Source organism: Microbulbifer sp. MI-G (genome assembly GCF_030440425.1).
Taxonomy (GTDB): Bacteria; Pseudomonadota; Gammaproteobacteria; order Pseudomonadales; family Cellvibrionaceae; genus Microbulbifer; species Microbulbifer spongiae.
In genome coordinates, this window is the sequence record NZ_CP098023.1 from 4287864 (window position 1) to 4403206 (window position 115343).

Annotated in this window: 114 protein-coding genes (2 of these 114 cut by a window edge); 59 read left to right on the plus strand and 55 right to left on the minus strand. The window is 55.0% G+C overall.

Going from position 1 to position 115343, the window contains the following annotated elements; genetic code table 11:
- The 3 genes from M8T91_RS17795 to M8T91_RS17805 all read left to right on the plus strand — a co-directional run.
- Positions 1–51 carry the 3' portion of a PilT/PilU family type 4a pilus ATPase gene (locus M8T91_RS17795; protein ID WP_301415564.1) on the plus strand. Its footprint begins 1101 nt before the window's first position, so the window shows 51 of its 1152 coding nt (coding positions 1102–1152); its start codon lies beyond the left edge, outside the window; its stop codon occupies positions 49–51.
- A gap of 194 nt (positions 52–245) precedes the next feature.
- Positions 246–1007, plus strand: coding sequence for an SDR family oxidoreductase (locus M8T91_RS17800; protein WP_301415565.1), 762 nt, complete (start codon positions 246–248; stop codon positions 1005–1007).
- Between the two features lie 11 nt (positions 1008–1018).
- On the plus strand, positions 1019–1618 hold the full coding sequence (locus M8T91_RS17805; RefSeq protein WP_301415566.1) for a LysE family translocator: 600 nt from the start codon (positions 1019–1021) through the stop codon (positions 1616–1618).
- Positions 1619–1633: 15 nt separating this feature from the next.
- Here the strand turns inward: M8T91_RS17805 and M8T91_RS17810 are convergent, their stop codons facing one another.
- Positions 1634–2374: a LytR/AlgR family response regulator transcription factor gene (locus M8T91_RS17810; RefSeq protein ID WP_301415567.1), complete on the minus strand. Its 741-nt coding sequence runs from the start codon at positions 2372–2374 to the stop codon at positions 1634–1636.
- On the minus strand, positions 2371–3528 hold the full coding sequence (locus M8T91_RS17815; protein ID WP_301415568.1) for a sensor histidine kinase: 1158 nt from the start codon (positions 3526–3528) through the stop codon (positions 2371–2373). Before M8T91_RS17815 ends, M8T91_RS17810 begins: the two co-directional genes overlap by 4 nt.
- 89 nt (positions 3529–3617) lie before the next feature.
- Here M8T91_RS17815 and argH point away from each other — a divergent pair, with 89 nt between their 5' ends.
- Complete coding sequence (gene argH, locus M8T91_RS17820) at positions 3618–5078, plus strand: argininosuccinate lyase (protein WP_301415569.1); 1461 nt, start codon at positions 3618–3620, stop codon at positions 5076–5078.
- Here the strand turns inward: argH and cyaY are convergent.
- Positions 5058–5384 (minus strand): iron donor protein CyaY, encoded by a 327-nt coding sequence (gene cyaY / locus M8T91_RS17825; protein WP_301415570.1) that lies wholly within the window; start codon positions 5382–5384, stop codon positions 5058–5060. The genes argH and cyaY overlap by 21 nt on opposite strands.
- Positions 5385–5490: 106 nt before the next feature.
- Between cyaY and lptM the strand changes: the two genes are divergently transcribed.
- The 4 genes from lptM (at position 5491) to M8T91_RS17845 (ending at position 8913) form a co-directional block, all read left to right on the plus strand.
- Positions 5491–5730, plus strand: coding sequence for an LPS translocon maturation chaperone LptM (lptM, locus tag M8T91_RS17830; RefSeq protein ID WP_301415571.1), 240 nt, complete (start codon positions 5491–5493; stop codon positions 5728–5730).
- Positions 5727–6980 (plus strand): diaminopimelate decarboxylase, encoded by a 1254-nt coding sequence (gene lysA / locus M8T91_RS17835; RefSeq protein WP_301415572.1) that lies wholly within the window; start codon positions 5727–5729, stop codon positions 6978–6980. Before lptM ends, lysA begins: the two co-directional genes overlap by 4 nt.
- A 235-nt stretch (positions 6981–7215) precedes the next feature.
- Positions 7216–8046, plus strand: a complete 831-nt coding sequence (dapF, locus tag M8T91_RS17840; protein WP_301415573.1) for a diaminopimelate epimerase — start codon at positions 7216–7218, stop codon at positions 8044–8046.
- A gap of 129 nt (positions 8047–8175) precedes the next feature.
- Positions 8176–8913: a DUF484 family protein gene (locus M8T91_RS17845; protein ID WP_301415574.1), complete on the plus strand. Its 738-nt coding sequence runs from the start codon at positions 8176–8178 to the stop codon at positions 8911–8913.
- Positions 8914–9019: 106 nt separating this feature from the next.
- Here M8T91_RS17845 and M8T91_RS17850 read toward each other — a convergent pair whose 3' ends face one another.
- The 5 genes from M8T91_RS17850 to M8T91_RS17870 form a co-directional block, all read right to left on the minus strand.
- Positions 9020–9244: a hypothetical protein gene (locus M8T91_RS17850; RefSeq protein ID WP_301415575.1), complete on the minus strand. Its 225-nt coding sequence runs from the start codon at positions 9242–9244 to the stop codon at positions 9020–9022.
- Positions 9245–9621: 377 nt separating this feature from the next.
- On the minus strand, positions 9622–9960 hold the full coding sequence (locus M8T91_RS17855; RefSeq protein ID WP_301415576.1) for a P-II family nitrogen regulator: 339 nt from the start codon (positions 9958–9960) through the stop codon (positions 9622–9624).
- A gap of 76 nt (positions 9961–10036) precedes the next feature.
- Positions 10037–11296 (minus strand): ammonium transporter AmtB, encoded by a 1260-nt coding sequence (locus M8T91_RS17860; RefSeq protein ID WP_301415577.1) that lies wholly within the window; start codon positions 11294–11296, stop codon positions 10037–10039.
- Positions 11297–11353: 57 nt separating this feature from the next.
- Positions 11354–11692: a P-II family nitrogen regulator gene (locus M8T91_RS17865; protein WP_301415578.1), complete on the minus strand. Its 339-nt coding sequence runs from the start codon at positions 11690–11692 to the stop codon at positions 11354–11356.
- Positions 11693–11740: 48 nt separating this feature from the next.
- Positions 11741–12460 (minus strand): TorF family putative porin, encoded by a 720-nt coding sequence (locus tag M8T91_RS17870; protein WP_301415579.1) that lies wholly within the window; start codon positions 12458–12460, stop codon positions 11741–11743.
- 350 nt (positions 12461–12810) lie between these two features.
- Between M8T91_RS17870 and M8T91_RS17875 the strand changes: the two genes are divergently transcribed.
- The 7 genes from M8T91_RS17875 (at position 12811) to M8T91_RS17905 (ending at position 24011) form a co-directional block, all read left to right on the plus strand.
- Positions 12811–13128: an accessory factor UbiK family protein gene (locus M8T91_RS17875; protein WP_301415580.1), complete on the plus strand. Its 318-nt coding sequence runs from the start codon at positions 12811–12813 to the stop codon at positions 13126–13128.
- Between the two features lie 31 nt (positions 13129–13159).
- Complete coding sequence (locus M8T91_RS17880) at positions 13160–14656, plus strand: YifB family Mg chelatase-like AAA ATPase (RefSeq protein ID WP_301415581.1); 1497 nt, start codon at positions 13160–13162, stop codon at positions 14654–14656.
- Positions 14657–16428: 1772 nt separating this feature from the next.
- The gene (locus M8T91_RS17885) at positions 16429–16896 is read left to right on the plus strand and encodes a Fur family transcriptional regulator (RefSeq protein WP_301415582.1); all 468 of its coding nucleotides are present in this window, start codon (positions 16429–16431) and stop codon (positions 16894–16896) included.
- Positions 16896–17900: a CobW family GTP-binding protein gene (locus tag M8T91_RS17890; protein WP_301415583.1), complete on the plus strand. Its 1005-nt coding sequence runs from the start codon at positions 16896–16898 to the stop codon at positions 17898–17900. Before M8T91_RS17885 ends, M8T91_RS17890 begins: the two co-directional genes overlap by 1 nt.
- A gap of 181 nt (positions 17901–18081) precedes the next feature.
- A complete protein-coding gene (locus M8T91_RS17895) occupies positions 18082–20445 on the plus strand; it encodes a M1 family metallopeptidase (protein ID WP_301415584.1) in 2364 nt (787 codons plus the stop codon).
- 103 nt (positions 20446–20548) lie between these two features.
- Positions 20549–21034, plus strand: a complete 486-nt coding sequence (locus tag M8T91_RS17900; RefSeq protein WP_301415585.1) for a DUF6702 family protein — start codon at positions 20549–20551, stop codon at positions 21032–21034.
- A gap of 751 nt (positions 21035–21785) precedes the next feature.
- A complete protein-coding gene (locus M8T91_RS17905; RefSeq protein WP_301415586.1) occupies positions 21786–24011 on the plus strand; it encodes a S46 family peptidase in 2226 nt (741 codons plus the stop codon).
- Between the two features lie 368 nt (positions 24012–24379).
- Here the strand turns inward: M8T91_RS17905 and M8T91_RS17910 are convergent, their stop codons facing one another.
- Positions 24380–25009, minus strand: coding sequence for an amidohydrolase family protein (locus M8T91_RS17910; protein WP_301419139.1), 630 nt, complete (start codon positions 25007–25009; stop codon positions 24380–24382).
- A 74-nt stretch (positions 25010–25083) separates the two neighbouring features.
- Here M8T91_RS17910 and M8T91_RS17915 point away from each other — a divergent pair, with 74 nt between their 5' ends.
- From M8T91_RS17915 to M8T91_RS17930, 4 genes are all read left to right on the plus strand, one after another.
- On the plus strand, positions 25084–25323 hold the full coding sequence (locus tag M8T91_RS17915; RefSeq protein ID WP_301415587.1) for an alcohol dehydrogenase catalytic domain-containing protein: 240 nt from the start codon (positions 25084–25086) through the stop codon (positions 25321–25323).
- 91 nt (positions 25324–25414) lie between these two features.
- Positions 25415–25891, plus strand: a complete 477-nt coding sequence (locus tag M8T91_RS17920; RefSeq protein ID WP_301415588.1) for a zinc-binding dehydrogenase — start codon at positions 25415–25417, stop codon at positions 25889–25891.
- Between the two features lie 34 nt (positions 25892–25925).
- Entirely contained in the window at positions 25926–26213 is a 288-nt protein-coding gene (locus M8T91_RS17925) for an MDR/zinc-dependent alcohol dehydrogenase-like family protein (protein WP_301415589.1), read from the plus strand.
- A gap of 411 nt (positions 26214–26624) precedes the next feature.
- Complete coding sequence (locus tag M8T91_RS17930) at positions 26625–28244, plus strand: Na+/H+ antiporter (RefSeq protein ID WP_301415590.1); 1620 nt, start codon at positions 26625–26627, stop codon at positions 28242–28244.
- Between the two features lie 17 nt (positions 28245–28261).
- Here M8T91_RS17930 and M8T91_RS17935 read toward each other — a convergent pair whose 3' ends face one another.
- On the minus strand, positions 28262–30118 hold the full coding sequence (locus tag M8T91_RS17935) for a monovalent cation:proton antiporter-2 (CPA2) family protein (RefSeq protein WP_301415591.1): 1857 nt from the start codon (positions 30116–30118) through the stop codon (positions 28262–28264).
- A gap of 31 nt (positions 30119–30149) precedes the next feature.
- Positions 30150–31439 carry a cation:proton antiporter gene (locus tag M8T91_RS17940; protein ID WP_301415592.1) on the minus strand — a complete coding sequence of 430 codons (1290 nt, stop codon included), beginning with the start codon at positions 31437–31439 and terminating at the stop codon, positions 30150–30152.
- Between the two features lie 439 nt (positions 31440–31878).
- On the opposite strand from M8T91_RS17940, the gene M8T91_RS17945 reads away from it, so the two are divergent.
- The 3 genes from M8T91_RS17945 to gstA all read left to right on the plus strand — a co-directional run bounded on the left by M8T91_RS17945 (position 31879) and on the right by gstA (position 34010).
- A complete protein-coding gene (locus M8T91_RS17945) occupies positions 31879–32277 on the plus strand; it encodes a DoxX family protein (RefSeq protein ID WP_301415593.1) in 399 nt (132 codons plus the stop codon).
- A gap of 60 nt (positions 32278–32337) precedes the next feature.
- Entirely contained in the window at positions 32338–33309 is a 972-nt protein-coding gene (locus M8T91_RS17950) for a glutathione S-transferase family protein (protein ID WP_301415594.1), read from the plus strand.
- Between the two features lie 95 nt (positions 33310–33404).
- The gene (gene gstA, locus M8T91_RS17955) at positions 33405–34010 is read left to right on the plus strand and encodes a glutathione transferase GstA (protein WP_301415595.1); all 606 of its coding nucleotides are present in this window, start codon (positions 33405–33407) and stop codon (positions 34008–34010) included.
- Between the two features lie 9 nt (positions 34011–34019).
- Here the strand turns inward: gstA and M8T91_RS17960 are convergent, their stop codons facing one another.
- Entirely contained in the window at positions 34020–35264 is a 1245-nt protein-coding gene (locus M8T91_RS17960) for a multidrug effflux MFS transporter (RefSeq protein ID WP_301415596.1), read from the minus strand.
- Between the two features lie 133 nt (positions 35265–35397).
- On the minus strand, positions 35398–36252 hold the full coding sequence (gene hexR / locus M8T91_RS17965) for a transcriptional regulator HexR (RefSeq protein WP_436970309.1): 855 nt from the start codon (positions 36250–36252) through the stop codon (positions 35398–35400).
- A gap of 139 nt (positions 36253–36391) precedes the next feature.
- Here hexR and uvrD point away from each other — a divergent pair, with 139 nt between their 5' ends.
- The 3 genes from uvrD to M8T91_RS17980 all read left to right on the plus strand — a co-directional run bounded on the left by uvrD (position 36392) and on the right by M8T91_RS17980 (position 42316).
- The gene (gene uvrD, locus M8T91_RS17970; RefSeq protein WP_301415597.1) at positions 36392–38596 is read left to right on the plus strand and encodes a DNA helicase II; all 2205 of its coding nucleotides are present in this window, start codon (positions 36392–36394) and stop codon (positions 38594–38596) included.
- A gap of 89 nt (positions 38597–38685) precedes the next feature.
- The gene (locus M8T91_RS17975; protein WP_301419143.1) at positions 38686–39822 is read left to right on the plus strand and encodes a TRAP transporter substrate-binding protein; all 1137 of its coding nucleotides are present in this window, start codon (positions 38686–38688) and stop codon (positions 39820–39822) included.
- A 589-nt stretch (positions 39823–40411) separates the two neighbouring features.
- Positions 40412–42316, plus strand: coding sequence for a bifunctional metallophosphatase/5'-nucleotidase (locus M8T91_RS17980; protein WP_301415598.1), 1905 nt, complete (start codon positions 40412–40414; stop codon positions 42314–42316).
- Positions 42317–43036: 720 nt separating this feature from the next.
- On the opposite strand, the gene M8T91_RS17985 is transcribed toward M8T91_RS17980, so the two are convergent.
- The 3 genes from M8T91_RS17985 to M8T91_RS17995 form a co-directional block, all read right to left on the minus strand.
- Complete coding sequence (locus M8T91_RS17985) at positions 43037–43426, minus strand: acyl-CoA thioesterase (RefSeq protein ID WP_301415599.1); 390 nt, start codon at positions 43424–43426, stop codon at positions 43037–43039.
- Positions 43427–43558: 132 nt separating this feature from the next.
- On the minus strand, positions 43559–44923 hold the full coding sequence (locus M8T91_RS17990; RefSeq protein WP_301415600.1) for a TRAP transporter large permease: 1365 nt from the start codon (positions 44921–44923) through the stop codon (positions 43559–43561).
- Entirely contained in the window at positions 44920–45492 is a 573-nt protein-coding gene (locus tag M8T91_RS17995) for a TRAP transporter small permease subunit (RefSeq protein ID WP_301415601.1), read from the minus strand. The genes M8T91_RS17990 and M8T91_RS17995 overlap by 4 nt, the downstream gene beginning before the upstream one ends.
- 182 nt (positions 45493–45674) lie before the next feature.
- On the opposite strand from M8T91_RS17995, the gene M8T91_RS18000 reads away from it, so the two are divergent.
- The 7 genes from M8T91_RS18000 to M8T91_RS18030 all read left to right on the plus strand — a co-directional run bounded on the left by M8T91_RS18000 (position 45675) and on the right by M8T91_RS18030 (position 52722).
- Positions 45675–46727, plus strand: a complete 1053-nt coding sequence (locus M8T91_RS18000; protein ID WP_301415602.1) for a PstS family phosphate ABC transporter substrate-binding protein — start codon at positions 45675–45677, stop codon at positions 46725–46727.
- Positions 46728–46868: 141 nt separating this feature from the next.
- Complete coding sequence (pstC, locus tag M8T91_RS18005) at positions 46869–48248, plus strand: phosphate ABC transporter permease subunit PstC (protein WP_301415603.1); 1380 nt, start codon at positions 46869–46871, stop codon at positions 48246–48248.
- Entirely contained in the window at positions 48241–49527 is a 1287-nt protein-coding gene (gene pstA, locus M8T91_RS18010; RefSeq protein WP_301415604.1) for a phosphate ABC transporter permease PstA, read from the plus strand. The genes pstC and pstA overlap by 8 nt, the downstream gene beginning before the upstream one ends.
- A gap of 169 nt (positions 49528–49696) precedes the next feature.
- Complete coding sequence (gene pstB, locus M8T91_RS18015; RefSeq protein WP_301419145.1) at positions 49697–50437, plus strand: phosphate ABC transporter ATP-binding protein PstB; 741 nt, start codon at positions 49697–49699, stop codon at positions 50435–50437.
- 25 nt (positions 50438–50462) lie between these two features.
- Positions 50463–51161: a phosphate signaling complex protein PhoU gene (gene phoU / locus M8T91_RS18020; RefSeq protein ID WP_301415605.1), complete on the plus strand. Its 699-nt coding sequence runs from the start codon at positions 50463–50465 to the stop codon at positions 51159–51161.
- Between the two features lie 83 nt (positions 51162–51244).
- On the plus strand, positions 51245–51568 hold the full coding sequence (locus M8T91_RS18025; protein ID WP_301415606.1) for an antibiotic biosynthesis monooxygenase family protein: 324 nt from the start codon (positions 51245–51247) through the stop codon (positions 51566–51568).
- 296 nt (positions 51569–51864) lie between these two features.
- Positions 51865–52722 carry a putative porin gene (locus M8T91_RS18030; RefSeq protein ID WP_301415607.1) on the plus strand — a complete coding sequence of 286 codons (858 nt, stop codon included), beginning with the start codon at positions 51865–51867 and terminating at the stop codon, positions 52720–52722.
- Between the two features lie 86 nt (positions 52723–52808).
- Here M8T91_RS18030 and M8T91_RS18035 read toward each other — a convergent pair whose 3' ends face one another.
- Complete coding sequence (locus M8T91_RS18035; protein ID WP_301415608.1) at positions 52809–54101, minus strand: M48 family metalloprotease; 1293 nt, start codon at positions 54099–54101, stop codon at positions 52809–52811.
- Positions 54102–54172: 71 nt separating this feature from the next.
- On the opposite strand from M8T91_RS18035, the gene M8T91_RS18040 reads away from it, so the two are divergent.
- The 4 genes from M8T91_RS18040 to M8T91_RS18055 all read left to right on the plus strand — a co-directional run bounded on the left by M8T91_RS18040 (position 54173) and on the right by M8T91_RS18055 (position 56545).
- On the plus strand, positions 54173–54652 hold the full coding sequence (locus M8T91_RS18040) for a DUF4265 domain-containing protein (RefSeq protein ID WP_301415609.1): 480 nt from the start codon (positions 54173–54175) through the stop codon (positions 54650–54652).
- A gap of 145 nt (positions 54653–54797) precedes the next feature.
- Positions 54798–55574, plus strand: coding sequence for a peroxide stress protein YaaA (yaaA, locus tag M8T91_RS18045; RefSeq protein ID WP_301415610.1), 777 nt, complete (start codon positions 54798–54800; stop codon positions 55572–55574).
- Positions 55571–56170: a DUF938 domain-containing protein gene (locus M8T91_RS18050; RefSeq protein ID WP_301415611.1), complete on the plus strand. Its 600-nt coding sequence runs from the start codon at positions 55571–55573 to the stop codon at positions 56168–56170. The genes yaaA and M8T91_RS18050 overlap by 4 nt, the downstream gene beginning before the upstream one ends.
- A 15-nt stretch (positions 56171–56185) precedes the next feature.
- Complete coding sequence (locus M8T91_RS18055) at positions 56186–56545, plus strand: hypothetical protein (RefSeq protein WP_301415612.1); 360 nt, start codon at positions 56186–56188, stop codon at positions 56543–56545.
- A 28-nt stretch (positions 56546–56573) separates the two neighbouring features.
- Here M8T91_RS18055 and phoR read toward each other — a convergent pair whose 3' ends face one another.
- From phoR to M8T91_RS18075, 4 genes are all read right to left on the minus strand, one after another.
- Positions 56574–57908, minus strand: coding sequence for a phosphate regulon sensor histidine kinase PhoR (gene phoR, locus M8T91_RS18060; protein WP_301415613.1), 1335 nt, complete (start codon positions 57906–57908; stop codon positions 56574–56576).
- Positions 57909–58045: 137 nt separating this feature from the next.
- Complete coding sequence (gene phoB / locus M8T91_RS18065) at positions 58046–58750, minus strand: phosphate regulon transcriptional regulator PhoB (RefSeq protein WP_301415614.1); 705 nt, start codon at positions 58748–58750, stop codon at positions 58046–58048.
- 108 nt (positions 58751–58858) lie between these two features.
- Positions 58859–59701 (minus strand): 4-hydroxybenzoate octaprenyltransferase, encoded by an 843-nt coding sequence (ubiA, locus tag M8T91_RS18070; RefSeq protein ID WP_301419147.1) that lies wholly within the window; start codon positions 59699–59701, stop codon positions 58859–58861.
- A 35-nt stretch (positions 59702–59736) separates the two neighbouring features.
- Positions 59737–60339 (minus strand): chorismate--pyruvate lyase family protein, encoded by a 603-nt coding sequence (locus M8T91_RS18075; RefSeq protein WP_301415615.1) that lies wholly within the window; start codon positions 60337–60339, stop codon positions 59737–59739.
- A 146-nt stretch (positions 60340–60485) separates the two neighbouring features.
- On the opposite strand from M8T91_RS18075, the gene M8T91_RS18080 reads away from it, so the two are divergent.
- Positions 60486–61805 (plus strand): dicarboxylate/amino acid:cation symporter, encoded by a 1320-nt coding sequence (locus M8T91_RS18080; protein ID WP_301415616.1) that lies wholly within the window; start codon positions 60486–60488, stop codon positions 61803–61805.
- Positions 61806–61812: 7 nt separating this feature from the next.
- Here the strand turns inward: M8T91_RS18080 and recG are convergent, their stop codons facing one another.
- Positions 61813–63915, minus strand: coding sequence for an ATP-dependent DNA helicase RecG (gene recG / locus M8T91_RS18085; RefSeq protein ID WP_301415617.1), 2103 nt, complete (start codon positions 63913–63915; stop codon positions 61813–61815).
- A complete protein-coding gene (locus M8T91_RS18090) occupies positions 63894–64817 on the minus strand; it encodes a hydrogen peroxide-inducible genes activator (RefSeq protein ID WP_301419149.1) in 924 nt (307 codons plus the stop codon). Before M8T91_RS18090 ends, recG begins: the two co-directional genes overlap by 22 nt.
- 189 nt (positions 64818–65006) lie before the next feature.
- Here M8T91_RS18090 and M8T91_RS18095 point away from each other — a divergent pair, with 189 nt between their 5' ends.
- Positions 65007–65267 carry a GlsB/YeaQ/YmgE family stress response membrane protein gene (locus M8T91_RS18095; RefSeq protein WP_299943211.1) on the plus strand — a complete coding sequence of 87 codons (261 nt, stop codon included), beginning with the start codon at positions 65007–65009 and terminating at the stop codon, positions 65265–65267.
- 230 nt (positions 65268–65497) lie between these two features.
- Positions 65498–66382: an NAD-dependent epimerase/dehydratase family protein gene (locus M8T91_RS18100; protein WP_301415618.1), complete on the plus strand. Its 885-nt coding sequence runs from the start codon at positions 65498–65500 to the stop codon at positions 66380–66382.
- Between the two features lie 58 nt (positions 66383–66440).
- Here the strand turns inward: M8T91_RS18100 and M8T91_RS18105 are convergent, their stop codons facing one another.
- The 4 genes from M8T91_RS18105 to gmk all read right to left on the minus strand — a co-directional run bounded on the left by M8T91_RS18105 (position 66441) and on the right by gmk (position 70123).
- Positions 66441–66824, minus strand: coding sequence for a RidA family protein (locus M8T91_RS18105; RefSeq protein ID WP_301415619.1), 384 nt, complete (start codon positions 66822–66824; stop codon positions 66441–66443).
- Between the two features lie 142 nt (positions 66825–66966).
- On the minus strand, positions 66967–69084 hold the full coding sequence (gene spoT, locus M8T91_RS18110; protein WP_301415620.1) for a bifunctional GTP diphosphokinase/guanosine-3',5'-bis pyrophosphate 3'-pyrophosphohydrolase: 2118 nt from the start codon (positions 69082–69084) through the stop codon (positions 66967–66969).
- Between the two features lie 55 nt (positions 69085–69139).
- Entirely contained in the window at positions 69140–69403 is a 264-nt protein-coding gene (gene rpoZ / locus M8T91_RS18115; RefSeq protein WP_301415621.1) for a DNA-directed RNA polymerase subunit omega, read from the minus strand.
- A gap of 99 nt (positions 69404–69502) precedes the next feature.
- Positions 69503–70123, minus strand: coding sequence for a guanylate kinase (gmk, locus tag M8T91_RS18120; RefSeq protein WP_301415622.1), 621 nt, complete (start codon positions 70121–70123; stop codon positions 69503–69505).
- Between the two features lie 82 nt (positions 70124–70205).
- Between gmk and M8T91_RS18125 the strand changes: the two genes are divergently transcribed.
- Positions 70206–70343: a hypothetical protein gene (locus M8T91_RS18125; RefSeq protein ID WP_301415623.1), complete on the plus strand. Its 138-nt coding sequence runs from the start codon at positions 70206–70208 to the stop codon at positions 70341–70343.
- Between the two features lie 33 nt (positions 70344–70376).
- On the opposite strand, the gene M8T91_RS18130 is transcribed toward M8T91_RS18125, so the two are convergent.
- Together M8T91_RS18130 and M8T91_RS18135 are read right to left on the minus strand one after the other, a co-directional pair.
- Positions 70377–71621: a sterol desaturase family protein gene (locus M8T91_RS18130; RefSeq protein WP_301415624.1), complete on the minus strand. Its 1245-nt coding sequence runs from the start codon at positions 71619–71621 to the stop codon at positions 70377–70379.
- 374 nt (positions 71622–71995) lie between these two features.
- Positions 71996–72883 carry a YicC/YloC family endoribonuclease gene (locus M8T91_RS18135; RefSeq protein WP_301415625.1) on the minus strand — a complete coding sequence of 296 codons (888 nt, stop codon included), beginning with the start codon at positions 72881–72883 and terminating at the stop codon, positions 71996–71998.
- A gap of 108 nt (positions 72884–72991) precedes the next feature.
- Here M8T91_RS18135 and rph point away from each other — a divergent pair, with 108 nt between their 5' ends.
- Positions 72992–73720, plus strand: coding sequence for a ribonuclease PH (gene rph, locus M8T91_RS18140; RefSeq protein WP_301415626.1), 729 nt, complete (start codon positions 72992–72994; stop codon positions 73718–73720).
- A gap of 90 nt (positions 73721–73810) precedes the next feature.
- On the opposite strand, the gene M8T91_RS18145 is transcribed toward rph, so the two are convergent.
- Entirely contained in the window at positions 73811–74578 is a 768-nt protein-coding gene (locus tag M8T91_RS18145; protein ID WP_301415627.1) for an exodeoxyribonuclease III, read from the minus strand.
- Positions 74579–74692: 114 nt separating this feature from the next.
- On the opposite strand from M8T91_RS18145, the gene pyrE reads away from it, so the two are divergent.
- Positions 74693–75346: an orotate phosphoribosyltransferase gene (gene pyrE / locus M8T91_RS18150; RefSeq protein WP_301415628.1), complete on the plus strand. Its 654-nt coding sequence runs from the start codon at positions 74693–74695 to the stop codon at positions 75344–75346.
- A gap of 44 nt (positions 75347–75390) precedes the next feature.
- On the plus strand, positions 75391–75993 hold the full coding sequence (locus M8T91_RS18155) for a hypothetical protein (protein WP_301415629.1): 603 nt from the start codon (positions 75391–75393) through the stop codon (positions 75991–75993).
- A 91-nt stretch (positions 75994–76084) separates the two neighbouring features.
- Here the strand turns inward: M8T91_RS18155 and slmA are convergent, their stop codons facing one another.
- The 4 genes from slmA to coaBC form a co-directional block, all read right to left on the minus strand.
- On the minus strand, positions 76085–76693 hold the full coding sequence (gene slmA, locus M8T91_RS18160) for a nucleoid occlusion factor SlmA (protein ID WP_301415630.1): 609 nt from the start codon (positions 76691–76693) through the stop codon (positions 76085–76087).
- 110 nt (positions 76694–76803) lie between these two features.
- Positions 76804–77721: an acetylglutamate kinase gene (gene argB, locus M8T91_RS18165; protein WP_301415631.1), complete on the minus strand. Its 918-nt coding sequence runs from the start codon at positions 77719–77721 to the stop codon at positions 76804–76806.
- 160 nt (positions 77722–77881) lie between these two features.
- Complete coding sequence (locus M8T91_RS18170; protein ID WP_301415632.1) at positions 77882–80269, minus strand: phosphomannomutase/phosphoglucomutase; 2388 nt, start codon at positions 80267–80269, stop codon at positions 77882–77884.
- A 20-nt stretch (positions 80270–80289) separates the two neighbouring features.
- Positions 80290–81501: a bifunctional phosphopantothenoylcysteine decarboxylase/phosphopantothenate--cysteine ligase CoaBC gene (coaBC, locus tag M8T91_RS18175; protein WP_301415633.1), complete on the minus strand. Its 1212-nt coding sequence runs from the start codon at positions 81499–81501 to the stop codon at positions 80290–80292.
- Between the two features lie 140 nt (positions 81502–81641).
- Here coaBC and radC point away from each other — a divergent pair, with 140 nt between their 5' ends.
- The 7 genes from radC (at position 81642) to M8T91_RS18210 (ending at position 86561) form a co-directional block, all read left to right on the plus strand.
- Entirely contained in the window at positions 81642–82316 is a 675-nt protein-coding gene (gene radC / locus M8T91_RS18180) for a RadC family protein (RefSeq protein WP_301415634.1), read from the plus strand.
- 213 nt (positions 82317–82529) lie between these two features.
- Positions 82530–82766, plus strand: a complete 237-nt coding sequence (rpmB, locus tag M8T91_RS18185) for a 50S ribosomal protein L28 (RefSeq protein WP_226644147.1) — start codon at positions 82530–82532, stop codon at positions 82764–82766.
- A gap of 36 nt (positions 82767–82802) precedes the next feature.
- Positions 82803–82958, plus strand: a complete 156-nt coding sequence (gene rpmG / locus M8T91_RS18190) for a 50S ribosomal protein L33 (RefSeq protein WP_020413983.1) — start codon at positions 82803–82805, stop codon at positions 82956–82958.
- A 99-nt stretch (positions 82959–83057) separates the two neighbouring features.
- Complete coding sequence (mutM, locus tag M8T91_RS18195; protein WP_301415635.1) at positions 83058–83873, plus strand: bifunctional DNA-formamidopyrimidine glycosylase/DNA-(apurinic or apyrimidinic site) lyase; 816 nt, start codon at positions 83058–83060, stop codon at positions 83871–83873.
- Positions 83874–83954: 81 nt separating this feature from the next.
- Positions 83955–84107, plus strand: coding sequence for a DUF5993 family protein (locus tag M8T91_RS18200; protein WP_301419151.1), 153 nt, complete (start codon positions 83955–83957; stop codon positions 84105–84107).
- Positions 84108–84120: 13 nt separating this feature from the next.
- Positions 84121–84672, plus strand: a complete 552-nt coding sequence (locus tag M8T91_RS18205; protein WP_301415636.1) for a disulfide bond formation protein B — start codon at positions 84121–84123, stop codon at positions 84670–84672.
- Positions 84673–84902: 230 nt separating this feature from the next.
- On the plus strand, positions 84903–86561 hold the full coding sequence (locus M8T91_RS18210) for an amidohydrolase (RefSeq protein ID WP_301415637.1): 1659 nt from the start codon (positions 84903–84905) through the stop codon (positions 86559–86561).
- Here M8T91_RS18210 and ggt read toward each other — a convergent pair.
- The 3 genes from ggt to rsmD all read right to left on the minus strand — a co-directional run bounded on the left by ggt (position 86558) and on the right by rsmD (position 89520).
- Positions 86558–88276, minus strand: a complete 1719-nt coding sequence (gene ggt / locus M8T91_RS18215; RefSeq protein WP_301415638.1) for a gamma-glutamyltransferase — start codon at positions 88274–88276, stop codon at positions 86558–86560. The two genes, M8T91_RS18210 and ggt, sit on opposite strands and share 4 nt — an antisense overlap.
- A gap of 63 nt (positions 88277–88339) precedes the next feature.
- Positions 88340–88816, minus strand: coding sequence for a pantetheine-phosphate adenylyltransferase (coaD, locus tag M8T91_RS18220; RefSeq protein WP_301415639.1), 477 nt, complete (start codon positions 88814–88816; stop codon positions 88340–88342).
- A gap of 98 nt (positions 88817–88914) precedes the next feature.
- Entirely contained in the window at positions 88915–89520 is a 606-nt protein-coding gene (rsmD, locus tag M8T91_RS18225) for a 16S rRNA (guanine(966)-N(2))-methyltransferase RsmD (RefSeq protein WP_371877039.1), read from the minus strand.
- Positions 89521–89830: 310 nt separating this feature from the next.
- On the opposite strand from rsmD, the gene ftsY reads away from it, so the two are divergent.
- The 6 genes from ftsY to trmB all read left to right on the plus strand — a co-directional run bounded on the left by ftsY (position 89831) and on the right by trmB (position 95005).
- Complete coding sequence (gene ftsY / locus M8T91_RS18230; protein ID WP_436970336.1) at positions 89831–90874, plus strand: signal recognition particle-docking protein FtsY; 1044 nt, start codon at positions 89831–89833, stop codon at positions 90872–90874.
- A 30-nt stretch (positions 90875–90904) separates the two neighbouring features.
- Positions 90905–91591, plus strand: coding sequence for a cell division ATP-binding protein FtsE (ftsE, locus tag M8T91_RS18235; RefSeq protein ID WP_301415641.1), 687 nt, complete (start codon positions 90905–90907; stop codon positions 91589–91591).
- Positions 91572–92597: a permease-like cell division protein FtsX gene (gene ftsX / locus M8T91_RS18240; protein ID WP_301415642.1), complete on the plus strand. Its 1026-nt coding sequence runs from the start codon at positions 91572–91574 to the stop codon at positions 92595–92597. The genes ftsE and ftsX overlap by 20 nt, the downstream gene beginning before the upstream one ends.
- A 223-nt stretch (positions 92598–92820) precedes the next feature.
- Positions 92821–93675: an RNA polymerase sigma factor RpoH gene (gene rpoH / locus M8T91_RS18245; protein ID WP_301415643.1), complete on the plus strand. Its 855-nt coding sequence runs from the start codon at positions 92821–92823 to the stop codon at positions 93673–93675.
- Positions 93676–93786: 111 nt separating this feature from the next.
- On the plus strand, positions 93787–94164 hold the full coding sequence (locus M8T91_RS18250; protein WP_301415644.1) for a DUF423 domain-containing protein: 378 nt from the start codon (positions 93787–93789) through the stop codon (positions 94162–94164).
- 82 nt (positions 94165–94246) lie between these two features.
- Entirely contained in the window at positions 94247–95005 is a 759-nt protein-coding gene (gene trmB, locus M8T91_RS18255) for a tRNA (guanosine(46)-N7)-methyltransferase TrmB (RefSeq protein ID WP_301415645.1), read from the plus strand.
- Positions 95006–95328: 323 nt separating this feature from the next.
- On the opposite strand, the gene M8T91_RS18260 is transcribed toward trmB, so the two are convergent.
- The 6 genes from M8T91_RS18260 to M8T91_RS18285 form a co-directional block, all read right to left on the minus strand.
- Positions 95329–95736, minus strand: a complete 408-nt coding sequence (locus tag M8T91_RS18260) for a DUF5329 family protein (RefSeq protein ID WP_301415646.1) — start codon at positions 95734–95736, stop codon at positions 95329–95331.
- A 146-nt stretch (positions 95737–95882) separates the two neighbouring features.
- The gene (locus M8T91_RS18265) at positions 95883–96845 is read right to left on the minus strand and encodes an SDR family NAD(P)-dependent oxidoreductase (protein WP_301415647.1); all 963 of its coding nucleotides are present in this window, start codon (positions 96843–96845) and stop codon (positions 95883–95885) included.
- 16 nt (positions 96846–96861) lie between these two features.
- On the minus strand, positions 96862–97917 hold the full coding sequence (locus M8T91_RS18270) for an MBL fold metallo-hydrolase (protein ID WP_301415648.1): 1056 nt from the start codon (positions 97915–97917) through the stop codon (positions 96862–96864).
- A gap of 39 nt (positions 97918–97956) precedes the next feature.
- A complete protein-coding gene (locus M8T91_RS18275) occupies positions 97957–98850 on the minus strand; it encodes an SDR family NAD(P)-dependent oxidoreductase (protein WP_367317779.1) in 894 nt (297 codons plus the stop codon).
- 13 nt (positions 98851–98863) lie between these two features.
- On the minus strand, positions 98864–100102 hold the full coding sequence (locus M8T91_RS18280) for a multidrug effflux MFS transporter (protein WP_301415649.1): 1239 nt from the start codon (positions 100100–100102) through the stop codon (positions 98864–98866).
- A 4-nt stretch (positions 100103–100106) separates the two neighbouring features.
- Positions 100107–101171 (minus strand): metal-dependent hydrolase, encoded by a 1065-nt coding sequence (locus M8T91_RS18285; protein WP_301415650.1) that lies wholly within the window; start codon positions 101169–101171, stop codon positions 100107–100109.
- Between the two features lie 335 nt (positions 101172–101506).
- Here M8T91_RS18285 and M8T91_RS18290 point away from each other — a divergent pair, with 335 nt between their 5' ends.
- The 3 genes from M8T91_RS18290 (at position 101507) to M8T91_RS18300 (ending at position 103106) form a co-directional block, all read left to right on the plus strand.
- Positions 101507–101971: a MarR family winged helix-turn-helix transcriptional regulator gene (locus M8T91_RS18290; protein WP_301415651.1), complete on the plus strand. Its 465-nt coding sequence runs from the start codon at positions 101507–101509 to the stop codon at positions 101969–101971.
- Between the two features lie 66 nt (positions 101972–102037).
- On the plus strand, positions 102038–102670 hold the full coding sequence (locus tag M8T91_RS18295) for a hypothetical protein (RefSeq protein WP_301415652.1): 633 nt from the start codon (positions 102038–102040) through the stop codon (positions 102668–102670).
- Between the two features lie 97 nt (positions 102671–102767).
- The gene (locus M8T91_RS18300) at positions 102768–103106 is read left to right on the plus strand and encodes a transposase (RefSeq protein ID WP_301415653.1); all 339 of its coding nucleotides are present in this window, start codon (positions 102768–102770) and stop codon (positions 103104–103106) included.
- 521 nt (positions 103107–103627) lie between these two features.
- Here M8T91_RS18300 and glmS read toward each other — a convergent pair.
- The 12 genes from glmS to M8T91_RS18360 all read right to left on the minus strand — a co-directional run.
- Positions 103628–105457 carry a glutamine--fructose-6-phosphate transaminase (isomerizing) gene (glmS, locus tag M8T91_RS18305; protein WP_301415654.1) on the minus strand — a complete coding sequence of 610 codons (1830 nt, stop codon included), beginning with the start codon at positions 105455–105457 and terminating at the stop codon, positions 103628–103630.
- Between the two features lie 53 nt (positions 105458–105510).
- Positions 105511–106281: a DeoR/GlpR family DNA-binding transcription regulator gene (locus M8T91_RS18310; protein WP_301415655.1), complete on the minus strand. Its 771-nt coding sequence runs from the start codon at positions 106279–106281 to the stop codon at positions 105511–105513.
- Positions 106282–106400: 119 nt separating this feature from the next.
- Positions 106401–107597, minus strand: coding sequence for a dihydrolipoamide acetyltransferase family protein (locus M8T91_RS18315; protein ID WP_301415656.1), 1197 nt, complete (start codon positions 107595–107597; stop codon positions 106401–106403).
- Entirely contained in the window at positions 107594–108589 is a 996-nt protein-coding gene (locus M8T91_RS18320; RefSeq protein WP_301415657.1) for an alpha-ketoacid dehydrogenase subunit beta, read from the minus strand. Before M8T91_RS18320 ends, M8T91_RS18315 begins: the two co-directional genes overlap by 4 nt.
- Before the next feature lie 2 nt (positions 108590–108591).
- Positions 108592–109683 (minus strand): pyruvate dehydrogenase (acetyl-transferring) E1 component subunit alpha, encoded by a 1092-nt coding sequence (pdhA, locus tag M8T91_RS18325; protein ID WP_301415658.1) that lies wholly within the window; start codon positions 109681–109683, stop codon positions 108592–108594.
- Positions 109684–110202: 519 nt separating this feature from the next.
- Positions 110203–110610, minus strand: coding sequence for a hypothetical protein (locus M8T91_RS18330; protein WP_301415659.1), 408 nt, complete (start codon positions 110608–110610; stop codon positions 110203–110205).
- A 157-nt stretch (positions 110611–110767) separates the two neighbouring features.
- A complete protein-coding gene (locus tag M8T91_RS18335; RefSeq protein WP_301415660.1) occupies positions 110768–110998 on the minus strand; it encodes a hypothetical protein in 231 nt (76 codons plus the stop codon).
- 80 nt (positions 110999–111078) lie between these two features.
- The gene (locus M8T91_RS18340; protein WP_301415661.1) at positions 111079–111615 is read right to left on the minus strand and encodes a ClbS/DfsB family four-helix bundle protein; all 537 of its coding nucleotides are present in this window, start codon (positions 111613–111615) and stop codon (positions 111079–111081) included.
- An 868-nt stretch (positions 111616–112483) separates the two neighbouring features.
- Positions 112484–112894 (minus strand): hypothetical protein, encoded by a 411-nt coding sequence (locus tag M8T91_RS18345; RefSeq protein ID WP_301415662.1) that lies wholly within the window; start codon positions 112892–112894, stop codon positions 112484–112486.
- 81 nt (positions 112895–112975) lie between these two features.
- A complete protein-coding gene (locus tag M8T91_RS18350; protein WP_301415663.1) occupies positions 112976–113443 on the minus strand; it encodes a hypothetical protein in 468 nt (155 codons plus the stop codon).
- A 556-nt stretch (positions 113444–113999) separates the two neighbouring features.
- Positions 114000–114845, minus strand: a complete 846-nt coding sequence (locus tag M8T91_RS18355; RefSeq protein WP_301415664.1) for a S1 family peptidase — start codon at positions 114843–114845, stop codon at positions 114000–114002.
- 134 nt (positions 114846–114979) lie between these two features.
- Positions 114980–115343, minus strand: the 3' portion of a protein-coding gene (locus tag M8T91_RS18360) for a hypothetical protein (protein WP_301415665.1). Its footprint extends 65 nt past the window's final position; only the last 364 of its 429 coding nucleotides appear in the window; its start codon lies beyond the right edge, outside the window; it ends in the stop codon at positions 114980–114982.

The following is a 115343-nucleotide window of genomic DNA, read 5'->3' on the forward strand; positions in this document are numbered from 1 at the left end:
AGCCTGCAAAATGATTCGGAATACGGTGATGGTGGACCGCAACTGTATTAAGCACCCTTTTGAATTCGGCGGAAAACAAGGCGTTTGCTGTCGATTGGGATACCCAATCTGACAGCTTCTTCTCCCGCTTAGGCAAACACTATATTCCTTTGAGACCCCGCGATCCAGGTAGCAGCAGCGCTGGCAGAAACCTTGGGAACACCGGCGTTACCCTTCTGAAAACAATACCCTCACAGGCTTGGAAAATGCTTTCAAACAGTGAAAAAAAGATTGCGCTTATCACCGGCGGAAGCCGCGGAATCGGCGCCGCCACGGCGCGGTTACTTGCCCAGCGCGGCTATCATATCGCCTTCAGTTACCGGGATCGGAAAGAATCGGCCGAATCCCTGCTCAGTGAACTTCACGCCATTGGCGTTCCGGCAATCGCCGTGCGCGCAGATATTGCCTTTAAGGTCGATATCCTGCATTTATTCAGGGAAGTGGACCGGCAGCTCGGCCCCCTGCAATACCTGGTGAACAATGCTGGAATCCTCAAACCGCAAATGCGTGTTGAGGCAATGGATGCAGAACGCATTAACCAGATCCTCACCACCAATATCACAGGCACCCTACTCTGCTGCCGCGAAGCTATAAAAAGAATGTCACCCAAACATGGTGGTAAGGGAGGCGCCATCGTCAATATTTCCTCCGGTGCCAGCCGTTCGGGATCACCCAATGAATATATCGACTATGCGGCCAGTAAAGGCGCGGTCGACACCCTGACTATCGGCCTCAGCCAGGAAATTGCCAGCGAGGGAATTCGGGTAAATGGCGTACGACCCGGTTTTATCCACACAGAAATGCACGCAGAGGGCGGGGAGCCCGACAGGATAGAGCGGCTAAAATCCTCAATTCCCCTCGGACGGGGCGGCCAACCGGAAGAAGTGGCTACAGCGGCCGCCTGGCTTCTCGGCGATGAGTCTGCATTTACCACGGGCGCATTTATTGACGTTACGGGCGGGAGATAGGGTAGGCGTTTATGTCCGAAGCCCTGTTTTCCCTGATCGCAGCCACCGGCCTGCTGCTCGGCTCTCCCGGCCCTGCCCCACTTGCGCTGGCTGCTTCGGGAGCCACTTTTGGCATGAGGGAAAGTACCGGTTTTTTGATCGGTATCCTGCTCGGGCTGTGCGTAGCGATTGTTGGTGCCACTGCCGGTGTGGCGGCACTGCTGTCGGCCTGGCCCCAGGCCCGTTTTGCTGTACAGGTGGGTGGAGCACTCTATATTGGCTACATTGCGCTCACAATCGCTACGGCTCCCGTAGGGGAGCGGGGCCAATCGGCTAAAACCCGGGCGCCCTCACTGCTGGATGGATTTATCCTGAATCTGCTCAATCCAAAAGCCTACGCCGCTTTTTTAGCCATTTTCTCCCAGTTCCTGCTTCCGATTGAAGGGCGTGGCCCAAGCTATATCGCAACGGGATTGATCTGCCTGCTGGTTGCTGCGGTGGTGGATTTTATCTGGCTGGCTCTCGGCGGCAGTCTGCGGCCCGTTTTCCACAAACCATTACCGGCGAGGATCACCAGGGTGAGCCTTGCACTGCTGATGTTAGCCGCGGTAGCGACGGTATTCCTGCGTTGAAAGCGTGCCGGGTGCTCAGCACAGCTCTGCAACCAGGGCCTTTACGGACGACAACATGCGCCGGCTCACCAACGGTGCCTCTGTCACTCCCTCCAGCTCTACCCGGTAATGGCCGCCCTCCTTACGCAGGCCAACGATATACTCCCGGGCCACCAGGGTGCTGCGGTGCACGCGCACAAAGCGCGCGCCGAACTCGCGCTCCAACTCCTTCAGGGATTCATCCAGGATCGTTTCACCGGCGGGGTGATGGGCCAGGACATATTTACTGTCGGCAATCAGGCAGCGGATGGCGTTCACCGGCAAGAGTTCCACCCCCAGACGGCTCACAGCCTTGATACGGTTGCGGCCAGGGAATTCCTGTGTGCCCTGCAACAGTTTTTGCTGGGGTTTGCTGAGGCGCTGCACCTTTGCCATTGCCTGGCGCAGCTGTTCGATACTGACTGGCTTGAGTAAGTAGCCAACCGCCGAGGTAGCAAACGCGGGCAGGGCCAATTCATCGTGGGCAGTGCAAAAAATGATTGCCGGCGGGCAGTCGCGGGCAGCCAGCTGCTGCGCCAGCGCCAGGCCACAGCCGCCGGGCATTTCAATATCGAGTAAAACAAGATCCGGATCCAGTAATTGCACCTGTAAAAGTGCGGACTCGCTATCCGCGGCTTCACCCACCAGCGAGCATTGCTCGATGGTACCCAGTTGCCGTTGCAGGCGCATACGGGCCAGGGGCTCGTCATCGACAATCAGGACTCGCAACTGGGTCACTGCGTCACCTCGGTATGCCTTTTGCTTTTCATCGCGACCTCTGTTCCCCGCTGAGCCGACTCCCTCGGCAGCAAGGGTAGCTGCAAGACCACCCGATAGTGGTCGTTCTCCCGACCGGCGGTAAACCTGAAGCGATCACCGTAATAGGCCGCGAGACGCTGGCGGATATTCTCCATGGCCATACCATTGCTTTCCCTGCAAAGGCGCACAGTTTCCTGCGGCAGGGGGTTGACGATAGTGATGCTGAGGGCGCCGTCCCGGGCTCTGCATTGCACTGTGATTTCTCCACCCTTGCGCAACTGCGCCACGCCGTGCAGAACAGCGTTTTCAAGCAGGGGCTGCAGCAGCAGACTGGGCAGTTGGATTCCCTCCAGCCCTGCCTCCAGCTGCCACTGCTGCCTCAGGCGCCCCCCCAGCCGCAGCGCCTCTATCTCCAGGTAGCGCCGGGCCAGAGTGACCTCCTGTTGCAGGGGTACCAGCCTGGATTCGGCAAGGCTGGCGCGAAACAGCGTGCATAAATCCTCCACCAGCCGCTCGGCGCGGTCCGGGTCCACAGCGATCAGACTGGCCAGGCTGTTCATACTGTTAAACAGAAAATGCGGGCGGATACGGGACTGCAACGCTGCGATGCGCGCACCCAGCTCTGCCTGCTGCTGGTTGACAAGCTGCTGCTGCAGGTAGGCATAGCGCAGTACCACGCCGGCGCAGATAGCACCCAGGAGACAGTCGCCAGCAAACCCCCACCAGTCAAAACCGGCCTGCAACAAGTGCGCGCGCAGGGCGCGCTGGATCGCCATAACAGCGCCCAATACAGCGAGCACCGCAGTGAAACTGAGCCCGACGGCCCGTTTGTGGGACAACCGGGACAAATAGGGGCGCAGGCGACACAAGACCGCTGCCGAGGGCAGTATCACCCACTGGACCAACAGCGACACCAGCCCCAGGCGCTGCCAGTTGAATTCACGCAATCCATCCAGAGCCAGTACCAGCACCAGGGCCAGCAGCTCCCCCATCAGTACCAGTGCCACCAGAGCGGTGGCACTGCACAGGTCCGGCAGAAAAGGGAGCGTATTGGAAATCGCAGAATCCTTGTCATTAACATCAGGTTTTCGAATTTTCTGCGATATAATGCCCGGCGGCCTGGGAAATGACATGCAGTTGTTATTCTTGATTGTCCTTAAACTCACAGGGCAAGATACCACCAAGCTCCCCGGTCTTTCACCTCACTGCAGCCAGGAAAACCATGAGCAATCACAAAGTCCCCACCAGCTCCGCCAACAACCCGGCCGCCAAACCCTGGGGCGGTCGCTTCAGCGAGGCCACCGATACCTTTGTCGAGCGGTTTACCGCCTCGGTCTCCTTCGATCAACGTATGGCACTGGAGGATATCCAGGGCTCCCTTGCCCATGCGCAGATGTTGTCGGAGGTTGGGGTATTGAGCGATGGGGAGTACCGTAAAATCGCCACTGGCCTGGGGGACATCGCCGAGGAAATTAAAACCGGGACATTTCCCTGGTCGGTGCAACTGGAGGACGTGCATATGAATATCGAGGCGCGCCTGACCGAGCGTATCGGCCCCATCGGCAAAAAACTGCACACCGGTCGCTCCCGCAACGACCAGGTGGCAACGGATATTCGCCTGTGGCTGCGCGGCCATATTGACCGGATCGCCGCCGAACTGACCCGCCTGCAATCGGGACTGGTAGCGCTGGCCGAACGCGAGGCCGATACCATCATGCCGGGCTTCACCCACCTGCAGAGTGCGCAGCCGGTGACCTTCGGCCACCACCTGCTGGCCTGGAACGCCATGCTCACCCGGGATTTCGAGCGCCTGATGGATTGCCGCAAGCGCCTGAACCGCTCGCCCCTGGGCGCCGCCGCACTGGCCGGCACCAGCTACCCGATTAACCGCGCCCGCACCGCCGAACTGCTGGGCTTCGATGCGCCCAGCGAGAATGCCCTGGACGCGGTCAGTGACCGGGATTTCGCCATCGAATTCTGCGCCTTCGCCGCACTGCTGCTCACCCATCTGTCCCGTGCCAGCGAGGAACTGGTGCTCTGGGCTTCCAGCCAGTTCGATTTTATCGATCTGCCGGACCGTTTCTGCACCGGCTCCTCCATTATGCCGCAGAAGAAAAATCCGGACGTGCCGGAATTGGTGCGCGGCAAGACCGGTCGCGTCAACGGCCACCTGGTGGCTCTGCTGACCCTGATGAAAAGCCAACCGCTGGCGTACAACAAGGACAATCAGGAGGACAAGGAGCCGCTATTCGACACCGCCGATACCGCACTGGACTGCCTGCGCGCCTTTGCGGATATGGTGCCGGCACTGCAGGCAAAAAGAAGCAATATGCTCAAGGCTGCGGCCAGGGGATTCTCCACCGCCACAGACCTGGCCGACTATCTGGTACGCAAGGGCGTTGCCTTCCGGGATGCCCATGAGATTGTCGGCCAGTCGGTGTCTTTTGCCATCGAACAGGACAAGGACCTGGCAGAACTGAGTTTGCACCAACTGCAGCAATTCAGTGGAGAAATTGGTGAGGACGTGTTTGCCGTGCTCACTCTGGAGGGCTCCGTCGCTGCCCGTAGCCACATTGGCGGTACCGCGCCGGTGCAGGTGCGCAAGGCCTGCGCCCAGGCGAGAAGCGCGATCGCACTGCGCACTGTGCCTTCCGGGACCGGCCTACAGGGACAGTGCCAATGACACCGGCTCCCCCTGCTGATCGCTCAAGACACGATCCAGCAGCGCTGGCAGGTTTTCACCGGTGCTAGCGCATGTCCAACCAGCAGGGGCGAAAGCCAGATGGTAACCACCGGACTTGGCCGCCACCCAAAGTTCGCAACTGGCCGATTGGCGCGAGATAATAACCTGGCTGCCATTGTCCTCCAGTGTCAGGGTCAACACGGCGCCATTGCGCTCGAAGTCAATATCCCAGGCGCAGTTATCCACAGCGTCCTCGATCGCCATCAGGGTGTGTTCAACAGCTGCGTCGTATCTGGTCTGGCTCATGTTTTGTAACTTCTGTGAGGGTCTGCTTGGTAGAAATTTCCGGGCCGCTATACTATCAGGCTTTTGCCGAACACCGCTTGGCGAGCCCAGGCGCAGGATGTCATCCATGTCGAAAATACCGTTTCTCTCCCTCCTGGCTCTCCTGGCCAGTGCCGCTCTGGCCGCCAGTTGCGGCCAGAAAGGTCCGCTCTACCTGCCCCAGGCCCCCGCTTCGCCGGCTCCGAGTATTACCACCGGACCACCATCCACCGTACCCACCAGCACCACAGCGACGCAGCCGGGTGAACCTGAGGAGGAGGATCGCAACAACGGGGAATCCCCAGCGGAGCAAGAAACACTGAAATGAGCGAGTTCAGTTACCGCGACGGCAGCCTGTGGGCGGAACAGGTTTCCCTGGAAGCGATCGCCGGGCGTTTCGGCACCCCAACCTACGTATACAGCCGCGCGCACTTTGCGCGGCAATACCAAGCTTATGCCAATGCCCTCGGCAGTCATCCCGGCCTGATCTGTTACGCGGTCAAGGCCAATAGCAACCTGGGCATCCTGTCTCTTCTGGCACAGCTGGGTGCCGGCTTTGATATTGTCTCCGGAGGCGAGTTGGAGAGGGTACTGCTGGCCGGCGGTGACCCCTCCCGTGTGGTTTTCTCCGGTGTGGGGAAAACGGCCGATGAGATGCGCCGCGCCCTCGAGGTGGGTGTGCACTGCTTCAATATTGAATCCGAAGCGGAAATGCACCGCCTGGAGCAGGTGGCGGCAGAGTGCGAGACCGTGGCCCCCATCTCACTGCGAGTGAATCCGGATGTCGATGCCCAAACCCATCCCTATATTTCCACTGGCCTTAAGGAAAACAAGTTTGGTATCGCCATTGCACACGCCCTGGACACCTACGCGCGCGCGGCAAACTCCGCACATTTGAACGTGATCGGTGTGGACTGCCATATCGGCTCCCAACTCACCGAGATAGCGCCTTTCCTGGACGCCCTGGATCGACTGCTGGAACTGGTCGACCGGCTCATTGAGCAGGGCATCCAGTTGGAACATCTGGATCTGGGCGGTGGACTGGGTGTGCGCTATCGGGGAGAGGAACCGCCACCGGTGGCGGACTATCTGATGGCGGTACTCGAACGCATCGGCGATCGCAACCTGGGCCTGATTCTGGAGCCGGGGCGCTCCATCGCTGCCAACGGTGGCGTACTGTTAACCCGGGTCGATTACCTGAAGCGCACGGAGGAACACAACTTCGCCATTGTCGACGCCGCCATGAACGACAACCTGCGCCCGGCCCTGTACCAAGCCTGGCAGGATATTGTACCGGTTACACCGAATCAGGGAGAGAGCGCCCTGTGGGATATTGTCGGCCCGGTGTGTGAAACCGGTGATTTTCTCGGCAAGAACCGCACCCTGTGCCTGAGGGAGGGGCAGCTGCTGGCTGTGCTCTCCACCGGCGCCTATGGGTTTACCATGAGTTCAAATTACAACAGCCGCACCCGTGCGGCAGAGGTACTGGTGGACGGTGGCAACACCTATCTGGTACGGGCGCGGGAAACTTTTGTCGATATGGTACGGGGGGAGAGCCCGGTACCGGAAAAAATCTGACCCCCTGCGGCGAAATCGGTGTCAGAATATGAAGAACAGTGGCGCAATCGGCAACCCAGGGAGCACCTGTCCAGTCATGCCGAAAACGCGACACAGAGGGTGCCGCCAGCGTGAAGCTGCGAGACCATGTACTACCTGCTGACCCACTTGTCTTCGCCAGAACTTCTCGCGCGACAGCCGGTGTATTCAGGGATAATGCTTCGTCTACCCAATACCACACCCACAGAGAAATGCCATGCGTGTTAAATTCAGCAAGATGCACGGGCTCGGCAACGATTTTGTCATGCTCGACGGCGTTAGTCAGAGAATTCGGCTATCGCCCGACAAGGTCCGTCGAATTGCCGACCGCCGCCTGGGCATCGGCTGCGACCAGGTACTTCTGGTGGAACCACCCCGGCATCCCGATACGGATTTCTGCTACCGGATCTTTAATGCCGACGGTGGAGAGGTGGAGAACTGCGGTAATGGCGCCCGCTGTTTTGCACGCTTTGTGCACGAGCGACGCCTTACCGGCAAACAGCACCTGAACGTGGAAATCGCCAGTGGCACCCTGCAGCTCAACCTTATGGACGCTGACCAGGTCGAGGTGAATATGGGAGCGCCACTTCTGGAGCCGGAACAAATTCCCTTCAGGGCCGATCGCCGTGCGGAAAGCTATCCCCTGGAGGTCAACGGCGAGACCTTTACCATCGGCGCCGTATCCATGGGCAACCCCCACGCCGTGCTATTGGTTGAGGATATTCAGCTGGCTCCGGTGCGCGAGCTGGGCCCCCTGTTGGCAGTACACTCGCGCTTTCCCCAGGGCGTGAATGTGGGCTTTTTGCAAATCGAGACCCCCAGCAGGGCGCATCTGCGGGTATTCGAACGGGGCGTGGGCGAAACCCGTGCCTGTGGCACTGGCGCCTGCGCCGCCATGGTCTACGCACACCAGCGGGAGCTGGTGGAGGACAAGGTGGACATGCATCTGCCGGGTGGCGCCCTGACAATCCACTGGAGTGGACCGGGTCAGCCAGTTACTATGAAGGGGCCCGCAATCACGGTTTTTCACGGGCAAATTATTCTCTGAATAACAATACCGGCAGGGTGGCAGTCCATTCGCACTTCCCGGGGATTTCGCGCACCTGTCACCAGAGGGTGCCCGCCCGCTGAAGTGGCAACTGCAACTCAGGTCCGCACAGATATCGAACACATCAAAATGGAACAAACAGACGCCAAGCATTCCCTTGACGAGATTGCCTCCGATACCCACAAGGAGGCCCAGCGCAATGAAAAGCTGCTCGCGCGCCAAGTTGCCCGCTACCTGATACAAAACCCCGAGTTCTTTGTCGAGCGGATGGACCTGCTGGAGACCATCAAATTGCCGCGGGAGAATGGCAAGACCGTGTCTTTGATGACACACCAGACCAACCTGTTGCGCGAGCGCAATATCGAGATGCGTCAGCGGCTCGACCAGCTGCTGCACAACGCCCGCGAAAACGACCAGTTATTTTTCAACAGCCGCCGCCTGATTCTGGCCCTGCTGGAGGCGCAGAGCGTGAGCGAGGCCACCGAGATCCTCTATGCCAGCTTTTCTGCCGACTTCAAAGTGCAATTCACCACCCTGACCCTGTTTGACCCCCCACCTGGGGCGCGCGGCAGCCTGGGCCAGGCAAAAACCAGTTCCAGCACCAGTGCTCAAACCGCTATTGGAGGAATTCTGCGCAATGGCCGCCCTGTTTGTGGCATTCTACGCCCGATAGAGCGAGCATACCTGTTTGCGGGGCAGGGGCAACAGGTGGCCTCTGCCGCAGTGGTGCCGCTGGGCGGCCAATTGGGAGTGCTTGCGACAGGTTCTTCCGACCCGCAATACTATCGTTCCAGCCTCGGCACACTGTTTATTTCCTACATCGCCGAGGTACTCGAACGCCTGCTGCCAAGGTTGTTGGAGCGCTAAGTGGAGAGCGATTTTACAGGGTTTCTACCAGCAAGCCAACGGGTCTCTCAGGGCTGGCAACAAACGTGCACCGTCACCCTGTAGGAGGGGTGAACTTGTTGCGGGGCTAAATCGGGCGGCTACCGTATTTGGGCTGTGGCTTGCGCGGGGGATCGGCGCTGACATCCGGATCAATTTCGCTGATTGCGCCACCACCTGCGAGAAACTCCTCCACATCGGCACTGAGTTGACTCCTGGCGCGCTCGCGGGAGGTGACACTGCGTTCTTCGGCAAATTCCTCGGCGTCCTTACTGCGAGAGTTCTTGCCCTGATCATCGTAACCATCTTTCATAGCTAAAACCCTGTAACCTTGACTCCTGTTACAGAGGGAGTACCTCTGCGCCACCTTTTCCCGTGGCGTATAAGAAACCGAAAGCCAGTTCGAGTGACAATCCCGTGCCCCATCAAAAGTGGCGAATAATATATAGGCACTTCCTATCTGCGCTGCCAGCCATGAGAGCGTAAGCCGTAGAGTTTTTTGTTGGGACAAAAACTGCGGAATATTGCCATTTGTTATGGGGATTTCAGCGAAAGAAGGGCAGCGGGTGTTTGCCTGCATCACGCAAATGGCAGCATCGGTAATGGCCGGGAAAAGAAAAGCCCCCAGGGGGCTTATAGAGCTAGTTGGCGCTAATTTTTTATTTGGCCCTTGATTATTGGTGGGCCCAGCTACACTGCCTCCCTGCCCGTTTCACCGGTGCGAATACGAATCACCTCCTCCAAGGCGGTAATGAAGATTTTACCGTCACCGATTTTGCCTGTCTGGGCGGCCTTCGTAATGGCCTCAACAGCGGAATCCACCATATCGTCATCCAGAGCCAGCTCCAGTTTGACTTTGGGCAGGAAGTCCACCACATACTCTGCACCGCGGTAGAGTTCCGTATGTCCTTTCTGGCGGCCAAAGCCTTTCACTTCAGTTACTGTCATCCCCTGCACGCCCACTTCCGATAGGGCTGTGCGTACATCATCCAGTTTGAAAGGTTTAACAACGGCCGTTATCAATTTCATTTTGTCTATTCCCCCTTTTGTGTCCTCTCTGCAAAAACCGCGGTCAGGCTGCCACCTGGCAGGTCTTTCAGAACAACTAATTACTCATGAACTCCGGGTAAGCTTCCATTCCGCATTCCGCCAAGTCAACACCCTCCTGCTCTTCGTCCTCGCTGACACGGATACCGGTCACCCACTTGAGCAGGTACCAAACCATCAGGGAAGCGGAAAAGACCCAGAGGAAAATGGTTACGGCGCCTATTATCTGGCCGCTCATAGTGGCGTCTTTATTCGTGAGCGGCACCAGCATCAGGCCGAGCACACCAATCACACCGTGTACGGAAATTGCGCCAACCGGATCATCTATTCTCAGCTTATCCAACGTGATAATAGAGAAAACCACAATAACACCGGCGATCATGCCGAACAGAGTTGCCTGTAGTGCAGTCGGTGTGGCGGGCTCGGCGGTAATGGCCACGAGACCGGCCAATGCCCCATTGAGCAGCATCGTCAGGTCAGCTTTGCCAAAAAGGATGCGCGCAGCGATCAGGGCGGCGATAGCCCCTCCGGCTGCAGCGGTATTGGTATTGACAAATACCATGGACACCGTGTGTGCATTGGCAGCATCGCCCAGTTTCAGTACCGAACCGCCATTAAAGCCAAACCAACCCATCCACAGGATAAAAGTACCCAAGGTTGCCAGCGGCAGGTTTGCACCGGGAATCGCATAGACCTGACCATTGGGGCCATACTTGCCCTTGCGCGCGCCCAACACCAGAACACCAGCCAGTGCAGCAGCTGCCCCAGCCATATGTACAATGCCGGAACCGGCAAAGTCAGAGAAACCGAGATCATCCAGGTTGTACAGTCCGAAAACGTCTTTTCCACCCCAGGTCCAGGAGCCCTCAAGCGGGTAAATAAAACCTGTCAGGACAACGGCAAACGCCAGGAAACTCCACAGCTTCATACGCTCGGCCACGGCACCGGATACGATGGACATTGCCGTGGCAACAAATACTACCTGGAAGAAAAAGTCGGAGGCCCCGGAATATACGGCGTCACCCTCAAAGCCTTTCCCAGCGGACTCCACCAGCACATTTTCAAGGCTGAGGATCTCAATACCGGAAAGCATCCAGTTGCCACCATACATAATAGCGTAACCGGTCATCAGATACATGATGCACGCAATTGCAAACAGTGCGACATTCTTAGTAAGAATCTCCGTGGTATTTTTTGAACGTACCAGGCCCGCCTCCAGCATTGCAAAACCGGCAGCCATCCACATCACCAGCGCGCCACACATCAAAAAATAAAAGGTATCAATTGCATATTGCAACTGATAGATTTGGTTCTCCATTTTCCTCTCCGTTCAAATCTGAATATTTCTTAACAGTATGTTTTGAAAATTATGGCCCTAAATAGCATTGCTTCCGGTTTCTCCGGTGCGTATACGCACTACCTGTTCAAGGTTGGCTACAAAAATTTTGCCATCGCCAATCTTTCCGTTTTGCGCACTGGAGCCGATGACTTCCAGCACCCCATCCAGTTGTTGCTCAGTAACCGCTATTTGCAGCATGGTTTTGGGCAGGAAATCCACTGCGTATTCTGCACCGCGATATAGTTCCGTATGTCCTTTTTGCCGGCCAAATCCCTTAACCTCACTGACAGTCACGCCATTTATACCCGCCCCTCTCAAAGCATCCCGTACTGCAACCAGTTTAAAAGGTTTAATAATTGCAGTGATCAGCTTCATAGCCCCCCCTATAAAAATAATGCCCGCAACTACTTGCGGACGCTTGTCTTACCAAGTGTAGTTTGCGCCAGCGAGCAGCGTTGGCTCACACCAGTTGGTGTCAAAACACGCTCTGTCGCTTATATCTGTGCCAACAAAAGCAGCACTCAGATTCAGACTGCCAAACTCTTTACTAAGGGTTGCGGAATAATCGATGTAGGAGTCAAATTGGTATAGGAAAATTTCCTCAGAAAAAATATTCAAACCAATGTGAAGATCCAAACTCAGATCAGATGGCAGAGAAAAACTATACTCCACGTAAGGATAATAAAAAGCGCCAGACTCAGCCCAATAGTCATCGGAGTAAGCAAAACCCAGCGTTAGATTCGAGAATTTTAGACTGCCATATATTTCCTGATAATCCTCATCACGATCACTGCCATGATAAGCGTAATAGATATAGCCAATATCGTAGCGCATGGAGTGATTAACTTCCGCAGAGTAACCCCCATAGAAATCCTGTTCATAATCAGTTTCGTCACTGCCGTAATCGAAATCCACTTGTGAAACCCAAGTGCCCACATAAAAACCATTGCCAACCTCCAGATCTATTCCCGCCTGTATTGCCAGTTGCCCATCGCTTTGACTAATACCGCGAAACCTGTAGTCCGAGACCAGACCAGCATTGACACTAAAACCAGGGTCATTTTTCTGGGCAAAAGCTGTATCGCTAAGAGCCAGGGCAGCGCCAGTGAAGGCAGTGGCAATTTTGTGCATTTTCGTTTTCACCTTTGATCCTCCAAGAGTTTATGCATCTGAGTTTTTTGATTCCTGTAATGGCGCCGCCTGCAATCGGTCCTGTACTGTCGGGTAGACAGAGGGTTTATTGCGTCTTGTGAACCGCTAGCTTCCCAGACACCCAGTGATCGTAAATGGCACACCTACCCGGATAACTGCAGAGTTGATGCCAAAGCTGCAACACTGCATAAAATCAATGGGTTGGACAAAAAAAAGGGTGTTGGAATAAATACGAACAGTGCGCCAACAAAGCGGTACGCACCAAGTTGGTTCTATCGTCCGAAACATGCACCGACATGGTGAGGCTCAAAAAGGACAACGGCCAGAATGGTGCACCCTGAATGACTTTTGCGGCGAAATGCTGTGGGTTACAATCCGGTGCCAATAGCGACGAATTTCTGAGCGAGGAGTTGCCTGTGGCTGCGGATAAACTGCAACAGCTACTGAAAGAACTACAACAACAAGGCGCTGTAGTCAGCAGTGACCTGCGCAGTGCCCTGGAGGTGTCCCTGGACAGGTTGCCCCTAGTATCCCAGCGCGAGTTCGATACCCAGGTGGATATTCTGCGACGTACCCGGGAAAAACTGGCGCGCCTGGAGGACAAAGTGGAAATGCTGGAACAGGCCCTGACCCTAGGAAACAACAAACCCGAAACCTGAGTTCTCGGTGGGATATTTGCAGGAGGACATTGTGAACCTCTCCGTTACCCATGCCCGCGCACAACTCGGAGTCTCTGCCCCATTGGTCACAGTCGAGACACATCTGGCCAATGGACTTCCCGCCTTCCATATTGTCGGCCTGCCTGAGACAGCGGTGAGAGAGAGCCGCGACCGGGTACGCAGTGCCCTGATCAATAGCCATTTCGAATTTCCCCAGCGCCGTATTACGGTCAATCTCGCGCCCGCTGACCTGCCCAAAGAAGGCGGGCGCTACGACCTGGCGATCGCCATCGGTATCCTTGCCGCCTCCGGCCAGGTACCCTGCGAACCTCTGGAACAATACGAATTTCTCGGCGAACTGGCGCTCACCGGCACTTTGCGCGAGGTCAGTGGCGCCCTGCCTGCAGCTATCGCCAGCACCCTTGCCCATCGCAAACTGGTGGTGCCGCAGGCGTGTGGTGCCGATGCCGCCCTGGCGGGAGGCGAAGTCGGCAGCGCCGCTTCACTATTGCAGGTATGTGCTGAGCTACATGGGCGTGTACCCCTGCCCCGCGCCATCCCCAAGCCGCAAGAAACCAATGTGCACTGTGCCGATCTTGTCGATGTACGCGGCCAGTTAAAAGCCCGGCGCGCCCTGGAAGTGGCTGCAGCTGGAGGCCACAACTTGCTTTTCTACGGCCCCCCCGGCACCGGCAAAACCATGCTGGCCAGCCGTCTGCCGGGCATACTGCCGCCGCTCACAGCCGCCGAGCTGATTGAGGTTTCCGCTGTGTACTCCAGCGCGGGCCTGTCGCACCAGAATCGGCGCCCTTTCCGCGCGCCTCATCATAGCGCCTCGCCCGTCGCACTGGTGGGAGGTGGCAGTACACCAAAACCCGGGGAGGTCTCGCTGGCCCATCGCGGAGTCCTGTTCCTGGATGAAATGCCGGAGTTTCCCCGCCAGGCACTGGAAATACTGCGCGAGCCCCTGGAGAACGGTGAAGTGCGTATCTCCCGCGCACAAGCCCAGGTCACCTTTCCCGCCAGCTTCCAGCTAGTGGGCGCCATGAACCCCTGCCCCTGTGGGTATTTGGGGGAGAATCGCTGTCGCTGCTCACCGGACCAGATTGGCCGCTACCGCAACAAACTTTCCGGACCACTACTGGACCGCATTGACATGCAGGTGGAGGTCAGCGCCATGAACGCCGCCCAATTGCAGGACACCCCCACTGGCGAACCCTCTACCGTGGTGCGCACTCGGGTGTGCACCGCCCGTGAAAGACAGATTCGACGCCAGGGCAGGGTCAACACCCTTTTGCAGGGTGTCGAGTTGGAAAAGCACTGTGCACTGGGAAACAATGAAAAGCATCTGATGAGACAGTCTATAGAAAAACTGGGGCTCTCGGCGCGCAGCTACCACCGTATACTCAGGGTCGCCCGCACCCTGGCAGACCTTGCAGGCGCTGAAAGAACCGGTACAGCACATATTTCCGAAGCCCTTGCCTATCGCAATCTGGACAGACGCCGAGCCATCACAGCCTCGACCTAACTTGACCCTATAAAAATACCCCGCAGTGTGCCTCCGGTATTGGGTCAGTTTCAGCGCTGCGTGACGCCTTTGGGTGTTGCACAGTTTTAAAATGAATGAAACTTTCGTCCGATAGCAATATCTGGGTGCAGCTTTGCTGTAAATGGAATTCCACCTGTAAATATAGAAACTTACCGGAAACTGAGGAGAACATAAAATTAGCCGAAGACTTGATGTATTACGATCCTCGATATATCGCTGACAAGGTCCCAAGCTTTAATGAGTCAACCGCTAAAGGCATTTGGCTGGTCTGCTTTGTGCGATCTACAGACGAAAAACCCAGCTGTCGTATAACATATAGTATGAGGATTCCGCCTATTGCGACAAGTACAGATTCCCCTAAATCAGGTTTTAAAACTTCTACTCCCAAGCTGACTATTTTCCGGGCATTAAAATCTGGATTATTCCATGAGCTTTCACCGCAACAACAAGAGTGAGCACATTCGCTGCTGGAACGTTTTTCAGAAGATATTCTTTCAGCTAGTTCCGGTTTGCTTAGAGAGCCTATAGGAAATCAAAATAGCTTCAGATCAGAAAATTAGCGATAGAGTCCTTGATTTTGCAACTGACTGTGCCGCCTATCAACCATCGTCAGAAGATTTACTGAACCAACCGCTCCAAGGAGTAGCCTACTACTGCACCTTCTTCGTGATCGCTATGTTCGCATCATTATGCAAAAAGGCTATATCGTTGGTTTCAACAGCAGGTTCAGAGATCAATACCTCAAGTGCGCATTGGTTTCCAGGCCCGACATAGGCAAGGGAGTTGGTCGTTGCGAGGTAGCAGGATTAGAGCGACTGCACTCTACGGTGAATGATCAGCCCTTGACAGAGTATGTAGCTTCACTCAAAGTGAACAAAAAACAATCAAATAGACATTCCAGGAAGAAGCTGGATCGTGGATGCGAAGTAGCTTAATGCAACAAGTCCGCCTAACCTACCCAGGTTTGCTGAGAGACAATTTCATGATATAATATATCATTTCTGGGATATTATGGGATCAAGCGTACTTCTAAGTTGAGTACGAAAGGGCTGTGAGAGATATTGTGGCAATAGTTGCTTCTGGCAGGCACTGTGTGCTGACCCCAGTGTCACCAACCCTGGGAGGCCTCGGAATTCGGGTGCGTTACTGAAGGAACACTTGTCCCACCTGGCTCTGGCAGGTTTCCCCATCTCCTCTCGGCATCATCAACGCCATTTGGTAATGATTGTCGGATTTTCTGGGGCGCTGTTGCTGCTAGTCGCCCTTTGCCTCGCAGGTATCTGGGAAGTGTTTGTCAGTAGTGTGGGAGCCGCCCTGTTGGTGGTGGTCCAAGGGGTAAACCGGCATTTGATGTTACGAGTGGCGCCGGCTGATTAGAAAAGAGGCAATGAAATTAAGACGGTAGCTGGTAATATAGCTCGTTATTGCACGGCAAGGAGATGATTACAGTCGCGATCCAGGCAGAAAGAGCCACATTGAGCTAAAGTGACCGGCAGCTTGCCTATGTTCATGCACCAGGTAACCCTGTCAGGAGACAGGCAATGGGGCAGGCTGTACGCACTTTCATCAAATCCTATCCCTTGCCGGCTATACATTTAAAGGTGAGAATCCGGCGTCATTCAACAGTATCATTGTGACGCTATTTAGGGGTTTTCTAATCTCCATGAGATTGCAATGCAGTGGATTGGCTTCAACGGTCAAGTGCCAGCCTGCTCACTGGAAAAGACATTGAACTGCGGATGAAATAGGCTATGAAAGCATCCCAAATAAAACAGGCCTTGAGTGTGGCAGAGCAGACCTGCCGAAATTCAGGGGTCAGTCTGACCGAGAAACGCAGAAATGTACTTAGCATATTGCTGCGGTCAAAAACTCCGCTCTCTGCTTATGAGATTGCAGAGCAGTACCAATGGGATTATGACAATTCAATCCCGGCTATGTCCGTTTATCGGATGCTGGATTTTCTGGCTGAAGAAAACTTGGTCCACAAGCTCAATTCAGAGAACAAATATTTGGCGTGTGCGCATATCGCCTGTGATCACAGTCATCAAATCCCGCAATTTTTGATCTGCAATCGCTGTAGCAAAGTGCGGGAAATAGGTATCAAACCCGAAGTCATCGCCGCACTGCGCGATACGGTTGAAAGTGCCGGCTATCACTTTCAAACGTCACAGCTGGAGCTGGAATGTCTCTGTGATGAATGCGGCCGGGATGCAGCTTAGTGGCAGATAAAGAACGGATACGCGAAGTACCGACAAATGTCATTACCGGCTTTCTCGGTGTCGGTAAGACAACGGCAATTCGTCACCTTCTGGAAAACAAGCCTGCTGATGAGCGCTGGGCGGTGTTGGTCAATGAGTTTGGTGAGGTGGGCGTTGATGGCGCACTTTTTGAATCCGGGAAGAAAGGCACAGTATATATTCGGGAAGTACCCGGTGGTTGTATGTGCTGTGCGGCCGGCCTGCCTATGCAGGTTGCACTGAATCAGCTGCTGGCCAGCGCAAGGCCCCATCGGCTGCTGATTGAACCCACTGGACTTGGCCATCCGCACGAGGTATTGATGGCGCTGTCCGAGGCTGTCAGAAATGGTGTGCTGGACCTTCGCAGTACTCTTACACTGGTGGATGCAGGGTGTATTGCGGAAGAGCGCTACCGGTACAATGAGACTTTTCGCCAGCAGCTGGAGGTGGCCGATCTGGTGGTGGCAAACAAGTCCGACCTCTATGGTCCCCAGGATTTGGAAAACCTACACCGCTTTCTGTCTTGTTTGGGGAACGGCGCGGTTAAACCGCTGCAAGCGGTAGAACAAGGTCGCATCAAGATCGATTGGCTGCAGACCCCAAGTAATTTCCAGATTGCCTCTGGTCACCAGCATCAACAACCGGCTCTGCAGTCGTTGGATACACAGGAACCGCTACCGGAGTGTGGCTATATCCGCCTGGAGAACAGCGGTGAGGGGTACCACAGTTGCGGTTGGCGCTTTGCTCCCGGGCATGTGTTTGATTATGAGCGACTTTTTTCTCTGATCAGTGGTGCCGAAATTGAAAGGATGAAGGGCGTTTTTATCAGTGAGCAGGGTGTGTTCGGGTTTAACAAGGCGGGCCAGGTCTTGACCGTTTTGGAACTTGATGACACGATGGAAAGCCGGATAGAGATAATAGACTGCAAGCAGCGGGACTGGGATGGGATGGAATCTTCCTGGATCGGTGCACTGGCGGATGGCTGATAGAGCTGGTCCCATTTTTTTGTTAACCAACTGAAAAGCAACAATTTTTAGAGTGCTGGCGGGTTATAAGCATTTTTATCTGCTCCCCCCGGGACGGAATCAACCGCGCTAAATTTAACAATAACTTTCTTAAAGAGAGTGCATATCTGAAATGCACTTAGTTGCAACCTGAAGTAAACCAATGAACAGACATCTACTCGGCCGCTTGGGAGCGGCACTACTTGCCATGTCCGGCATTGTCGAGAGCTTTGCCGCGGACTCCCTCAATGTCACCGGAGACAAGTTTCGCCAACTTGAAGAGCTTTTACCAACGCCAAATGCCTATCGTGCGGCTTCTGGTGCGCCCGGTCATGCCTATTGGCAACAGCAGGCGGATTATGACATCAAGGTTTCCTTAGATGATGATAAACAACTGATTACTGCTACTGAGGCAGTGACTTATACCAATAACTCTCCGGATACCCTGCGCTATTTGTGGTTGCAGCTGGACCAAAACCGCTTCAAACCGGATTCTGCCGGTAACTTGGCAGCAGCGGTAGATCTGGAATCAATTGCGCCAGACACTATCCCTTTTGGAACTTTTCGCAGGGCGGTTGTATCCGGAGAGTTTCCCGGGGGGTACCAGATTACCAGAGTGGCCGATAGCAGGGGCCGGGATCTCCCCTATACCATTGTGGATACGGGGATGCGGATCGATCTGCCGCAGCCACTGGCCTCAGGTGCCAAAGTGACCTTTCAGGTTGACTGGGCCTACAACGTGATTGAGCAGAAAGCACTGGGAGGTCGTTCCGGCTATGAGTATTTTGAGCGCGATGATAACTACCTGTACGAAATAGCCCAGTGGTTCCCCCGTATGGCGGCCTATAACGATGTCAGTGGCTGGCAGAATAAACAGTTCCTCGGACGCGGGGAGTTTGCTTTGGAGTTCGGTAATTATCGCGTAGCCATCGAGGTGCCGGCCGATCACATTGTTGCTGCCACAGGCGTTCTGCAGAATCCAAAGGAGGTGCTCACCACGCAACAACGTGAGCGACTGAGAAAAGCGCGCACGGCTTCGAAGCCGGTAATGATCGTCACTATGGAAGAGGCGCTGGAGAACGAGAAGCGTCGCGCTACCAAGCGTAAGACCTGGATCTTCGAGGCAGAAAATGTCCGCGACTTTTCCTGGGCATCTTCGCGCAAGTTCTTATGGGATGCGCAGGGTTACAAAAAAGGCGGTACTGACACCATGGCGATGTCATTTTATCCTGAAGAGGGCACACCGCTGTGGGAAAAGTATTCCACTGAGTCCATTATACATACAATCGATGTCTACAACCGCTACAGCTTTGACTACCCCTATCCGGTTTCTATTTCAGTCAATGGCCCAGTGGGTGGGATGGAATACCCGATGATCACCTTCAATGGTCCACGCCCGGAAATTGATGAGGAGGATCGCAGTAAGCGTTCCTATTCCCGCCGCACCAAATATGGGCTCATCTCGGTCATTATTCACGAGGTGGGACACAACTACTATCCGATGATCATCAACTCAGATGAGCGTCAGTGGACCTGGATGGATGAAGGGCTCAACACCTTCGTGCAATTTTTGGCTGAGCAGGAATGGGAAGAAAAATATCCGTCCCGTCGCGGTGATGCGCGAAAAATTGTTGAGTATATGAAAAGCGAGAATCAGGTTCCGATTATGACCAATTCGGAATCGATTCTTCAATTTGGCAATAACGCCTACGGTAAGCCCGCAACAGCATTAAATATCTTGCGTGAATCTATCATGGGGCGCGAGTTGTTCGACTTTGCATTCCGTGAATATGCCGAGCGTTGGAAATTCAAGCGGCCAATGCCAGCAGATTTCTTTCGTACCATGGAAGACGCCTCGGGTATGGATCTTGACTGGTTCTGGCGCGGCTGGTTTTATACCACTGACAATGTGGATATCAGCCTCGACGCTGTGCATCACTACACCGTAGGCACCAAGAATCCCGATGTGGAAGGGCCGTGGAATCGGGCTCGGCATGAACGTGAACCCGAGACAGTGACCGCCATTGAAAATCGTGCAAGAAAATTGCCCCGAATTGTTGATGCGAAACCGGAACTCGAAGACTTTTACAACAGACACGACGAGTTCGATGTATCCAATGCCGACCGCAATAGCTACCAGGGCAAACTCGAAGAGTTGAAAGACTGGGAAAAGGACTTGCTTAAGGTGGAGAGTAATGTCTATGTTCTGGATTTCAGCAATATCGGTGGCTTGGTAATGCCTTTATTCTTACGCTTGGAGTATGAAGATGGCAGTGTTGAGGATCTGCGCATACCGGCTGAAATCTGGGCGCGCAATGCGAAAAAGACCTCCAAACTGCTGGTACGCGACAAAAGCAAGATATTGAAGTCGGTAATTCTAGACCCTAACTGGGAAACTGCGGATGTAAACGTAGAGAATAATTTTTACCCGCGCCGTTTTATCAAATCGCGCCTGGAATTATTTAAGGATGAAAAGCAACGCAATCTGATGAAAGACTGGGATGTCGAGTTAAAAGAAGCGGACTAAGCTCATTAGGGGCGCAATTTGCCACAACTTTATTTGGTAAAGCGCTCTATTTTCACTACCAAACTCCGATTGACAGCAGTCTAGCAAACGCCGGTGATGATACATGAAACAGTTTTTTCCCCTGATATCTGTTATGGGGTTGTTGATATTTTCTCTACATGCAGAAGCGCACCGCTACCACTTCGGCCTGACTGAAATCTCGCTGAACGAACGTGCACAAACACTGGAGATTTCCCACCGTTTTTTTGTTGCTGATATCGAGAAAGCGCTGTCGCTTGCTGCCAGCAAATCGTTACACAGTGCACAAAAACAAATGGAGGGGTATGTAAATACCCGCTTTCAGATTAGCGATGGCAATGGTGATATTTTGCACCCACGGTGGGTGGGTATGGAATCGGATGTACATGATATCTGGATTTACCAGGAAGTTCCTCTGGCTGATATCGGCAGTGGAAAACTAAAGATACGGCAATCCATGCTAATGGAAATAGAGCGGGATCAAATCAATACGATTAATGTCACTCACAATGGGAAGACCCAAAGCTATACTTTAAAGCCCGGGAATAGTCAGGTTGAAATAGCGATATAAACAAATCAAGATTTTTCCTGAGATACTTGCTTGCTTCCTCTCGATGTACAGGCGACAGAGGATCGTATGCCGGCATCCTTGATGTAGGCTTATTCAATTGACCGGGCGCCGAGAGTGGCTGCCGGCACAACACAAGAAGAGCTGTCGCCTGTGCAGTGCGGCGGGGCCGGGAGTTCGCGAACACCATTGTCGCAAGGGTATCCTGATCATATATTCGCTTCTGATGCCACCGGATACCCAGAACCATACTCATCCACCGTCTTCCCTAGAATAAAGCGCTCTCAAACTGACTGAGATGACTTCCAAGCCATAATGCCAACTTTGACCGTTTGGCTGATTCTGCCTGCCTTCGGCATTTTTTGACAACAGGTAGCCATACTGAAAATGTCACTAATACTGCATCGCATCCTCTGCTTATCGCATGAATCTTTCCGGTTATCGATGTATGTTACGTCTTCAGAAGACCTATGCTGTCTGTAAGGATACCATTGCGGAGTGATACAGTATATCTTTAAAGTGTTTAAGCAGATAGCGTGAAATGTTGTCTGTGTTGCTTGGCACAATTGAAGGAAGGGGCTTTAGATACATCAGGTTCCGCCACAACCCCTCCATGCCTGGCTGGCAGTAAGGGCAATCAACACGCTGGAAAAGGAATGACTTGTTTTTCAGACGCTGGGGTCTTGATGGCCTGCCGGAAGATTGAGTAAGCTCTCAGCCAAAGTCTCCCTTATTGAGAAAGTTCAGAGTAAATATGAAAATAAAAGATTCTATCGTGTTCAGCGTCTTAGCCACCGCATTGCTCGCCGGCACCGGCCACGCCAATGCTGCCGAGCCGGAAGACAGCGTTTCCACCGAGGGTATGTGGCAGCCACACCAGTTGCCGGAGCTGTCTCAGGAGCTTCGCAGTCATGGCCTCAAGTTAAATCCGGACAGCATGACCAAACTCACTGAGTTCCCAATGAATGCGGTCATCAGCTTGGGAGGATGTTCTGCCTCCTTTGTTTCTCCCACGGGGCTTGTGATTACAAATCATCACTGTGCCTATGGCTCAATCTCTTACAATTCCACCGAATCCCAGGACTTGCTGGCGGAAGGTTTCCTGGCCAAGGATATGTCCGAAGAGTTGCCCGCTGCGCCGGGGTCGCGCGTCTATGTGACCGTATCAATGAACGAAGTCACGGACAAGGTAAATGATCGTCTGAACGACAAAATGGATGGCGCAGCCCGTTTTGCAGCGATTGAAGATGCCAAGAAGTCGCTGGTTTCCGAATGTGAGGAGGATCCGGGCCATCGCTGTGAGGTTTACAGTTATTACGGTGGGCTCAACTACTACCTGATAAAACAATTGGAAATTCGTGATGTGCGCCTGGTTCATGCGCCAGCATCCTCAATTGGCAAGTTCGGCGGAGATATCGACAACTGGATGTGGCCGCGTCACACCGGGGATTACGCTTTTTACCGTGCCTATGTCGGTAAAGATGGCAAACCCGCCGATTACTCTAAGGACAACGTCCCCTACAAACCCAAGCACTACCTGCCTGTGGCGGCGAAGGGGCCTGTGGAGGGTGACTTTGTGATGGTAGCTGGTTACCCCGGGCGCACCAATCGCTATCGAACCGCACAAGAGGTACAGAGCAATTTCAGTTGGTACTATCCGACCATGCAGCGGATACTGGGAGAGTGGTCGGAAACGATTGCTGAGGCCACGGCCGAGAATAAAGATGCTGAGTTAAAGTATGCCAGCCGGGTGGCGGGGCTGAATAATTATTCTAAGAACTTCACCGGTATGATGGAAGGGTACCAGCGCAGTGACCTTTTGCAGCGGAAACACAAGCTGGAAAAAGCGTTACAGGCTTGGGTGGAATCAGATGAGACCCGCCAGAAAAAATACCAGTCTACACTCGATGATCTGAAGGCATTGGTTGTTGAAAAAGAATCAGCCCGGGAACAGGATCTGGCTCTCAATTATATGGACAACTCCGCTATGCTGGGCGCAGCGCGACAACTGTACCGCCTGGCGAAAGAGGGGGAAAAGCCTGACGCTGAACGCAAGCGGGGCTATCAGGAAAGGGATCTGACGCGCTTTACCGAGCGTATGCGGCGTATCGAGCGCAGTTTCGATGCATCTGTAGACAAGCAGGTCTGGCTCTATTTTCTGCAGCGTTATCAGGCGCTGCCAAAAGAGGAGCGTATTGCCAGCTTTGACCAGTTCCTGAATATCGGTAATGACCGCGGTGAACTGAACGCGGCGCTCGACAAAATGTACAGGGATACAGAGCTGTCTGACGTACAGGTGCGCGAGTCCTGGATCGGCAAAAAACCAGAAGATTTCGCCAAGAGCAAAGATCCGTTCATCCAACTGGCGGTGGCCATGTACGATGACATGCTTGCCCGGGAGAAGCAGGAGGAGGCTTTGCAAGGACGCTTCGCGCAATTGCGTCCCCAGTATATGGCGTTACTGATCGATTATTACCATTCCCTGGGTAAACCGGTTTACCCGGATGCCAACAGCTCCCTGCGCCTCACTTATGGCCTGGTCAAAGGATACCAGCCTCCCGCTGGCACCATCGCAAAGGCTGCGGACGGAAATGATGGGAAACAGAGGTTTGTGCCCTTCACAACGTTGCGTGGCATCAAAGCGAAGTACACCGGTGAGGCCCCATTTGATGCCCCGAAAGCCTTAATGGAAGCCATCGACGAGAAAAACTACGGTCGCTATTACAAGAAGCAGCTCGATTCTATACCGGTTAATTTCCTCAGTACCGTGGATATTACAGGTGGTAATTCCGGGTCCCCCACAATGAACGGGCGTGGAGAGTTGGTGGGCGTGGTATTCGATGGAACCTACGACAGCATCAATGCGGACTGGGATTTTACCAACAATACCCGGGCTATCCATGTGGATATCGCTTATATACTGTGGGTGATGGAACATATCGATGGTGCCGGGTATCTGGTGCGTGAGATGGGCCAATAATCTTGGCCGGTTAGTCCTATCATTGCCAGGGAAGGCAAAAAAATGGCCATGGCTGGTAAAGCAGGAGATCAGCGCGGTAAAATACTCCGGTGAGTAGGCTTCAAAAGATTTCTTGCTGTGATTTATCCGGACTAACTGCCTGTGAAGCCTGATACCCTGCACTTCTGGTGATTGATTAACCGAAGCAGCTGGCAGGGTATCTCTATACTTTCACTGCCAGATTCCGCTTTGTACCGGTTGCTAGCAGCACCCATACCTACTGTCACACAGAGATTTGGATACTGACTTATTTACGCTATACCGCACTCTATGCCATCTCTCATACCCGAAATGGCGATAACATTCTCTACGGAGTCTCCTGAGCCACTTCAACCTGCCAACCCTCTATAAATTAAAAAGCCTGACGCATTTTCCCGGCCGATCTTTTCTCGATCATTATCACTCATATCGGCATTGTCAAACCAGTTGCCACCTTCCTCTACATCCTCATAGGGTGAATCTACTGAAAACATCACTCTGTCCACACCAATTTCTTCTATAGAATCTATAAGGGCCTTTGTATGAAAATGACCACTGGTTGTGATATAAAAATTTTCTTGAAAATATTCACTAACGGTTTTTTTCGCCTGGCCAAGACCTGCGCCATGGCGCTGTTTATACAGCCGATGTTGCAGACGGGGCAAAAGGAAAGGTAGGCCTTCTCCCAAGTGGCCTAAAATCACAATTAATCCAGGATTTTGATCAAATAAGCCACTGAGCATTAACCGCACCACATGAGTTGCCGTTTCATGCCCAAAGCCCCATGCGGACCCGACTAGCGATGCATAATTTTTATAGTTGCCAATCTGTGCCGGTAGAGGCTCGCGTGGGTGAAGATAAATAGGAGTATCCAATTTGCTGGCGCGCTCCCAAAATTCCCACATGGGAGGTTCATCCAGATACTGCCCGGTATGATCATCTTCTATATGGGTATACCCATTAATTAATGCGCCCCTCATATTCAACTGGGTAACCGTTCACGACAAGGTGCCGGAATATTCGTTCCTTTCGCAGGAAAAGCAGGGTAGCTGATATGCAGATAACCGCCGCTTTTGTGCGCGAAAAAAATGGCCCGTTCACCCTTGAACCGTTGGAACTCGATCCACCTTCGGAAGGGGAGATTCTGGTTCGAATCGCAGCCTGCGGCATCTGTCGGGCAGACCTGAGTGTGCGTGATCAGTACTACCCAACCCCTTTGCCGGTTGTACTTGGGCACGAAGGGGCTGGCGTGGTAGAAGCAGTTGGCAAGGGGGTTAAGACGGTTTCCGTGTGAGATCATGTTTTGATGACCTTTGCTTTCTGCGGGCAATGTCCAAGCTGTACTCTCGGGGCAGTCGCCACGTGTTGGCACCATATGGAAATGAATGTTTCCGGCAAGCGCTATTCCGGCCATGACTGGAGCATCCCCGCGCCGCTGTCTCGGTACACCGCGAATGGGTGTACGCGAACAAATCAATGGTGCTTTCTTCAACCAGTCGGCCTTTGCCACCCACGCTATTGCAACAGAAAACAACGTGGTGGTTATAGACAAGGGCGCTGACCTGATCACACTGGCGCCTTTGGGCTGCGGATTCCAGACCGGGGCAGGTGCCATCATGAATTCACTGCGCCCGGAAGTGGGCGCATCGCTGCTGGTTACCGGCGCCGGAAACGCTGGCCTTGCGGCAGTAATGGCTGTAAAAATTACCGGCTGTGACCCCATCATTATTCTGGATACGGTGGATAGCAAACTGGAGCTCGCGCTGGACCTTGGGGCAACGCAGGTGATCAATGGAGCCAAGACAAAGAATACCGTGTCTGCAGTCAAGGGTTTGTCCGGAGGGTGTTGCCTATGCCATTGAGGGCGCAGGCACCCCCGCTGTATTCAGAAATACTGTGGATGCATTGCAGCCCATCGGGGTTTGCGAGCTGATAGGCGGTGCGCCACAAGGCACAGAAGTGGTGTTCGATATGACCCACCTGCTCTTTGGAAGAACAGTCAAGGGCATTCTTCAAGGAGATAGCCGGCCCAAATCGTTTTTACCGAAACTGGTCCAATTGTATCGACAAGGCCGCTTCCCGATCGAAAAGCTCATTTCGCACTTCGAGTTCAGCGACATAGAAACTGCAGTAGAGGCTTTGAGTGCTGGGCGCGTGATCAAACCCGTGCTCACTATGCAGTAGAGAGACTGAAACCTCGGGGCAACATCCTGAGTTTTTTCTGTTGGTTGCAATTCCTGTGAAGGCCGCACTCCCTGAAGCCATTGTGCACTATGGTGGTCAAAACGGTCGGCATAGTTGAATAAGCTTGAGGCGGCCAATTATACCTGTGTGGGTACGTTACTGGCAGAATGTTCATTGCCAATCCCTCGACAAAGTAAGTAACAGCCACAAGTGGCGAGGGTAGGAGCACACACTCGCGCCCCCGCGTTTCCTATACTCTCTGTAGTTATTGGCCCGGGTACACCTTTGCGTTAAAAGCCTTTTGCGCTGTTGGCCAGTAATTCAAAAGCGGCAGTTAAACAGGGGCAGAACTGTTGATGGCCGGGCAATAGCCGCTGCACAGTAGCCTCCCACAGGGAGCATAAGTGAGCAATGCACGATCTGCTTCTGGCATTGGTACTGTTGCTGGTTGTGGCACTCAGCCTGATTGTTGCGCGTATACTGCCCCTGCCAATTCCCCTGCCCCTGATACAGATTGCAGGCGGGTTCCTGCTTGGCGCCGTGTTCGGCGTAAAAATTCCCCTGGACCCGGAACTCTTTTTCCTGCTCTTTATCCCGCCACTGTTGTTTCTGGCGGGTTGGCGCATTCCCAAGGGTGCCTTTTTCAGGGACCTGGGCCCGATTATCACCCTGGCTGTAGGGCTGGTGGTATTCACGGTTGTGGGGATGGGTTTTTTTCTCTCCTGGCTGGTGCCCGTCATGCCCGTCGCCATAGCGTTTGCAGTAGCGGCGATTCTCGCGCCCACCGATCCGGTGGCGGTGTCAGCAGTACACGGCGGCAGCGCCATGCCATCGCGACTGGAACATATTCTCGCCGGGGAATCCCTGTTTAACGACGCCTCTGGGCTGGATATTTTCCGTTTTGCCGTGGTGGCGGCGATGACCGGCAGCTTTTCCTTTTCACAGGCGGTGGGCGGCTTTTTTTGGGTTGCCGTGGGCGGGATTGGAATTGGCGTCGGAGTGGCCTTTGTGTGCGGCTATTTGTTGCGCTGGCTGGTGCGTCTGGGAGGAGAGGATTCGACAATACAGATACTGGTGAGCCTGTTGGTGCCCTTCGCCGCCTATATGGCGGGGCAGAGCCTGCAGGTGTCAGGTATCCTGGCGGCGGCGACCGCGGGTATTGCCACCCACTACACCAACCTGCACGGACCGGAAATGTCCACCACGCGCATGGACCGCCGCGCCGTGTGGAATACGGTGCAGACAGTACTGGATGGCATTATCTTTGTATTGCTGGGCGAACAGCTGGTGCGTCTGTCGGGGGCGGACCTGGCCGGTGCGCGCTTTACTGGTCCCTGGATGATCCCGCTGTATATCCTGGTGATCTCCCTGGCTCTGCTGCTTTTGCGCTTTACCTGGGTTTGGGTGTCTTTGTACCTGTCGCGGCTTCGCCGCAGTATTCACAGCTTCTCCGCGCATTTTATCCTGGTAAGTGTAGTGACAGTGGCGGGCGTGCGCGGCGCCATCACCCTGGCCGGAGCCTTTTCCCTGCCTTTATTGCTGCCAGGCGGAGCCCCGCTGCCGGGTCGGGATCTGGCTCTCGTGATCGCTATGGGTGTGATTCTGGTATCGCTACTGCTCGCCGGATTTGCCTTGCCCCCCCTGTTGAGAAGGCTGCCTTACACACCGCAACTGGCCGCGATTGGGGATGAAAAGGACGCAAGGCTATCCGCTGCCAATGCGGCCGTACAACGGCTCACAGCCCTGCGCAAGGAAGTGGATGGAGACTGGGAGAACAAGGATATAGCCTATGAAGCGATCGACCATCTATTGGCGCTCTACCGCCGCAGGATGGCCACCAGTGACGACGAAAACCAGGAAAATGTATGGGTACGCGCTCGGGTGGAGCGCAACTTCCGCCTGGCCGCGCTTGCGGCAGAGCGCGAGCAACTCTTTGAGCTACGCCTGCGCAGGGAAATCGACGATGAGTTGCACCGCAAGCTGGTGTTGGAGGTTGATCTGGTCGAGGCCAGCCTGATATCAAAGGACTAGTCCGGAGTTGCCAATGGCTACTGTTTTTTCTCCAAGGGGTGTGCCTCCTCCCAGTAGTGATCCAGGTGCAGATCTTTGTCGCGCCTGTCTTCCTGTAACGCTTGCAGCAGCTGCTCCCGGTAGATCCGGGTCTGGGCGATATGCTGGGACTCATTGCGCCAGTAGGGAAACAGAGCCTCCAGCATACGCTGGTCGTGCTGCTTGAACCTGCGTGCGGCGCGGCGCGCGCGCAGGGGGCTGAGACCGAGCAGCTCCAGAGCCTTCTGGCCAATGGACAGGGCCGAGTCCACAGTCTCGCGAAAAATATACGGTACTCCGGCCTCCATCAGTGCATATTGGTGCATACGGTTGCGCGCCCTGGCGAGAATCGTCAAGTGGGGGAAATATTTCCGCAGCTGCGCGACGATTTCCAGGGAGGCGGCCTGATCGCTGAGGGTGAGTATCACCAGGCGCGCATTCCCAGCCCCGGCAGAGCGCAGCAGGTCCTCACGCGAGGCGTCCCCATAATAGGCTTCAATGCCGTAGCGGCGCACCAGATCCAGCTGTTCGGCGTTGCGCTCCAACAGCGTGGTGCCAAAACCGCAGGCGTTGAGCAGGCGCCCCACAATCTGGCCGAAGCGGCCGTAGCCGATAATGATCACTGGCGAGCCCGAGTCCACCGGGGCACTGTGATCAGTTGCCAGTGGGCTGTCGGGACCACTGATAAAGCGCGGTTGGATAAGCTGTTCGTAGACAAGCAACAGCACCGGCGTCAGCGCCATGGTCAGGGCGATCATCGCCACCAGCAGACTCCCCGCCGCGACGTCGAGTACTTGGATCTGGGTGGAAAAGGAAACCAGTACAAAACCAAATTCCCCCGCTTGGGCCAAAGACAGGGCAAACAGCCAGTCCTCCCCTTTCGACATGCGCAGTATATGGGCCAGGGTGAATAAAACTACGAACTTTACTAACACCAAACCCGCTACCAGCCCCAGCAATAGCAGCGGGTACTCGGCGATCAGGGCGAAGTTCAGACTCGCCCCCACAGTGATAAAAAAGAGTCCCAGCAACAGCCCCTTGAAGGGCTGTATATCGGCCTCCAGCTCGTGCCGGAACTCGCTTTCGGCGAGCAGGACCCCCGCGAGGAAGGTGCCCAGTGCAGGGGACAAATCCAGCCAGCTCATCACTGCGGCGGCGGCAAATACGATCAAAAGTGCAGTGACGGTAAACATCTCGCGCACCTGGCTGCCCGCTATCAGGCGCAACAGTGGGCCAAGCAGGTAACGCCCCGTGATGGCGAAAGCGGCAATGGTACCAATCACCGCGACGCCGTAGCGCCAACCACTCAGTCCCCCTTCCTGGGCTTCTACCGGGGTAACCGCGAGCAGTGGCAACAGGGCGAGTATGGGGATAACGGCGATATCCTGGAAAAGCAATACCCCAAAGGCGCTGCGCCCGCCCTGGGTTTTGAGCAGGCCCTTTTCACTCAAAGATTGCAGCACAATGGCCGTGGAGGAAAGGGCGAGGATCAGGCCGATGGCGATGGACGAGCGCCAGCCCGGTTCAAACAGCGCCAGCACCACGCCGGCAATCGCCGCAGCAGACATCAGCAGTTGTGCGCTGCCCGTGCCAAAGATAGCCCCGCGCAGCTGCCAGAGCTTTCTGGGCTGCAGTTCCAGGCCGATCAGAAACAGCATCAGCGCCACGCCGAACTCGGCCACATGCATTTCGTCGCTGGCATCGCCCACCAGTCCCAGTGCACTCGGGCCTATGGCCACACCGGCGAGCAGGTAGCCCAGCACAGATCCCAGCCCCAGGCGGGTGGCGATAGGAACCGCGATGACCGCGGCGCCTAAGAAGATGACTGCTTGAGCAAGGAAACTGGCGTCTTCCATCGATTGTCTGTCACTGTCTGGCCGGTTGTCGTCAGGAGGATTGCACGGTGCTTTCCGGCTCGGCAAACTCCCGGCTGCGGCGTATCAAAGGGGCTATGGTAGAGCCCTGCACCACGATAGAAAAGAGCACCACGCCGTAAGTCATCACCACCCACAGGTAGCGCAGGTCCTGTCCCTGCACAAAGGCGCTGCCGGCCGGCAGGGACATGGCCAGCGCCAGCGCCAGACTTCCACGCAGTCCACCCCAGATCAGTATCCGGCCGGTATAGGGGTGGTAGTTGCGCCGGCTTTTCAGGTAAAGGAAGGGGACCCCCACCGCCAATACCCGCGCCAGCAGCACGATAATGATCCCCGCTGCCATCAGTAGATAATCCAGTGGGCGCAGATCGATGGTAATCAGAAACAGCCCCACCAGCAGGAACAGCAAACCGTTGAGAAAATCCTCGGTGATACTCCAGAAGTTATCCAACTCGTGCTGACTCACCCGGGAGAAACCCCGTTCGCGGGTGAAGTTGCCGATGATGATGCCGCTGACCACCATCGCCAGGGCACCGGAGACCCCGAGTATATGGGCCAGGGAGAATCCCGCCGAGGGAATGGCCAAGGTGAGCAGCAGTTCCAGGCTGTGGTCATCGGTGCTGCAGATCAGCCAGTGGAAGATACCGCCGATAACCAGGCCCAGCAGGATACCACCCAGCGCTTCGGTGGCAAACAGCTCTGCGACAGCGGGTACCGTGGGCTGGCTGCCTTCAAAAGCCAGCGCGTAAATAACCGTGAACAGCACTATACCGAAGCCGTCATTAAACAGCGACTCCCCCTCCACCTGAATGGATACCTGCTCCGGTGCCTTCAGGTTTTTCATAATCGCCAGTACCGCAATGGGGTCAGTGGGGGAAATCAGTGCGCCGAACAGCAAGCAGTAAACGAAGGCCACCGGCATGTTGATGATCAACAGCAGCCAATACAAGAGTGCACCCACGACAAAGGTGGAAATCAGAGTACCGACGATGACCAGCAGGCTGATTTCCAGTTTCTGATTGCGCAGTTCCAGCAGATCGATATGCAAACTCCCGGCGAAAAGCAGGAAGCCCAGCATGCCCTTCAAAAGGATATCCTGCAGGTTGAGCAGAGGCAGCAACTGGTCCACCCAGGTGCGCAACTCCACCAATCCCAGTTTCCCCAGGCCGGTAACAACAAGCGACAGCACCAGCGCACCGGTGGTAATCGCAATGGTGGTTTGGGCGCGCAATATCCGCTGGTTCAGAAAGGCAAGGAAAACCGACACGGCGCCGAGAAAACAAAAGGTGTAATAAACTTCCATGCCGTGTGTAGACTCCGGGGCGGGACCGCTCAGGGGGGTCAACCCTCAATTGGGGGCAGCGGCGCCTGCCCGCTCGACGAACAAATTTATCAGTGCGCAAGGGTGCCGTTATTGTAGTCGTGCAGGGGGTGGCCGATTTTTCCGCGAGCGCGGTATGGGGGTGCTGCCATGCTATGGGCCTGCCCTGCGGGTTCAGCTGGCCTGTACCTCGACACAATAGGGCGCGCAATTGTAACCGCTCACCTGGCAGACACAACCCATTTACCCTCTTCACACCTATCAGGCAGTGGGGTATTGGATCAGTCGCTCCCCTGGCGATTGCCCTGGGGAAACCCCACGCCGTTTCAGCCCGTCCTCCGACTGCCGCCATTTCCGCTGTTCCCGACTACACTGTTTGCATCCCTTTATCCAATGGTGTGCAACCGCGAGAGAAAAAGTCATGGCTAACCATCCTGTGCTGTGCGATACCTCCAAATTGATCGGCCGGGTTCTGTTGTCCCTGCTGTTTATTATTGCCGGCTGGGGCAAGCTGGGCGAGTATGCGATGACAGAGGAATTTATGGTATCCATGGGATTACCGGCTTTGTTATTGCCACTGGTGATCCTGGTGGAGCTGGCTGGAGGATTATCGGTGCTGCTCGGTTTCTTTACCCGCTTTTCTGCAATCGTTCTCTTCCTGTTTTGCCTGATCAGTGCCGGGATGGTGCATTTTGTCCCGGATGATTCCGGCGAGATGACCAGCTTTATGAAGAATCTGGCTATTGCTGGCGGCTTTCTGCTACTCGCCTGTACCGGTGCCGGCCGCTACAGCCTGGATCACTGGATAAGGGGCAGGTAGCACCGCACTCCGACGAAAACGGCAGGCCGCGACAACGACCGGCGGCCTGAGGAGAAGGCAATGGGTCAGCTTGTCAATGGCCGCTGGCGGAGTCAAAAGCGCGACACGGGAAAAACCGGTGGTGAATATGTGCGGGAGGCGGCACAACTGCGCAACTGGATCACTACCGACGGCAGTCCTGGCGCCAGTGGCGAGGGGGGCTTTGTTGCCGAGGCGGGTCGTTATCACCTGTATGTCTCCCTGGCCTGCCCCTGGGCCCACCGCACCCTGATATTGCGCACATTAAAAGGGCTGGAGCCCTATATCGACATATCGGTGGTCAGCCCCTTCATGCGCGAGCACGGCTGGACTTTCAATACGGAGGAAGGCAGCAGCGGCGACCCACTCTATCATTCGGATTATCTGTACCAATTATACCTGCGCAACCGCGACGATTATACCGGCCGTGTCAGCGTACCCCTACTCTGGGACAAGCAGCGGACGTGTGTGGTGAATAATGAATCGTCGGAAATTGTCCGTATGTTCAATAGTGCTTTCGATCACCTCACCGGCAATCATGAGGATTTTTATCCGGAAGAGCTGCGCGGCGACATCGATGCCACCAATGCAGTGGTGTATGAAACGGTGAACAATGGCGTCTATCGCGCCGGCTTTGCCACCTCCCAAAAAGCCTATGAACAGGCCTACGAGGCGTTGTTCTGTACGCTCGACCAGTTAGAGCAGCGCTTACACAATAACCGCTATCTGACGGGAGACAGAATTACCGAGGCGGACTGGCGACTGTTCACCACACTGATCCGTTTTGATGCGGTCTACCATGGCCACTTCAAATGCAACAAGCAGCGCCTTGCGGATTACAAAAATCTGTGGGGATTTACCCGCGAACTGTATCAGTGGCCGGGGGTTGCTGAGACGGTGAATTTTTTTCATATCAAGCACCACTATTACGATAGCCACCGCAATATCAACCCCACGGGCATAGTCCCAAGAGGACCGGAGCTCGATTACGCAGCACCCCACGGCCGGGGATAGCTACGGGGCATGGAAAAATACACCAGTATAAAAGACAACCGGAAAAGCACTTCTATACTGCTGCTACCAACACAGCTGCCAATCGAGGAATACCCATGAAGCTCTTCTATGCCCCCGGAGCCTGCTCCCTGTCCCCGCATATTGTCGCCCGTGAAGCGGATATCAATCTGGACCTGTGCAAAGTGGATTTGGAAACCCACACCCTGGAAAACGGCGATGATTTCAGAAAGATCAACCCCAAGGGCTATGTTCCGGCACTGCAGCTCGATGGCGGAGAGATACTCACCGAAGGTGCTGCCATAGTGCAGTTTTTGGCCGAACAAAAACCCGATGCCAATTTGGTGCCACCTGTGGGCACTCTCGCCCACTACCGCATGCTCGAGTGGCTCAACTTCCTGAGTGCAGAAGTGCATGAACTGTTTAAGCCCCTGTTCTGGAACGGTCCCGAGGAAGAACAGCAACGTGCCCGTGAAAATCTGATCCGGCGTTTTGACTATATTGAGAAGCACCTGGATAAAGGCTATCTGATGGGAGGGGAGTTCACCGTGCCGGATGCCTACCTGTATGTCCTGTCCACCTGGTTGGAGTCTTTGCAATTCGATATGTCGCGCTGGCCGCGATTGCAGTTATTCAAAAAGCGCATGGCGGAGCGGCCGGAGGTGCAACGGGCCCTTGAGGAGGAAAACGGCAAAAGTGCCTGACTGGCCACCTCAGCGCAGGGTGAGGCGATGGGTCGGTTCAATGGGTTGGCACGCTTTGGCGACAACAACAGCACTCAACAGTGCCACCAGTGCCGAGGCAAACATCGACGCGGCGATGGGGGTCAGTGTGCCGGTGTGCAGACTGCTCACCAGCCCGCCCAGCACACCACCGGTAATAAAGATCGCAGCGCCATAGAGGGCATTGGCGCTGCCGCTTACCTTGGGAAAAAATTCCAGGTAACAGGCGGCGGCGTTTGGCGCGATGATGCCGATACAGCTGATCACCAGTACCAAAGGCACCATCCACAGGAGTAATTCCCGGATACCCGTCAGGGTGCACAGCAGCAGCAGGCCGCAGCCGAGCAGCTGAAGTGAAATACCCGCCAGAAAAATTGAGCGCGGCTGAAACAGGTTGAGCAGGCGGATGTTCACCTGCACCATCACAATCAACCCAAGGATACAGGCGCCGAAAAACAGCGGAAACTGGTTGGCGCCAATATTGAAATACTCCATAAAAACGAAAGGCGCCGTGGTGATGTAAATAAACATCGAGCCACTGACACAGGCCTGGGCGGCGAGAAACCCGAGGGCGCGGCGGTTGCGCAGTACCACAGCGTAACTGGCTATCAGGGAGCCCAGCGGCATCCGCTGGCGCCGGGCCCGGGTGAAGCGCGGCACGGTTTCCGGCAGCAGCCGGCGGACCAGCAGCAGCATGGCCATGGCGTACAGCAGCAGAAAAACAAAAATACTCTGCCAGCCGCCCACTTCCAGCAAAAGCGAGCCGATCAATGGCGCAATCAGGGGCGCCGTCAGCATCATGGTGCTGATGATCGAGATAATCTTGGCGGCCTCGCGGCCGCTGTGTAGATCGCGCACGATGGCGGCACAGATCACTGTGGCAAAACCACCGCCAATAGCCTGTAGAAAGCGCAGGCTAATCAGTTGGCCCACATGCTCCGCGAACAGCACCAGTAGCGATGTGACGATATAGATGATGAGGCCGATGCTACCCACCAGTCGCCGCCCCCAGCGGTCCGACAGTGGGCCGCCACACAGTTGCCCCAGGGCAAAGCCGAGCAAAAAACTGGAAACCGAGTACTGGACCTGCGCCACATCGGACTCCAGCGCCGCGGCCATGGCGGGAATTGCCGGCAGGTAGCTGTCGATGGAGAAGGGGGTCAGTGAGACGAGGGCTGCCAGCCACACCACCAGCCAGCGTGGGGCTTTTTGTTCAGCGGTTGATGCAGTGGTCATTGATTGTGCTCTGGTACGGCTTGGTGCGGGCAATCCCGGGGGCAAGTTGCCCTGAACATGGCCTCCGGGCGCAAGCTATGTCAGGTGGTGTGTGTCTATTATCCCCCGTGAAGGCGCGGCAATAAACCCGGATTCAGTGTTTGTCTTCCCGCAGGGTGTAAAGGCCCTGCTTCAGTTTCAAAAGATGTTTCTGCAGCTGCGGTCCCTTGCGCTGTGCCACACCGATGGCGAGTACATCAATCACTACCAGATGGGCAATACGCGAGGACAGCGGCGTGTAGATCTCGATGTCCTCTTCCACATCCACTTCCAGCGGGATAGTGGCCTCTTGTGCTACCGGTGAGCCGCTGGGAGCCAGGCCCACAACCAAGGCCCCCTGTTTCTTCGCCATATTCATTGAGCGCAACAGCGCCTTGGTGCGCCCGCTCTGGGAAATCGCCACCACCACGTCGCCGGGCTCCATGGACATGGCCGACATATTCTGGATATGGTGATCGGAGTGTGCGGCGGTGGCCAGTTGCAGGCGAAAGAATTTGTGCTGGGCATCGGCAGCGACGGCGCCGGAGGCCCCAAAGCCAAAAAATTCGACCCGCCGGGTAGCGGCCATGGCGGTTACCGCGGCTTCCAGAGCGCGGTTGTCTATTCTGTCCCGGACCATGAGCAGGGTATCCACGGTGGAGTCAAACACCTTGCGCTTGTATTCGGCAATGGTGTCCGTCTCGGTCACTGCGATCTGACCAAAGCTGGGACTGGAGGCCAGCTGCTGGGCCAGGTTCAGCTTGAACTCCTGAAAACCCGAGCAGCCCACCGCGCGGCAGAAGCGCACCACGGTGGGTTCACTGACCTGGGCCTCTGTGGCCAGGTCGACGATACGCATATGGATAATTTCGCCGGGATTGGCGAGAATATACTCCGCTACCTTGCGCTCGGATTTGCGCATGGAGGAGAGCTGTTCGCTGATTCTTTGCGTGACTTCCGCCGGTTTCACAGGACTTCCTTCGCAATGTCAGATGGCGCAGTGTAGCCCCTGCGCGCATCGCTGGCGAGCGGCTTTGTGTGGTTAGTTTGGGCTAAATCCTGTGTATATACACAGGTCTTGCACACAAGCTCTGGTACAATGCTCGCCTATGGACGTATCTCAGATTCTAGACCCCCTCAACGACGCACAGCGCGAGGCGGTATCCGCGGCACCCGGCAATCAATTGGTGCTGGCCGGGGCCGGTTCGGGCAAAACCCGCGTATTGGTTCACCGCATCGCCTGGCTGATGCGCGTGGAGGGGGCCTCGCCCTACGCCATTATGGCGGTGACCTTCACCAATAAAGCGGCGCTGGAGATGCGTGCCCGTATCGAAGCACTGCTGGGGGTGAATACCTTCGGCATGTGGGTGGGCACTTTCCACGGCCTCGCCCACCGCCTCCTCAAGGCCCACTGGCAGGAGGCCAAACTGCCGCAAAACTTCCAGATACTCGATGCCGACGACCAGCTGCGCCTGCTCAAGCGGGTGCAGGCGGATCTGGGTCTGGACGAGAAAAAATGGCCGGTACGCGAAACCCAGTGGTGGATCGGTGCGCAAAAGGACGAGGGGTTGCGCCCTCAGTATATCGATGCCGGTGCCGACCCCTGGCTGCAGACCATGGTGCGCATTTACGCTGCCTACGAGGCGGCCTGCCAGCGTGGTGGGTTGGTGGATTTCGGCGAATTGCTGCTGCGCGCCCACGAATTGTGGCTGAACAATGACAGCATCCTCGCCCACTATCGCCAGCGCTTCCCCTTTATCCTGGTGGACGAGTTTCAGGACACCAACGCGATTCAATATGCCTGGCTGCGCCTGCTGGCCGGTGAAGAGAGCTATATCACTGCGGTTGGCGACGACGACCAGTCCATCTACGGTTGGCGCGGCGCCAGGATCGAGAATATCCAGCACTTTTCCACAGACCTGCGCAGTGTGCAGACAGTGCGCCTGGAACAGAATTACCGCTCCACTGCCCGTATCCTAGACGCCGCCAACGCAGTGATCGCCCACAACCGCGGTCGCCTTGGCAAAGCGCTGTGGACCAATGGCGAAGAGGGGGAACCCATCTCCGTCTACGCCGCCTACAACGAACAGGATGAGGCGCGTTTTATTGTCGAGCGTATAAAAGACTGGGTGCGCGACGGCAACCGGCGGGACAGTATCGCCGTGTTGTATCGCTCCAACGCCCAGTCGCGAGTACTGGAAGAGGGGCTCCTGCGCGAGCAGGTCCCCTATCGCATTTACGGTGGCCAGCGCTTCTACGAACGCCTGGAAATCAAGAATGCGCTGTCCTACCTGCGCCTGATCGCCAACCGCAACGACGACACCGCCTTCGAGCGGGTGGTGAACACACCCACACGCGGAATAGGCGCGCGCACCGTGGAGATGGTGCGCACCTTCGCCCGCGAGCAGGGCTGCTCCCTGTGGCAGGCGGCCAAGATGATGTTGCAGCAGCGGGTGCTCGCCGCCCGTGCCGGCAATGCCCTGCAGGGATTTCAGGATTTAATTAACCGGCTGGCCGCCAATGCCGAAGCCAAAAAGCTGGATGTAATCGCCGGAGATGTGATTGAAACCAGCGGCCTGCTGGAATTCCACGGCAAGGAAAAAGGCGAGAAAGGCCAGACCCGGGTGGAGAACCTGCAGGAGCTGGTCAGTGCCTGTCGCGCTTTTGTCGGCGAGGATCTGCCCCAGGATGAAGATCAGGAGGGAGCGATTTCACTGCTCAACCAGTTCCTCGATAGTGCAGCACTGGATGCCGGCGAAGGGCAGGCAGAGGAATTTGAGGACGCGGTGCAACTGATGACCCTGCACTCTGCCAAGGGCCTGGAATTCCCCCTGGTGTTTATGGCTGGCGTGGAAGAAAATCTGTTTCCCCACAAAATGTCAGCACAGGAGCCAGGCCGTATGGAGGAGGAGCGCCGCCTCTGCTATGTGGGTATCACCCGCGCCATGCGCAGGCTGTATATCACCTATGCGGAAAACCGCCGCCTGTTTGGCAGTGAAACCTACAACAGTCCCTCCCGCTTTATCGGCGAGATACCGGCCGACCTGGTGCAGGAGGTGCGGCTGAAAACCGAGATATCACGACCGTTGTACCAGGCCGAGTATGGCAGGGTGGGAGAGTTTTCCGACCCGCCTCCGGATTTCGACGACCTGCCCCCCCTGGCTTTGGGGGGCCGTGTCGATCACCCCAAATTTGGCGAGGGCACCGTATTGCAATTTGAAGGCAGCGGCCCCCGCGCCCGTGTGCAGGTCAACTTTGACGATGTCGGCAGCAAGTGGCTGTTGGTGGCTATGGCAAAGTTACAGCCCATGTAAGTGGTTGTTCCAGTGCAAGCCGCCATGCGTTTGCGCAAAAGGGGCCGACCACCACCCCAGCCAAAGAAAGAAAACGATAAATGGTAGTGATGAAGAAGATTAACTGGTACCCCGCCGTTATCCTCGGTCTCCTGGCGCTGCTGGTGATTACCTTTGCTGTATTGGTGGCCTCCCGAGCGGCGCTGGGACCACAACAACAGTACACCGAGGCGGGTGCCCAAGAGCGGTATCACTGGAAGCTGGTCACCACCTGGCCGAAGAACTTTCCCGGCCTCGGTCGCGCACCGGAGCACTTCGCCCGGGAGGTGGCAGTGATGTCGGGCGGGCGGCTGAAGATCAAGGTCTATGGCGCCGGCGAGCTGGTACCCGCCCTGGGCGTTTTCAGTGCCGTTTCCGAAGGTGCCGCGCAAATGGGACACGGCGCTGCCTATTACTGGAAGGGAAAAATACCGGCGGCTCAATTTTTCACCGCTGTGCCCTTCGGCCTGAATGCCCAGGAAATGAATGGCTGGCTGCATCACGGTGGTGGCCTGGAACTCTGGGAAGCACTCTACGAACCGTTTAACCTGATTCCCTTGGCCGGGGGCTCCACGGGTGTGCAAATGGCCGGCTGGTTTAACAAGCCCATCAATTCCGTTGAGGATTTACAGGGTCTGAAGATGCGTATCCCCGGTATTGGCGGTGAGGTGCTCAACCGGGCGGGTGGAACAGCAGTCACCATTCCTGGTGGCGAATTGTATACCGCATTGCAGACCGGGGTGATTGATGCCACCGAATGGGTCGGCCCCTACAACGATCTGGCCTTCGGTTTTCACCGGGTGGCCGAGTACTATTATTATCCGGGCTGGCATGAACCCGGCTCAATGATGGAGTTTATTGTCAACAAGAAGGCCTTTGAACAACTGCCAGAAGACCTGCAGGAAATTGTGCGTGTCGCGGCCCGCGCTGCCAACCAGGATATGCTGGATGAGTACACCGCACGCAATAACCGTGCCCTGAAGGAGCTGGTGGAAGAACACGGCGTAAAGGTCAGGCGTCTGCCGGATGATGTATTGTCCCACCTGAAGGCAATCAATGCAGAAATCCTGCGGGAGTCCGCGGCGCAGGATCCGGAATTTGACCGTGTATACCAGGCATTTAAGGCGTTCGAGCAGGATGTGAAAGCCTATCATCAAATCAGTGAAGAAGCTTATTATCAGACGCGGGAATTGAAAGAAAATGAATAGCCTAGTCAGCAAACTTAATTGAGACAAAAAAAGCTCCGTGTCTCTCTATTCAGCAACAGAGGCAGCTTGAAAGTACAGCCCAATTGAGCCAGATCACCGTATGACAGGCATGTTTTTGGCAAAGGTTACCATATAAAGTGATTAGAGCATCTTTTAGAGATTGCAGTTAACCCGGTATACATAGCTCTTATTTACCAGCAACTACTCAAATGGCAAAACGCTTCGCAAAGTTAAATCACCTTCTTAGAGTTGTTGACGGTAACGAGGTGAAGAGATTAAGTAAAATCAGCTCCTGGCGAAACCGACAGCCCATCACCGCGGGAAGCATTCGGTAGGGGCTGGTGAGGAAGCTACAGAATTTTATTGTTCACAACTGATGGAATACAATATTGCGGAAATCACAGCCGCGAATGGCGCATTATTATCCAAAAGCGAATAAAGAATAAGAAAACGGATATTTTTAAATTAAAGGAAAGGGTTGAACTGAGTATCCGGCGTTAAAGAAGGTCATTGGACAGCCAACTCACCCTAAGCCCGCATTTTCAAGATATACTTCCGAAATTATCAAAGTGACAAAGTGATAAGAATAATGACGGTTTTGACTCAATGGGTTCTCCTGCTAAGTTTGTTAACGTCACCATTACTGATGGCGAAAGAAATACCTTTCTCCATATTGCATACCAATGACTGGCAGTCCCGCCTGTTAGGGGTTGGACCAAATTCTGAATATACCCCCAATTCAATCAACGATGATCAGACTATCGGCGGTGTAGCGCGACTGGCGACACTGATTGATGATCGTCAAAAGGCACTGGGGGAACAACCGATACTATTACTGGATGGAGGTGATATCAGTCAGGGCACACTATTTCACACTCTGTATCGGAAACATGCCCCAGAACTGAGGTTGATGAAAACTCTGGGCTATGACGCCGTTACTCTGGGTAACCATGAATTTGATTTCCGTTCAGACGGCCTTTCAAAAATGCTGGAAGCCGCTAAAGAGCACCTTCAGGAGTTGCCCCCTATCATTACTTCCAACCTGAAGCTTCCTCCAGCGCAACAGCATCTCCAGAAAGACGGTACGATTTTGGAATGGAAAGTGATTGAGAAACACGATATCCGTTTTGGATTATTCGGTTTGATCGGTAACGAAGCCGCCGAAGTTCTTGCCCCCGATGATAACCCTGCAGTTTTTGCAGATCAGATTACCACAGCAAAAAACATGGTTAAATTATTAAGAGAAGAACAGAATGCAGATGTCGTTATCCTGATGTCTCACAGCGGTGTCAGGAGAATGGAAGATGGCAGCTGGGGTGGTGAGGAAGTGCAGTATGCCCAACAAGTTCCTGGTATTGATGTGATTGTTGGCGGTCATAGCCATACGCTTCTAATGGAGCCGATTATGGTTGGAGAGACGGCCATTGTTCAAGCCGGCTCGGGCACGCGCTATCTTGGGGAGTTGAATCTTGGCATTGATGAGTCTGGAAAGGTCAGTGTTAAACACTATCAGCTGCACAGAATTGATGACAGCATGTTGGGCAAACCAGATGTTACTGTACAAGTGGAAAAGTTTAAGAGCCTGATCAATCAGGAAGTGATGACCGGCGACTTTTCCTTTTATCGACCCTTGGTGCAAACACCGAAAACCTTAACCAGAGATTACTCTGACAATGCCCTTGGGAACCTGGTAGCCGATGGGATTCGCTTCGCCAGCGGCAGTGACATCGCCCTGACCACTAACAGTCTGATCCGAGATGATTTAATAGCCGGTGAATCCGGCGTTCAGTCTGTATCGGATATATTCCGGTTGCAGCCACTGGGAATAGGGCCTGATGATCAACCCGGCTATCCATTAATGAAAATCTGGATGACAGCGAAAGAGATCAGGGGCCTGATGGAAGTGATGTCGTTTGCCTACATGATTAAAGGAAATGACTATTATCCCCATTTTTCGGGCCTGCGCTTCATCTATAACACACTGCGTCCACCACTGGATAGAATTACCTCTATTGAGCTGGGCTCCGACGAACTGGGATATGTCCCACTGGATCTATCAGACGACAGCAAACTATTCAGCTTTTCCGCATCCAGTTATGTTGGTAGCTTTGCCAGAACTATCTCCGAACTGAGTTATGGGCTGGTCAATATCGTTCCTAAAGATCGCCATGGTCAGCCAGTGACTGATCTAAATGACAGCATCATTGATAGAGACCCAAAAATACCGGGGATTCAAGAGTATAAAAACTGGCAGGCGCAATTAAACTATTTTGCACAGTTGCCGGATGTGGATGGTAATGGCATCGGGGATATCGTGCTAGATCAGCATATTACCTCTCCAAGAATGCAGGCCATCAGCAGTCTGAAGTTATCAGACTTGGTTGCCAATGCAACACCGATTGTATGGGTGTGTGTACTGGTGCTGCTCTTGCTTGCTGTCTTGCTGATCATGTTGATCACTCGTATCGCTAGGCGGTTTCGCAATGCTGTGTAAGCGCTAAATCCTGGTTGTTAATTAGGGCTTCGAGAAGACCCTCGAAGGTCTACGAATGAGAGCTTCTTTTGTCGTCAACGCTTTTGATTATTTATTGGCTTTGCAGAGGGGAGGTTGAACTGCTCTGGGAGATCTATTCAACCATGGTGTAATGCGCTTCGGCGCCTGGATGTACACTATAGCTGTAGAATGCTGCTGCTCCTGAAGCAACCTGAGTGAAATGGCCAGCAGGGAGTGCCAGTTTTTATCAAATATAGCTTTCCTCAGTAGCTCCTGATTAACAAAATTTCTGCTGCTCTTGAATCTGTGCCTGAGGTTTCTCTTTTATATAGTTATCATCCATTCTGGATACTTGTGCCGGGTTTGTAACAAATTACCAAGAGTGCAGACCATAGAGGAAATTGATGCCTTGTTGCCATGAATTCTTCAGCGCGTAACGGAAGCAAATTTGCCGAGTGAACCAAAGGGTGGGGTTAATTGATCTCTGGCATAACTAAGAGATATTGACTATTTGCTTTTCAATATCACGCTATAAAAAGCAATTATCAATAGAATCAACAACAATTGTTATTGATAAAATAGCTTTTGGGTGACTTTCCGTAGTTTAGGTAGGTGGGGTAAATTCGATGCCATTCCTAGATAATGAGTCTACAGAATTCTGCCTGGAAAGCTGATAATCAAACATTTGAGTAAGTGGCCCTTACCCCTTGTTTTGACAACTCAAGGCAGCGGCCTGGTACGCCCGCTATCATCAATCGCCACAAATACAAATTCACCTTCGGTGACCTTTACCTGCTCCCCGGAATCGACCCGCGTCAACCACACCTCGACCATGGTCCGGATGGAGGAGCGCCCCACCTCCAGGGCTTCGGCGTAGCAACTGACCGTGGAGCCAACCGGAACCGGGCGCAAAAACACCATACTGCCAACCGCTACTGTGGTGACCCTGCCGCGGGCGATACTCTGTGCCAGAATGGCACCGGCCAGGTCCATCTGCGACATCAGCCAGCCGGCGAAGACATCCCCCTGGGGATTGGTGTCGCGGGGCATGGCCAGGGTTTGCAGGGCGAGTGTGCCTGTGGGTTGCGGGTTTTCATCTAGTGCTGACATCGACTGCTCATAAATCATTAGCGTTATTCGGGGCGACTGCCGGGAAGGTGGCGTATTCTAGCACAAATTGGCCAGTAAATAACCAGTGCTGCTAGTGAAAACTCGAGGATCGAGCGCTTCTCGGCGATCTCCTCAGCGGGCCACCATGGCTGGCAGCCAGGTCGCCAGTGAAGGCCACAGAGCCAACACACAAAGTATCAGCAGCTGAATGGCGATAAACGGGATAACCCCGCGGTAGATGGCCGAGGTGGCTACAGAGCTCGGTGCCACCCCGCGCAGATAAAAAAGTGCAAAACCAAAGGGCGGGGTCAGGAAGGAAGTCTGCAGGTTGATGGCAATCATAATCCCCAGCCACACGGGATCGACGCCCATTGCCAGCAACACAGGTCCAACGATGGGCACCACCACGAAAGTGATTTCGAAAAAGTCGAGGATAAAGCCGAGCAGGAAGATCATCACCATCACCAGAAGGGTTGCGCCCAAAACGCCCCCGGGCAGGCTATGAAAAATCCCCGTGACCAGCTCCTCGCCGCCGTAACCGCGGAAGACCAGAGAGAACAGAGAGGCGCCGATCAGTATGGCGAAGACCATAGCGGTCACCTGCAGGGTACTGCGCCCAACCGCGCCCGCTCTTGCCCAGTCCAGGGCACCACGGCTGTATGCCAGCAGACCGGCCCCCAGGGCACCGATGCCAGCGGCCTCGGTGGGCGTGGCCGCGCCGGTCATTATCGAGCCCAGCACCACCAGCATCAGGGTGATGGGGGGCAACAGGCTGTGCAGCAATGGCCAGGGCTCCAGTGCTTTGCGTTCGCCCGGTGGCGCTGCGGCCGGCTCGCGGCGGGAAATCATTAACAGATAAGTGATATAGGCCGCTACCAGCAACAGGCCGGGAATAATGGCGCCTATAAACAGGTCTCCGACACTGATCGGCTTTGGATTGAAAATGCCGGCAGACAGCTGTGCCTGCTGGTAGGCATTGGAAAGTGTATCGCCCAACAGTACCAGTGCAATCGATGGTGGAATGATCTGCCCCAGAGTACCCGTGGCACAGATGGTGCCGGTGGCAAGGTTGGGCGCATAGCCCTGCTTTAACATGGTGGGCAAGGACATCAGACCCATAGTGACCACAGTTGCACCAACAATACCGGTACTGGCGGCGAGGAGTGTCCCCACCATTACAACAGAAATGGCCATGCCCGCGCGTGCGCCCATAAAGACCCTGGTCAGGTTGACCAGCAAATCCTCGGCGATCTTGGCCCGCTGCAGAATGACACCCATGAGAACAAAAAGCGGCACCGCTACCAGGGTGCCGTTTTGCATAATGCCGTAGAGGCGATCGGGAAAGGCCCGCAACAACTCTGCATCGAAGACACCACAGACTATACCGAGACCTGCGGCGATTAGGGCGGTGCCACCGAGGGTAAAGGCCACCGGGTAGCCGAACATCAGCAGGGCGCAGATGACGGCAAACATCAGCAGGGGGACCAGTTCGATCATACCTCGGTCTCCTCGGGCTGTTTGGATAATGCCGGCGAGGTTTCAGCAGCTGTTGCCACTGGGGGCGTTTCCATCAACTGTATCAGGGCGCGGATAAACTGGGCTGCACCGGCCAGGCTAAGCGTGATTGCGGCCAGCGGAATCAGACTCTTGAGTAGAAAGACCCCAGGCAAGCCGCCGGCGTTGGCACTGTCTTCGAATACCCACCAGCTGTTGAGGACAAACTGCCAGCTGCTGACCAGGAGGAAACCGCACAGGGGCAACAGGAAGACGAGATAGCCGATAGCATTGACCCAGGCTCTGCTCCGCGGGCGCATCTGACGGTAAAAGACGTCCACACGCACATGGGCATCGGTTTGCAGGGCATAGGCCAGTCCGAGCATAAAAACAGCGCCGTGCAGATAGACAACAGATTCCTGCAGGGCGACAGAGCCGCTGTCAAAGAAGCGGCGCAGCACTACGATACCGCTTTGCAGCAATGCCATGGCCAGGGTAAACCAGGCGAGCAGGTGACCGGTGCGTCTGGAAAGCGCTTCCAGCACGCGCGCGCCTCGCAGCAGAAATGGCATAGGGGATTCTCTCTGACATCTTATTGTTATCTCGATGCCGTGAAGGTTACCGTTTTGCCCCTTCCGGCACCAGCGGGCCTCTCTTCAAGTTGTAACCTTTTTGTCATCTTTTATTCATAGAATCGTCACCTGTTGTTCCTAGCATCGCCGCGCGAAATAAAAAACACTCACTGGAGTTCTACATGAACAAGCAAATTCTGGCCACTTCCCTGGCGGCGCTAACCCTCGCCACCGCCCAGGTGGCTATGGCGGCTCGCGACTATATCAGTATTGTCGGTTCCTCTACCGTATACCCCTTTACCACGACAGTGGCGGAGCGATTCAGTCGCGCTACCCAGTTCAAGACCCCGGTTGTCGAATCTACAGGCACCGGCGGCGGTATGAAACTGTTCTGCCAGGGGGTTGGCGAGAACACTGCGGATATCACCGGCGCTTCCCGTCGCATCAAGCAGTCCGAGCTGGAGATGTGTAACAACAATGACGTCGATGTCGTAGAGGTGCAGATCGGCTACGACGGCATTGTGCTTGCCAATGCAAAAAAAGTGGCCCCGTTTGCGTTGTCCCGCAGGGACATCTTCCTGGCCCTGGCCAGGGAAGTGCCCAACCCGGACGGTTCAAAAACCCTGGTAACCAACCCCTATAAGACCTGGAAAGACGTCAACCCGGCCCTGCCCAACCTCCGCATCGAAGTATTGGGCCCGCCCCCCACTTCCGGCACCCGCGACGCCTTTGCCGAATTGGCCCTGGAGGGTGGCTGTAAAACCTTTGGCTGGATCAAGGCCTTGAAGAAAACCGACAAGAGTGCATACAAGGCGATCTGTCACAATGTGCGCGAGGACGGCGCTTACGTGGAAGCCGGTGAAAACGACAACCTGATCGTGAATAAGCTGGTCGCCAACCCCAATGCTCTGGGCATTTTTGGTTTCAGCTTCCTCGACCAGAATGCCGATAAGGTGCAGGGGTCTTTGATCGAAGGTCAGGCTCCGACTTTCGACTCCATTGCCGACCAGCGCTATCCGGTATCGCGCCCACTGTTTATCTATGTCAAGAAGGCCCATGCCGATGTGGTGCCGGGCATCAGACAGTTCCTGGCGGAATTCACCAGCGCGCGCGCCTGGGGGGAAGAGGGCTACCTGGCGGACAAGGGCATGATCCCGCTGCCCGATGAAAAGCGCCAACAGGTTGCTACCGACGTGCGCAAGCTGAATGCATTGGGTAATCTCGCTGCAAAATAATTGTGCTCTGAAGATGTATGATCAATGGGACTTGGCGGCCAGGCTCGGGAGAGTTTGGCCGTTCCTTCTGTACAGTCAGATGAAAACCCGGGGGAAAGTCGCGATAATGCGCTCAGCAACCCCTTACAGCACGGTAAAGTAATGCAAACTCCCACACTGCTCGCCCTCCTGCTGCTGTTGATACTGGTGGTCTACGGTACTGGCTTCAGCCGGGCACTGGGTGCCGCGCGCAGTCTCGGTGGTGTGCGCAACCTGGCTTCTCTGCCCAGTTACTACGGCCTGTTTGCGGCACTCTGGTGCGGCCTGCCAGCCCTGCTGCTGCTGGGCGCCTGGATCGCCTTCGACGATACGATCATTCGCACGATGGTGTTGGGCAGCCTTCCCGATAAACCCGAGACCCCCTCCGGACAAAATCTGCTCTACGCCCAAATCCAGAATCTCTCCGCCGGCCATTTGATTGGGGAAAAAACGCCCCAGTTGCAATCGGCAGCAGATTATCTCGATCGCCTGCGCCGCAATTCCAGCAACTTGCAGGCCTTTTTAAGTCTGACACTGGCGGTGGGGCTGGCCGCTTTTGCCCTGCTGCGCTTCTCACCAAAACTGTGCGCGCGGGAGAAAGTGGAAAAGGTACTGCGCGCGATTCTGATCGCTTGCGCCTGCGCAGCCATTTTTACCACGGTGGGCATTTTGCTCTCTGTATTGTTTGAATCCCTGCGCTTTTTCCAGTCTGTACCGGTGAGTGAGTTTCTCTTTGGTCTGCACTGGAGCCCGCAGATGGCACTGCGTTCCGACCAGGTGGGCTCCAGCGGCGCTTTCGGCGCTGTGCCCCTGTTTACCGGAACCTTGATGGTGTCGGCCATCGCCATGTTTGTGGCGGTGCCTGTGGGTCTGATGGCGGCTATTTATCTGGCCGAATATGCCAGTCGACGCGTGCGCGCGGTGGCCAAGCCCACCCTCGAAATTCTCGCCGGTGTACCTACAGTGGTATACGGCTTCTTTGCGGCCCTCACCGTAGCACCCTTTATTCGCGACCTGGCCAGCTCGATAGGATTGCAGGCATCCAGTGAAAGCGCGCTGGCTGCCGGGCTAGTGATGGGGATTATGATTATCCCGTTTGTCTCCTCCCTCTCCGACGATGTGATCAATGCGGTGCCACAATCCCTGCGCGACGGGGCCCTGGGGCTGGGCTCCACGCGCTCCGAAACCGTGCGCAAGGTAGTGATTCCGGCAGCGCTGCCCGGAATCGTCGGCGGTGTGTTGCTGGCGGTATCTCGTGCCATTGGGGAAACCATGATCGTAGTGATGGCAGCTGGACTAGCGGCCAATCTCACCGCCAACCCACTGGAATCGGTTACCACTGTTACGGTACAGATAGTGACGCTGCTGGTTGGAGACCAGGAGTTTGACAGCCCCAAAACCCTCGCCGCCTTCGCCTTGGGCCTGATGCTGTTTGTCACCACACTGGTACTCAACTTTATCGCCTTGCATGTAGTGAAAAAATACCGGGAGCAGTATGACTGATCTGACTCAGGCACAGGTTCGCGAGCGCATCGCAAAGCGCCTTGCCAGCCGCCATCGCAAGGAAAAGCTTTTCCGCGGGCTCGGCGTTGCCAGTATTGCTTTTGGCGTACTCGCGGTTGTAATCCTGTTCAGTGATATTATCAGTAAGGGCAGCGGTGCCTTTGTGCAGACCGCTATCCAGCTGGATGTGCACTACGATGCACAGGTGCTCGGCATTGATACGGTAGATGACGAGAGTCTGGCCTGGGCCAATTTCACTGGTGTGATTCGCCAGGCCCTGCGCGAGCGCTTTCCCTCGGTGACCGGTCGCAGTGCCAAGCGCGAATTGTACAGTCTGGTTTCCTCCGGCGCCCCCTTTACCCTGCGCGACCGTTTGGCCGACAATCCGGGGCTGCTCGGCAAAAGTGAGACCGTCTGGCTTGCCACTGATGACGATGTGGATACTTTTGTCAAAAGCCTGAAGGCTTCCAAGGAGGGCTTCCGTGGTCGTACCTCGGATCAAAAAGCCGGCTGGATAGAACAGTTGCTGGACAGCGGCGAATTGAAAAAGCGTTTCAATACCACCTTCTTCACCAACGGCGACTCCCGCGAGCCGGAGCAGGCTGGCATCCGCGCGGCCCTGATGGGCTCCCTGTTTACTCTGCTGGTAACACTGGCCCTGTCCTTCCCGATTGGGGTGGCTGCGGCCATCTACCTGGAGGAGTATGCACCAAAGAACCGCTGGACGGATTTAATCGAGGTGAATATCAACAACCTCGCCGCAGTGCCTTCCATCGTGTTCGGTCTGCTCGGACTGGCAATCTTTATCAATTTCTTCGAATTGCCCCGTTCGGCGCCACTGGTCGGTGGCCTGGTACTCACCCTGATGACCCTGCCGACAATTATTATTTCCAGCCGCGCTGCACTGAAGGCCGTTCCGCCCTCTATCCGCGAAGCTGCCATGGGCATGGGTGCCTCGCCCATGCAGGTGGTTTTTCACCACGTACTGCCCCTGGCCATGCCCGGCATGCTGACGGGTGCGATTATCGGTATGGCCCAGGCATTGGGAGAGACGGCACCTCTGTTGATGATCGGTATGGTTGCGTTTATTGTCGATGTACCGGACGGCATTACCGACCCGGCTACCGTGTTGCCCGTACAGATTTTCCTGTGGGCCGACAGTCCGGAGCGCGCTTTTGTGGAGCGCACCTCTGCCGCCATTATGGTGCTGTTGAGTGTGTTGATTGTAATGAATACCTGCGCGGTATTGCTTCGAAAGAAACTGGAGCGCCGCTGGTAACAGAGCGCAGAGGATCAGAGCGGGATTATTTATGAGTACCATGACCCTGGACGCCGCCACACCCACTGAGGCGACACACCCCAAGCTTTCGGGTGCGCTGGGTGTGAGAAGCCCGACCGAGGTGAATAAAACCGTGGGTCGGCCATTTATCGATACCGCAAAACTGCGCATGCGCAATGTCAATGTACTGTATGGAGAGACCCAGGCAATTCACTCGGTAAGCCTGGATATCGGCTGCAACGAAGTCGTGGCCATGATCGGCCCATCGGGCTGTGGTAAATCTACGTTCCTGCGCTGTCTCAACCGTATGAACGACACCATTGAAGGGTGTCGCGTTGAGGGTGAGCTAAGCTTGGACGGTGAACCTATTTACGGTCCCAAGGTGGATGTGGTGCCCTTGCGTGCGCGGGTGGGTATGGTGTTCCAGAAACCCAACCCCTTTCCCAAATCCATCTACGAAAACGTCGCTTATGGCCCCAAGATCCACGGTATTGCCAGTCGCCGCGCGGAACTGGATGAAATTGTGGAAAACAGCCTGCATCGAGCCGGCCTGTGGAATGAAGTGAAGGATCGCCTGAACAAGCCGGGAACCGGTCTGTCCGGTGGCCAGCAACAGCGCCTGTGCATTGCCCGCGCCATTGCAGTGAGTCCGGAGGTGATCCTGATGGACGAGCCCTGCTCGGCTCTGGACCCGATTGCCACTGCACGTATCGAGGAATTGATCGACGAGCTTAAGGAAAATTACACCATCGCCATTGTGACCCACTCCATGCAGCAAGCAGCTCGTGTCAGCCAGCGCACCGCCTACTTTCACCTCGGACATCTTGTCGAGGTCAACGATACTGAAACCGTGTTCACCAATCCCGAACATGAATTAACCGAAGCCTATATCACCGGCCGCTTCGGCTGAGCCAGTTTTGCCCCGAGAGTCAACTATGGAAATGCATTTCGACCAGCACATCTCCCGCCAGTTCAACGAGGATCTGGAGGGTATCAAGACCGAAATGTTGGAGATGGGTGGTATGGTCGCCTGCCAGGTGGCCGATGCTGTGGATGCCCTGTCCAATGCCGACAGTCAATTGGCGGAGAAAGTCCTGCGGATCGAAGAAGAAATCGACAGCAGTGAGATGGCCCTGGATGAGCACGCGACCCTGATTATTGCCAAGCGCCAGCCCGCCGCATCGGATTTACGCATGGTGATGTCAATAACCCGTATCGCCCGCGACCTGGAGCGCATTGGCGATGAGGCCTGCAAAGTCGCAAAAATGGCCATAGCACTGACCGACGAGGGCACCTCGCCGCGTGGCTATACTGAGATACGCCATATCGCCAGTGCCGTGCGCAAAATGCTCAATGATGCTTTGGATGCCTATACTCGTTTCGATGTGGCGTCGGCCCTGCGTACCCTGGCGGAAGATGAGCAGGTGGATATGGATTACCGTAGCGCAGTGCGTGAGCTGGTTACCTATATGATGGAAGATCCACGCAGTATCTCGCGGGTGATCAATGTGTTGTGGACCCTGCGTTCACTGGAACGCATCGGCGATCACGCCAAGAATATTTGTGAACAGGTGGTGTATTTGGTGGAGGGGACGGATATCCGGCACGGCCACAACAATCTGAGGAAACTCTGATTGCCCCCATCTTTCAAAAGGCCGCGATACGCGGCCTTTTTTATTGCCGGGATTTTCACTAGAGATACTGTTGTAGAGAAATAATGATGAAATATATTTTTGAGATTCGTATCAAGCAAGGATTCAGTGCCGAGGAATATGCCGAGGCCTGGGTAAGGGCATCCACATTAATTCAGCAATCCCCTGGTGCCATGGGGACGGAACTTCACCAAAACATCAGCGATCCAAACAGACTGATCGCCATTGCCTGCTGGCGCAGCAAGGAAGACAGGGATGCAATGCAGGCACAGCATTTAGCCGAGATCGATACAATCATTCATAGCGTTGCGCCTTTTGTTGAGATACGTTCACTGGGTGAATTCGAAGACCCGCAATGGACAGTTAATATTGAATCGGATGCATCGTAATTCTGTAAACCTGAATACAAGCTGAATACACTCAGAATTTGTAAATAAAAATATATAACACCAAACCTTTTCTATAAGAAAATTTATTCTTGACCACTTACACAGAATTACAGGAGATTACAGCCTGTAATTTTTTAACCTGAAATTAGCAATCATTCAACTTGCCCCCCATTTCATTCTACTTCCGCAAAATTTTTATTTACAGATTTTTTGTAATTTACTGTTGTTGCGGACAATGAATTTTCTGTTACAATCCGCAGCCCAATTTGGATCTATCGTTAATGAAGGATTTTGTCATGAGATTCAAGCTCGCTGCTCTTCCCCTGATGCTTCTCGCGGCTACTGCTACGGCAGAGGAGTACAATTCTATTACTACTGTTGGATATTCCAATCTGGATTTTGATGACAATGATGGCAACCAGCTAAGCGCTGAAACCACTTACTACTTCGATGGCAAGGAGGCCCTGGGGCCTCTGAGAGAGTTTGAATATATTAATAAAGCCAGCAACATATCAGCGGCCTACCTCCACTACGATGTGGGTAGTTTTGATCTGGATAACTTTGCTGTTGCCGGTGAGTATTTTGCCGGGAATGGGTTGGTTTTCGGTGCTAATTTAACTGAAGTTGATGACGACAATATCAATACGGTTTCTCTTGGCTACCTGTTTACACCTAACTTTTTGCTGAAGTTGTCTCATACTGATAGAGACTCTGATGAAGAAACTTTTATTGAGGCTCGTTATAATCACCAGTTGAGCGGCTCCGATTATATCGGTTTTGATTTTGCTGCAGATGATGATTTTGACGTGCGCGTATTTTCCTCCAAGTATTTTGCCAGCCTGGGTAATGATCAATACTTAACTGCAGATTTTGCCTATGCCAACTTTGATGAAGGGGATGATTACTGGCAAATTGGTGCGGATTATTACTTCACGCGGAATACAGCTTTTGGCGTTACAGTGGATGAAAATGACGACTACAAGGTGGGCTTCTCTCACTTCTTCAGTCGCAATGTTGCAGTAGAGGCGGCCTACAGCACTGTTTTTTCCGATGGTTTGAATATTCGTAGCTTTGGTAATGAAGCCTTTGCTATGGCTGCAAATGCCGACGTTGATGTTGATAAGTTCGAGTTGGGCTTAACTGTTCAACTGTAAGTTTATGCAACAAAAGGGCTATTGTTGATAGCCCTTTTTATAAACCGGCAACCTCATTAAATAGTGGCAATATCGGGATTATAAAGTTACCCATCTCCCGTCAGCACCTGCATCCGCGCCTGTGCCTTAAAACCGATCTCCCCGCCCGCCCCGGCAGCCGTTTGGTAGTGCTTGTAAGCACTCTGGGGATTGTCCAGTTGCTCATAGACCTCGCCCAGATAGTAGTGGGCATAAGCGCTATCCAGATAACGCAGCGAACGGCCTAAGTCCCGCTCTGCCGAGGTATAATCATTAAGCGCAACACTGGCGATGCCACGCTTCAGCCAGTGGGAAAACAAGGTGGGGTTTTTCTCAACCGCACGATCATAGGCACTGCGGGCTTTTGCATACTGTTTCTTCTGCGCCAGCAGGTCCCCTTCCAGGGCGAAGAAAGTCGCTTCCCTGGGTTGTTGCTGCTGTGCCTTGCGCACAAGACGCAGTGCATCGTCATAGTGCTGTTTGCCTGCGGCTTGCAGTGCCTGGTCGTAATGCTTGTAGGCGGGGGCATCGCGCTTTAGCTGGGCGATCGCCTTTTGATAGGCACCGCGATTGGTTACCCCCCCTTTTGGCAGTGATTGACTGTGTTCGATATTGGCGTTGACCCGGAACTGCGAGGGTGGGTGACTGGCAAACAGGGCCGCCAGCCCATTGGTCTGGCGGCCCTCGGATAGCGCCACGAATTTGCGCTGCAGGCGGATGGCGCCCTGGGGATCATAGCCGGCGGCGGCCATGTATCGCATGCCATATTTATCGGACTGCAGCTCATTACTGCGGCCGTAACGCGCAATATAGGCAGAGCCGCCCAACTGGCTGCCGGTGGAAATCAGGTCGGCGTAGGCCGAGTCTTTGGTGGCAGCACCGAGAACCGCAAGGCCGGTGCCGAGCAGCTGTTGCCGGGACAGGGCAGTGGCCGAATGCCGGGCAGCGGCGTGAACGATCTCGTGGCTGAGAACGGCGGCCAGTTCGGCCTCATCCTCCAGCAGTACCAGAAGACCGCGGTTGATGGCGATTTTGCCGCCGGGCAGGGCCCAGGCATTGGGTACGGCATTGTTCAGTACCACAAATTCATAGGGCAGTTGTGGCTGGTCTGAAACCCGTGCCAGCTTTTGTCCCACCTTGCTCACATAGTCCTGCAGGTGGGGATCAATCGTGTACTGGCCACCCTGTTGCTGCTGATTGATGGGGTATTGCTCCTGTCCCAGGTGCAATTCCTGTTGAACGGAGATCAGCGAGAGCTGCTTTTCCCCGGTGACCGGGTTCACAGCACAGCCGCTGACAACAGCCGCTACCAGCACTGCGATGGCAGTGAAAGCGGAGAAGCTAAGGTGCCGCGGGATCATTGCCTGTCTCCCTGTATAATGCTGGGTGTTCCAAGATCACCCATTGTACACAGTCTGGGAAGAGAGAGGCTATGGCGGCACTTCAGGTCATCGAGTTATTCGCAGGCACCAACCCCGATGGCGAACCGGTGCTGGAGCGCCTGCAGGTACGGATCAATGAGTCGGGCTGCTGTCAGCTGGTGCGCTCCCCGGCTTTTGTCAAAGGTATTGCCAGTGGTGATAGTATCCAGGTGGACAGTGACACCCAGCAGTTTGAATTGATCAAGCGCTCGGGCAACCTAGCGATCCGGATTTTCTGTCGCACAGACAGCGCAGAGCTGTCAGATCGGCTGACTCCGCAACTGGAAAAGCTGGGCGGCGAACTGGACCTTGAACAGCCTCGGGTGCTGGTGTACAGCATTCATGTTAGCTGTGGCTTCGACAAGATTGAGAAAATCCTTAACAATGTTTGTGATGGAGCTGACAGTGTCTGGTATTACGGCAATGTGTACGACCCCAAAGATGGTCAGACGCCGTTGAACTGGTGGCAGGATTTTCTAAAACCCGGGTAGGTCCGCAAGCCGGCAGAGTCTTTACCCAGGGGTTGAAGGCGCGAGGTTTTCAGGCGAATCGACCGGATAACGGGCTACGGTTTATCTTGGGACACCAGTCAGGCACCGGGGGCGGACCGCATAGCAGAGACATGTAAGGTATCCGATGTTAATAGTGATTTCTCCAGCCAAGTCGCTGGATTATGAAAGCGATATTCCCACGCTGGATACAACCCAGCCGGATTTCCTGGTGGAATCCGCGGCATTGGTCAAGCGGTTGCGGGCTTTGAGTCCGCAGCAGATTTCCAGCCTGATGAAGATTTCCGACAAGCTGGGTGTTCTGAATTATGATCGCTTCCAGACCTGGAAGCGGCCTTTCACCGACCGGAATGCGCGCCCTGCCCTGCTTGCCTTCAAAGGCGATGTGTATACCGGCCTTGAGGCTGGAAGCATGGGCAAGCGCGATTTTGCCTATGCGCAAAAGCATCTGCGTATGCTCTCCGGCCTCTATGGCCTGTTGCGCCCCCTGGACCTGATGCAGCCCTACCGCCTGGAGATGGGTACCCGGTTTGAAAATGCCCGCGGCAAGAACCTGTACGAGTTCTGGGGAGACAGAATAACCCTGGCCCTTAATGAACAGCTGCACCGCCTGAAGAGCCGCGAGCTGGTCAATCTGGCTTCCAATGAGTATTTCAAATCAGTTCACCCCGACGCGCTCAATGCAGAGGTGATTACACCGCACTTCAAGGACTTGAAAAACGGCCAGTACAAGATGATCAGTTTCTTTGCCAAGAAAGCGCGCGGCATGATGAGTCGCTGGGCCATCGATCATCGGGTAAAAAAAGCAGTGGCGCTTAAGGAATTTGCTGTGGCTGGGTATCGCTATAGCCCGGAGATGTCCACCCAGCGCGACTGGATATTTATCCGGGACCGGGTGGAATGAGGAATTTACCGCTTCCGGATGCCCCTTCCTGTGCCCGCAACCGGGATCCAATTTTGCAGCACCTGCGCCGCCTGTTGACGGATCGTCAGCGGGTGCTGGAAGTGGGGAGTGGTACCGGCCAGCACGCGGTCTACTTTGCTCCACATCTGCCACACCTGGTGTGGCAGACTTCCGAGCGGGAGGACATGTTACCCGGGGTTCGCGCCTGGCTCGCCAGCGCTCCTGCCGACAATCTGTGTGACCCCCTGGCCCTGGATGTCGATACGCCCTGGCCAGCGCTGAGTGTCGACACGGTTTTTACCGCCAATACCCTGCATATTATGCCTGCGGAGTCTGTGGAGCGTTTTTTTCAACAGTTGCCGTCGGTGTTGCAGCCTGGCGGGCTTTTGATTGTTTACGGCCCCATGAAAATTGACGGGGCATTTATCGGACCCGGCAATGTTGATTTTGATCGCTGGTTGAAAGCGCGCAATCCCCTTAGTGGTATTCGCGCCCTCGAGTGGCTGGATCAACTGGCTGCAGATGCGGGGTTTGGGCGCGAAGAGTTAAACTACCTGCCGGCCAACAACCAACTGGTGGTCTGGCGCAGAGAATAATATCAAGGAGTCACTATGCCTGCGTGGTTTGAAATATCGGTCATTGTCGTCTGTGCCATTGGCGCTGTGTTCTTTTTTGCCAAATATCGCGAGACCGCCGCCGCCCTGCACGAGAGTGAACGCATAAAAACACGCCTGTCCAACGACCTGAATCGCTACCGGGATGTGCCCCGCCTGCGCGCCCTGCGCGATGCCGTGCTGGGCAGTAAACCGCTACCCACCGATGATAACGGCAATGAGCACCTGTTGCTGCGCGACGCAGACCTGCAACTCCATCACCTGGTTCTACGCAGGGAGGCTACTCCGGTTGGCGATGACGACAACATCACCTACACGAAAAATGGCGAGCAGGTGAAGCTGGAAGAGTTGAAGTAATTGCTCTCTGTGGCCAGGGAAAGCCGCGCTAGGTGTTGGCCATCTCTTCACTGGCTTTCGGTGTGGGGACGGGTTTTGCGGTCAACTTGTGCTCGGGAAAGTGCAACGTGAAGGTACTGCCCTGAGCGGGGGTGCTCTCTATGCTCATCTCGCCACAGTGGCGCAGCAATACATGCTTAACGATGGCCAATCCCAGCCCGGTCCCACCACTGCCCCGCGAACGACCGGGATCGACCCGGTAAAAGCGTTCTGTCAATCGGGGAATATGTACCGGATCTATGCCGATGCCCTGGTCCTGTACACTAAAATGACCGCCACGACGGTCCTGCCACCAACGCAGCTGGATTGTCCCCCCCGCCGGGCTGTACTTCACGGCGTTGAGCACCAGGTTGGCGAAGGCGCTGTGCAGCTCGCCGGCGTCGCCACGGATGCGGCTGTCGGTTTCGCACTGTACCAAGACCTTGTGGCGACCGCCGCTAAAACTGCGCGCCTCCCGCGCAACCCGCCCTATCAGTTCGCTTACATCCACCGGCACATCACCAATCTTGCACTCAGAGGTCTCCAGGCGCGCCAACAGCAGCAGATCGTTGACGAGTGCCGCCATGCGCGCGGCCTGCTCCTCCATTTGTGCCAATGGCCGCTGCCAGGGTGGCGGTGCCACATCACTGCCCTGCAGGGTTTCCAAGTAGCCGGTGATCACGGTCAGGGGCGTGCGCAGTTCATGGGAAACATTGGCGACGAAATCGCGGCGCATTTGTTCCAGATTGCGCAGGCGGGTGATATCGCGAACAATGACCAGTGCTTCATTCTGGCCGTAGCGGGTGACTTCCAGCTGAAGTAGGAGGGCCTCGTTGCCGGGGGCTGGCAGGGTGAGGGGCTCCCGCACTCCGCTGGCGTCGCTGTGCATGTAACTGACAAAGCCGGGGTCACGCACAAAGTTGACCAGCGACTGCCCGGTATCACTGGCCTGCAGGCCGAGGAGTTCACCGGCGGCGGGGTTCCACCAAGCCAGATTATCGCCGTTCTCCAACGCCACTATGCCCTCTCTCAGGGCATTGGTGCTGTCCTGTACCCGGCGCAACATGGCGTGCAATTTCTGTCTTTCACGGCGGTGGCGGCGCTGTATACGGTAGAAATCGTCGTAGATCTCCCCCCAGATGCCAAAGGTGGAGGGCGACGGGCCGCGCCGGCCACCGGCCAGCCAGCGATTGAAGCGATGCTGCTGCCACAACAGCGATACCAGATAGACAGCCAGGCCCGCGATCAGGGCAATCGACCAGTTGCCCCAGATGAAACCGAGGATGATGCAGCCCAGGGCAATAAGGACAAAACGCGAAAACTCGCCAATACTGCGATCAAACATAGCCAAGTCGTGTTACCAAACGGACAACAGGGGGGATCGTTTCCTCCCCAACTGAATCACCTCTGGAAATCCGCCCGCTGAGCAATGGGCGTATCGGTGGGGATTCCGCGGGCACCAGTGTCTGCCCGGTGAAATTGTCACACTTTTTCAACAGTTTGCACAGAAAATCGATAGCCGGTGCCCCGCACCGTCTGGATATAGCGGTCGTGGCGGTCCAGTGCTAGGGCCTTGCGCAAGCGGCGGATATGTACGTCCACGGTGCGCTCCTCCACATAGACATTACCACCCCAGACATGGTCGAGCAGCTGGGTGCGGGTATAGGCGCGCTCCTGGTGGGAGAGGAAGAAAGTAAGGAGGCGGAATTCGGTGGGGCCCATATCGACCGGTTGGCCCTTGATGGTGACCCTGTGACTGAGAGGGTCCAGTACCAGATGCCCGGCGCTGAGGGGGTCCTCGGGAGTGGCCGGGCCAGCGCGGCGCAACACCGCTTTCAGTCTGGCCACCAGTTCGCGGGGGGAGAAGGGCTTGGTAATATAGTCGTCCGCGCCGGTCTCTAGCCCTTTGATTTTATTATCTTCCTCGCCTTTCGCGGTGAGCATGATAATGGGCACGGCAGTGGTCAGTTCGTCGCGCTTGAGACGCCGGGCCAGTTCCACCCCGGACACATCCGGCAGCATCCAGTCCAGCAGAATCAAGTCCGGCTTTTCGTCGATAACCAGAGCGTGGGCCTCGCGCGCATTCTCCGCCTCCAGACAACGGTAATCCGCCATTTCCAGTGCCACCCGCAGCATATCGCGCACCGCGGCCTCATCATCGACAATCAGGATCGTTTTACTATGCATTTGTCTGCTATTTCCGCTCTGTTGTCAGGATTTCCCATCACCGCCGGGGATTAAACGGGAATAGTATGACAAATATATGACGATCGCCCCCAGGCTCCCAATGCTGGGCTAATTCAGCAGGTATTGCATTGATATACCCATGAAAATAGCCAAACCCACCCAGTTATTGTTGAGAAAAGCCTGAAAACAGGCATCCCGCTCCCGCTTGCGAATCAGCCACTGCTGGTAGGTGAAGAGTATCGCCACAGCGACCAAACCCAAATAATAGACGGTGCCCAATCCAAAGCGCTGACCGAGGAACAAAAGAGCGATCAATACCAATAGCTGCAGGGTTGCAGTCAAACCCCTATCCATGTCGCCAAACAGGATTGCTGTGGATTTCACCCCGATTTTCAGATCGTCGTCGCGGTCCACCATCGCGTAGAAGGTGTCGTAGCACAGGGTCCACAACAGGTTTGCTGTGTACAACAGCCATGCCTGGGGGGGGATTTCGCCGCTGACCGCGGCAAAAGCCATGGGGATACCCATACTGAAAGCGGCCCCCAGGACTACCTGCGGCAGATGGGTGTGACGCTTGGCAAAGGGGTAGCAAAAAGCGAGCCCCAGGGCCGGCAGCGACAGGGTTATCGTGAGTGTGTTGGTAGTCAGCACCAACCCGAAAGCCACAGCGCTGAGTCCGGCGAATAGCCCCAGAGCCGCACGGGGGGAGATACTGCCGGTGGCGAGCGGACGCCCCGCTGTGCGTTTCACATGGCGATCAATTTCACGATCGGCGAAGTCGTTGACCGCACAGCCAGCTGCGCGCATCAGGATCACCCCGAGCGTAAACACGGCTGACAGGTGCAATCCAGGCCAACCGCCGGCGGCCAGCCACAGCGCGGACCAGGTGGGCCACAGCAGTAGCAGTATACCAATGGGCTTGTGCATACGTGCCAGCTGCCAGTAGGGCATCACAGCGGGCCAGCGCCGTGCAAGATATTCGCTGATCAAGGCGGATTCTCTCTGTCGTTGGATGCGGTGGCCCCGCTGGGCGGCCCGTCGGGCCGGAAGCTCGAGAGAAAAGTCTCGGCTACCAGCAGTGGCTTGTCCCGCAGCCAGAATGTGGAGCGGCGCCCCCAGGCATTGTCACTCTCCCTATCGAGTGCTGCCAGTTGCAGGCAGGGGTTGCGTGTCAGGTGGTTGAACTCCATATTGCCACGGCGAATGCCGGGCTCGCTGAACAGCAATTCCCCCAGCGGCCGATTGTCCAGACTGCGCAGGTTGCGGGATTTGCCCTGCAGACTGCGCAAAGGCAGGATGCTGCGTGCAAAGACCCAGGGGTGGCCGAGACCGTACAACAGCACTTCGCGCACTAGCGCTCGGCTGTGTGTACGCAAATTGAGTGCGCGGCACTCCTCCGCATGGGGTAGTTGCCAGCACTGGCTCAATACCTGCACGCGAAAATCCCCCCGGCTCAGTCGTTTGAGTGCGGCAGTGAGCGAACCGGGGTATTCCAGCCAGGGCAACAGCACCTGTGGGGGCTGAGGGTGGGCCGGCTCAAGCAACTGCCCATGCCAATCGCCAGTGGGCACAAACGGGGATTGGTACAACGATCACTCCGCAATCTGGAAAAAGCAGCATTGTACCTCGCCCGTTAACGGCTGGCCCCCTCCCGTTGCAGTTTTGCTCCCCGTGGTATCAATGGATATAGTGGGCAAAGCATTGAAAACAACGAATACACAGAGAGAAGCTTGCTATGGGGCTTACTACCAGAATTGTGATAGGCATGGTTACGGGTATTGCCCTTGGCCTGTTATTTAATACGCTCAGTATGAGCGGGTTCCCGGGGGCCGGGGTCAACGAGGCGATTAATGTCTACCTCACCGAAGGCTTGTTCGATATCGTCGGCCAGATTTTTATCGCCTCATTGAAACTCATGGTGGTACCGCTGGTGTTGGTTTCCCTGATCAGCGGTGCCTGCGCCCTATCGGAAGGCAGCCGCATTGGGCCACTGGCGGGTAAAACAATTCTGCTCTACATGATCACCACGGCAATAGCTATCACCCTGGCTTTATGCCTGGCTTTGGTATTTCAGCCCGGTGTCGGTGTGAACGAGGCAGCGGCACAGGCAACTGCCGTCTTCCAGCCAAAACAGCCTCCGCCACTCTCCGAGGTGCTGGTGAATATTTTCCCCACCAATCCGGTGGCAGCCATGGCCGAGGGCAATATGCTGCAGATCATTGTGTTTGCTCTGCTGATGGGTTATGCCATCTCCCGCTGTGGTGAACCGGGGCAGCGCATTGCCGCTTTCTTTAATGACCTCAACAGTGTTGTCCTGCGCATGGTCGGGGTGTTGATGGTATTCGCTCCCTACGGGGTCTTTGCCCTGTTGGCGAAGACCTTTGCAGATCTGGGGCTAGCAGGTTTGGTGCAGCTTGGGAAGTACTTCCTGGTTGTGCTGGGGGCCCTGCTGTTACACGCTCTGGGTGTCTATTCACTGATTCTCAAACTGCTGAGTGGGCTCAATCCGCTGGAGCTGCTCAAGAAGATGCGCTCCACCATGGTGTTCGCCTTCAGCACCGCCTCTTCGGCCGCCACCATCCCGGTGACCTTGTCGACCGTGGAAAAGCGCCTGGGTGTTGACAACAAGGTAGCGGCATTCACTATCCCGCTTGGGGCCACCATCAATATGGATGGCACCGCAATTATGCAGGGAGTGGCCACAGTCTTTATTGCCCAGTTCTTCGGTGTGGAGATCGGCTTGATCGGCTATTTGACCGTGATACTCACGGCGACCCTGGCCTCCATCGGTACTGCCGGTGTGCCTGGCGTCGGCCTGATTATGCTGGGTATGGTGCTACAGCAAGTGGGGCTGCCACTGGAGGGGATTGCCATCGTAATCGGTGTCGACCGCCTGCTGGATATGGTGCGCACTGCAGTGAATATTACCGGTGATTCGGTAGTGAGCAGTGTAGTGGCGAAAAGTGAAGGCGCCCTGGACGAGGAGATTTTCTACGACGCTAACTACGACAGCGTGGGCATCGGCGATTCTAAAAATACCATCGGCGCCCATTGAGTTTCCATCAAGCCTCGGCGAAACGGGGCTTGTTCTGTAACCAGCGCCGGATCAGCAGGCGCCGTATTTCCTGATTGAGTGCCGGGGATGCAGCAATCCTCTGTACCTGCGGCAGTAGCCCGGCATCCCTTTGCAGATCGGCAATCCGATGCTGGATCTCACCGGTCTGGCGGGTGCCGAGAATCTCACCAGGCCCGCGCAAGCGCAGATCCTCCTCGGCGATGGCGAAGCCATCACTGTGCTGGCGCAGGGCCTGCAGACGCGCACGGCCATTGTTCGACAGTGGCTTGCCGTATAAAAGCACGCAGTGACTGGCGATGGAACCCCGCCCGACACGCCCGCGCAACTGGTGCAGTTGCGCCAGACCGAGCCGTTCCGGGTTTTCAATAATCATCAGGCTTGCGTTGGGCACATCCACCCCCACTTCGATCACGGTGGTTGCCACCAGCAGGTCCACTTCCCCCGCAGTGAAGGCGCTCATCACCTGTTCTTTCTGTTCCGGCTTGAGGCGGCCATGTACCAGGGCTACCCGCACCCCATCGAGCACCTCGGTCAATTCCAGTGAGGTGGACTCTGCCGCCTGGGCCTGCAAGCTTTCAGACTCCTCAATCAGGGTGCAGACCCAGTAAGCCTGGCGGCCCTCGGCAATGGCAGTGTGCACCCGTTCCATCACCTGATCACGACGATCATTGGAAATAGCCACCGTCTGGATAGGTTGCCGTCCCGGAGGCAGCTCGTCGATGATCGAGCAGTCCAGGTCGGCGAAGGCGGACATGGCCAGAGTGCGTGGAATCGGTGTTGCTGTCATGATCAGTTGGTGCGGCTGGTGCCTGCCGATGGCACCGCTGGCGGCACCCTTCTCACGCAGCTCCAGGCGCTGGCGCACCCCGAAGCGGTGCTGCTCATCGATAATCACCAGCGCCAGGTTGTGGAAAGCCACCTCCGCTTGGAAAAGTGCATGAGTACCCACCACCAGTTGGGCCTCGCCACTGGCCACTTGTGCCAACTGTTTGCGGCGCCGAGTGGCCTTGAGGCTGCCGGTAAGCTGCGCCACCACAATGCCGAGGGGCTCCAGCCAGGCGCTGAAATTCAGGCGGTGCTGTTCGGCGAGGATCTCCGTGGGGGCCATAATCGCCACCTGGGCACCGGCGCCAATGCCCCTGAGTGCCGCCATGGCTGCGACCAGGGTCTTGCCGGCACCGACGTCGCCCTGTAGCAGGCGCATCATGGGATAATCCCGGGCCAGGTCTGTAGCAATTTCTTGACACACCCGTTGCTGGGCTGCGGTCAGGGAAAAAGGCAGGCGCGCGAGAAAATCCCGCTCCAAGGCGGTATTCACGATCAAGGGCGGCGCAGTGGCCCTGGCGCTGTTGCGGCGGAGTTCCAGCAGACTCAGATGGTGGGCGAGCAATTCCTCCAACGCCAAGCGCTGCTGTAGCGGGTGTAAACCGGCGGCCAGCTGCGCCTGTTGGGTGTCGGCGGGGGGCGAGTGCAGGTAGACGAGGGCATCTCTGAGGGGGTAGCGCAGGGCCTTCGGGAGCAGTTCCGGGGGTAGCAGTTCGGCGATCTGGCGATCCTGCAGTTGCGCCAGCACCTGTTGTACCAGCCCGCGCATGCGCCTTTGGCTCACGCCCTCAGTGAGAGGATACACCGGGGTTAGCGCCCTCTCGGTGACAGCGGCCGCACCGTGCACTATTTCGGTCTCCGGGTGGCAGAGTTCGAGCCCGGCGTTGCCATGGCGCGCCTCGCCGTAGCAGCGCAGGCGTACCCCGCGGGCAAAGCGGCTTTTCTGCGCTGCGGAAAAATGGAAAAAACGCAGGGTGATGATACCGCTGTTGTCCTGTAGTCGCACCACCAGGCTGCGCCGACGCCCGAACACAATATCCGCTGTAGCCACCTCCCCTTCAATCACCGCCTCCTGCCCCGCATTCAGATCGGCAATCGGGATAACCCGTGTGCGATCCTGGTAGCGCAGTGGCAGATGGAAGAGCAAATCCTGCAGGGAGCGAATGTGCAGTTTTTCCAATACTTGGGCAAATCTATCCCCAACGCCCTTCAGGGCGGTAACAGGCTGTTCAGCCAGACTGGTTAGGGCTCGATCAGATGGCACTGGCCGATCGCCTCACGCAAGATATCAATGGCACGGTGGCGCGGGAAGCTGGCTCGCCAGGCCAGAGCAACGGTGCGATGTGGCCCCGGCGCCGTGAAGGAACGGGTTTCCAGCAGGCCACTGGCGTACTGCGGCGCTGTGGCGGCGGACAGAGGCAGTATGGTAATGCCGAGCCCGGAAGCCACCATATGGCGCAGGGTCTCCAGAGAGCTACCGTCAGAAGCAGTGCGGATGCCCCCTCCACCAGCGTGCTTCTCCATGCTCAGTAGCAGGTGCGGGCAGGCCTCGAGGACCTGATCGCGAAAGCAGTGCCCTTCGCCGAGGAGCAGGACATTGTCCTCAGTGAGCTGATCCGGGGAGAGACTCTCATACTCTGTCAGGGGGTGATCCGCCGGCAATAACACCACAAAAGGCTCGTCATAGAGGGGTTGAGTAACCACATCCGGTTCGGTGAAAGGCAGCGCGATAATAATCGTATCCAGATCCCCCTTGCGCAGGCGCTGGCGCAGGGTGGCCGTATAACCCTCTTCCACATAGAGGGGCATTTCCGGGGCCAGGTGCTGCAGTTGCGGTATAAAGTGTGGGAACAGATAGGGCCCGATGGTAAAGATTGCGCCCACAGACAGGGGGCTGGCAAGCTGATCCTTGCCCGCGCTGGCGATGTCCTTGATTGCCGCCGACTGTTCCAATACCAGCTGGGCCTGGGCGACAATGCGCTCTCCTAAAGGCGTTGCCTGAACCCGGGTTTTGGAGCGCTCAAACAACGCCACGCCCAGTTCTTTTTCCAGTTTTTTGACCGCAATCGACAGCGTTGGCTGGCTCACGTAGCAGCGTTCGGCGGCTCGGCCGAAATGCTGCTCCTGGGCGAGGGTGACGATGTAGCGCAATTCATTGAGAGTCATAGTAAAGGTAATCAATTATTCTCGGGTGATAGATATTATTCATATATAATAGCCGATAGCCAATTTCCGGGCGCACTCTGTAGCCCGAAGTCCAAATTTAGAAAAATTTACCAATTATGAGCGGCCCTAGAGGATTGAGGCGCAAAATTTTGCTATATCTAATGGGAGCACAGCGAGCGGAGAAGCGTGATGGGAATTCTATCCTGGGTCATTCTCGGACTGATTGCCGGCGCCTTGGCGAAGTGGATTATGCCCGGAAAAGACCCCGGTGGCTGGATAGTCACAATGGCCATTGGCATTATTGGTGCCTTTATCGGCGGTTGGCTGGGTGCCCTGGCGGGGATTGGCGGACCGGTGACTGGTTTTGGTTTTGGCGACATAATAACAGCGACCATTGGTGCAATTATCTTTCTCGCAATTTACCGCCTGCTCAAGCGGCGCGGAAATTAGCTAAATAAACAGCGCAGTAAGCGGTATGGCGGGGCCGCCGATACCCGCAGCGGTAATTCATGGATGATAGCCCGCAATGGTTTGCGGGATCATTCTGGAGCCTTCCGAAGGTATTGGGCGTTCAGGGCTTGAGTGTATCCAGATCTGGGGTTTCTCTGGCAGGACTCTATAAACAGAATCAAGGGAATAAGGCAGATGGGCAGTTTTTTGCACTGTTTGCCGGAAACGATATGACACAACAAGAAAATCTTTGGATCCTTGGGTGTGGTGACCTCGGAGCGCGTTTGGCGCTGAGTATAGACCGTGACAAATACACAGTGTACGGCATGCGGCGCAACCCGCTGGTGGCTCTGGCGAGCAAGCGCCGCGCGGATGTGGTCAACTGGCGCAGGGGGGACGCCACCAAGGCGAGGGATATAGAGCGATTGCTGGCTGCCGGGGCCGATATTGTCCTCGCCACTTTCAGCCCGGATGAGCATACACCAGGCGGTTACCAGCGAGCCTATGTGGAAACCGCCAGCGCCCTCGGGGAGGTAATCCCGCTTCTGCCAAAACCGCCACGGCTGGTACTCTGGGTATCCTCCACCCGGGTTTACGGACAGAGTGAGGAGGAGTTGATCGACGAGCTGACTCCGCCGGTGCCCGGCAGTTTCCAAGGGGAGGCGCTGCTGAAGGCGGAGGAAATCATACGGGCGGCTGTACCCGCCGCCTGTATTGTGCGCTTTGCCGGTATCTATGGACCGGGCCGCGACCGCTTGCTGTCACAAGTTCGCGCCGGGCGCTGTGCACCACCACAGCCGCCCCAGTACAGCAACCGTATCCATGTGGATGACTGTATCGGCTTTCTGCTGCACCTGATCGAGCGGCACAAGCGGGGCTGGACCCCGGAGCCGCTCTATATTGTCGCGGACAGCAAACCTGTGCCCATGTACGAGTTGCAGCAATGGCTGGTGAAGGCCATGGGTTATACCAGTGCACATTTGCGCGAGATAGTGCAGACCAGCGAGCGGCGCTCAAAGAGGCTGGGGAACCAGCGCATGCTGGCCAGCGGTTACGTGTTGAAATACCCGGATTACAAGGCCGGCTACGGCGCCCTGCTGGAGGCGGAGGGTTGAGAAACCGCTGTCTGAAGCGGTCGGCTTCTCCGGCGTTGTTCACAGGCACTGGGGGCGTTTAGGGCACCATCACACCTTCGGCTTCAAATTGTGCGCCCAGGGGCAGCTCCTTGACAGCGACAGTCGCCCGCGCCGGGTAGGGCTCCTGAAAGAATTCAGTCATCACTTCGTTGACACAGGCAAAATTGTCGCTGTCGGTGATATAAAGGTTCAGCTTTACAATATGTTGCAGTGTGCCGTTTGCCGCCTCACAGACCGCTTTGAGATTGCGGAACACCTGGCGCACCTCGTCGGCAAAACTGCCGCAAACCATTTCTTGTGACTGGGGATCAATCCCTATCTGCCCGGACAAGTAAACCGTATTGTTGACCTTTACCGCCTGGGAATAGGTGCCTGCTGCGGCCGGTGCCTTGTCTGTTTTTATAATTGCGCGGTTGGGCATGGGGTACTCCTTTACCTGTTGGTATCTGGGAAGGAAAGCGGATAAATATAGCGCGCTTTAACGACAAATGGCAGCGCCATGAGACAGCAAAGCAGAGAGGTTCATCGGCTTTTAAACCGATGCATGGCGGCAGTGACCGGTTCTAGGGACGAGCGATGCGGATGACCGAAGGCAGGTTGCGCAATCGCTTCATGACTCTCGCCAAGTGCACCCGGCCGCTCACTTCCAGGGTCAGGGAGATCACACTATTGTGTGCGTCTTTTTCATCTACATTGATCTGTTCAATACTGGCCCCCTCTTCCGTAATCCGGGTCGCCAGACGTGCGATAATACCGCGTTCGGATTCCACCTCCACGCGCACATCGCCGAGAAAGTCCCCTTTGACATCCGGTGACCAGTTCACCAGCATAAGATTTTCCGGATGCTCGCGAAAGTCACTGGTATTGCGGCAGGTATCCCGGTGGACGACCACCCCTTTGCCAGAGCTGATATGGCCAATTATGGTATCTCCGGGGATTGGCCGGCAGCAGCGTGCGAAGCTGATCATCATGCCCTCCTGGGCATCGATGGTCAGCGGCGAAGAGATGTGGCTCATTTCAGCCTCTTCACTGTGTGCCGGGGCCAGCAGCTTGGCCGCGGAGAAGGCGACTTTGTTGCCGAGACCAATCTCCTCCAGCAGCTTTTCCAAGGTCGCGCATTTGGCTTCCTTCAGGCCTCGTGCCAGCTGCTCCTGGGTCAGGGCTTCCAGGTGTGTTTCAAACTTGTTCAGGGCTTTTTCCAGCAGGCGCCGGCCCAGGGCGATGGAGTCGTGGTGGCGCTGGTGTTTGAGGAAGTGACGAATGGCACTGCGGGCCTTGGCGGTGACCACAAAATTGAGCCAGTTGGGGTTCGGTTGGGCATTTTTACGGGTGAGAATTTCAACTTTCTGCCCGCTTTCCAGGGGTTGCGACAGTGGTGCCAGGCGCTGGTTAATGCGTACGGCCACACAGGTATTGCCGATATCCGTATGAACTGAATAGGCGAAGTCCACGGCGGTAGCACCGGAGGGCAGATCGATAATCTGACCCTTTGGGGTAAACACGTAGACCTCGTCGGGGAACAGGTCGATTTTGACATTCTCGATAAACTCCAGGGAGTCACCTGCGCGCTGCTGCATTTCCAGCAGTCCCTGCACCCAGCGGCGCGCACGCACCTGGCTGGTACCGCCGGTATTGATGACCTCTTCGCCGGAAGCCTTGTACAGCCAGTGGGCAGCTATGCCGCTGTTGGCCATCTCGTCCATTTCCTTGGTGCGGATCTGTACCTCAATCGGTACACCATGCATCCCCAGCAGCACGGTGTGCAGTGACTGGTAGCCGTTGGATTTGGGGATGGCGATATAGTCCTTGAAATCAGAAATCACCGGTTTATACAGGCTGTGCATCACACCCAGTACCCGGTAACAGGTGTCCACACTGTCCACGATGATACGAAAGGCATAGACGTCCATGATCTCCTTGAAAGATTTCTTTTTGGCGCGCATCTTCTGGTAAATACTGAAGAGATGTTTCTCGCGACCAATCACCAGGGAACTGATGCCCTCCCGTTGCAGACGCAATTCGATGGCGTTCTGGATCTGTTCGAGTAACTCCTTGCGGTTGCCGCGCGCAGCAACCAGGGCGGCGCGCAGGCGGCTGGCGCGCAGGGGATAAATGGCGAAGAAGGCGCGGTCCTCGAATTCGATACGCACATCGTTCATTCCCAGGCGGTGGGCAATGGGCGCGTAGATCTCCAGGGTTTCGCGGGCGATACGCGCGCGTTTCTGCGGTTTAAGCGCTCCCAGAGTGCGCATGTTGTGCAAGCGGTCGGCCAGCTTCACGAGGATAACGCGGATATCCCGCGCCATGGCCAGGGCCATTTTCTGGAAGTTCTCCGCCTGCTTTTCCGCCGGGCTGTCGGTCTCGAACTGGGTCAGCTTGGAGACGCCATCGACAAGATCGGCCACCTCGCTGCCAAATTGCTCCGCCAGTGCCGCCTTGGGAATGCCGGTATCCTCGATCACATCGTGCAGCATGGCCGCAGCCAGGCTCTCGTGGTCCATATGCATACCGGCGAGAATGGTTGCCACTGCCAGGGGATGGGTCACATAGGGTTCGCCGGAGCGGCGCTGCTGCCCGTCGTGGGCCTGCTCGGCATAGAAATAGGCGCGGCGGACTATCTGGATCTGATCGGGAGACAGGTATGAGGAGAGGCGGTGGGCCAGACTATCGATGGTGTGCAATGCCGCGCGCGCCTCTCATATCACTCACTTACACCGGGCAGGGGAATAACCGGGATCAGATTTCCTGGCCGGAGAGATAAGCCGGAGCCGCCATCGCGGCTGGCGTTTCATCTATATCCGGCTCATCGAGGACGCTGGCGTCTACCAGGCCTTCCTCAATTTCGCGCAGGGCGATCACGGTGGGTTTGTCGTTCTCTTCCGGAACCAGGGGGTCCCGGCCGCCTGTAGCGATCTGGCGGGCGCGCCGGCTGCCCACGATAACAAGCTCGAAGCGGTTGTCGACATGCTCCAGGCAATCTTCAACAGTAATACGTGCCATAAACTTTCGGTTCCATTCTCTGTGCCCGCAGGGCAAATTCTGTTCGGGATAGCGGTTATTTTACCGGACTATAGAGTGTACGCAATTCGATCAATCGGCTCAACGGCGCAGCAGTGCCTGCAGCAGTGCCCCGTGGCGCAGTTGCTGCTGCGCGAGGCGCTGACGCTGGGCCAGGATGATAGCCCGCAGCTCTGCCAGGGCCTGGTTAAAGTCATCGTTGATTACCAGGTAATCCGCTTCGACATAGTGTGTCATCTCGTCGATGGCCTGATCCATTCGCCGATCAATCACGGGCTGGTCGTCCTGTCCGCGGCCAGTGAGGCGCTCGCGCAGAGCCTCCTGGGACGGCGGCAGGATAAATACACCAACGGTACCAGCGTGCAGGCGTCGCACCTGTGCAGCACCCTGCCAGTCAATTTCCAGAATAATGTCGCAACCGCTGGCGAGGGTCTCTGCCACCGCCTTTTTGGCGGTACCATAGTAATTGTCGCCATACACCTGGGCGTGCTCGAGAAAAGCATCCTGTGCAAGCATGGCCAGGAACTCCCCGCTTGCCACGAAATGGTAATCGACACCGTGTACCTCACCAGGGCGTTTGGTGCGGGTGGTATGGGAAATAGACACCTTGACCTGGCTGTCGCTTGCCACCAGCGCCTTCACCAAACTGGTTTTCCCTGCACCTGAGGGTGCGGACACGGTATAGAGGGTTCCTATTGGCACATCTGGTCCTGTTCATGGGCAAAGCGTGCATTATAGCCCAAGCCCCGGAGTTGCGATGCCTGCAACGGGTGGAACCAAGGTCATGAAAGTGGGGTGGGCTAAAAACCCGACCGAGCTTAAAGAGGAAGAACCGGGTGCACAGTTGCACTATACCGTCTACGCGTCTGTTTCCGGCCGGGATACTCTTGTGGTGGTAGCAGCGTGGGCGCTCAATCACTAGCGACTGCCTGCGACTGAGACGTGCCCCGCATTGCTAATTCCCAGCAAGGGCGACAGTATCCTTTTTATCCGTGATTGCCAGCCACCACCACAGCAGGGCACTGATAAGAATATAGGCAGCGATAAAGAGCGCAAATTTGGGGTTTAGCAGCGGAAGACCCACGGCCAGGAGCGCGAGGCGCAGGGGCTCCAGAACTCTGGCCCATGGGTGCCCGTCCAGGATGCGCCCGTTGACCACCAGGCAGAATACCAGTGCGGTCACAACCGCCAGTAACTGTGCAAAGCCCAGTTGTGTATTGAACCAGAGCAGAGCCAGGCTGGCGGCGGAATAGCACAGATGCTGGATCAGCGCATAGTTGCGTCGGCCGCGGCGGATGTGGGGATCGAAGCGCTGGAAATGCGTGAGATCGGTGGAGGATACGGGCATGGCCGCCTCCGCATCTGCAGGTCGGTAGCCGGTGCGACGAAACCACAGGGTGAGTTTATCTCGCCAACTCTTGGTGTACCACGCATCCAGTGCCATGCGCTTCAGATGCTGCAGGTTGGCCGCCAGAGGATCGAAGGTGTTGAGGGGTTTGCGCACGCCGTAGATACAGGGTTCGCTATCGAGTTCCTCCTGGTAGGTGCCAAACAGGCGGTCCCATAAAATCAGGATGCCGCCGTAATTTTTGTCGACATAGACCGCATTCTGGGCGTGGTGTACGCGGTGGTTGGACGGGGTGATAAAGAACCACTCCATCCAGCGTATCTTGGGAATTTTTTGTGTGTGTACCCAGAATTGATAGAGAAGATCTATGGCACCGGCAGTGATCACCATCTCTGCGGGCAGGCCGATCAATAGTAGCGGCAGATAAAAGACCCAATCGAGTTGCACACCGCCGCTCGATTGACGCAGGGCGGTGGTGAGATTGTAGTCCTCGCTCTGGTGATGCACTAGGTGCCCGGCCCAGAAGAGATTGAGCTCGTGGCTGACGCGGTGTTTCCAGTAGTAGCAGAAATCGTAGGCGATAACCGCAATAAGCAGGTGCCAGCCGTTGGTCATGGACCAGTCGAAGCCCGCCAGCTGATAATAGGGCGCCAGCAAATGGTACAGCGGGATATACACAACCAGGAACAGACTTTTATAGGTCAGCCCCAGGATACGGCTGAGAATACCCGTGCCGAGATTACCCAGGGCGTCGTTAAGGCGGTAGACCCCCCACCCTTTCCAGCGGTCCAACGCGAGTTCGGACAGGACGGCGATCAGGAAGAAAGGAATGGCCAGGGTAATCAGGCTCACGGTGACCTCTTATGGTATTGGGTAACACTGGATACCGTAGTTGTCCTGACTTTGCCACATGGGCCGCAAGCGGAAAATATATACAGAGGCTGGATTCCGAAATTCATCAGTGTTATCGCCGGGAGATCCTCCACGGGGAGCCGGTGAGATCTCGGAGGACGATACAAAAGCCTTCTCCCAGTTTAAGCCCGCACCGCTTGCGAAGGTCACAACGGGCAGTAGGACAAAGCGCTGGGTGGGTTTACATAATCCCTTACAGGATGGCTTCCGTCTTCGGCTAACCTCAGAGAACGACCCAGTGATCACGATCCAGTTGAAATTTCCGTGTTTTCAGTGATCCCCATGCGCAAGCCCAGTGAGGATGGCGCTGGGTGTTACTCGATATTTTGTACCTGCTCCCGCATCTGCTCAATGAGGACCTTCAATTCCACCGCAGCCTGGGTGGTACTCGTTACAATGGATTTTGCAGACAGGGTGTTGGCCTCGCGATTGAACTCCTGCATCAGGAAATCCAGTCGTCGACCTATGGCGCCACCACCAGAGAGCACTCGGCGTGTCTCGGTGGTGTGTGCATCCAGCCGGTCCAGCTCTTCATCCACATCCGCTTTTTGAGCCAGAAGTACAATTTCCTGTTCCAGGCGCTCTTTGTCCAGATCCAGTGAGAATTCCTCTAGTCGGCTACGCAGCTTTTCCCGTTGCGCCTCCAGGATTTGTGGAAGCAGCTCGCGCACCTGGGAGATTTGTTCCTCGATTCCCACCAGGCGGGTTTCAATAAAATTGGCCAGCTCTGCCCCTTCGCGCTCCCGATTTGCCAAAAGCTGTTGCAGGGCTTCGCGAAAAGCCTGTAGAACAGTGGCGGACTGTCGCTCGGGATCGGTTTCCGGCTCACCGATCACACCGGGCCACTGGAGAATCTGCAAGGGGTTGAGCGGCAGGGTGTCCTCGCCCGCAGCCACCTGTTTGGCGGCCTGTAACAGCGCCTGCGCCAATGCCTGGTTGACCTCCAGCCCGACAGTTTCCCCACTGTTGGTTTTGAGAGTCAGGGTAAGTTCGATTTTGCCGCGGGACAGGTTTTTGCGCAAAATATCGCGCAGCTTGGCCTCCAGCGCGCGCGCGGCCTCGGGAAGGCGGAAGTTGGGCTCCAGGTAGCGGTGGTTTACCGAACGCAACTCCCAGATGGCAATTCCTGATTCGAAAATGGCCTCGGCGCGCCCGAAAGCAGTCATGCTGCGCACGCTGTTTTGTTCCCGGTTATCGGCCATCGCGGATCCTCTGCAGGCGTTTTGTCAGCCCGACATCATAGCACAGCGTCCGGATGCCCATGGGGGGTATATAATGCAGGGCTTCCATGCAATAGATCGAGGTGAGTTATGCAGCGACCCAGTGGCCGTGCACCGGCGCAACTGCGTCCCATCAAGATTACCCGCAACTATACCCGTCACGCTGAGGGTTCTGTGCTGGTGGCGTTCGGCGGCACCAAAGTGCTGTGCAATGCCTCTGTCTCAAGTGAAGTGCCGCGGTTTTTACGCGGTCGAGGCAGTGGCTGGATCACGGCGGAGTACGGTATGCTGCCGCGCTCCACCGGTACACGTATGCCCAGGGAGGCAGCCAAGGGTAAACAAAGTGGCCGCACAGTGGAGATTCAGCGCCTGATTGGTCGCTCCCTGCGGGCGGCTGTAGATCTGGAGAAACTCGGTGAAAACCAGATTACTCTTGATTGTGATGTCATTCAGGCCGATGGTGGTACGCGTACAGCGGCAATTACCGGCGCCTGTGTGGCGCTGGTGGATGCCCTGCGCCATATGCAGCGGGAGAAGCTGCTCAGCGAAGACCCGCTGTTAAATCTGGTTGCGGCGGTATCCGTGGGTATCTATGCGGGGCAGCCGGTGCTGGACCTGGATTATCCCGAGGACAGTGGCGCCGATACTGATATGAACCTGGTGATGGCGGCAGACGGCGGCATGATTGAGGTGCAGGGAACCGCCGAGGGCGCGCCCTTTTCTGAAAAGCAGTTTGCCCAGATGCTGGGTTTGGGCAAGGCGGGAATTGACGAATTGATTGCCCTGCAGAAAGAGGCTTTGGAAGCGCGTGGCGACTGAAATTCAGCAGACTTCCGGCTGCCTGGCCTGGCAGTCTCTGCCGGGGCGCGCATTCTCCCGGAGTGCGATACCGCCTCGGCCCGCCGCTAGTTACACCTCGAGGTCATAATCCATAGTTACCGGCAGGTGGCTGGAGAAATTGACATTCTTGTTGATGGCGCCGTATTCGATGCGATTTTTCAGTCCGTGTGAAACGATCTGCATATCGGTGCGCCAGCCATCGCCCTCGCCGAGAGTGCCACTGGGCCACCAGGTGAACTCATCCGTGTCTTTAACCACCCGGCGGAAAGCATCGGCATAGCCGATTTCATTGAACAACTGGTCCAGCCAGCGCTGTTCATGGCGCATAAACCCCGGGGTATCCTGATGGTCCTGCCAGTTTTGCACATCGGCGCGGCGATGTGCCATGCCCCAGTTGCCACAGAAGATAAAGTCGCGGCGTTTGCGGCTGACCTTGTGCAGGTGCGCCTGCATATCGTCGAAGAACTGTACCTTTTTCTCCAGGGTTGCCTCGCCGGTGGCTGTGGGGGCGAGCAGCGAGCCGACACTCAGGCGCTCGAAGTCCGCCTGTAAATAGCGTCCGTACATGTCCTCGCCACTGGCAAAGCCCATACCGAAGATAATGGCTTTGGGCTGGCTGCGGGTGTAGATGGCCACCCCATTTTCGTGGGGTGTTCCCGAGTCGAAGAAGTAGCTGTAATAGCCATCGGGATGAAAGACAGGATGGTCCAGTTGGGGCTCGAGGGCGCGCAGGTCCTGTAGGCAGATAATGTCTGCGTCCTGCTCCGCCAGCCACTCGTAGAGGCCGCGTTGTGCGGCCTGGTGCACGCCGTCTACCGACAAGCTTACTATTCGCATTATTAGCCCCTTACCAGCGGACTGTGTATCATTAGAAACATTATGTGTGTGCCTGTCCCCGGGATTGCCACGGGGCAGTCTCCCTTCACCTTAGCCAATAGTTAACAATTTTCCATGCAGCAGTATCAGCGCGATTTTATCCAACTGGCCCTCGATCACCGGGTGTTGCGTTTCGGTGACTTCACCCTGAAATCAGGCCGTCAGAGCCCCTATTTCTTCAATGCCGGGCACTTTCATACCGGTGCAGCGCTGGCGGCACTCGGACACGCCTACGCCGAGGCGGTTATCGCTTCGGAAGTAGATTTTGATGTCATTTTCGGGCCAGCTTACAAGGGTATCCCGCTGGGTGCGGTGACCGCCGTGGCGCTGGCGCAGAGGGGCATCGACAAGCCCTTCTGCTTCAACCGCAAGGAAGCCAAGGATCACGGCGAGGGTGGAACCATAGTGGGTGCGCCGCTGGTTGGCAAGGTTTTGATTGTCGATGATGTGATTACCGCAGGTACTGCAGTGCGTGAAGTAGTGCAAATCATCGCAGCCCACGGAGCCAGGGCCGCCGGTGTGGTGATCGGACTGAACCGCCAGGAAAGAGCGAGTGAGGAATGTGAATTCTCCGCTATTCAGCAAGTGGAGAGACAGTACAATATCCCGGTGATCAGCATCGTGCAGCTGGACAATGTGATCAGTTATCTAGAGCAGGAATCGCAAGACAGCGAGACCCTGCAAAAAATTGTGGACTATCGGCAGCGTTACGGCGTTTCAGATCAATAAGACAGAATCTCTGTGGCGGGCCGAACTATTCAGTGAGAAGTGCGATGCGAGTCGCTCCCGCGGTATATTTACCAGTTGCCGCTCTGTTGTTGTCCGCCCTGACAAATGCCGCGAGCGGTGCCAGTGACCGGGTGCTCTATCGCTATACCGATGCACGGGGCATTGTGGTGCTCAATGAGGTGGTCCCACCCGAGTATGTTGCCAAAGGGTATGAGATCCTCACCCCCACTGGCCGTGTGCTCGAGGTGGTGCCCCCGCAGTTGAGCCCTGAGGAATACGCGGCGAAGCGCCAGCAGGAGGCTCAGCAGGCAGCGGACCGCAAGCTATTAAAACGCTACAACAGCATTGCCGATATTGAGAGTGCGCGGACGCGTAAGCTGGCCATTGTGGAGCAGGATATGGCCATCATGCGCTCGAATATTGCCAGCCTCGTCCGCCAGATCGCCGAAGAGGAAGCGGCAGCGGCGCGCACCCAGCGCGGTGGCCGTGAAGTGGCACCCGAGCTTCTGCGGCGAATCGCCGATTTACAGAAGGAGGTATCCGTCTTGCGCGAGCGCATCAGCCAACGTACGGAGGAAGCCCGCTCTATCGGTGCGGAATTCGACAAGGCGGTTGCCCGTTACACCGAACTCACAACCCGATCCTAACCGGGCAATCCTTCCGCTGCGTGTTCCTGGGGTTTTTGCCCGCGGCCTGTTTGGTTGCAGAGTGACTCATCGAGAGTTTGCCTGTGCCCCGCTACCTGACCGGGACCACGGCTTCACGAAAGAATCCCGAGGTCAGAACCGGCCACTGTTCCTCCCAATACTCGGTGGGTTTGCGTTTAAAGCCGCTGCGCACATACTGCACGATACGTCCCTCGGCACTGGCCAGCAGCAGGTTCGCCGCGCCGCCCAGGGGCAGCACTGGGCGCAGGTACTCGCGCAGTTCCGCCTCTCGCAGGATCTGCCGAATCTGTGTTTCCAGGCGGTCGAATAACTGTAGAATACGCCCGTGCAGCCGCTCGGTCTCACCCGTTAGGGCATCGCCAGTGAGCAGTCGGGTAATGCCCGGATTGCGTTCACAGAAGGCCAGAAGAAGGTGCAGAATTTTCTGGCAGCGGTTCAGGGCCGAGGGCTCCTCCCGCAGAATCAGCGCGACGCGACTAAAAATCGCCTCTTCGATGAATTCAATAAGGCCCTCAAACATTTTCGATTTGCTAGGGAAGTGGCGATAGAGTGCCGCTTCGGAGAAACCGACCTCCCTGGCCAGGGCTGCAGTTGTGATACGTGCACCGGGACTGGCTTCCAGCATATGAGCCAGGGCTTCCAGAATTTGTTGCCGCCGAGTAATTTTTTCACTGCTCATTGATTGCCTTTTGTCCGCTTGAGGGTGGACGGTGATCTTGTTTTTATCGCTGTAGCGTTGCGGTGGCGGAATCCTACCGATTCGTTGGGCTGTGTTCAATTGCCAAGGCGTTATCTGCACTCAGTTTGCGTGTGGCTGTTGGTGATCAATGTGCCTACGCCGCTATCTGTGAAAATTTCCAGCAATACTGCATTTGGGATGCGCCCATCGATAATGTGGGCTGAGTTTACCCCGGCTTTGATGGCATCCAGGGCGCAGGCAATCTTGGGAAGCATACCGCCGTAAATAGTGCCATCGTCAATCAGGCTCTGCACCTGTGGACTGGCCAGGCCGGTGAGGACTTTTCCCTGTTTGTCTTTCAAGCCCGCCACGTTGGTGAGCAGCATCAATTTCTCGGCTTTTAGACACTCGGCAATTTTACCGGCCACCAGATCTGCGTTTATGTTATATGAGATGCCATTTCTGTCCACACCAATCGGGGCTATGACCGGAATGAAATCACCGTTGATAAGCATGTTGATGACATCGATGTTGACCTTTTTCACCTCCCCGACCTGACCGATATCGATAATCTCAGAGGCGTGCAGGCCGGCGTTTTCATTTTTTCTGGTCAACTTGCGGGCCTCTAACAGGAGGCCGTCTTTACCGGTTACACCCATGGCGCGGCCGCCATTATGGTTAATCAGGTTGACAATTTGTTTGTTGACGGTACCGCCCAAAACCATCTCCACCACATTCATGGTCTCACTGTCAGTGACTCGCATTCCATCCACAAAGCGGGATTCAATATTCAGTTTGTGCAGCAGTTGGCCAATTTGCGGACCGCCACCGTGTACCACCACCGGGTTAATACCCACCAATTTCATTAAGATAATGTTGCGAGCGAAACTATTTTGCAGTTCCCAATCCACCATGGCGTTGCCGCCGAATTTCACCACGATGGTTTTGTTGGTAAATCGCTGGATATAGGGCAGCGCTTCATTTAAAACCTGGGCAACACGCAGAGCGGACTTCTTATCGAGGGACATGACCATTCCTTTCTGATGAAGCAGGCCCGGGTGGGTGTTGCCATCGGGCCTGCCGGGGGTACCGGGCAGATAACCGGGGTATATGTTGGTGAAAGCGCTGACCAGGGGTCAGCAGCGCATCTGCATCTGCCGCAATGAATGTGCAATCAAGCCGAACGCGCTAATCCACAAGCTGCCAGTTGGGCACTGTGATCGCAGGCGCGATCCTCCTCAGCTGGTCCATCACTTCCGTGCGAATACGCTCCAGGGCTTGGGCATTTTCCGCTTCAAAACGCAGTGTCAGCGCACTGGTGGTGTTGGAGGCGCGCACCAATCCCCAACCATCGGGAAACTCGATACGCAGACCGTCAATGGTATTGATATCTGCCTTGGCAAAGTCTCCCCGTTCGCGCAGTTGATCGATAAGGGAGAACTTCTCCCGCTCCTCTACTGGCAGCAAAATTTCCGGGGTGCTCTCCATTCTTGGCAGTGAATCCAAAAGCTCATCAAGTGTCTGTTCGCGCAGGGCCATAATCTCCAGTATGCGCGCGGCCGCATACATACCGTCGTCAAATCCAAACCAGCGATCCCTGATGAAAATATGTCCCGACAGTTCGCCGCCCAGAATGGCTTTGGTTTCCAGCATTTTGGTTTTCATTGGTGCGTGGCCGGTTTTCCACATCACCGGGCGGCCGCCATACTGGCTGACCAGTTGCGCAAGGCTGCGGCTGCTTTTTACATCGAAAACGATAGGCTCCCCGGGGTGGCGACCGAGAATATCCCGCGCCAACAGCATTACCAACTGATCTGCCCAGGCGATGCGCCCACTGCGTGAGACCAGGGTAACCCTATCGCCATCACCATCGAGCGCGACACCGAGATCAGCACCGCACTCTGCCACCCTGTCGATCAGGGCCTGCAGATTTTCCGGCCGGGAAGGGTCCGGCGGATGATTGGGAAAATTTCCATCCACTTCACAAAAAATAGGGGTCACGGCACAGCCCAGTTGCTCAAACAGTCGCGGCGCCAGAACGGAAGCAGCACCGTTACCGGCATCCACAACCAGATGTGGCTGCCCTGCAAGGGCGACATTATTCAGAATCTCGTCAATGTATTTGTCTTTGATTTCCTGTGCACGATTACTGCCCTCACCCTGCTTGAAAGGACCTTTCTGTATCAGTTGATACAGCCCCTGTAGTTTTTCCTCGGCCAGTGGGCGCCCTTTCAGGACGATTTTAAATCCATTGTCCTCTGCGGGATTGTGACTCGCAGTTACTATAACGCCACTGTTGGTATTTTTTCCCTTTGCGCAGGCGTAATAAAGTAGGGGCGAGGGTATTAGCCCCAGGTTAATACTGTTGCAACCACTGTCGAGAATACCTTCCATCAGGCAGTTGCCCAGCAGTTCACTGCTATTGCGGCCGTCGCGTCCGACCAGCAGAATAGATTCGCCAGCGTGTTGTGCCAGGGTTCCCAGAGCGCGCCCCAGTTGGTAGGCGAAAGGCTCATTGATTTCCTCGCCGGCAATACCGCGAATATCGTAGGCACGAAACACATGTTGTGGACAGTTGATGCCCGGGTTCAGCCCGGAACGGTCCATCGCCACTGCAGGTTGTTTGCCAGCTGTGTTGTTTTCCCCATCTTGCCGGGAGACATCTGCAACAATACTCGGTGCTGAAGCGAGGCCCTGGGGCATCGCACTCTCCTCCTGTAAGACATCCTCAGCCGACACGGAAGTTCCCGATCCACCTTTTGTACCATTGTCCCTGCGCTCCCAGGGCGCTTTGGTCCCCTTGGGGAGGAACGCCACCAGTAATACCAGAGAAATCAGTGTGCCTGCGCCGGCACCGAGATAAATCCAGAGTGCCGGCAGACTGTGCCGATGTGTGAAGCTGTCTGAGGGGCTAAACTGAACACGCAGATAGCTGTCCTGAAGATTGACCCTAGTGGCATGCCCCACTCCCTGACCACTGCGCCACAGTATCTGTGCCGGTGCATCGGGAAATTTCTGAATCAGCTGGATTTGCCCCTGGCTCCTGTCGAGTTTGTTCAGGGCATTTTCCAGGATGGCGAAAGGCTGGGAGATCAGTAGCTGCGCTCCCTGCAGATTCAGCACATTGTGCAGCTGCCAGCTGTTATCCTTGCCGGTGCGCAGTATTTCCAAGGGTGGCAGCGATTCGGTTTGGCCGCGTTTGAGCAGGTCCACCAGGGCGAAATTAAGGGTTGGATTTGCACCTGCACCCACTTGAATCTGTTGCTCAGTAAAAACCTGTACAGAAGACCCCTCGGGTAGTTGCGCAGTTTTCAGCTGTGTGAAAGCCGGTATTTCTGCAGCGCGGACTGCTTGCAGGCGTCGAGAGCGCTCGCTCAATTGTTGCTGAACTATCTGGGCAAACGTTTCTCCCTGTTGTTGTGCCTCCTGCCTTACCTGGTTCTGGTTGTAGGGATCCACAACGTATTCCATCAGTAAATAGGCACCGCCAAGCCAGGTGGCAGCGGCCAGTAGTGATGGCAAGAGCAGTCCCTTGTGCAGGCGCACACGTCGATGGTCTTTGTTGTTGGAAACCACGAATTTTCCTGTTGTAACGGTTACTGATGTTGTGCTTTGGCCGCGATGATTTCTATTAATTGTTTGGCCAAACTGGTCTTTAACGTCAGAGGCAAACTTTGACAGCCATCGCGGTCTATGACTGTGACCGCGTTTTGATCGCTGTCAAAACCGCCGTCTGCACGGCTAACATCATTGGCAATAATCATATCGAGGTTTTTGCGCTGCAGCTTGCTTTGCGCATACTGTGTCACCCGCTGGGTTTCCGCAGCGAAACCCACGGTGAAGGGGCGCCGTGTGGTGCGCGCTGCGATGCCCGCGATGATATCGGGATTTTTTACCAGGGCTATCGAGCTCTCGTCGTGACAGTCCTGCTTTTTAAGTTTTTGCCCGGCTGCGGTTGCCGGGCGAAAATCCGCTACTGCAGCAGCGCCGATAAAAATATCGCAGAGATCGGCCGCGCGCTCGGCGGCATCGCGCATTTCCCGGGCATCGACAACATCGATGCGCTTTACCTGTGCCGGGGTACTGAGACTCACAGGTCCCGAGATCAGTGTCACCTGTGCGCCGGCCCGCCGGGCCGCCGCGGCGAGGGCAAAACCCATTTTACCGGAACTGTGATTGCTGAGGTAGCGGACCGGGTCCAGAGCTTCACGGGTGGGACCTGAGGTGACCACCACTTTTTTTCCGTTCAGGCAGTCGCTGCTGGTGTACAGGCACTCTGCCTGTTGTGCCAGTTCCTCCGGCTCCAGCATACGCCCGGGTCCCACATCGCCGCAGGCCTGGCTGCCGCCCGCCGGGCCCCAGAACAGCACACCACGCTTGCGCAGGGTTTGCGCATTGGCCACAGTGGCGGGGTGGCGCCACATGGCCTGGTTCATGGCGGGCGCCAGCGCAAGCGGCGACTCGCTGGCCAGACACAGGGTGGTGAGCAAGTCATCCGCCATGCCACAGGCAAGCTTGGCCATGACCTGGGCGCTGGCGGGGGCGATGAGGGTCAGTTCGGCCCATCTGGCCAATTCTATATGCCCCATGGCCGCCTCCGCTGCCGGATCCAGCAGATCGGTGTGCACCGGATTGCCGGACAGGGCCTGATAGGTCAGCGGTTGCACAAATTCACGGGCTCCGGCACTCATGACCACCCTCACCGCAGCACCGCGCTCCCTGAGGCGGCGCACCAGGTCGGCACTCTTGTAGGCGGCGATACCGCCGCTGATACCCAGGACTATGTGTTTGTCGGCCAGGGAGGACATAGGTGCAGTTCCCGAATTGCTACAAGGAGGTAAGATTAGCATTGATGCCTCTGTTCATATAAGACAGGATTCAGGCATTCACTGAAATGCGGCTAGTGGCGGGGAATGAGGCGCTGTGGTGGAAAGGTCGGGGGGCAAAGGTGAAAATCAAGGATTGGCCCAAGGCTGAGAGGCCGAGGGAAAAGCTGTTGGCGCGAGGTGCCGGGGCACTATCGGATGCGGAGCTACTGGCCATTTTTCTGCGCGTGGGATTGCCGGGGGTTTCAGCGGTGGATATGGCACGCAGGCTGCTGGGTGAATTTGGCGGCTTGCGTGCGCTGCTGGAGGTGGACCGGGACCGGTTCTGCCGCGCACGGGGACTGGGCAATGCCAAGTTTGCCCAGTTGCAGGCGGCGCTGGAAATGGCGCGGCGGCACCTGGCAGAGACCGTCCAGCTGGGCAGTGCCCTGGGTAGCCCTGCGGCATTGCGGGATTATCTGGCCATGCAGCTGCGCCATCGCCGCCGCGAGGTTTTCTGCTGTCTCTATCTGAATAACCGACGCCGGGTCATTGCCTTCGAAGAGCTGTTTGAAGGGACGCTCAACGCCGCGAATGTGTATCCCCGCGAGGTGGTACAGGCCGCACTCTACCGGGATGCTGCAGCGGTAATTTTGGCGCACAATCATCCGTCCGGTTCCTGTGAGCCCAGCCAGGCGGATATCTGGATTACCGAGCGCCTGGTTCAGGCACTGCAGCTGTTCGATATCCCGGTGCTCGACCATATGATTATCGGCGAGGGCGAGGCGCTGTCCTTTGCCGAACAGGGGCTGCTGTAGAGCGTGGCTGCCAAGCGGTATTGACAGGCTGTACAAAACTTGCCCCCTCCGGGCTCTTTTGGTATAAAACGCCGCTCTTTGCGGCCGGGCCGGATTCTGAATAGGTTCCGCCGCCATCCAGGAACCGGATTAGAATCCCGATTTGTAGATTCCCTCAGCGCCTTCCTCTTCAGGGGGGATCTGTGGGTACAAGCGTATTGAAGAGGCCAACAGATGTCTAAGGTATGTCAGGTAACCGGTAAACGACCGGTCACCGGAAACAATGTATCCCACGCCAAGAATCGCACCAAGCGCCGCTTTGTGCCAAACCTGCACAGCCATCGTTTCTGGGTGGAATCCGAGAAGCGCTTCGTGAAACTGCGTGTATCTGCAAAGGGCATGCGTGTTATCGACAAGAAAGGGATCGACGCTGTTCTGACGGAGCTGCGTACCCGCGGCGAGAAAGTGTAACGGCTGTAGCCCAACAAACCGATTGGAGAGAGAGCAATGCGCGAGAAGATCCGCCTGAATTCCAGCGCCGGTACCGGCCACTTTTATACGACTACCAAGAACAAACGCAACATGCCTGAGAAAATGGAGATCAAAAAGTACGATCCCGTTGTACGCAAGCATGTTATGTACAAGGAAGGCAAAATCAAGTGACTGCCACTTGCTTAGCCTGTAAAAAGCCCGGCGAGCCACCGGGTTTTTTTGTATCTGCGGATTCGATGCGGCGGCCCTGAGGGTCCGCAAAATCAGACAATGCCAGAACTGCCGGAAGTAGAAACCACGCGTTTGGGTCTGCAGTCCCACCTGGAGGGCCGCCGGATACGCTCTGCCAAGGTGCGCCAGCCCCACCTGCGCTGGCCGGTGGAGCCAGATTTAGTACGCCATATCCGCGGTGCCCGGATACATCGCCTGACACGTCGCGCCAAGTATCTCCTGGTGTACACCGATACGGGCTGTGCCATCTGGCACCTGGGGATGTCCGGCAGCCTGCGTATGGTGGAGGCCGGCACTGAGCCTGAAAAACACGACCATATCGACTGGGGGCTCGACAGTGGCTGGTTACTGCGCTACCGGGACCCGCGCCGCTTTGGTGCGCTGCTGTGGACTTCCGGCGACCCCCTCACCCACAAACTGCTCAGAAACCTGGGTCCGGAGCCCCTCTCTGGCAAATTTAACGAGGACTATCTGTTCTCGGTCTCCCGCAAGCGCCGGCAGCCGGTGAAAACACTCATTATGGATGGGCATATTGTTGTGGGTGTCGGCAATATCTACGCCAGTGAATCCCTGTTTCTTGCCGGTATCCGCCCGGACCGGGAGGCGGGTTCTATCTCCAAGGCCCGCTATGGGCGCCTCGTGGAGGCGATCAAGCAGGTGTTGCAGCGGGCAATCACCCGGGGAGGAACTACCCTGAGGGACTTCATCGGGGGGGATGGAAAACCGGGTTACTTCGCCCAGGAACTCAATGTCTATGGCCGTGCGGGGGCGCCCTGCCCAACCTGCACCCGCCCCCTGAGCGACAGGGTTTTGGGGCAGCGCAACACTTTTTTCTGCACCCGTTGCCAGCGCTGACTGGCCAGCCCCTGCGCAGACAGCCGGGATCGGCAATACTACTATCAACAGGAGTGCCGGCTGCGGAGATAGCCCGTGGTAATGATGTTGCCTTTCCTCACGGTTCTGATAGCCATCTGGTTTCTATGGAAAGGCCGCCGGTGTGCGGTGATCGGCTGGTGGCTGGCGACCTTGCTGATTTATATCGCCTGGTGTGCTTATCACATGACCGAGGTATTGGGCCTCTCCTTCTAGGAGCGGTGGTGGTATGGCGTGTACAGTGCGAAGACTCGATACCCTGACCCTGCTGGCCGTCACCATCGCGTTGTGGTTTGCCATTGCCGTGGAGGTATTCCTGCACCAACTGCCCTGCCCCCTGTGCCTGCTGCAGCGTGTCGCATTTACTATGGTGGGTATCGGCCTGTTATTAAACTTGCGCTTCGGTGTGTGCCCCATGCACTACGGAGTGGTCATACTATCGAGCCTCGCCGGACTGGCTGTGGCTGCGCGTCAAGTACTGCTGCATATCCTGCCGGGTAATCCTGGCTTTGGCAGTCCTTTTCTCGGCCTGCACTTGTATACCTGGGCTGCTATTGCTTTCTTTGCCCTGTTGGCCTACAGCGGGACTGCTCTGATGCTGGCCTTTGCCCGGCAAAACGGTACCCCGCGCCGGTTCAGTTTCCCAGAGAAATGTGTCGCGACGGCGTTTTTCGCCATTGCTCTGATCAACCTGATCAGTACTGTTCTTGAGTGTGGCCCGGGCCCCTGCACCAGTCACTCCTTTGGTTATCACTGGTTCAGGCCCTGGCTCGGTGAATGAGCCCGGTAATCTAATCGGCTGTCGGGTTAACCGCCAGGTGCTTTCCCTTCCTATAATTTTTCTGTTGATGGTTGAAGTGTAAGTGGTGGGAAAATTGCTGTTTAACTATCAATGAGTGAGTTGATTTTTTATATCGAAAAAATCTGTACAGAATGTATTGCTGTGCTATCGATAGAAATCTCAAGTTCATACCGGTAAAGATTCTTCTCACCTGGGAAAGGGGAGATAACATGATACGTCTGGCCTGGGTTTTAGCGGGTTTTCTTTTGCTCTCCTGTGAGCGGGCAGACTCAGTGGGGGTATCAATATCTGCCCCAGCCGACCTGGTGATCAAAAATGCGCATATTTACACTGTGGACAGGGAGCGTTCCATCGCTTCGGCGATGGCTGTCCGGGGTGGACGCATTATCTACATTGGCAGTGGCCGGAAAGTAGAAAACCATATCGGACCACAAACGAAAATCGAAGACCTGCATGGAGGGTTTATTTTACCGGGATTCATACAGGGTATAACTATTCGGGGAGCAATCTCCGGTATCAATCTTTTCTCTGGAAACTCTATAGAGGATTATCGTCGTTCCGTGGAAAGATTCATCGCGGAAAATCCGAATCAACAGGTGATTGTTGGCATGGGTTGGCGTCCGCAGGTTTTTTCCTCACGCAGGCCCCATAAAGAGATGCTGGACCAGATCAACGACCTGATTCCGATCATCCTGTTTTCTGCCGATAGTGCCAGCATTTGGACAAATTCTGAGGGGCTGGCGGCTGCAGGTATCGATAACGATACAGAGAATCCCGAAGGTGGTTTGATTGTGAAGGATGAAGATGGCATGGCTGTCGGCTTACTGCAAGGGCGTGGTGCAACTGCACTTTTGCAGAAGTTGATACCGGAAGGCCACACCACAGACTATCGAGAAGCTATTTTGCGGGTCCAGAAACTGGTGCCAAGTCAGGGAGTGACAACGGTTTATGAAGTCGGGATACCCCCAAGGAGCGATAGGGAACAATTAGCGGATATGGACACCTTATCCGGGCTCAGTCCTTTGGATCTGCGACTAAGGACCGCATTTACCGTTTCTTCGGAAATTACCGAGGCACAGCTAAAGGAGTTGCAAGGGCTTGCAAAACACTATGCCAGTGAAGATTTCCAGATAGGCTCGGTGCGTGTTTCTGCACTGGAGCATCAGACAACTTCCACCGGCATGCACGCGGCTGTAAAGCCGGTAGAGATTGATAACATGACCCGATTGCTTCAGCGGGCAAACAGGCAAAGTTTCCCGGTACAACTGTATGCGGGAGATCGGGCCAGCACCGAGCGGGCCCTGTCGGTCCTGCTGCAGTTAGGGGCGATCGCGGAGTACCGAAATCAGCGCAACAGCATTCTGGGTGCCTCAATCACCAGTGTCGGGGAATTACAGCGGTTTGCACAGGACAACATTGTGGCGGTATTGCACCCTGGGCAGATTCCGTCAAAGCCTGTTCGCCCCGACAGGTCCGGGGCCGGGCGTTTTTTCCCCGAGGGGGTGACCCTGGTATCCGGCTATGCCTGGTTACCGGGCGGGCCGGACACGCCACTGGCCGGTATACAATCCGGCGTTCGGCGCAGAATTCCACTAGCAGCGATGATAGAAACCTTTACCATTAACGGCGCCTTTGCCAACGGCTTAGAAGCAGAAACCGGCAGCCTGGAGAAGGGCAAATGGGCGGACTTTATTGTGTTGGACCGCAATCTCTTCCGTATTCCTGTGCAGGAAATCCACAGGGCCCGTGTCCTGCGCACCTATTACAAGGGAAAGCTGGTCCACGACAGTGGCAGCGCCCACCACCCGCTTTTCCCGGCAGATAAAAATTGCCAGGAGGGCTCTCAAAGGACAACCAGAGGGTGTTAGTGCCCTTGGGCGCTGCCCTCCCGGCGGGGGTCAGCACCGCCATAGAGCTTGTTGTCTTTTAGCGCGATCGCGTGAAGGCCGCTGTTGAGGTTGCGCTCCACAACCCGGTGTCCACGCGCCTGCAGTTTCTCGACGGTATCCTCGCTGAAGAACCCCGGCTCCAGTTCCACACGCCGGCCGATAGCCGCGATGTTACCGGCGGCAATAGCGTCAGCGATGGGCATGTTCAGTCCCAGGTGATAGAGAATAGTGCGCGCAGTGTAGTCGATAATGCGGGAACCACCGGGCGAACCCACTAACAGGCGCATGCTGCCATCGGGGTTGAATACGATCGTAGGGGACATGGAAGAACGCGGCCGCTTGCGCGCCTGGATGCGGTTGGCCACCGACAGCCCGTCTGTATTTTTTGGGGTGAAGGAGAAGTCGGTCAACTGGTTATTCAGCAGGAACCCCTTCACAAACAGACGCGATCCAAACCCGGTTTCGATACTGGTGGTCATACTGACCCCGTCGCCGTAACGGTCGACAATAACCAGATGGCTGGTATTGGGCAGTTCCGGCGATTGCGACCTACCGCGCTTTGAGGGTTGGCCGGTGGGATTGCCGGGCTTGGCCACGGTGGCACTGTCCGGATCGATCAGCGCTGCGCGCCTTTTCAGGTAGTGGGTGGAGACCAACAGTGTACTGGGTACACTGACAAAATCGGGATCGGCGGCATAGGTGTTGCGGTCGGCAAATGCCAGCTCCGATGCCTCGACAAACAGGTGGGTAAGCTGATCGCCGCCGGCTTCCAGGTCTTGCAGTGGAAACGCCTGCAATACACCCAGGATACCGCCCATGGTGGCGCCGCCCGAGGAGGGTGCATCGGCACTGCAGACGCGGTACTGGAGAAATGGGAAGCACAGTGGCTGTCGTTCTTTTGCATGATATTTTGCCATATCCTCCAGGCTGAGCAGGCCCGGATTGATGGGGTCGTCCTGTACCGCCTGTACAATTGCCTCGGCGATCTCGCCCCGGTAAAAGGCATCGGCACCGCCCTTGGCGATGGTCCGCAGTGTTTGCGCGTACTCCGGATTTTTCAGCCGGTACCCTACCGGCAGTGGCTCGCCGTCACTATTGAAGAAGTAGTGGGTGATGGCGGGCCTGGCGGCCACCCTGGGTAATTTCAATAATAATTGGTGCAATCGCGGGGAAACCTCAAATCCGGATTCGGCCAACTGGATCGCCGGCTGGAACAGGGACGCCCAGGGCAATTTGCCGTCGTGCCGATGTGCCAGAGCCAGCATGCTGATCACGCCGGGCACACCCACGGAATAACCGCCGATCACTGCCTGCATAAAAGAGCGCGGTTTGCCATCGTGCATGAAATAGTGTTCGTTGACTGCTGCCGGTGCTGTCTCCCGCCCGTCGTAGTAGCGGAGTTTTTTCTGTTCGGCGTTGTAGCTGAGCATAAAGGCGCCGCCGCCGATGCCCGATGACTGCGGTTCCACCAGTCCCAATACCATCTGTGCGGCGATGGCTGCATCTACGGCGGTACCACCGCGCGCAAGGATCTGTTCAGCGGCGCGACTGGCGTAGGGGTTGGCGGTAACGGCCATATAGGTTCCGGCAGTAGCGGATTTGATGGCGCTGCGACCGGTATCAATTTCCGGTTGCGGCTCGTCGGCAATGGCCGAATTCAGAACAACGGCGAAGGCGAAGAGAAGGTGGCGCACGAGACACTCCGCGGACTGTGGAAAAACCCGCATGAGTGTATCAGAAATTCCCCTGAGTCCGGGTTAGCGGAATTTCTCCTCAAGCGCAGTCTGAACTGTTGGCGGAACAAATTTGGCCACATCCCCACCCAGAGAGGCAATTTCCCGGACCAGGGACGAGGAAATGTAGGATAAATGCTCTGCCGGGGTCAGAAACAGGCTTTCCATATTGGGCGCCAGCTGGCGGTTCATATTGGCCAGCTGGAACTCGTACTCGAAATCGGAAACGGCGCGCAGACCGCGCAATACACCGTAGGCATTGACCTGATGTACCAGATCGGCGAGCAGGATATCGAAACCGATCACTTCCACATTGGGCAGATGACCGAGTACCTGCTGAGAGAGTTCGACGCGCTCATCCAGGGTAAAAAGCGGATTCTTGCGACTGCTGGCGGCCACAGCGACGATGACCTGGTCAAACAGGCGGCAGGCCCGTTCAACGAGGTCCAAATGGCCGTTGGTAATGGGATCGAAAGTCCCGGGATAGACGACTTTTTTCATAGACCAAGGCTTAATACAGGCCGGACAGGGTGCGAATGGTAAACAATTTACGGCTAAGGCTCAAAAAGGAATACGCCTGGCGGGTGCGCCCCGCCCCTCTAGGGACCGGCAGAACAGGATGGCGCGCAGTGATATAGGCGCATACACACTTGCCCGGTGGCTTTCTCCCTGCCCAGTTGCCAGTGTGGTGGAATCGGGAGCGCGGTATTGCGTGGTGTCTCCACATAGACCAGCGCTTCTTGCGCGAGGTGGTTTTCCAGCGCATTGAAACTCTCCTGCCAGAGATTCCCGGCAAATGGTGGGTCGACAAAGACGATATCGTACTTTTTACTGGTGCCTGCCAGGAAATCGTGCGCACTGCAGTTATACACCTGGGCACCGAAAGCCCCTACTAATTGCAGTTGTTCTTTCAGGGTGCGCACTGCTTGTGTGTTCAACTCGACAAAGTCCACCGAGGTGGCGCCGCGGGACAGTGCCTCCAGCCCCAGGGCACCCGAGCCCGCGAACAGGTCCAGGCAGTGCGTGCCGGGCAGGTAACATTGCAACCAATTAAACAGGGTTTCGCGCAGCCGGTCGCCGGTGGGCCTCAGCCCCGCCACCGCAGCGAACTGCAACTTGCGCCCGCGCCACCGTCCACCGATGATGCGCAGCTGCGAGCGGGGTGGCGGGGCTGAACGGTGCGATGAATTTCTGGCCAAGGTCACTCTCTGCTGGGGGCTTAGCGATGCTAAGATTAGCGTCTTTCTGCAAGCGGTACATCCGGGTATAAGAATGATCTTTGATTTCCTGCGCAAAAAGAAAAAGGGCACACCCGAACAAGGCGAGCCCCGGGAGGGACATGCAGAGGCCATCGCTGTGCCCGAAGAGACATTGCCCGAGAAGCAACCGTCGGCAATAAAAGCCTCCCCTGCGTCCGGGAAAGCGCGCACCACAACCGGGCAGGAGGCCTGCGAGGAGGAGCGGAACAGGGCAACGGAGGAACCGGTTCCGGCGGAACCCCCGCCGTCTGTTGCCGTGGAGCCGGAAAGCGCCGCTTCCGCAGCCGCCACAGATACCTGCCCGTCTCCCGCACCGGAGCCCCGATCCAGTCCCACAGCCTCCCTGCAGGAAAAACCGGCTCCAATAGAAAAAGAGGGATTTTTTGCGCGTATTCGCCGGGGCCTCAGCCGCACCAGCAGCCAGTTTGCCGAAGGTATGGGCAACCTGTTTCTCGGCGCCAAGGAAATCGATGAAGATCTGCTGGAGGAGCTGGAAACCCAATTGCTGATGGCAGATGTGGGCGTCGAGGCCACCAGTGAGATTGTCGCGCGTCTTACCGAGCGGGTCTCCCGCCGCGAACTGGCCAATGGCGATGCACTCTACAAAGCACTGCAGCAGGAACTGTCCGAATTACTCGACAGCGTTGAAGCCCCCCTTGTGATAGATACCGGCAAAAAGCCCTATGTGATTCTGGTGGTCGGCGTCAACGGTGTTGGCAAAACCACCACGATAGGCAAGCTGGCACATCGCTTTCTCAACGAGGGCAGATCCGTCATGCTCGCCGCCGGCGACACCTTTCGCGCCGCTGCGGTGGAGCAGCTGCAAGCCTGGGGGCAGCGCCACCATGTGCCAGTGATTGCCCAGCACACCGGTGCAGACAGCGCCTCTGTTATATTCGATGCTGTGCAATCGGCTCAGGCCCGCGGTGTCGATGTGGTGATTGCAGATACCGCGGGGCGTCTGCACACTAAATCCAATCTTATGGAGGAACTGGCCAAGGTGCGTCGGGTGATGGGCAAGCTGGACCCCAGTGCTCCCCACGAGGTCCTGCTGGTGCTGGATGCCGGCACCGGCCAGAACGCCATCAACCAGGCCACCCAGTTCCGCCAGGCAGCGGGCGTTACCGGCCTGGTACTGACAAAACTGGACGGCACCGCCAAGGGCGGGGTGATCTTTGCCCTGGCGCGGCACTTCGGCATTCCCGTGCGCTTTATTGGGGTGGGCGAGCAGGCGGAAGACCTGCAGCCCTTCCGTGCCCGTGAATTTGTCTCGGCACTTTTTAGTGGCGATGCGGCTTGATTACCCGCCCCTGCAGGGAGTAGCAAAACCGTGATCACCTTTGACCATGTGAACAAGCGCTATGCATCGGGGCAGGATGCCCTGGCGCGGGTGAGCCTGGAAATCCCCCGCGGCGATATGGTATTTCTCACCGGGCATTCCGGTGCCGGTAAAAGTACCCTGCTCAGACTGCTCACCGCCATTGAGCGCCCCACCAAGGGTACAATTCTGGTGGCCGGGCAAAACCTCAACCGCCTGCGCAATCACCAAATCCCCTATTATCGACGAAATCTGGGGATTGTGTTCCAGAACCACCAATTGCTGTCCGATCGCAGCGTCTTCGACAATATCGCCCTGCCCCTGGCCGTCACCGGTTGTAACAGGCGCGAGGTGGGCCGCCGGGTGCGCGCCGCACTGGATAAAGTGGGGCTGCTGCACAAGGAAAAGCAGAACCCCATGGTACTCTCCGGGGGAGAGCAGCAGCGCGTGGGTATTGCCCGTGCTGTGGTAAATAAGCCGGCAATCCTGGTGGCGGACGAGCCCACCGGTAATCTGGACTCACAGCTCTCGCGGGAAATCATGCAGTTGTTTGCTGATTTCAATGCTGTGGGCGTCACTGTGCTGGTGGCCAGCCATGATCTGGAACTGGTCGCACAGATGTGCCAGCGGGTGCTGACTCTGCAGGAGGGCCAGTTGATTTACGACGGGGTTCCAAACCGTGAAGTACTCCCAACCTAGGGCGGCGCAGATACAGCGCCGCAACAAAGCCGCCACTGAAAAGCGCACACGCGGCTCTGGAGCCGTGGTTGCGCGCACCGGATTTGGCGACCTGTGGCGCAGCTGGCTCTGCCACCACCGCGAGATGGCGGTGGAATCCCTGCGCCGCTTCTTTGCCACACCCATGGCCAGCACTTTGACAGCTCTGGTGATTGCTATCGCCCTGGCACTGCCCGCTGCCTTGCAGCTGGGCTTGCTGAACTTTCAGCGTGCAGTGGCCGGCTGGGATGGACAGCCGCAAATCTCGGTGTTTCTGCACAAAGGGGCAAAAGAGGAGGCAGTGCGGTCTTATGCCGAAAAACTGCGCGAAAGCCCGGCCGTTGCCGAGGTAACTTATATCTCCCCGGAGGCGGCTTTAGCCGAGTTCGAGCGGGGCTCGGGGTTTGGTGAGGTGCTGGCAGGTCTCGACGCCAACCCGCTGCCGGCGGTGCTGCTGCTGCGTCCGCGAGATATACAGAATAGCGATAAGCTGCGGGCGCTGGTGGAAACCCTGAGCGCGCAGGCACTGACCGATTCCGTGGTGCTGGACCTGGCCTGGGTGCAACGCCTCACCCAACTGACCCAACTGGGGCAGCGTCTCTCTGCGGGGCTCGCAGTACTGTTGTCACTGGGGGTGATGCTGATCGTGATCAATACCATTCGCCTGCATATCGAGAACCGCCGCGAGGAGATACGGGTGGTGAAGCTGGTGGGCGGTACCAACGCCTTCGTGCGTCGCCCTTTCCTTTACAGCGGTCTCTGCTATGGTCTGGCCGGTGGCCTGCTGGCCTGGCTGTTGCTCCTCACCGGCGTGCTGCTGCTGTCGGGGCCGGTTGCCGGGCTGGCCTCCAGTTACGACAGCATCTACACCCTGGCCGGCCCCGGTCTCAGTTACCTCCTGGGGCTGACTGCCGGTGCCGCCCTGTTGGGATTGCTGGGTGCCTGGCTGGCAGCCAGCCGGCATATCCGAGCGATAGAACCGTGCTGACTTTTTGGTCAGATCAAGAAGCGTAAAGCCGCTCCGGCGCAGGGAACCTGTGGCGCCAGCCGCTTCTCTAATGATCCACAATACATCCGCATACGACGTGTGGCGGCGGGCTTTCTCATCCACCGGTGCAAATGCTACACTGGGCCCTGCTTGCCAGCGGATACCGTATCCGGCGGCAGCGGCCGGTAGGACCGGCCGACGAATAATGAGAGGAGAAATCTGAATGGCAACCAGCCTACAGCCAGTGCATACGCTGTCTCCGGGCGCCAACCTGGGGGCTTATATCCAGACGGTCAGTGGCTTTGACGTCCTGTCCGCAGAAGAGGAAAAGCGCCTGGCAGAAGACCTTTACTATCGGGAAAATCTCGATGCAGCGCGCCAGCTGGTGATGTCACACCTGCGTTTTGTCGTGCATATCGCCAAATCCTATTCCGGCTATGGCCTCAACCAGGCCGACCTGGTGCAGGAGGGCAATGTCGGACTGATGAAGGCCGTGAAGCGCTTTAACCCGGAAAAAGGGGTGCGCCTGGTGTCCTTTGCAGTCCACTGGATCAAGGCCGAAATCCATGAATTTATCCTGCGCAACTGGCGCATCGTAAAGATCGCTACCACCAAAGCGCAGCGCAAATTATTCTTCAACCTGCGCGGTCAGAAGAAGCGACTGGCCTGGCTCAGCAATGACGAAGCCAAAGCCGTGGCCAAGGACTTGAATGTGGACGTTGCCCAGGTGCATGAAATGGAAGGGCGCCTGGCCGCACACGATGCCGCCTTTGACGCCGGTGTCGATGACGACGATGACACTGCCTGGCAGGCGCCGGCGCACTATCTGGAGGACCGCAGTTTCGATCCGGCGGCCCAACTGGAGCGCGACAACTGGCAGGCCACCAACCTCACCAGCCTGAACAGTGCCATGGCGCGGCTGGATGAGCGCAGCCGCGATATTCTCCAGGCGCGCTGGCTGAGCGAGGAAAAGTCCACTCTGCACGATTTGGCAGAGAAGTACGGTGTTTCCGCCGAGCGTATCCGCCAACTGGAAAAGAACGCTATGAAAAAAGTGCGCACAGCAATGGAGGCCTGACCCCACGCATTGACTGTTGGATGGAAAACCGCGCTGTAGCGCGGTTTTTTTGTTCGCGCAATTATCCCTCTCCCCAGCCTTTGGGGGAGGGCAATCGTGAGGAGACAGGTGATGGCCAAACTGTACCTTTTGCTCGCTGCCCTGTTTGGTGCCAGTGGCGTTGCACTTGGCGCATTTGCGGCGCACGGGCTGCGCGACAAGGTAGCGGAAAGCCTACTGGAGGCCTTTAAGACCGGGGTGCAGTACCAGATGGTCCACACCCTGGCCCTGTTCGGCGTTGCACTGCTGATACAGAGCCGGGGCGAGCGCTTGTCGCTGTCACTGAGTGGCGCGCTTTTTGTCGCTGGCATGGTGTTTTTTTCCGGCAGTCTGTATGCGCTCACCCTTGGCGGACCGCGCTGGCTGGGGCCGGTAACCCCGCTTGGGGGCGTGCTGATGATTGCCGGCTGGATAGCACTTTTTGTCGCTGCCGTTAACTTTTCCAGATAGTTCCCGGCGGCTGCCCGCACTGTAAGCTGCCGATGGCCCGCCCCGGTCAGTGAATATCGTTTTGCATCAGAGGTTGTGAATCATGCAAGAGGCATTCGCGGAAGTGTTTCCTTACCGCACTGAGTACAAAAAAAAGTCCATTCGCAGCTATGTGATGCGTGCAGGGCGTATTACAGAGGGGCAGCGCCGGGCTTTTGATACTTACTGGAGTCAGTATGGGCTGTCCCTGTTCGATGGACCACTCAATGTCCGTGCGGTTTTTGGCCGCGAGGCCCCGCTGGTTCTGGAGATCGGCTTTGGTATGGGAGATTCCCTGCTGGCGATGGCGCAGGCGGAGCCGGAAAAGGATTTTATCGGCATTGAAGTACACCCGCCCGGCGTTGGAAGGTTGATCAACAACGCCGGCAAGACCGGGGTAAAGAATCTGCGCGTGTATATGGCCGATGCCCTGGACGTTTTAAACGATTGTATCCGCAATGGCAGCCTGGACCGGTTCCAATTGTATTTTCCCGACCCCTGGCACAAGAAAAAGCACCACAAGCGCCGTATTGTGCAGCCCGAATTTGTGCAGCTGATCTGCAGCAAACTCAAGACCGGTGGCCAACTGCATATGGCCACAGACTGGCAGAGTTACGCCGAGCATATGCAGGCGGTACTGCAGGCGGCGCACCCGTTAACAAACACCGCCGCCGGTGGGGGCCCTGTGGAGCGCCCTGCGTGGCGCCCGCAAACCAAGTTTGAGCGCCGCGGCCAGCGCCTTGGGCACGGGGTCTGGGACCTGCTCTACCGGCGCCTGCCCGATGCCACTCCTGCCCAGAGAAAGCCCTCCGAGCATGACTGAGTCACTTTTTTATTTTATCAATCAAGGAACAACTGCCGAATAAAAAATGTATGCAACTGATGGATCTGGCTGATTTAAAGCCGGCCAAGCAATTGATGCGCCTTTGGAACAAGATAAAAGTACATTAGCGGAACCAAAATTGCGGTCATAATCAGTGATTTTACCCCAATCGATAATTGTAAATTCAATACCTGTATAGCCAACGATAATGGTGTCATCTTTTAATACGCGAGCTACTGTCGCTGGTTGTTATTAGTATAAATCCCGCAATGCCAATTCCACTGGAAACTTATAATAGCTTAAATTAGAATTTTCTTCTATTACTAATCAGTTTCATCGCTACGATATTTCTGAAGTGCGATCAGAAGCCAGTCAGACGAAAGCTGCTTATTTTTTTGACTATCGCAGTATGTATAATAGGGCCTCCCAGATAAAGCGCTTTTTGATGCAGCCAGCTCAATAAATTGTTCTGCACTATTTATGTCATCTCTGAAGTAATTGTATTTCCTCTGTATATGTTTCACAGCCTCATCTGCTGTATGTGGCTTGCCATTTCGAATAAATGTACAATTCGAATTTAAAACGAAACCTATTAAGTATTCTATTTCTTTTTTTGCCGTCTCAGTAGACAAACAAACAGGTACCATTGAGAGAAAACCCAATAAGACAAGAAATTTCTTATGGTTGATCCGCGATTTTGAGCCCCTGTTAACAAACCAATCCAACTTCATTACACCACTCCCAGCAAACACAGTCTATTAAAACCCCTGTTCAAGAAAGGTGCACTAGATAGCGGATGTCTATTGGATTAATGCTTTCAGCAAGGATGCAATCAACCAACAAACTATCCTTTAATACAAGCTATTTTTCCGGTGGATCAAGTTGTTGGCAATCCGACCATTTTGCCACTTTCCTGCCAAAGCTTGTCCCGGGCTTTATCATCGCTTGCCAGTTCAGAGGGATCGGGATAAGTGAGATCACCACGTACCAGTGATGCGTAGACCTGCCCTTCTGGTGGTGTCACATATCCCAGTGTCAGATCAGCAAGTGCTTCCCCCGCGCGCTCCGGTGAGCCCGGATACATCATCGGAATAAAATTGCTTCCCAGACGGAGAAATGCATGCAGGAGAGCGCTGTTCATCAGGAGGCGTTGCCATTTTGCGGAATGGCGTGATAATGAAGTTCCAACGGTTAAGCCCGGATTGTAAGCAATAATCTGGCATTCTTTTTCTTTGACAAGATCCTGGATAACCAGTGAACGTGCTGTCAACAGATTACAGAGCTTTGACGCGGCGTAGGCTCTCATCCCGGAGCCATCCGCCCTGGAGCTTGACCACAAGCCAATATCCAGGGGTTTTGGTGCCTGGGCGTGAACATCGCTGGTTGTGATAATTAACCTTCCCCGGTGCGACATTTTTGGCAAGAGCAGTCGGGCCAACAAATAGTGCGCCAAATGATTAACGGCAAAGGTTACTTCAAATCCATCCTTGGTTGCCTGCGTCGTGTTGCTGAAGGCCGTACCCGCATTCAGTACAAGCGCATCGATGGATTCACTTTCGAGGGTTTCCCGAACCATGCCAGCAAATGCCCACACACTTTCCAGAGAAGAAAGATCGAGTGGCAGCGATTCACCGAATTCAGGCGAAGCCCCTCTGGTGCCCACAATTATCCGGCAGTTTGACGAGGCGATCCTCCTCAAAGCATTGGCGCCAATTCCGGCTGTTGCTCCGGTCATCACCACTACACGCAGGCGACCTTTATTTTCGCTATCTTTCTGTGACATATCTCTGTCTCCCAGGTTAGTTGCAGGTATGCCGTGTTTGCTGCTGTTGATGCTCATGTCCGGCTCTCTCCTGTTATTCCAGCCCTGTCTTCCTGACAAATGACTCAGACGTTAATTCAAAAGGCTGCCCAACCTCTAGAGTAATAAATTCTGATGGTTTGATATTCGCTTTCTTTTTGGCCTCTTCGAGAAACTTGATCGGCTCGTTGATAGCTTCGGCGGTGAGCTGGAATGTTCCGTAGTGCATGCCAATAGATATGCCGGCCTGGAGATCAAGATGAGCTTGCACAGCATCAGAAGGATCCATATGGACCTCCTGGAAGAATTCCCTGGGGGCATAGGCACCAATCGGTAAAAAAGCAATATCGACGGGGCCAAAGCGTTCAAATGTGCGTTTATAGTGATCGGCGTAACCACTGTCGCCACCAAAATAAATTTTTTGCCCATCGATTTCCAGCAGGAATCCGCCCCACAATGTTGAATTTCGATCTGTTAACCAACGGCCGGAGAAGTGTTGTACATCGAGAAACCAGAGCTGGAAATTGTCTGCAACTCTGGATGATTCCCACCAGTCAAGCTCAATGATTTGCTCTGATCCTGACAGCCGTGCACCCACCCCAAGCCCCATGTATAATTTGGGATTATCTCGCTCAGCCAGCGCTTGAATGGAATTGAGATCCAAATGATCATAATGATCATGGCTGATGACGATAACATCGATTGGTGGCAAGTTTTCGATCGCTATACCCGGGCGATGGACGCGTTTCGGACCTACGAATGAGAATGGACTCGTACGTTCTGAAAACACCGGGTCTGTAAGAATATTAAACTCCCCAGTTTGAATTAAAAACGTCGCATGGTTGATAAAGGTGATGCGGGTATTGGAATCAGAAACCCTCTTGATTGGTGACGTGTCAGTATGGATATCAATCCACTCCGGCCAAACTGCAGGTTCCACATCAGACTCAAGTGCGGCCTTGAACATTTCCCAGAATGAAAGAAAGTTGACGGGATTCGTGTTCTTAAAAACCTCATTTTCGAAGTTGGGGGAGATATGCCTTTTGTCCATATAAGAACTGGCACAAGCTGCGAGAATGACGACAATAAAAATGGCAGTTAAATATTTCAAATCATTAGCACCTAACAAGTATCGGAAGTTAAAACAGGATCATTTTGCCAAAAATGGCTTAATCAGCATCTCTAATTGTCGCCATAGCGTTTCAGCTTTTTGTGTATCAAGTGCTGCATCCTCTTCAGGCAGAGACATGATCCCACAGGTATTATGCCAATAAGTGCCGTTTGGAATATCCTGACTTGCGGCAATCAATGCCGCCTGCGCCCCCTGTTTTTCTGAAATAAGAATTTTACTGGCCAACCAATGTCTGAACCCCTTGGGAATGCCACCGCCAAAGCCGCTTAAAATTACGCCCGGATGCACTGCAAAGGCTTGCAGGCTGGGATAGCGCCTTACCAACTCCAGTACCTGCCAGAGATTACCCAATTTGCTGCCCCCGTAAACATGATCCATTCTGTATTGGGAGGGATTCACTTCACATTTTTTACTCACAAAATAAGCCTCGCCGGTTGTCATCACGATGCGGGGTTTTTCTGTGAACAGATTGCGTTCTTGCAACATCCGGTATAGCAAATGATGGCCTAGTACGTTCACTGCAAAGGTCATCTCAATTTCATCGCTGGCCTGTTTCCGTTCGCGCATCGCCACACCGGAATTACAAATCAGGATATCAATCTTCTGATTGCCCAACTGATCCACCGCGTTTGTAACCGAAGTCAGATTGGATAGGTCACAGTTAATGGAATCCACTTCAGGCAGAGTGCCTTTACCTCGAGACACACCCCGTGACAATGACACAACCTTTGCACCGCGCGCTAGCATCCCACGCGAGACAAACTCACCTACCCCTGCAGTACCCCCGGTGATCAAAACTGTCTTACCCTCCAGGAGAGGAAGATCGGGACATATCCTCGTTCGGGATCTCTGCCGAAACATGCAGGTGAACAGGCGTTTCGCCTTACGCTTCGATGCCGGATAAGGAATCATATTAATTGGCACATCAACCACCTGTGTTTATCATTTGTGGCGAAGGGCTTTCACCAATATTTACCTGAGATCTGCTACCCCACATCACGGCAATCACAGATAGCAGACCTGCAATCAACGCGCCCAACATCAGAGACTGCACGCTTGTGGTATAGATTCCACTGATCAACCAACCAAAAGCTAAAGCAATACAGCCGGAGAGAAAACTAATAGTTGAGTTTGCCAACCCTGCAACATGGCCCAGAGGCTGTAAGGCAATGGTGTTCATATTTCCTATTAATAGACCAAAGCAGAAAAAGATAGATGATACCGCTGCCAGGAAACCATAGAGCGGCAACGCTGCGAACAAGCCAAGGATGTATATCGAACCGCTGATTGCTATCACACCGAGCAGTGCAAACCTGCAGATATCCTCCAAGCCGAAGTGTTTAACCAATTTAGCATTCAGGATACTGGCAATACCAATCGAGATAGCCGCCAGTGCAAAGAAAAATGCAAACAGGTTGTCAACGCCGAAAATACCGCGATAAATTTGTTCAGCAGACATGATATACCCCATGAAAACTCCCTGAATCAGTCCCAGTGCGATCAGGTAGCTGCCAGTTATGCGGTTGGACAGGGTGGCACTGAGCCCTTCGAGAATCGCTGCAATACCTCCCGACCGCCGTTTGTCATGGGGCAGGGTTTCCGGCTGACGCACCCAGCTCCAAACAGCCGTAATGCAGCTGAGGGTGAACAATAGCCAGAATATGGCTCGCCAGCCTGCCAGGGACAAAATGCCCTGGCCAAGCATTGGCGCTATACAGGGCACCAGTATGAAAATCGACATGGCCCAGGACATGATCCTCGCCATCAAGGCTCCCTCGAAACGATCACGCACGATGGCAAGAGGGACAATCCTCAATGCTGCAGCGCCTGCGCCCTGCAGAAAGCGGCCGGCAATAAAAAGCATCGAGTTTTCAGCCAGGGCAGACACCAGACTCCCCAGCATAAATACTACCACTCCGACCAGCAGCGTTGGTCTGCGCCCGATACAGTCAGAAACCGGGCCATAAATCAGCTGTCCGATTGTCATCCCAAGAAACAGGACACCAACAATCAGCTGTGCTGCATTGCCTTCCGGCATGCCTAAGCTTGCAGCCATTTGTGGCATAGCAGGCAGAACCGCATCGATAGAAAGGGCACCCAGTGCGCTCATAATCGCGATCAGAGATACAAATTCGATCTCATTCTGCCTTCTCATAGTGGACATAGTATTACTCCCAAATCTTCGTCCAAATCGAATTGATCTCATCCGAAAATTCAAGCTTTTCTACATCCCCGCTATACATTTGAGCTGCACTGACATTAAGTTTCTCATCAAATTCAAACAATCCGCCAAAAAATGATGCAGCAGGGTCAAAGGCAAAACCGAAACGCATATCTGTTAATAGCACTTGCGGGCTTCCATCTTTCTCTGCTTCTCTCACCTGGGCCCTTAACATATCTGTTGAGAACCACTTAAGAATTTTTCCCTGCTCACTGCTTAAAGCCTTATCAACCAACTCACCGGATTCACTTTCATAGTAATGCAGCTTAACGGAATTCCGTGCCACTGAGCTGAAAAAGCCCACTGCATAACGGCCATTACTGTCTTTGGCAACCACGCGCCATAGCAAAATATTAAACATCGTTGGTGATGCACGCACATCAATTGGCGTAAAAGCTTCGCCTGATAATTGCTCGATTACATGTTTCCTTGCGTCCCAGGAATTGTGTATTCCCAGGCACAAATACAAGCTGGAAAAAACCAGGGCACCGGCTGCCCATACGCGATATTTCTTTTGCTGTTGAGATTTGACCAAGCCATAAATTATTGCCGCAACCATGGGCAAAGTGTATACAGGGTCAACAATGGCCACTCCATCCAGTGTAAAACGCTCATTACTTAGCGGTGTTAGAATTTGCGTGCCATAGGTTGTAAACAGGTCGAGCAATGGATGGGTGATTAGCGCCCAAAAACACAGGTGATACCATGTCCAGAACTGCCCAACAGAAGCGCTTGCCGGATTCAAAGAAGCCCTGCCCTGCCGCCACGTGGCCCATTTCATAGCCAGCCATGCGATGGGGAGTGCGAACAAAGGTAGCAACAAAACTGAATGACTCAATCCACGATGGGTTGCCATATAGGCGAAGTCGTCGCTACCAATGCTGAATAGAAAGTCCATATCCGGCAACAATCCACAGACTGCGCCCACAATAATCGCCTTGCGGCCCAGCTTGTTGCTGAACGCTGCCTGCCCTATACAGGCACCAAGAGCTACTTGAGTGAGAGTGTCCATGACTCAGCAGTCTCCCCTATAAAGCCCTGTAACGCCTGCCTTGCTGTGCCCATTTACTTGGAAATACACAGTTAAATCCCCACACAAAGCCGTTTGTGTCGGGGTTGCGGCTGCTGGATCTATAGCCATAAGCGCTCCTGAAGCCCAAACCTGTTGAAACACCATATATTAATCCAGAATACTAATCTAGAATAATATTCTGGTCAAGTGCATTCTCTGGAATCCACAGGAAAATGTATTTACATTTCAAAAATAAGTGCTAGTTTATGAAGTTGGCCGGTTGCACTGATTCCACTTGAAAGGTCACAGCTCTGCTATCTGTTCAATGAGTATGTATGAAGAACATAAAACCCCCATCATCTGATAAACTCACACAAATTGAGGCAGCTCATCAAATTTTGTTGCAAGGTATTCAGCTTCGACAAAAACTCAATACGGCTTTACTGGAAAAGTGCGATATCACTCTTTCTGAGAAAGAGCTTTTGGCTAAAGTTTACATGTCAGGCGAACAGATACGCATGAGTGATGTTTCCAAAACACTCATGTTTACCGAGGGTGGCGCTACCAAGATAATAAAGAGACTCGCTGATCGTGGATTTGTGACACGGCAGCAATCTGAACATGATGGACGCGTATTTCTTATCGATATTACCAATTCTGGTGCTGAAAAGCTGGCTGATGCCCTGCAGACCATGGAATCAGTAGCCTACCCATTGATGAAAGAGACATTGACCACCAAGGAATGTGAAACCCTTACAAAGCTACTCAAGAAGCTCAACGCAAACGCTTTGGGTGCTTGACAGCCCAACTTTATAGCACACACCATACCCTATGGCCTGTCTACTTATACAGAGCGTAGAGGCAATATGAATTTCATCCACATTGAGAGTCGACAGATTCCAGTAAAAATTGCCAGCTTTATTATTTTTATTCGATCAGAGCGTGTAAATATTCAAACGGGAGATTGGTGTGACAACCCGATGGTGAGTGTTAGATACGACTTCGAAATCATAGTAGACAACAATTCTGGAGATGATGGCGCACTTGCACCAGCCTGTAGTATATCATTCTTATATGAAGAATATAAAGATTGCGATGTAACACATCTACCACTTGAAAAAAATACAGCGCATTATCCATTTGAGATCCAAAATAATATTGCTGATTCATGGGAAGCTGTTTTAGGAAATGATTCCTGGGAATTGGAAAATAACCGAATGACAGTGAGAAGCTTCGAGGGGAACTGTGCTCAAGTTCTCTGGGAAGCCGAATATGGTGATGTGGATAATCGACGTATTTTTCTCTTTGAGGGCTCGGTTACCTTTGATGGAATACTCGTTTGGGCAAATACTGAGACGGATATCGAAGCAGCAATTTCTCAAACCTGGAACCCAGAACTTCTGCGCAATCGACTATTTCAGGTCAGCAAGAAGGTTGACCTTGAACAATCTCCCGCGCATTGGGAGGTACAGTACCAACTTCGAAAAGTTATACCTTGATTTTTAGCCCTGGTGTTTCAAACTCTGTGTTAACCAAATAGTCCCACTGGTTGACCTATCTCTCGACTTTATTCCGCTTGCTGTAGATCTCTCAGTCATGTTCTCTGATACCCAATCGGCGCTGAATCGTGCCAAATTCCTTCCCAAGTCTTTTCAGGTGGACTATCGCCAGCCTATTAAATTTCTGGATAGGACAATTGAACCTATGGATCAGAAGCTTGGTAAGATAATCGTGAGTGAGCAGCTGAAAACAGTTCCTGGCGTTAGTAAATTACTGACCACTACATTGATTGCAGAGCTTCCCGAACTTGGAAATCTCAACCCTAAGGAGATAGCTGTCTTGGTGGGGATCACACCCTTTAACCGTGGCAATGAAGAAGATGATTTTAGTGCTGAATACGATGGTAAGAGGAGGTGCTTTCAGGGAAGGGCATGATGTCAAACTGGCTGCTTGAGATCACAGTCGCTTGTTATATGCTGCCATAGCTGAGCTCCACCCCCAGCTTTTCATTAGCAATTCGCCATTTCAATATTTTTGAGGTGACCCAGGTGTCCTCACTTGAACTTAATTTACTTGGCGCTTCGCTTGTATCTACAGACCAATAAAAATTACCCGATTCAACTCCAAGGCACGCCTCATCGTTTATCTGATCGTAATTTTCAAGACTTGGGACAATATTTATGCGAGTAACCTTTTCAAACAACAACTCAATACACGAGGGATCTTCAAATTGTCTCTGAATAACGAACACTATAGAAGTATCTAGCTCACCACTACATGTCATTGAGTGGTTTTCACGTACTCTGTGTTTGGTTCACATGTGAGCTTCTTTTTAACACTAATCCAGGCCATGAAAGACACTCCCCAAGTCACATAATGCCGTGCACACTGGTCGGAAATATGAACGCGGGATTACCAGCCCGCTGGGCCAGGCTGGTAAACAGGCAGTGCCTGCTTCATTCCACCGTAACCGATTTGGCCAGATTCCTCGGCTGGTCCACATCGGTCCCTTTCAGTAACGCCACATGATAGCTGAGCAATTGCAAGGGCACCGTGTAAAGAATGGGTGCCAGGCTCTCGGGGGCATCCGGCACCTCGATCAGGGTAAGCCCCTCCTCACTGGCAAATCCGGCCTTGGGGCTGGCGAAGACAAACAGCTGCCCACCCCGGGCGCGCACTTCCTGCAGATTGGACTTGAGCTTTTCCAACAACTCATTATTCGGTGCCACAACAATTACCGGCATATCCGCATCCACCAGGGCCAGGGGACCGTGCTTGAGTTCACCGGCCGGGTAGGCCTCGGCGTGGATATAGGAAATCTCCTTGAGCTTCAATGCCCCCTCCAGCGCGATGGGGAACTCTACCCCGCGCCCGAGGAAGAGCGCGTGGTTTTTCTCTGCAAAAGCCTCACTGGTATGCCGCACAATTTTGTCCAGGGCAGTGAATGCTGCCATCAGCTGCGGCAGCTGGTGCAAGGCGCGCACCAGTTCGGCCTCGCGCTCGCTGGAGAGCCCATTGGCCCTGGCCAGCGCGATACAGAACAGCTGCAGGGCCACCAGTTGGGTAGTGAAGGCCTTGGTGGAAGCCACTCCAATTTCCGGGCCGGCCTCAGTCATCAGGGATAATTCTGATTCACGCACCAGGGAACTATTGGGTACATTGCAAATGGTCATGGAAGCCAGATAGCCCAGTGCCCTGGCCTGGCGCAGGGCCGCCAGGGTGTCCGCTGTTTCCCCCGACTGGGAAATGGTGACAAACAGGGTTCCGGGGCGCACCACGGTTTTGCGATAGCGCAGTTCGCTGGCCACTTCCACCGCACAGGGCACCCCGGCCCAATCCTCCAGCCAGTAGCGGGCCACCATACCCGCATGGTAGCTGGTACCACAGGCGACAATCTGCACCTGCTCCACTTGCGGCAGAATCTCCCGGGCGCGGGTTCCCAGCGCCTGGGACAACACCGAGTGTTCGCCAATACGCCCTGCCAGGGTCGCTGCCACCACTTGCGGCTGCTCGAAAATTTCCTTCTGCATATAGTGGCGGTAACGGCCCTTGTCGGCTACGTCATGGCCACCATCCAGTTTATGTACCGGGCGGCTGACCACGTCGCCCCGCTTGTCGCGCACAGAGATACCGCTGCGACGCACCTCCGCGACATCGCCCTCTTCGAGAAAGAGAAAGCGATCAGTTACCTGGCGCAGGGCCATGGGGTCTGAGGCAATAAAGTTTTCCTCTATGCCGGCACCCAAAACCAGGGGGCTGCCGTAGCGGGCGCAGGCCAGGACATCCGGCTCCTCACTGCTGATAACGGCAAGGGCATAAGCGCCCTCCAGCAGCTGCGTGGCCTTGCCTACGGCATCCACCAGGCTGAGTCCCTCTTTGCTCAGTGAGTGAATCAGGTGCGCCACTACTTCCGTGTCGGTATCTGAGGCAAATTGATATCCCTTCCCCTGGAGCTCGCAACGCAATGCCTGATGGTTTTCAATAATACCGTTGTGCACCAGGGCGATAGGCCCGGACATATGCGGATGGGCATTTTCATTGGAGGGAACCCCGTGGGTGGCCCAGCGGGTGTGCGCAATGCCCTGGTGGCCCTCGGCAGGCCTCTCCTGCAGTTTGGCCTCCAGATCGGCAACCTTGCCCAGGCTCTTGCGCAACTGCAGCCGACCATCCCCATTGCGCAGGCAAACGCCCGCCGAGTCGTAGCCCCGGTATTCCAGTCTCCTCAATCCCTCCAGCAGAATTTCAGTGACATTGCGTTGTGCAAGGGCGCCAACAATTCCACACATGTTGATCTCCTCAATAAGTCATTTCTCATGTTCAGTTCTTTGGCAAATCCTGGCTAGGTTGCGCCGCTCGTCTCTGCCCGAAGGACCTGCACCCCCAGCAGCTCGAGTTGTTGCTGGGCACTGTCATCCAAGCCCGCATCGGTGACCAGGGTATCCACCCGTTCCCAGGGCAGTTCCAAATTTGGAATGCGCCTGCCCACCTTGCTGGATTCCGCCAATACCACCACTTCCCGGGCAACGTCGGCCATCACCCGCGACAGTCCTATCTGCTCATTGAATGTGCAGGTACCACGCTCCAGATCAATTCCATCTGCACCAATAAAGGCGCGGTCAAAGTCGTAATCCCGCAGCACCTGTTCCGCCACCCTGCCCTGGAACGCCTCGAAGTGGGGGTCCCAGGTGCCCCCGGTCATCAGCAGGGTGGGTTCGTTTTCCAGTTCACGCAACGCATTGGCCACATGCAGGGAGTTGGTCATCACCACCAGACCGCGCTTGCATTCCAGCTCGGGAATCATTGCCGCGGTGGTGCGGCCGTAATCGATCACTATGCGGTGGTGGTCGGGAATGAGTGCTGCTGCTGCGCGGCCAATGGCGCGTTTCACCTCAGAGGGGCTCTCCTCCACCACCAGTTCCCGAGGCAGCGGGATTGCACCGCCACGGCGGCGCAGGAGCAATCCGTGGTTCTCCATCGCGGTCAGATCCTTTCGGATCGTAACTTCAGAGGTTTCGAAACGCCGCGCCAACAGCTCAACACTGGCCTCCCCCAGCTCGTTGAGAAGGCTCAAAATGCCGTGGCGACGCTGCTGTGTGTTACGTTTGGACATGGAGAGATAAGTTTCGTTTCGAAACTTAAAGATAGCAAAACGAAAGATATGTTCCCACCTTTTTTTCCAAGGCCCGGTTCAAAGTGGGGACAAGCGGATAAGGCCGCTGATCCCGTAATTCAGCTGGAGAGTGCCTGCAACATGGCCTGGAGAAAACGCGCCAGCTCCCCCCCGGTCACGGCGCGGTGATCGGCACTGACAGAAAGTGGAAGCAGTGGGCGCATGGCGGGCCAGCGGTCTACCACCACCACACCCTGGCACACCCGCCCGGCCCCGACAATTGCGACGGTCGGGGGCAACACCAGCGGGGTCGCGTAGCGCCCGGCGATAGCGCCGAAGTTGGACAACAGTATGGAGCCTCCCTGTAAATCGCTCTGCGCGATACCGGTTTCCCTGGCCTGCTGCTTGAAGTCTGCCACCTCTTGCAACAGTGCTTCATCGGAGCGCGCGGCGACATCCCTGAGCACAGGGACAAACAGTCCTCTTGGTGAATCCACCGCCAAGCCGATATTGATAGTCGCCTGGGGAATCAGCTGATCGTCCCGGTAAAGGGCATTGAGGTTCGGCTCGGCGATACAGGCCGCCTGCAGGGCGCGAATCAGGCGCAACAGGGCAGGGGCGCTCCCCCACCAATTGGAGATATCCGCGTCGTCGCAGAGGGTTATCTGCGCCACCTGATCCCGTGCGCGACTCATGGACAATCCCATGGCGCGCCGCGCCGGGGACATGGCCGCCGCCGCCTCGCTGGCAGCGACGGGTTTCACGGCGGTTTCTGCCGGTGTCTGGGGCCGGGAACCAGCCGCAGTCCACACCTGTGCCGCAGTCACCCTGGCACCATCTTTGGAAAGCCGCTGTAAATCCACCCCCAAACGCCGGGCCAGGGCACGTACCGAGGGCGTGGCAAACCGCCGGGGACCCTGCTCTTGCTGCGGCTCGGCCTCGAGCACCGCCTCACCCTGTTCCAGGCTGCCAACCACCGTTCCACTGTCTTCCTGGGCATGCTCCTCCGCGGTGGCTTGCACAGGCTCCGGCACCGCTTCATTGGCGCCGGGACCCGGCTGCGCTTCCACTTCCCCTTCACCGGTGCCGGTAAAGCCCACCAGTGGATCGCCGACATTGACGGTTTCATCCACTTCAGCAAACAGTTTTTCCACCCTGCCGCCCCAGGGCGCGGGCACTTCTACCAGTGCCTTGGCGGTCTCTACCGTCACCAGACTCTCGTGTGCGGCAACACTGCTTCCCTCGCTTACGTGCCATTCCCGCACCACGGCATCGGGCAGCCCTTCGCCCAAATCGGGCAGGGTGAATATCTTCATAATCCCCTTCCTTTGGCGTAATCCCGCACTTCCTTCACAGCCGCAACAATACGCGCCACGCCCGGCAGGTACTCAGCCTCCAACTGGTAGTAGGGCATCACTGTGTCGTAGCCGGTGACCCGCTGTACCGGTGCCTCCAGCAGATCGAAGGCATATTCGTTGATCTGCGCAACCACTTCGGCACCCAGGCCGCAAAAGCGCGCCGCTTCGTGTATCACAACGCAGCAGTGTGTCTTTTCCAGAGAATCGATAATGGTGTGTATATCCAGGGGCTTGAGGGTAGCCGGGTCTATTACTTCAGCCTGTATGCCATCCGCTGCCAACAGCTCCGCCGCCTCCAGGGTTTCCTTGAGGGCGGCACCCCAGGCAATCAGGGTGATATCGCTGCCCTCGCGCAGCACAAAAGCGCAATCCAGCGGCAGTGCCTGGCCGGAATCCGGCACTTCCTGGCGCACCGCCCGGTAAATGCGTTTGGGCTCCAGAAAAATCACCGGGTCCGGGTCCCGGATCGCCGCCAGCAACAGCCCATAGGCGCGGGCAGGGGAGGAGGGCACCACCAGGCGCAGGCCGGGAATATGGGCAAACAGGGCTTCGGTACTCTCCGAATGGTGCTCCGGTGCGTGAATACCGCCACCGTAGGGCGCCCGGTAAACAATAGGGCAGGACAGCCGCCCGCGGGTGCGGTTGCGAAAGCGGCCCGCATGGCTGAGGATATGGTCCAGTGCAGGGTAGATAAACCCCATAAACTGGAACTCCGCCACCGGGCGCAGCCCCTGCACAGCCATGCCCACGGCAATCCCGGCAATCATGGTCTCCGCCAGCGGTGTGTCCAACACGCGGGCGCTGCCAAACCGCTCCTGCAACCCCTCAGTAGCGCGAAACACACCACCGTTAATCCCGACATCCTCCCCGTAGACAATCACTCTTGGATCGGCCTGCATCTCGTGGGCAAGGGCCTGGGTCACCGCCTGTACCAGGGTAATCTCCGCCATGATCAGTCGCCTCCCTGCAATTGCTGGTACTGCTCCAGAAAGGCCTCGGGCAAGGTCGCGTAAAGATGGTCGAACATGGCCGTTGCGGCATCTCGTGGGGTTTCCCGGTAGTTGCGCACCCCTTGTTCCAGTATCTGGGTCAGTTCCCGCTGCAGTTCCTCCTCCTGGTTATCCCCCCAGAGGCCCGCACCGTCCAAATAGGTGCGCAGGCGTACCAGCGGCTCCCGCGACCAGGCCGCGCGCAAAGTCTCCTCAGACTGGTAACGGCTGGCATCATCGGCGGTCGTGTGATCGCACAGCCGGTAGCTGACCGCCTCAATCAACGAGGGGCCGCCACCATTGCGTGCCAGCACGACGGCATCTGATACGGCCTGGCGCACTGCAATCACATCGTTGCCATCCACCTGCAGCCCGGGGATACCGGCCGCAATAGCCTTTTGTGCGAGTGTTTTACAGGCGGTCTGCTCGGAGCGGGGCAGGGATATGGCCCACTGGTTGTTGTTGATCACAACTACCAGCGGCAGCTTCCAGTCGCCGGCCAGGTTGATTGCCTCGTAAAAGTCCCCCCGGGAGGTAGCGCCGTCACCACCACTGGCGACGGCTACGCGTGCGGGTTCGTTCAGGTGTGCATTTTTATACTTAAGGGCAAAAGCAACGCCGGCACCATGCAGGATCTGTGTGGCGATGGGGACACTCAGGGGGAGGTCCTCGCGGGCATGGCGAAAATTCTGACCGCGTTCATCCCCGCCCCATATGGCATAAATTTCTTCAATAGCGACACCGCGCTCAAGGAGGGCGCCCGTTTCCCGGTAATTGGGACAATAGACATCCTCCTCCCCCATGGCGGCGCCCACACCAACGCCTATCGCTTCCTGTCCGAGGCTCGAAGGGTAGGTACCGAGCTGCCCGGTGCGCTGCATTTTCACCGCGCGGCCATCCACCATGCGGGCCAGGCTCATCTGCCGGTAGTGGGCAATCAGGGAATCCGGTGTGGCAAAGTCCGGCAGTGTCTGGGTTGTCTGCCCTCGCTCATCCAGATACTGCAGCGAGGCGATATCGAAACTGGCAAGTGGCTGCATTCTGGGCTTGTGCATCGGGCTATTCCTTTTTGTTCCCGAAGCGCAAGTTTAACGGACACGAGGACGAACTGAACCGGTGCGAAGTGAGAATACCCGCCGGAATTTAAAACGCCACCGGACTATTTCTGATAATGCAGTCACTGCCAGTGCGGTGTTGGAGCCAATAAAGCGCCATCGTCAGTTTCACTGAAGGACCTGTCTGCAATATCGCAGTTGCACATGACGGTGTCGGCGCCAACATTCGCCGTCCCCACGGTTCTATCGTCCATATAGGAGAGGTGATTGACTTTGCTGCCAGCCCTTGGGAACCGACCATATCTGGCTCGAGACCATCTCTTAAGAAGTAACCAAACGCCATGCCAGCCAAAAAAACCAGAGCAGAGAGCAAGCAGGTAACTTTTCTTGCACATTGTATTGCGATTGTCTCTTTCAGCCTTTAAAGCTGTGTAACGCCGCAAGCAGCAGCGCTGTCAGTATTCAATGCTTTTGCCTGTTAAAGGGCAAGCTCATTCTAGCTTTCCAACAATAGTAGTTTTAAAGTTTATGACTCCTCCAAATTTCTTTCCCTTCTGGCGTTTTTCCGGGTGAAGTTTTATATCTAATTAATTTCCACTTAGTTTCTTTTTTCTCTACAATAAATTGAACTGATTGCCATTGGTATTCTCCTGTAAAAGTCACTTCATAGCGCGACTTATTTTTTTTAATGGCATGGATAGAAACAGCGGAGTTTAGGTTGTTGTACCGAGAGGGTTGGCCAAAGTTTAGCCCTGACAGGGTTCGGTTATTATCTCCATGAGCATATTGTTCAAATAAAGCATTAAAGTCTGATTCAAAGCCATTTTCTCTATAAGAAGTATCTTCAAAGCCCCTGGCTTCTAATTCATCTGCCTGTCTGGCAAACTCTTTACATAAAGCAATAATTTCTTGTTCTTCCAAATTCATAAGTTCTACCTCTTGTATCATAAAAGCCACTCAAACAATGAAAAATAGGTAAGCGACCGTATTAAGTGGTTTTTCACCAAATGTCCTCAGCACAGCCAAGCAACTTTTTGCGAGTTCAGCGCACAAAGTGCGCGGTTTTTCGCGCAATTGTTATATGTCACAGGCACTTCTTGATTTCAACATCCCTCGCATATGATTCCCATGCGGCCCTACACTCTGGAAGCACTTGATAATAATGATATGTTGAAACTGAAGCTGTGCAGGCCTGATATGGGGCGCAAGCAGCTTTCACAAACCCGGTTTTCTCTTTTTGATACTGCTCGGTTAATTCATATGTAAGCGAGAAATCAGACAACAAAACCATCAGTGCAACCAACAAATATTTCATAAAAACATATAACACCGTAATAATCGGTAACCACCGCTATGCATCGCCTGACCGGTGGGGGCTCAGGCTCAGACTTTGATTCATCGCCTTGTTTTGGGAATTTTGCTCAGTACCTTTGCTTTTTTGAACCTTCGTACTTTCGTACGGATATTTTTCATTGGGGATGAAGTATTAAACTGAATCATTCTTCCCAACGTGTAGCTTTTATACCAACTTTGGGCATAAAGTTCATTATTACTCAGAGAATCGATAAGCTGCAAAATTTGATCGATGGTTAATTGAAACTCTGATAGTAGCTGTTCATAACCCCAGTTTTGATACTGAACGTGGAAATGTTCGGCTAACTGGCCCAGCTCATTCCAGTTATACCCTGTTTCAGGGAAATCGACTTCAAGTTTGTTTGATTTAAACTTGTACCATTTTAGAACAAGTTTCCCCCAACCAATCAAGTATGCAAGTGTATCGCAAACACTGATTTCGGTGCCTTTAATGTTTCCTTCAACGCCAATTTCCCGTGAATATTCTTTTGGAATATCTAAATAATCCGCAAGAAGTTTGTCAAAAGCAGTTTGGATCGCTTGAACTAACTCTTCTTTATTCTTGGGTATTGATGACATAGCTGATTGTTCCCATAATACCTGCAGTACAGGCCCCGCTGTGGCAAAGCTACGCTTTGATCGGTCCAGCACGGAGAATGATTGTGCCTGCGCGAGTTAAAATTTTTACCCTTCTCAATCAAATCACTTGTAAAGTAGCAATAAGTTTCATCGAGGCTGTTAAGATAGAAAAGCACTTTCTATCATACATCTCATAAACTGTACAAATAATTCCCGGGTCGGGTGGCCAGTCTATTGCCTTATCAATGAATCCGTCTTCAAGTGGAACTTGAGCCAGTTTTACTTACCAGGTGGGCTCAGAATTGTCTTCTTTACATGTATCGGTTTGTATGATTGGGATAATGAACTCCAACTCTTCCGCGTCCGGTACGTGGGTGAACTTGGTGTCGGCAGGCGGCCCTTACCGCTTTCACCGGTGCACCACTGCGGTATTGGAATCGATAGTCGTGCGAAGCATGGAGCGACCGGCTGAGGCCCGTAAAGACGGAACGTATAGTATCAACTTGTTATGTACAAACAACCTCATTATCGTTTTCGTCGTTGCGTGAAAGCATGCCTGCCCATCTCCTAAGTCCATGCTCCACGATAAAAACCAGAAAAACGATCGTTACAGCCAATAGGCACTTGGGCAGAGAGAAGGCTATAACAATTCCTCCCGCTAAAAGAGCAGGTAAAATTATGAAAAAAAGTCAATATGACGCTGTAACGTACGTTCCATTCATAGGTTAAGTTTTTAAACCCCATTCCACATAACTTGTCATGTTTGCTATGGGCACATAACACTGCCAGCAACAATTGGAGTGTATTGGCGGCTTTTTTGTATTTTCAAAAAAGGGCCAGGTTTACCAGGACTGAATACTATGACTTGTTAAGACTGCTCACTGGTGACCAGCTCTAGTAGCTTTGCATTGTACGCTTGAGCATAATACTTATTGTACTCATGACTGCCCATATCAAGTGCAAAGTTCTCAATATGTATCCCCGCGCCACAGATGAGAAAATTTCTTGGTGCAAACTCCTTTAGTTCCCCCTCCAGTGCTGATTTAGGAATACCTGGCACTGTGTACCCCTCGTCGGGAATAAAGACCTCCACAAACTTCTTGTGATCCTGGCGGTAGTCAGTGAGCGCTTCCGAGAAACCGCGATTGGCTGACGTGACTGGGTCATTTGCTATCGCAATTAGCTCATTGCTCCGGGTAATTTCAACCCAAACCCAAGCGATTACACCTGCCAAAAGAGCCACACCTAAGAAAAAGGTGTTTTTAACGGTTGTAACCATATTGACCCTTAACCCTTACCGCACAGGCGAGCAACTCTGTTGCAAGCCAAGCCACGAAGTGGCTGATTGTATCTGAGCTTGCTAAATGTATGGACCATTGTCGATGACCCATGACCTTAGCTCCATGGCACTGCGAACGTTTGCAGGGAACTTCCATCTATTTAAAGCAAGCTCAGGCAGGTTTTTCTGAGGGTAAGCTACGTGATCCGTTCCGATTCTCAGGACAGTATTGGAGATAGCTAGAATCCTGTATAAGAATTCAGCAACATTCTGCGTGAACTCTCCATGTTCTATCGCGAATGCTGAGTTTCTATTTTGGGGATTGAGCCCAAAGTCCTGGATATTGATGAAACTCCCATCCTTCGTTGGAACGTATCGATACCCGTCCTGTCCTACATGTGTACCACCCAGGAATACTAAATAAGCCCTAAGGTCTTCGGCTTCCTTCTCAGTCAGTGGAAAGTCAACATGTGAGTAAACGACCTCGCCAGTGAACGGATGAGTTCCTTTTCTCGTTCTTGTCGTGAGATTTAGCGTATGTATTTCCATGCAGATAAGTACATTTAAATACCGGTCACTATGGCCACCATTATCCTGATTACTGACCCGGAATCAATTCTGCGCAACTTACCCACAATCTGCATTAGAAACAGTTAGTTATATAGATATGGCACAATCGTACAAAATATGATCACCCTCTCCGGCGTAAAAAACCCGGCTCAGTGCCCGGTTTGGGTGGCTGGATAAAAGCAGCTAGCGCCGCCCTGCGAAGGGCCCCAGCTTATTGCTTGCGCTTATTATTTCCCTGAATGCTGGTAAACAACCCATTATACCTTTTAACCTGTTTTGGCAGAGTGAGTAATGTATGTAATGCTGACAAAGTAAATACTCCAAACACTATACACCAGCCCAAACCACGACTGATTATATTGCCAAGATAGGCCACACCAACTCAGATTCGTCTGCATGAATCAAAGTTTCGTCTAATTTGAGTATCAGTAACTTTCTTTTCATGTCTGCTCAAAAAATGTAACGTCCCAACCAGCGAAAATAGGAGCGTAGCGAGTATTTTTCCGTTGTGTTGGTTTGTTAGGGCAACTTACTGTCACTGTACTTCTATAGAAGCACATAGTTCATCCATGTTTTTAGATTTCATATTGTCCTGGAGAAAAGGATTCTGAGTGGTAATATTTTCTCTCGCCAAATCGTCTTTAGCCGAGATCACTTGTTGTATCCAATCTCTATAAGATGAAACCCTGGTGTATAGTTCAGTGACTCCATATTCGCCAACATCATAAAACCATGAATCGGTACGTGAACTGACACCGAGTAATACATATTTATCTCCCTCCCTAATATAGGCCGGCCCACCACTGTCACCATTTCCAGAAACCCCTTCCAGCACTTCTCCTTTTGAGCCTTTTTCAAAATTAAAAACGATATCGGTATCAGTTACTCTAATTATTTTGTTTTGGGCTTTTCTCAATCTACCGTTATTTTCCTTGTAGCTGATTGTCTGTCCATTTTGACCAGTTCCTGTCCCACCTACACCTATGAACCAAGCTACTTTTCCCTTTTCAAAATTATCATCATATAATTCAGCCGGCTTAATATGTGTGACAGGTGAGCTAAGCTTGATTAAGGCTATGTCGTTCTCTCTTCCCAACTCATATTTAGGGTGAGCATATCGATTTGAAATAGATACTATTTCATTTCCGACATTAATTTTCTGTCCAGGATTCATGCAAAACACAGCATGAGCTGCAGTAACAACCCATTCAGGATCAATAAGGGTTCCGTGAACGCCAATGCTGTACAAGGTTGCTAACGGAGGGAAGTCAGAAGGGACTGCGTAATAACTTTCGTCAGAAACATCATGCCGAATGACAATTGCATCAGCTGCAGATGTAATAAGACTCACTGTTAAAATCAAGAATTGAGAAATTTTCAAATGAAACTCCTTCTCTAGGTGCTCTAACTCCCACAACAGGGGGGCGGATAATGCCATGCATTTTTTGTACAAAATGGGAGCATATCGACCGCACAAAACATGCACAGCGTTGACCGTCCCTTTGCTTGTGTTTGTTATGAACATACCTGCTCATCGGTAATCATATGCGACGCATACCCCGTACTCCTAATTGATATACTTCCACGAAGAACGCAATCTGGGTAACCATAATCGAACCTTGCAGTAAAAATTACATCAGTGACGGTAAACCCTTCATCAATATGACTAGTTGACAGTGAAAAACTGGAGGGATTAATGCCTTTGAAATTCTCTAAAACGCTGGATGGTATCTGAATTTTCTTACCATTAAGAACGAACACCATCTCTTTAATATTGTCGTCTCTCTTCGAAAATTCAGACTTTAGGTGAAGATCAAGCTCTAGCATACCAAGATTCATCGGGAGTAATTTTTCATAACTCATTTTATCCCACCACCAA

Bases quoted from the DNA above. Each gene is read 5' to 3' on its own strand.
- M8T91_RS17800 (WP_301415565.1), top strand. From the start codon at position 246: ATGCTTTCAAACAGTGAAAAAAAGATTGCGCTTATCACCGGCGGAAGC.
- M8T91_RS17805 (WP_301415566.1), top strand. From the start codon at position 1,019: ATGTCCGAAGCCCTGTTTTCCCTGATCGCAGCCACCGGCCTGCTGCTC.
- M8T91_RS17815 (WP_301415568.1), bottom strand. From the start codon at position 3,528: ATGTCATTTCCCAGGCCGCCGGGCATTATATCGCAGAAAATTCGAAAA.
- argH (WP_301415569.1), top strand. From the start codon at position 3,618: ATGAGCAATCACAAAGTCCCCACCAGCTCCGCCAACAACCCGGCCGCC.
- cyaY (WP_301415570.1), bottom strand. From the start codon at position 5,384: ATGAGCCAGACCAGATACGACGCAGCTGTTGAACACACCCTGATGGCG.
- lptM (WP_301415571.1), top strand. From the start codon at position 5,491: ATGTCGAAAATACCGTTTCTCTCCCTCCTGGCTCTCCTGGCCAGTGCC.
- lysA (WP_301415572.1), top strand. From the start codon at position 5,727: ATGAGCGAGTTCAGTTACCGCGACGGCAGCCTGTGGGCGGAACAGGTT.
- dapF (WP_301415573.1), top strand. From the start codon at position 7,216: ATGCGTGTTAAATTCAGCAAGATGCACGGGCTCGGCAACGATTTTGTC.
- M8T91_RS17845 (WP_301415574.1), top strand. From the start codon at position 8,176: ATGGAACAAACAGACGCCAAGCATTCCCTTGACGAGATTGCCTCCGAT.
- M8T91_RS17850 (WP_301415575.1), bottom strand. From the start codon at position 9,244: ATGAAAGATGGTTACGATGATCAGGGCAAGAACTCTCGCAGTAAGGAC.
- M8T91_RS17855 (WP_301415576.1), bottom strand. From the start codon at position 9,960: ATGAAATTGATAACGGCCGTTGTTAAACCTTTCAAACTGGATGATGTA.
- M8T91_RS17860 (WP_301415577.1), bottom strand. From the start codon at position 11,296: ATGGAGAACCAAATCTATCAGTTGCAATATGCAATTGATACCTTTTAT.
- M8T91_RS17865 (WP_301415578.1), bottom strand. From the start codon at position 11,692: ATGAAGCTGATCACTGCAATTATTAAACCTTTTAAACTGGTTGCAGTA.
- M8T91_RS17875 (WP_301415580.1), top strand. From the start codon at position 12,811: ATGACTTTTGCGGCGAAATGCTGTGGGTTACAATCCGGTGCCAATAGC.
- M8T91_RS17885 (WP_301415582.1), top strand. From the start codon at position 16,429: ATGAAAGCATCCCAAATAAAACAGGCCTTGAGTGTGGCAGAGCAGACC.
- M8T91_RS17895 (WP_301415584.1), top strand. From the start codon at position 18,082: ATGAACAGACATCTACTCGGCCGCTTGGGAGCGGCACTACTTGCCATG.
- M8T91_RS17900 (WP_301415585.1), top strand. From the start codon at position 20,549: ATGAAACAGTTTTTTCCCCTGATATCTGTTATGGGGTTGTTGATATTT.
- M8T91_RS17905 (WP_301415586.1), top strand. From the start codon at position 21,786: ATGAAAATAAAAGATTCTATCGTGTTCAGCGTCTTAGCCACCGCATTG.
- M8T91_RS17910 (WP_301419139.1), bottom strand. From the start codon at position 25,009: ATGAGGGGCGCATTAATTAATGGGTATACCCATATAGAAGATGATCAT.
- M8T91_RS17915 (WP_301415587.1), top strand. From the start codon at position 25,084: ATGCAGATAACCGCCGCTTTTGTGCGCGAAAAAAATGGCCCGTTCACC.
- M8T91_RS17920 (WP_301415588.1), top strand. From the start codon at position 25,415: ATGTTTCCGGCAAGCGCTATTCCGGCCATGACTGGAGCATCCCCGCGC.
- M8T91_RS17930 (WP_301415590.1), top strand. From the start codon at position 26,625: ATGCACGATCTGCTTCTGGCATTGGTACTGTTGCTGGTTGTGGCACTC.
- M8T91_RS17935 (WP_301415591.1), bottom strand. From the start codon at position 30,118: ATGGAAGACGCCAGTTTCCTTGCTCAAGCAGTCATCTTCTTAGGCGCC.
- M8T91_RS17940 (WP_301415592.1), bottom strand. From the start codon at position 31,439: ATGGAAGTTTATTACACCTTTTGTTTTCTCGGCGCCGTGTCGGTTTTC.
- M8T91_RS17945 (WP_301415593.1), top strand. From the start codon at position 31,879: ATGGCTAACCATCCTGTGCTGTGCGATACCTCCAAATTGATCGGCCGG.
- M8T91_RS17950 (WP_301415594.1), top strand. From the start codon at position 32,338: ATGGGTCAGCTTGTCAATGGCCGCTGGCGGAGTCAAAAGCGCGACACG.
- gstA (WP_301415595.1), top strand. From the start codon at position 33,405: ATGAAGCTCTTCTATGCCCCCGGAGCCTGCTCCCTGTCCCCGCATATT.
- M8T91_RS17960 (WP_301415596.1), bottom strand. From the start codon at position 35,264: ATGACCACTGCATCAACCGCTGAACAAAAAGCCCCACGCTGGCTGGTG.
- uvrD (WP_301415597.1), top strand. From the start codon at position 36,392: ATGGACGTATCTCAGATTCTAGACCCCCTCAACGACGCACAGCGCGAG.
- M8T91_RS17975 (WP_301419143.1), top strand. From the start codon at position 38,686: ATGAAGAAGATTAACTGGTACCCCGCCGTTATCCTCGGTCTCCTGGCG.
- M8T91_RS17980 (WP_301415598.1), top strand. From the start codon at position 40,412: ATGACGGTTTTGACTCAATGGGTTCTCCTGCTAAGTTTGTTAACGTCA.
- M8T91_RS17985 (WP_301415599.1), bottom strand. From the start codon at position 43,426: ATGTCAGCACTAGATGAAAACCCGCAACCCACAGGCACACTCGCCCTG.
- M8T91_RS17990 (WP_301415600.1), bottom strand. From the start codon at position 44,923: ATGATCGAACTGGTCCCCCTGCTGATGTTTGCCGTCATCTGCGCCCTG.
- M8T91_RS17995 (WP_301415601.1), bottom strand. From the start codon at position 45,492: ATGCCATTTCTGCTGCGAGGCGCGCGCGTGCTGGAAGCGCTTTCCAGA.
- M8T91_RS18000 (WP_301415602.1), top strand. From the start codon at position 45,675: ATGAACAAGCAAATTCTGGCCACTTCCCTGGCGGCGCTAACCCTCGCC.
- pstC (WP_301415603.1), top strand. From the start codon at position 46,869: ATGCAAACTCCCACACTGCTCGCCCTCCTGCTGCTGTTGATACTGGTG.
- pstA (WP_301415604.1), top strand. From the start codon at position 48,241: ATGACTGATCTGACTCAGGCACAGGTTCGCGAGCGCATCGCAAAGCGC.
- pstB (WP_301419145.1), top strand. From the start codon at position 49,697: ATGCGCAATGTCAATGTACTGTATGGAGAGACCCAGGCAATTCACTCG.
- phoU (WP_301415605.1), top strand. From the start codon at position 50,463: ATGGAAATGCATTTCGACCAGCACATCTCCCGCCAGTTCAACGAGGAT.
- M8T91_RS18025 (WP_301415606.1), top strand. From the start codon at position 51,245: ATGATGAAATATATTTTTGAGATTCGTATCAAGCAAGGATTCAGTGCC.
- M8T91_RS18030 (WP_301415607.1), top strand. From the start codon at position 51,865: ATGAGATTCAAGCTCGCTGCTCTTCCCCTGATGCTTCTCGCGGCTACT.
- M8T91_RS18035 (WP_301415608.1), bottom strand. From the start codon at position 54,101: ATGATCCCGCGGCACCTTAGCTTCTCCGCTTTCACTGCCATCGCAGTG.
- M8T91_RS18040 (WP_301415609.1), top strand. From the start codon at position 54,173: ATGGCGGCACTTCAGGTCATCGAGTTATTCGCAGGCACCAACCCCGAT.
- yaaA (WP_301415610.1), top strand. From the start codon at position 54,798: ATGTTAATAGTGATTTCTCCAGCCAAGTCGCTGGATTATGAAAGCGAT.
- M8T91_RS18050 (WP_301415611.1), top strand. From the start codon at position 55,571: ATGAGGAATTTACCGCTTCCGGATGCCCCTTCCTGTGCCCGCAACCGG.
- M8T91_RS18055 (WP_301415612.1), top strand. From the start codon at position 56,186: ATGCCTGCGTGGTTTGAAATATCGGTCATTGTCGTCTGTGCCATTGGC.
- phoR (WP_301415613.1), bottom strand. From the start codon at position 57,908: ATGTTTGATCGCAGTATTGGCGAGTTTTCGCGTTTTGTCCTTATTGCC.
- phoB (WP_301415614.1), bottom strand. From the start codon at position 58,750: ATGCATAGTAAAACGATCCTGATTGTCGATGATGAGGCCGCGGTGCGC.
- ubiA (WP_301419147.1), bottom strand. From the start codon at position 59,701: ATGCCCTACTGGCAGCTGGCACGTATGCACAAGCCCATTGGTATACTG.
- M8T91_RS18080 (WP_301415616.1), top strand. From the start codon at position 60,486: ATGGGGCTTACTACCAGAATTGTGATAGGCATGGTTACGGGTATTGCC.
- M8T91_RS18090 (WP_301419149.1), bottom strand. From the start codon at position 64,817: ATGACTCTCAATGAATTGCGCTACATCGTCACCCTCGCCCAGGAGCAG.
- M8T91_RS18095 (WP_299943211.1), top strand. From the start codon at position 65,007: ATGGGAATTCTATCCTGGGTCATTCTCGGACTGATTGCCGGCGCCTTG.
- M8T91_RS18100 (WP_301415618.1), top strand. From the start codon at position 65,498: ATGACACAACAAGAAAATCTTTGGATCCTTGGGTGTGGTGACCTCGGA.
- M8T91_RS18105 (WP_301415619.1), bottom strand. From the start codon at position 66,824: ATGCCCAACCGCGCAATTATAAAAACAGACAAGGCACCGGCCGCAGCA.
- rpoZ (WP_301415621.1), bottom strand. From the start codon at position 69,403: ATGGCACGTATTACTGTTGAAGATTGCCTGGAGCATGTCGACAACCGC.
- M8T91_RS18125 (WP_301415623.1), top strand. From the start codon at position 70,206: ATGAAAGTGGGGTGGGCTAAAAACCCGACCGAGCTTAAAGAGGAAGAA.
- M8T91_RS18135 (WP_301415625.1), bottom strand. From the start codon at position 72,883: ATGGCCGATAACCGGGAACAAAACAGCGTGCGCAGCATGACTGCTTTC.
- rph (WP_301415626.1), top strand. From the start codon at position 72,992: ATGCAGCGACCCAGTGGCCGTGCACCGGCGCAACTGCGTCCCATCAAG.
- M8T91_RS18145 (WP_301415627.1), bottom strand. From the start codon at position 74,578: ATGCGAATAGTAAGCTTGTCGGTAGACGGCGTGCACCAGGCCGCACAA.
- pyrE (WP_301415628.1), top strand. From the start codon at position 74,693: ATGCAGCAGTATCAGCGCGATTTTATCCAACTGGCCCTCGATCACCGG.
- M8T91_RS18155 (WP_301415629.1), top strand. From the start codon at position 75,391: ATGCGAGTCGCTCCCGCGGTATATTTACCAGTTGCCGCTCTGTTGTTG.
- slmA (WP_301415630.1), bottom strand. From the start codon at position 76,693: ATGAGCAGTGAAAAAATTACTCGGCGGCAACAAATTCTGGAAGCCCTG.
- argB (WP_301415631.1), bottom strand. From the start codon at position 77,721: ATGTCCCTCGATAAGAAGTCCGCTCTGCGTGTTGCCCAGGTTTTAAAT.
- coaBC (WP_301415633.1), bottom strand. From the start codon at position 81,501: ATGTCCTCCCTGGCCGACAAACACATAGTCCTGGGTATCAGCGGCGGT.
- rpmB (WP_226644147.1), top strand. From the start codon at position 82,530: ATGTCTAAGGTATGTCAGGTAACCGGTAAACGACCGGTCACCGGAAAC.
- rpmG (WP_020413983.1), top strand. From the start codon at position 82,803: ATGCGCGAGAAGATCCGCCTGAATTCCAGCGCCGGTACCGGCCACTTT.
- mutM (WP_301415635.1), top strand. From the start codon at position 83,058: ATGCCAGAACTGCCGGAAGTAGAAACCACGCGTTTGGGTCTGCAGTCC.
- M8T91_RS18200 (WP_301419151.1), top strand. From the start codon at position 83,955: ATGATGTTGCCTTTCCTCACGGTTCTGATAGCCATCTGGTTTCTATGG.
- M8T91_RS18205 (WP_301415636.1), top strand. From the start codon at position 84,121: ATGGCGTGTACAGTGCGAAGACTCGATACCCTGACCCTGCTGGCCGTC.
- M8T91_RS18210 (WP_301415637.1), top strand. From the start codon at position 84,903: ATGATACGTCTGGCCTGGGTTTTAGCGGGTTTTCTTTTGCTCTCCTGT.
- coaD (WP_301415639.1), bottom strand. From the start codon at position 88,816: ATGAAAAAAGTCGTCTATCCCGGGACTTTCGATCCCATTACCAACGGC.
- rpoH (WP_301415643.1), top strand. From the start codon at position 92,821: ATGGCAACCAGCCTACAGCCAGTGCATACGCTGTCTCCGGGCGCCAAC.
- M8T91_RS18250 (WP_301415644.1), top strand. From the start codon at position 93,787: ATGGCCAAACTGTACCTTTTGCTCGCTGCCCTGTTTGGTGCCAGTGGC.
- trmB (WP_301415645.1), top strand. From the start codon at position 94,247: ATGCAAGAGGCATTCGCGGAAGTGTTTCCTTACCGCACTGAGTACAAA.
- M8T91_RS18260 (WP_301415646.1), bottom strand. From the start codon at position 95,736: ATGAAGTTGGATTGGTTTGTTAACAGGGGCTCAAAATCGCGGATCAAC.
- M8T91_RS18265 (WP_301415647.1), bottom strand. From the start codon at position 96,845: ATGAGCATCAACAGCAGCAAACACGGCATACCTGCAACTAACCTGGGA.
- M8T91_RS18275 (WP_367317779.1), bottom strand. From the start codon at position 98,850: ATGATTCCTTATCCGGCATCGAAGCGTAAGGCGAAACGCCTGTTCACC.
- M8T91_RS18280 (WP_301415649.1), bottom strand. From the start codon at position 100,102: ATGTCCACTATGAGAAGGCAGAATGAGATCGAATTTGTATCTCTGATC.
- M8T91_RS18285 (WP_301415650.1), bottom strand. From the start codon at position 101,171: ATGGACACTCTCACTCAAGTAGCTCTTGGTGCCTGTATAGGGCAGGCA.
- M8T91_RS18290 (WP_301415651.1), top strand. From the start codon at position 101,507: ATGAAGAACATAAAACCCCCATCATCTGATAAACTCACACAAATTGAG.
- M8T91_RS18295 (WP_301415652.1), top strand. From the start codon at position 102,038: ATGAATTTCATCCACATTGAGAGTCGACAGATTCCAGTAAAAATTGCC.
- M8T91_RS18300 (WP_301415653.1), top strand. From the start codon at position 102,768: ATGTTCTCTGATACCCAATCGGCGCTGAATCGTGCCAAATTCCTTCCC.
- glmS (WP_301415654.1), bottom strand. From the start codon at position 105,457: ATGTGTGGAATTGTTGGCGCCCTTGCACAACGCAATGTCACTGAAATT.
- M8T91_RS18310 (WP_301415655.1), bottom strand. From the start codon at position 106,281: ATGTCCAAACGTAACACACAGCAGCGTCGCCACGGCATTTTGAGCCTT.
- M8T91_RS18315 (WP_301415656.1), bottom strand. From the start codon at position 107,597: ATGAAGATATTCACCCTGCCCGATTTGGGCGAAGGGCTGCCCGATGCC.
- M8T91_RS18320 (WP_301415657.1), bottom strand. From the start codon at position 108,589: ATGGCGGAGATTACCCTGGTACAGGCGGTGACCCAGGCCCTTGCCCAC.
- pdhA (WP_301415658.1), bottom strand. From the start codon at position 109,683: ATGCACAAGCCCAGAATGCAGCCACTTGCCAGTTTCGATATCGCCTCG.
- M8T91_RS18330 (WP_301415659.1), bottom strand. From the start codon at position 110,610: ATGAATTTGGAAGAACAAGAAATTATTGCTTTATGTAAAGAGTTTGCC.
- M8T91_RS18335 (WP_301415660.1), bottom strand. From the start codon at position 110,998: ATGAAATATTTGTTGGTTGCACTGATGGTTTTGTTGTCTGATTTCTCG.
- M8T91_RS18340 (WP_301415661.1), bottom strand. From the start codon at position 111,615: ATGTCATCAATACCCAAGAATAAAGAAGAGTTAGTTCAAGCGATCCAA.
- M8T91_RS18345 (WP_301415662.1), bottom strand. From the start codon at position 112,894: ATGGTTACAACCGTTAAAAACACCTTTTTCTTAGGTGTGGCTCTTTTG.
- M8T91_RS18350 (WP_301415663.1), bottom strand. From the start codon at position 113,443: ATGGAAATACATACGCTAAATCTCACGACAAGAACGAGAAAAGGAACT.